Raw genomic sequence first — 106,998 nt, forward strand, 5'->3', positions numbered from 1 at the left:
CGCGGGGTGGAGCAGCCCGGTAGCTCGTCAGGCTCATAACCTGAAGGCCGCAGGTTCAAATCCTGCCCCCGCAACCAAAATCTTCAAGACTTATCAAACGAATAAGCCCTCCTCATCGGAGGGCTTTTGCGTTCTAAGCCCTCAAATGCCTATGCATCGTCTGAGTCGTAATCTGTCTCTCTTTCTGTGGCCGATTCAGCCTTTCGAGATTGCGATAAATCCGGATTTGGCCATGATGCGCAAATCATCCAACGCTGAAGAAAGCCGCCGTGACCGCCGACCCGTTGCAGATACTCAAGACCGTTTACGGCTATGACACGTTCCGCGGACGCCAGGCCGACATCATCCGACATGTCATGGCGGGAAACAATGCCTTCGTCCTCATGCCGACGGGCGGAGGAAAGTCGCTTTGTTACCAGATCCCGGCGCTTGCCCGTAGCGGCATGGGGCTGATCGTTTCACCGCTGATCGCATTGATGGTGGACCAGGTCGCGGCACTTCGTCAGGCGGGTGTGCGGGCCGAGGCCCTCAATTCCGATCTTTCTCTGGAAGAGCGTCGAACGCTCTGGCGGGAGATGCGGGCCGGCAATGTCGACATTCTTTATGCCGCGCCGGAAACCCTTCTCAAGCCGGATGTGCTGGACGCGCTTCAATCCATTGACCTGTCACTGATCGCGGTTGATGAAGCTCATTGCCTGTCGCAATGGGGGCATGATTTCCGCCCGCCTTACCGTCAGCTCGATATGCTGATCGAGCGTTTTCCCGATACTCCACGCATGGCGCTGACGGCGACCGCCGACGAGCCCACTCGTACCGAAATTCTCGGTCATCTCGCGATCGATGAGGATGACGCGTTCATTGCCGGATTCGACCGCCCCAACATCCGCTATGCGATCATGGAAAAGGACAATCCCCGCGCCCAGCTGAAACGCTTTCTCAATGGCTGGGAGAATGAGAGCGGCATCGTTTATTGCCTGTCGAAACGCAAGGTCGATGAGACGGCGGCGTGGTTGCGGGAAGAGGGGCGAGACGCGCTGCCCTATCACGCGGGTATGGACAAGACCGCCCGCGAGGCAAACCAGACCCGTTTTCAGCACGGTGAGGCGGTGATTATCGTCGCCACCGTCGCTTTCGGCATGGGCATCGACAAGCCGGATGTGCGCTTCGTGGTTCATATCGATCTGCCGGGCAGCATTGAGGCCTATTATCAGGAGACCGGCCGTGCCGGTCGTGATGGTCTGCCGTCAGACGTGCTTATGCTTTACGGTTATGAAGACATCGCCTTGCGCAACCGCTTCATTGAAGAATCGGATGCTGCGGACCAGCGCAAATATATGGAGCGCCAGAAGCTTGATTCCCTGCTCGGTCTTGCGGAAACAGCGGGCTGCCGCCGGCAGGTCCTGCTCTCCTACTTCGGTGATCGATGCGAGCCATGCGGTAACTGTGATACCTGTGCGGAGCCACCTGACCTGTTTGACGGCGCGATAGCCGCGCAAAAGCTGCTCTCCTGTATTTACCGCACCGGTGAACGTTTCGGCCAGGCCTATGTCATTCGCGTTTTGCTCGGCGTCGAGGATGAGCGTATTTCCCGTTTCGGGCACGATCAGATCACCACTTACGGGATCGGCAAAGAGCATGACAATCGCTCCTGGCGCGCCATTTTGCGGCAGCTGGTTGCACTGCGCCTGATCGAAGTGGATCTGTCCGGACATGGCGGATTGTCGATTTCCGAAGAAGGGAGGCGGTTCGTGCGCGAAAAGCCAGCCCTGATGCTGAGAATACCATCCGCGCCTCGTTCGGCCCGGCAGCAGACGCCGCGAAATGCCGCATCGACAGCTTTGCCGGAGGCAGATCGTAGTCTCTTCGAGGTGCTGCGTGCAAAGCGTATGGAAATTGCCCGTGCGCAGAACGTCCCGCCTTATGTGATTTTTCACGATAAGACCCTGATCGAACTGGCTGCTGCGAAACCGGCCTCGGCGAGGGAGATGGCGCAGATCCCCGGCGTCGGAGACACCAAGCTGGAGCGCTACGGCCCCGCCTTTCTTGAGGCGATCATGCAGCACGCAACTGGCGCGTGACTGACAGATAAATTCGGCGAAGAGCAGCTTGGGGATAGTAATGTAAAGCGTAAAGGCTCAGCCTGTCGTATCCTTAAAGAGAACGTTCTGATCGATGAGATAGCGGGAAAACAAGGGCAGACTTGCCCCCCCGATTGCCCGGGCCTGGCTGCCGACCGCACCTTCGATGATCTCCGGCAGTGTGACGCCCTGAAGATCATGATGCTTGAGGGCAAGCCGGGTGGCGGAGACTATTCTCGCCCTGACCCAGTCGGGAAAACCACCATCGATGACGACGCTGGAAAAATCGATGATGGAGGCTGCCGCGATAACAGCTTGCGCGAGCGCCGCGGCGGTTTTATTGATCCAGCTTTCCAGCGGTTCGCCGAAATCGATCCATTCGTCGGGTGAGAACCACAGGGGACGCGGATCGATACCCTTTTCACGTAGCATGTTCTCCAGAACGAAGATCGACGCGATTTTCAGAAGCTGAACCGTATTGCCATCCTGCCCCTGCACCGGCAGGGGGCCGATCGCGCCGGCGGTACCTGTTTTTCCAGAGAACAGCGCCGAATTCAAAACGACTCCGCCACCGATGAAGGAGCCGATGAAGATATAGAGAAAATCGGGGTAGTTCTGGCCGGCGCCAAAAACCAGTTCTGCACCGCAGGCACTGGTCGCGTCATTCTGCAGAAAGACGGGGTAGCTGACGCTTTCGGCAATTTCGGAGCGGATATCAACATCCCGCCACCGTTCCATTTCGGCTTGCGGCGCGCCCACTTCCTGGGCCCAGTTCCACAGCTCGAATGGGGCGGCGATACCAACTCCGGTGATTTTTTGCCGTTCCGCCGGTGACAATTTCGATTCGATCTCCGTGATCCCTTCGATCACGAACGGCAATATCCACTCCGGCAGAGGGTAAGGGTAAGTTTTGCGGAGCTTGAGTTTTATCCGGCCGACAAAATCCATCAGCACGAGATCGACGCTGCGCCGGCCGATCTTCACACCAAAAGAAAAGACGGCGTCGGGATTGAGACGCATGGGCGTTGACGGTTGCCCGACTTTTCCGCGCAGTCTTTCGCCACGAATGAGAAGGCCGTCTTTCTCCAGCGAGCGCATTATGACCGAGACAGTTTGCGCCGAAAGGCCGCAAAGCCTGGATATTTCGGCTTTCGACAATCCGCCATGGCGGCGCACGAGCGACAGCACCAGCCGCTCATTATAAGCGCGCACCCCGATCTGGTTGGCGCCGCCGCTCATATCCATAATGGTGGGCGGCGCAGTCTCGACAGATTGTCTCATAATGTCATCCTCCCGCCCGCTATATCCGTCACGACCGATACCTGCAGGCTTTATGGCAATCTTGCTATCGCAACGTAAACAACGGCGGCGATATTCCTCCCTGCCGCATATTAGAATGCCATACGGAATTAATAATTCAATCGGATTTATTTATTGACAGGCGTTTCCTTTGGTGGTTCCATCTGGGTCAACGATCATTGTTCTCGGAGGAGACGAGATCGTCGGGTAACCGTCACGGTGCTCAAATATCCATTGGGAGGATCTCATGAAGACCACTGTTTCCGCTCTTCTGGGCGCGCTTGCGCTTGGCGTTTCTTTCGCTTCCGTCGCGTCCGCGGCCGATACTTCGGTTTGCCTCATTACCAAAACCGACACCAATCCCTTCTTCGTCAAGATGAAGGAAGGCGCGACCGCCAAGGCCAAAGAACTTGGCGTGACGCTGAAATCCTATGCCGGCAAGATCGACGGCGATTCCGAAAGCCAGGTCGCAGCCATCGAGACCTGCATCGCCGATGGCGCCAAGGGTATCCTGATCACCGCATCTGACACCAAGGGCATTGTTCCGGCCGTGCAGAAGGCGCGTGACGCAGGCCTTCTGGTGATCGCTCTCGACACGCCTCTGGAGCCCGTCGATGCCGCCGATTCCACCTTTGCCACCGACAATCTTCTGGCTGGTGAGCTGATCGGCAAATGGGCCGCCGGCACCCTTGGTGATAAGGCCAAGGACGCAAAAATCGCCTTCCTCAACCTCACCCCCTCCCAGCCGACGGTGGATGTGCTGCGTAACCAGGGCTTCATGAAGGGCTTTGGCATCGACGTTAAGGACATCAACAAGATCGGTGATGAAAACGATCCGCGTATCGTTGGTCACGATGTTACCAATGGTAACGAAGAAGGCGGCCGCTCGGCGATGGAAAATCTGCTGCAGAAGGACCCGACCATCAACGTTGTCCACACCATCAACGAACCTGCTGCTGCCGGCGCTTATGAAGCGCTGAAAGCGGTTGGCCGTGAAAAGGATGTTCTGATCGTTTCCGTCGACGGCGGTTGCCCAGGCGTCAAGAACGTGGCGGAAGGTGTGATCGGTGCAACCTCGCAGCAATATCCGCTGCTGATGGCAGCCCTCGGCGTCGAAGCCGTCAAGAAGTTTGCCGATACGGGTGAAAAGCCGAAGCCGACCGAAGGCAAGAACTTCGTCGACACCGGTGTGACGCTGGTAACCGACAAGCCGGTCAAGGGGCTCGACTCCATCGATACGAAGGAAGGTCTCAACAAGTGCTGGGGCTGATACCTCACCGTTGAAACCCGCGGGGGCATTCGTGCCCCCGCCCTTGGAGCAGAATGAATATCAGGCACGATCCGGGGGATCGGACAAAGGAACAAACGAGCGCGCCGCGCGTCCCGCAGACACGAGATTGGCCCGCTTCACAACACTTTGAATCTACGCGTCATTCTTTTGGGAAGTAGACCCTTGTTTCAGGGCGGATGCGATAGAGCGATCGGGAGGAAAATCCATGAGCGATCAGCCGGTGCGGGCTCAGCCGCATAATGAATTTGAAAATGTGCTTTCGGGAAGTTCGACGCAGGTCGCCGCTTTCGATACGCACGACAAGAGTGTGCTGGAAAAACTACAGCACTTTCTCCACTCCAGCCCGGCGGCCGTTCCGCTTATCGTTCTGGTGCTGTCGCTGATTGTTTTCGGCCTGCTCCTCGGCGGCAAGTTTTTCTCGGCCTTCACGCTGACCCTTATTTTGCAGCAGGTCGCCATCGTCGGTATTGTCGGCGCGGCGCAGTCGCTGGTCATCCTGACGGCGGGCATCGATCTGTCGGTTGGCGCGATCATGGTTCTGTCCTCCGTCATCATGGGACAGTTCACCTTCCGTTACGGCTTGCCGGCGGAACTCTCCATTCTCTGTGGCCTCGCCGTCGGCGCATTTTGCGGCTTCATCAACGGTATTCTGGTCTCGCGCATGCGCCTGCCGCCCTTCATCGTCACGCTCGGCATGTGGCAGATCGTACTGGCGACCAACTTCCTCTACTCCGCAAATGAGACGATCCGAGCCCAGGACATCGCCCAGCAGGCGCCGATCCTGCAATTCTTCGGCGCCAATATCCGTGTCGGCAGTGCGGTCTTCACCTATGGCGTCATCGCAATGGTCTTGCTCGTCGCCCTGCTCTGGTATGTGCTCAACCGCACCGCCTGGGGCCGCCATCTTTATGCTGTGGGTGACGATCCGGATGCTGCCGAACTTGCCGGCGTCAACGTCAAGCGTATGTTGACCACCGTTTATACCCTGTCCGGCCTCATCTGCGCCTTCGCCGGCTGGGCCCTCATCGGCCGCATCGGCTCGGTTTCGCCGACCGCCGGTCAATTCGCCAACATCGAATCCATTACCGCAGTGGTTATCGGCGGCCTGTCGCTGTTCGGCGGGCGCGGCTCCATCATGGGTATGATCTTCGGTGCCCTCATCGTCGGCGTCTTTTCGCTCGGCCTCAGGCTCATCGGAACCGACCCGCAATGGACCTATCTGTTGATCGGCGTTCTCATCATCATGGCTGTCGCAATCGACCAGTGGATCAGAAAGGTAGCAGGCTGATGGCAAAAGAACCCATTCTCACAGCGCGCAATCTCGTCAAACGCTATGGTCGTGTAACCGCCCTCGACCATGCCGATTTCGATCTTTATCCCGGAGAAATCCTGGCCGTGATCGGCGATAACGGCGCCGGCAAATCCTCGCTCATCAAGGCGATTTCCGGTGCGGTGACGCCCGATGAGGGAGAGATCAGGCTGGAAGGCCAGCCCGTGCAGTTCCGCTCGCCCATCGAGGCGCGCAAGGCCGGCATCGAGACGGTCTATCAGAACCTCGCGCTGTCGCCGGCGCTTTCCATAGCTGACAATATGTTTCTCGGCCGGGAAATCCGCAAAGCCGGCATTCAGGGCAGTCTTTTCCGCGCGCTGGACCGCCCGGCCATGGAAAAATTCGCCCGCGAGAAACTCTCGGAACTCGGCCTGATGACGATCCAGAACATCAATCAGGCGGTGGAAACCCTCTCCGGTGGCCAGCGACAGGGCGTAGCGGTGGCGCGTGCGGCGGCCTTCGGCTCCAAGGTCGTCATACTCGACGAACCGACGGCGGCGCTTGGTGTCAAGGAAAGCCGGCGCGTTCTTGAGCTTATTCTGGACGTGCGCTCGCGCGGGTTGCCGATCGTTCTCATCTCGCACAACATGCCGCATGTTTTCGAGGTTGCGGATCGCATCCATATCCACCGGCTCGGCAAGCGCCTGTGCGTCATCAATCCGAAGGACTACTCCATGTCCGACGCCGTCGCCTTCATGACCGGCGCCAAGGAAGCGCCGAAGGAAACGCTTGCGGCATGACACTGAAGCTTGAAACGATCGCCGAGGATGTTCTTCGGCGGGCAGAGGGCAAATCCCGTTTTATCATCGCTATTGCCGGTCCCCCTGGGGCCGGCAAATCCACGCTGGCGGATGCCCTTTGCGATGCTTTGCTCGCACGGGACGAAACGGCCGCCGTCCTGCCGATGGATGGCTTCCATATGGACAATGGCATACTTGAAGAGCGAGGGCTGCTGTCGCGCAAGGGCGCGCCCGAAACCTTCGACGTGCGTGGTTTTCTCGATATCGTCTCTGCCGTTCGCAAGGGCGGGCAGGAGGTGCTTGTTCCGGTTTTCGACCGCTCCCGCGAAATTGCCATTGCTTCCGCCCGCGCCATCGCGCCTGAGACCCGCTTCATCCTGGCTGAAGGCAATTATCTGCTGCTCAACGAGGCGCCTTGGACAGCGCTTTCCGATAACTTCGACCTTACCATTTTCGTTGGACCGTCCGTCGCGGTGCTTGAAGAGAGGCTGCGCAACAGATGGCAGGGCTATGGTCTTGATGCAGCTGCGGTCCACGCCAAGCTGTTTGAAAACGATCTTCCCAACGGCAAAAGGGTGATCGAGAATACCCGCCCCGCCGATATTCACATCGATATCTGGGAATAGATTAACGCTTTCCCGTCCTGTGGCGGCAAGGCGCACTTGTCGTTAAGCCTTTGTTGACCATGTGTTGAATCTTTTTGATCCACAGGGTGGGGCTTTCCTGTGTCTATTCATTGACGTGAAAATTTCCTCATATACTATATGTGGTGTTCGAGGTTCTTCCGATTCGCAAGGATTGGGAGCTAAGACGGGAATTCGGTGCGTAACGCCATTATGGCGAAGCAAGGCCGAAACTGCCCCCGCAACTGTAAGCGGCGAGCATCGTTCCGATTTGGGTCACTGGGGTCAAAAGCTCCGGGAAGGCCGGAATAGATGTTGTGACCCGCAAGTCAGGAGACCTGCCTTGAGCGCAAACGTCCACGGGCGGGGTGTCCGGAAGGAAGGTATGGCGCAAATGAATTGCGTTCGCCCTTTTCTGCCCCCTCCAGAACAAGCTTCGGGGTGAAGTCATGCCAGTGCATTTTTTTAAGTTCCTGCGCTCTTCGGCGTAGAGAGTGATCTTACGCGGCCCGGAACATTTTCAGGGCAACCGGGACACCGGTTCCGTCCGGAAATGCGACAAACTTTCTAAGCCGTGCGCCTCACCTGAATGACAGATCCATCCACCCGATTGCGACCGCAATCGGCAATGTTGAGCCGTGTGTAAAGCGGCTTCGAAAGGGAAATTATGACCGTCACCGTTTACAGCAAGCCCGCCTGCGTCCAATGCACCGCCACCTATCGCGCGCTGGACCGCATCGGTGTCCCCTATGAGATCGTCGATATTTCCGAAGATGCGGATGCGCTCGATCACGTTCGCGGCCTCGGTTACATGCAAGTTCCCGTGGTCGTCGCCGGCGAACGCCATTGGGCGGGTTTCCGGCCGGATATGATCGGCGCGATCAGCTGAGGCGGCAGCGTGATGGGGCTGATCGTTTATTATTCCAGCCGCTCTGAAAACACGCATCGTTTCCTTCTGAAGCTCGGGCGGCGCTTGTTTCGCCTGCCGCTCGGTGCTGAGGATGACGTGCCTCAGGTGTCGGAGCCCTATGTGCTCGTTACCCCCACCTATGGCGGCGGCGGTATGAAAGGGGCCGTGCCGAAGCCGGTCATCCGGTTTTTGAACGAGCCCTCCAACCGAAATCTCATTCGCGGTGTCATCGCGGCGGGCAACACGAATTTTGGCGCAGCTTTCGCATCCGCCGGAGATATCGTCTCGCGCAAATGCGCAGTGCCGTTTCTCTATCGCTTCGAGCTTCTCGGCACGGAGGAAGATGTCGCCAACGTCAAACATGGATTGGAACGATTTTGGACACGCTAACCTCGAGCGCGCTGCGCAAGGACGCCAAACAGCCGGCAGCCACAACTCAGAAACCGCTCGAAGCGGCTCTGGACTATCATGCGCTGAACGCGATGCTGAACCTTTACGACGAGAACGGAAAGATCCAGCTCGACAAGGACCGTCTTGCGGCCCGGCAATATTTCCTGCAGCACGTCAACCAGAACACCGTCTTTTTCCATAACCTTCGGGAAAAGCTCGATTATCTGGTGACGGAGGGCTATTACGAGCAGGAGGTGCTGGACCAGTACTCCTTCAATTTCGTTCGCGATCTCTATGACGAGGCCTATGCCCGGAAATTCCGTTTTCCGACCTTTCTCGGTGCCTTCAAATATTACACCTCTTACACGCTGAAGACCTTCGACGGAAAACGCTATCTGGAGCGTTATGAGGACCGCGTCTGCATGGTGGCGCTGGCTCTGGCGCGCGGCGATGAGCAACTTGCCCGCGACCTGATGGACGAGATCATTTCCGGCCGCTTCCAGCCGGCAACCCCGACATTCCTTAACGCCGGCAAAAAAAGCCGTGGCGAGCTTGTCTCGTGTTTTCTGCTGCGCGTGGAAGACAATATGGAAAGCATTGGCCGCTCCATCAATTCGGCGCTGCAGCTTTCGAAGCGCGGCGGCGGCGTGGCGCTGTCCCTGACCAATATTCGCGAATTCGGAGCACCGATCAAGCAGATCGAAAACCAGTCTTCCGGCGTCATTCCTGTCATGAAGCTATTGGAAGACAGCTTTTCCTACGCCAACCAGCTCGGTGCGCGTCAGGGCGCGGGCGCAGTCTACCTGCATGCCCACCACCCTGACATCATGCGTTTCCTCGATACCAAGCGCGAAAACGCCGACGAAAAAATCCGCATCAAGACCCTGTCGCTCGGGGTGGTTATCCCTGATATTACCTTCGAACTCGCCCGCAACAACGAGGATATGTACCTGTTCTCGCCCTATGACGTGGAGCGGGTCTATGGCGTGCCGTTGACCGAGATTTCTGTCAGCGAAAAATATCACGAAATGGTCGCCGATAGCCGCATCCGCAAGAAGAAGATCAAGGCGCGCGAATTCTTCCAGGTGATCGCCGAGATCCAGTTCGAAAGCGGTTACCCATACATCATGTTTGAGGATACGGTGAACCGCGCCAATCCGGTCGCCGGCCGCATCAGCATGAGCAATCTCTGCTCGGAAATCCTGCAGGTCAGCGAGGCAAGCGAATTCAATGCAGATTTGTCCTACAGCCATATGGGCAAGGATATTTCCTGCAATCTCGGCTCGCTGAACATCGCCTCGGCGATGGATTCTACCGATTTCGGCAAGACCATCGAGACCTCCATCCGGGCGCTGACGGCAGTGTCGGACATGAGCCACATTTCCTCCGTTCCTTCGGTGGAAAAGGGCAATGATGCCAGCCACGCCATCGGGCTTGGCCAGATGAACCTGCACGGTTATCTGGCGCGCGAACGCATCTTCTACGGTTCCGAAGAAGGCGTCGATTTCACCAATATCTATTTCTACACCGTCACCTATCACGCCATCCGCGCCAGCAACCGTCTTGCCGTGGAACGGGGCCAGAGCTTCAAGGGCTTTGAGAATTCCAAATATGCCTCGGGCGACTATTTCGACAAATATACCGACCGGGAATGGTTGCCCGCGACGGAAAAGGTCCGTGAGCTGTTCGAAAAAGCCGGCATTGCCATTCCAACGCAGGAAGACTGGACGGCGTTGAAGCAGAACGTGATGGCATCGGGTCTCTATAACCAGAACCTTCAGGCCGTACCGCCAACCGGCTCGATCTCCTATATCAACCACTCCACCTCTTCCATTCATCCGATCGTCTCGAAGATCGAAATCCGTAAAGAGGGCAAGATCGGCCGCGTTTATTACCCGGCTTCCTATCTCTCGAACGACAATCTCGAATATTATCAGGATGCCTATGAAATCGGCCCGGAAAAGATCATCGATACCTATGCGGCCGCGACCCAGCATGTCGACCAGGGCCTGTCGCTGACGCTGTTCTTCCGCGATACGGCGACGACGCGCGACATCAACCGGGCGCAGATCTATGCCTGGAAGAAGGGCATCAAGACCATCTATTACATCCGTTTGCGCCAGATGGCGCTGGAAGGCACGCAGGTTCAGGGCTGCGTTTCCTGCACGCTCTGAATTGAGGGACAAGACAATGAACATCGCCGTAAAACCCGCGTCCCGTATCCGCGCAGTCAACTGGAACCGCATCGAGGACGACAAGGACCTCGAAGTCTGGAACCGTTTGACCTCGAATTTTTGGCTGCCGGAAAAGGTGCCGCTTTCCAACGACATCCCCTCCTGGGGAACGCTGAAGCCGGAAGAACAGAAACTGACGATCCGTGTCTTCACTGGCCTGACCTTGCTCGACACCATCCAGAACGGTGTCGGCGCCGTGCGCCTGATGGAGGATTCGGCAACGCCGCATGAGGAGGCGGTGCTTTCCAACATCTCCTTCATGGAGGCCGTGCACGCCCGCTCCTATTCCTCGATCTTCTCGACGCTATGCTCCACGCCTGACGTCGACGACGCCTATCGCTGGTCGGAAGAAAACGAGTTCCTGCAGCGCAAATCCGCGCTGATCATGCGTGAATATGACAGCGGCGATCCGCTGAAGAAGAAGATCGCCAGCGTGTTTCTGGAAAGCTTCCTGTTCTATTCCGGCTTCTACCTGCCGATGTTCTGGTCAAGCCGCGCCAAGCTCACCAATACGGCGGATCTTATCCGTCTGATCATCCGCGACGAGGCCGTGCATGGCTATTATATCGGCTATAAGTTCCAGCGGGCGCTGGAGCGTCTGGACGAGGCGAAAAAACAGGAAATCAAGGATTTCGCCTTCGATCTCCTGCTCGAACTTTACGATAACGAGGCGAAATATACCGAAGACCTCTATGACGGCGTCGGCCTGACGGAGGACGTCAAACAGTTCCTGCATTACAATGCCAACAAGGCCCTGATGAATCTGGGTTATGAGGCGCTGTTTCCGGCCGAGGCCTGCCGGGTCAATCCGGCGATCCTCTCAGCGCTTTCTCCGAATGCTGATGAAAACCACGACTTCTTCTCGGGTTCCGGCTCGTCCTATGTCATCGGTAAGGCTGTTGCCACTGAAGATGAAGACTGGGATTTCTGAAACCAGAGGCCGGGAAGAACCCGCAGAAACTACTGCGGGTTCACCACCTGGCTCGCAAGGCGGAAGGGGCTGGATACGGTCGCGCCGATCGCGTCGAAAACGAAGGCACCCGCACTGTTGATGTCGCCGCCGCGTCTGCTTGATTCCAGCTGCGGCACCATCGAGGCCAGCGCGGCATAGCGGTCATGGTTGAGCGGGTCGGAAGCCTCGAGTTTGGAAATGTCGATGAACTGCACGCCCTCCTTCAGGGCGGCTTCCTGTACCTGCGGGTCGGTCACGTCAAGTGCGCCGATACGAGTGACATCGGCGCCCAAAATGGAAGATGCTTTCAGGGCGCGGTCGTCCTTGGAAACGAGAACGGTGAGCGGCGGGTTGAGCCGGCCGACCATCTCTATCTGTTTGCGAAACACATCGGCATCGATATCAGGTGCTGCCAGCACCACCTGCAGCTTGGCGATGACGTCGTTCCTGCCCTGCAAGCGCAACTGCCGCAGCGCTTCCATGACCAGCCAGCCACCCATGCTGTGGCCAAACACGACAACGTTTTTTCGCGGGGTCTGCCGGGTAAGGTCGATCAGAACACCAGCCAGCGCATCGCGCGAAAAGGTCGCCGATTCCTTGTCGGCCACATAACCGGTGACGTTGGCCTGCGACGGCCAGGAGAACACCAGCGGCACGCCATCCATCTTGGCATCGGCAGCCATCTGCGTCGCGCGGAACAGCGCTTCCTGATAGCTGTAATTGTAACCATGCACAAAAAGCGCGATCTGCTTGCCGGACCGGGCGACGTCGCCAAGATCGGCATTGAAGCGCGGCTTCGTCAGCATATCGGCTCGGGTGACGACAAAATCCTTGTTCGGATCCGGCTTGCCGCTGGCCCACTCAATTTTTCCGCTTTTATGAGTGGGAGGAATGGAAATGTCGAAGCTTGCGTAATTCGGCTGCATCGCCCGCTCCGTGCCAAAACCCTTTTTCGCGTCGGTGTTTTTCTCCCGTGTGCTCACCACATAGGCCGTCACGATTTTCGTGCCATGGGCCTTGGTGTTTATGGCCTGCAGCACGTCCGCCCCCGGCCTGCCTGCACAGGATGAAAGAAGACCGAGAGTGAGAAACAGCGAAAAGATCAGGCGCATGAATGGGCTACCGATGATAAGGAATGGCTCATAAATAACCGGCCGTCCAAAAAGTTGCTACTGGAGAATGAATTGCCTTGCTGTGACGGTCTTTAATACGGATGGGCATTCCCCTTCTTGCCATCCGGCCATGTTCGTTTTAGGCCGTACAGATGACGAACAAGGTGTCGCTTTTACGGCTGAAACTCACGGACTTCCGCAACTATGCGGCGGCGGCGCTCACGCTTGATGATCGCCATATTGTGCTGACAGGCGATAATGGCTCCGGCAAGACCAATCTGCTGGAGGCCGTCTCGTTTCTTTCACCCGGCAGGGGCCTTCGCCGGGCCACCCTGTCCGATGTTACCCGCGTCGGAGCGGAGGCCACCGGTTTCTCGATCTTTGCCGATGTCGAAGGCATGGATGGCGAAGTTGCCATCGGCACCGGGATTGAAGGTGATGGCGAAGTGGTGTCGCGTCGCCTGCGGCTGAACGGCACGTCGGTCAAGTCGGTCGATGAATTGACCGATCATTTGCGCGTGCTGTGGCTGACGCCGGCCATGGACGGCCTCTTCACCGGCTCGTCATCGGATCGCCGGCGTTTTCTCGATCGGCTGGTGCTGTCGCTCGACCCCGCGCATGGCAGGCGGGCAAGCGATTTCGAAAAGGCCATGCGCGGCCGTAACCGCCTGCTTTCGGAAGGCCGTTTCGACCCTGTCTGGCTGGATGGTATCGAAAAGCAGATGGCGGAACTCGGCATTTCCATGGCGGTTGCCCGTTATGAAATGCTTGGCCTTTTGAAGACCCTGATCGAAGGGCGGGCGGGCAACGCTGCTTTCCCCTCGGCGGCGCTTTCGCTTTCCGGTTTCATGGATGACGGGCTTAATCGCCCGGCGGTCGATCTGGAAGATGAATATAGGCTTATGTTGCGCGATGGCCGGTATCGGGACGCTGCCGCAGGCCGCACGCTGGATGGCCCGCACCGCGTTGATCTCTTCGTGCGCCACGCGGAAAAGAACATGGAAGCGGAACGCTGTTCAACCGGAGAGCAGAAGGCGTTGCTGGTCGGGCTGGTGCTTGCACATGCGCAACTGACCGCCAATATGACTGGCCATGCGCCCATTCTGCTCTTGGACGAAATCGCCGCCCATCTGGATGAGGGCAGACGTGCCGCTTTGTTCGATCTCATTCACGCACTCGGCGGTCAGAGTTTCATGACCGGAACGGATGCGGCCATGTTTTCCGCCCTTGGCGAGCGGGCGCAGTTCTTCAATGTTTCCCACGGGAGCGTCACGGGATGACGATAGAGAGATGGAGGGCGAGATGGAACCGCTGAGCCCGGAAGAAATCGAACGCTACAAGCGCCACATCCTGCTGCCGGAAATCGGCGGTGCCGGCCAGCAGCGGCTGAAGGCGGCGCGCGTGCTGGTCATTGGCGCGGGTGGCCTCGGCGCGCCCGTCCTTCATTATCTTGCCGCCGCCGGCGTCGGCACGCTCGGTATGATCGATGACGATGTGGTCTCCTTGTCCAACCTCCAGCGGCAGGTGATCCACGATAGCGGCACCATCGGCGAGCTGAAAACGCAAAGCGCCCGCAAGGCCATCGCCCGGCTCAATCCACATGTACGCACGCTGGTTTATGAGGAGCGCTTTTCGCAGGTCTGGGCGCATGACCATCTGCAATCCTTCGATCTGCTGATCGATGGTTCGGATAATTTCGATACGCGTTATGCCGCCGCGGATGCAGCGGAAGCGGCGAAGAGACCGTTGGTCACCGGCGCCGTCGGCCGTTTCGATGGCTCGGTTACCGTCTTGAAACCCTATGCGATCAACGCAGAAGGCACTCTGTTGCCGGGTTATCGTGATCTGTTTCCGGAGCCGCCGCCGCAGGGTCTCATTCCCAATTGTGCGGAAACCGGCATCGTCGGCGCGCTGACCGGGGTTATCGGCACCCTCATGGCCATGGAGGCGATCAAGGTGATCACCGGTGCCGGTGAGCCGCTGATCGGTCGCCTGCTGCTTTATGATGCGCTGTCGGCCCGTTTCGAAACCGTGCGTTACAAACGCCGGCCGGCCGGAAAGAAACCATGATCCGGATCGCAAGGGTTGGGGAGGAATTCGATCGCTGGCAGGACTTGCTGGCGCTTATCATGGCGTCCTTCGCCTATATGGATGGTGTCATCGATCCGCCATCCTCGGCCCATCGCCTGACACTCGAAAATCTTGCCGAAAAGGCGAGGGCGGAGATTGCGTTCGTGGCGCTTGATGGTGATGAGCTGCTGGGCTGCCTGTTTTGCCGGCCGGAGCCGCCGGCCTGTCTTTACGTCGGCAAGCTGTGCGTTTCCCCGAAAGCGCAGGGAAAGGGCATCGGCAGGATGCTGCTTGAAAGAGCCGAAGCACTGGCCGGCGAATTGGCGCTACCGGCGCTACGCTTGGAAACACGCATCGAACTTGGCGCCAATCACGCCAAATTCGCCGCCTGGGGTTTCGTCAGGACCGCTGAAAATGCCCATGCCGGTTATGATCGCACGACCTCGATTGAAATGACGAAATTCCTCGGTTGAGGCCGTCCAGCCTTTGCGGCAAAGCCGGCATTGCGAACCGGCCTATCGCAGAAGGCCGGATTGCAGCATTTGCGAGATAAAGACCGCAGAAACGCCGTCGATGCCCGTCTCGGGCTGAACGTCGCCTGATCCGACCCGCCAGACGCGCTTGTCCGCTCCGCTGACGAGCTGGATTTCCGTCGTGATCTTATGCGTCACCGGTGCTGCCATCGCGGCTTCCGCCATCTGTTTCATAAGGTCCGCAGACGGCATGCGGCCACCGTCACCGAGGTCATCCGGCTTTGCCCCAGCTTTCAGCTTTCTGAAGGCTGGCTCGGCATCTGCAACGACGCAGTTCATCTTAATCCGCGCCAGGAACGCACCTGTGGGCAATTGCGCTCCGATGCGTGCTGGTTCAGCCTTGCATCGCGCGCGCTTCGTGCTTGCCACCCACAGCTTTGCAAACTGGTTCTGCTGTTCGCTTGTGGTCCCCTTTGGCGCGTTGGAACCCTTGTATTTAAGCTGCCAGGCGACCGGATCTGTAACCAGTTCCATATCGACGTAACGCGGGCCGCTATCCGGAGAACCCCATTCTTTATCCAGTCGAACCATGCTGCCGCGATCAAAATTCAGCCAGGCACGATAATAGAGTTCCGCTGTCTCTTCGGGCGAGAGTGAAGCGGCCCGGACGGGGCTGCTGCCCAGAACAAGCAAGGTGGACATGAGCAGCAAAAACTTCACCGGAGTTCCCATTGACCTTCCCCCACGCGATAATCAGACGATGACTTCTTTAGCTGACTTAGCTACGCCCCGGCAGCACCCGGTTCGGCGGACGGTGTCCATCGAACAGCGTGCGGATGTTGATGATGACCTTGTCGCCCATTTCGATGCGGCCTTCGATCGTCGCAGATCCCATGTGCGGAAGCAGAACGACCTTGCCTTCCTTGGCGAGCTTGATGAGCTTGGGGTTCACCGCAGGCTCATTCTCATAGACATCGAGACCGGCGCCGGCGATTTTTCCTTCGCGCAGGCACTGGATCATCGCGGCCTCATCGATGATATCGCCGCGCGCAGTATTGACGATGTAGCTGGTTGGCTGCATCAGCGCCAGCCGCCGCGCCGAGATCAGGTGATAGGTCGCGGGCGTCGAGGGGCAATTGACGGAGACAATATCCACCCGTGCCAGCATCTGGTCGAGGCTGTCCCAATAGGTTGCCTCAAGCTCCGCCTCCGTCGCGGGGTTGACGCGTTTGCGGTTGTGATAATGAATGGAAAGGCCGAACGCCTTGGCGCGCCGCGCAACCGCAGTTCCGATGCGGCCCATGCCGACAATACCGATGCGCTTGCCGGAAATGCGCCGCCCCAGCATCCAGGTCGGCGACCAGCCGAGCCACTCATCCGAGCCATTGGCAAGCACGCGCGTGCCTTCGATCATGCGGCGCGGCACGGCCAGCACCAGCGCCATGGTGATATCGGCGCTGTCTTCGGTCAGCACATTCGGTGTATTGGTAACGGTAATGCCCTTTCGGGCTGCGGCGTCCACATCCACATGGTCGATGCCATTGGAGAAGCTGGCGATCAGCTTCAGTTGCGGCCCCGCCTGTTCGATCATCGCGGCGGTGATGCGGTCGGTCACGGTCGGCACCAGCACGTCCACCCGCTGCATGGCGGCGACAAGCTCTGCCTCGCTGCGCGGCGTATCGTCGATATTCAGTTCGGCATCGAAGAGTTCGCGCATTCTGGTCTCGACGACGTCAGGCAATTTGCGGGTGATATAGACTGTCGGTCTCTTCTTGTGGGTCATCGTTTGCCGCTGCCTTGTTCAGAAGTCATTAACCAGAAAGAGCGATAATTTCTTTCAATCAGGGCGTTTCTACCAGACCCGCCGGCGAAGACAAACAAAACTCGCCGAGGCTCGAGGCATGTGGAAACGAGCCTCCTCGAATATCATCCGGTTTGCAGAAGGCGGGAAACGGAAATGGGCATGCGCAGTGTGGTTTCTATCGTTTGCATTGCATTGTCTTTGGGCCTCTTCGGTGCGGCAACTGAAGCCATGGCGCAGGGTGCCGCCAAGGGCGCCAGCGGCCTGCCGCTGCCGCGTTTCGTCAGCCTGAAATCCAAGCGCGTCAATATGCGCATCGGCCCCAGCACGGATTACGCCGTGTCATGGATGTATCTGAAATCAGGAATGCCCGTCGAAATCATTCAGGAATATGAAAACTGGCGGCGTATTCGTGATGCTGACGGCACGGAAGGCTGGGTCAACCAGGCGCTGCTGTCCGGCGAGCGCACCGCCGTTGCAGCGCCCTGGATGCGCGGCAAGGGCAAGGAAGTTTTCGTAAATATGCGCCGCGAGGCGCAGTCTGGCGCTTCCGTTGTGGCGCGGCTTGAGCCGGGCGTCGTCTTCAGGATCGGTGAATGCAATGGCGACTGGTGCCGCGCCGAGGCCGGTCAGGCCTCGGGCTGGGTTTCGCAGGGCGAAATCTGGGGTGCCTACCCCGGTGAGGCCTTTAAATAAGGCCGTGCTTTGCGCCAAGCGCCTTGAGCGATGACATCGGGCGCGGCCCTACCTGCTGAATGACGGCCGCGGCCGCGAGGCAGCCGAGCTTGCCGCAATCTTCGAGCGACCGGTCCTGGGTATAACCGAACAGGAAACCGGCGGCGAAAAGATCGCCTGCACCTGTCGTGTCGACCACGTCATGCACGGGATAGGCCTCTACCTTCACGCGTTCCGTACCGCGCAGGATAACGGCACCTTCTTCGCTCATTGTCACCGCCGCGATCTTGCAGTCGGCGGCAATTTTCGTCAGCGCCAGCTCGAAATCGTCGGTCTCGTAAAGCGAAAGCGCTTCCTGCTTGTTGGCGAAAACAATATCCACCGTGCCGGAGCGCATCAGGTCGAGAAATTCCTCTCGGTAACGGCCGACGCAGAAACTGTCGGACAGCGTCATGGAAACTTCGCGGCCGTTTTCATGCGCGATGCGGGCGCATTCGCGAATGGCGTCCTTGGCGCGCGGCGGATCCCAAAGGTAACCTTCGAAATAGGTGACCTTGGTCTGCGCCACGACGTCGTCTTCGACGTCTTCAGGGCCGAGATCGATGCAGGCGCCGAGATAGGTGTTCATCGAACGCTCGCCATCTTCGGTCACGAAGATCATCGAACGGGCGGTCGGCGGGAAGGTGCCTTCCGGTTTCGTTTCGAAATAGACGCCCTGCGCGCGGATATCGTGCTGGAAGATTTCTCCGAGCTGGTCTTCGGCGACCTTGCCGAAATAGGCGGCCTTGCCGCCGAAATTCGCCACGCCCGCCGCCGTGTTACCCGCGCTGCCGCCGGAGGCTTCGAGAGCCGGCCCCATCAGCGAATAAAGCAATTCGGCGCGTTCCGCATCGATGAGGTTCATCGCGCCTTTGGTAATGGCATTGTCGTTGAGAAAGCGATCATCGCAGCGGGAGATGATGTCGACGATGGCATTGCCGACAGTCAGTACGTCGAATTTCGTCATGGGGCCCTATCCAGTTCGCACGAGGCGTGTGCGTATTTTCAAACGGTCTTAAACATTTCTGGCGGCAAGAAAAGCCCAAAGGGAAAATATGCGGTTCTCCGCAAAGAGGAGGAAACGCGTCATTTGCCTGTAATGTGGCTAAGCTATTGCTCGTTCCAGAGCAAAAGGTGTGTGAATGCGTACCGGAATGGAAGACATGATGGTCTTCTGGCTCAACCGTTATCTCCGCCACGGATGTACTGGCGGCGTATAACGGACATAAAAGGCGGGGGAAACCCCGCTTTTTCTTTGCCCTGATGCCGCGGAATGCGGGGTTATGGGGCAGCGAAGAGCATTACCGGTGAAGGCGCTTAATCGATCTGCCTTCTGCGTTGCATGCGATCCGCAATTGGCGAAAACAAAGACGCGCAGCGTTTTCGCGATTCCATTCCAGTGGAAAACGCTCTAAAGCGGAGTATCTCCCGCAAAGCCGCGAAAGCTTTCCCTCCATGTCTGCCGTTGCCGCTAATGTCGCTCCGATTTTCATTCTCATCCTGATCGGCTGGCTTACAGTCAAGGCCGGTCTGTTCCGTGCCGATGCCGGCGAGATTCTCAGCGATTTCGTGTTCAAGATCGCCGTGCCGACACTGATCTTTCGCACGCTTGCGGAAGCGAATTTCCACGGTGCGTCGCCCTTCCGGCTCTGGATCACCTATTTCGCCGGCGTGGCCGTCACATGGACAATCGGACATATCGTCACCCGTTACGTCTTCAAGCAGGATGTGCGTATCGCCGTCATTGCCGGGATTTCCTCGGCCTTCGCCAACAATATTTTCATCGGCCTGCCACTCGTCGGCCGGTCCGTTGGCGATGAGGGATTGGTGGCGCTTTCCATTCTGCTGGCCATCCACCTGCCTGTCATGATGATTGCCGGCACGATCCTGATGGAGAACGCCACACACAAGGCGGTCGGGGGTGAAAAGCGAAGCATGGCTGCGGTCTTCAAGCAGGTCGGTCGTAACCTCGTTACCAATCCGCTGGTGATTGGCCTGGCGATTGGCCTTTCGACCAATGTTTCAGGTGTGACGCTGACGCCCATCCTCAAAACCGTGGTCGATCAGATTGCTTCGATGGCAGGGCCAGCGGCGCTCATCTCGCTCGGCATGGCGCTGACGAAATACACCATTCGCGGCAATCTGGGGATCGCTGTTACCATGACAGTGTTCAAACTGCTGCTCTTGCCCGCCTGCGTGTGGGCCATGGGCCACGCTCTCGGCCTCAGCCGGGAATGGACGGCGGCCCTTGTGCTCACCTCGTCGGTGCCGACGGGGGTGAATGCATGGCTGATCGCCAACCGCTTCGGCATCGGCCACAGCGTTGCGGCCTCCACCATCAGCATTTCCACGGCGACCGGCGTTCTTTCCGTGTCGCTGTGGGCATGGCTGCTGAGCTGACCGCCCTGCTGAATTGATTATTTCTGGGCGCTGAGGATCTTGAAGCGGGCGTTACGGCACACCTCTGCGCTGCTGCGGAATTCCGTCGCGAGCACCGGCTCATAGGGCATGCCGCGATTGGCAACCATCAACAGCTTTCCGCCGCTGCGAAGCGCGCCGGCGGCAGCCTTGATGAACGCCTGGCCGAGAGCGGGCTCCGCCGCCTGTCCCGCCGCGTGGAAAGGCGGGTTCATGATGATGAGGTCGTATTTTTCCTTCGGCGGCTCGTTAGCCAGATCCTGCCAGAAGAAACGCGCCGTCAGCCGCGGATTGTTTTCAAGAAGATTGGTCTTGGCAAATTCAAGCGCATTCCGGTCCGCTTCAAAAAGATCGATACGGGCGGTGCGCGGCGATTTTTCTGCCAGCATCACCGAAAGATAACCCCAGCCTGCGCCAAAATCGGCGGCGTTGCCGTCAAAATCGGTCGGCAGGCGCGATGCCAGAAGCTCCGAACCGTCATCGACGCGGTCGTGCGAGAACATGCCGGGCAGGGCGGTGAAGCGGCCGTCGACCGTCACGGGCTTTTGGGCAAGCTTCGAGAGAGCCGAGGAAACATCGTCCGGACGTTTAAACCAAAGCGCGACACCATGGTATTTTGGCGTCGAGTCGGCCTCGATGCCAAGCTTTGCCAGCGTCTTGCGCAGCGTCACGATACCGTCTTCCTTCGATCCCGCCGCGACGATCAGGCCGCCGGCTTTCACGCGTGACAGTGCTTCCGCGACGCGGTTTTCGTTCTCGCCACGATGTTTGCCGCACAGCAAAAGCGCCGCATCGTAGTCCTCGCCCGAAACGTCCGGGGTGACCTGCGCGCCTTGCGCCTGCAGAGCCCGGTAAAGTGGCCGAAGGTGCTGAACGGCAATAATCTCCGCGTCAAAACCATCCAGCCTCGGGCCGGCCTCCGCTCCCAGAAACAGAATGCGTTCGCCCTCTTTCGGCATATCGAGCATTTCTGCGGCAAAGGGGTGGAAAAGGGTTTTAACAGCGTCGCGGCTCATGGGAGCGTCCTTAGAGCATTTCCAGGAAAAGCGGGACTGCTTTTACAATCTGGACAATGCGTTAAATCAAAGAGTTAGATCGATTTGGCGGTGAGCCAAGCGGATCTAAGCGAAATAGAAAAAAGGCGCGGGCAAAACCCGCGCCTCGATAGGGTCTGGCGGCGCGGCCTTATTCGGCAGCGGCTTCGCCGTCTTCTTTCTTCTTGTCGGCAGCGACTTCCTGGCCGGTTGCTTGGTCGACAACCTTCATGGAGAGGCGAACCTTGCCACGCTCATCGAAGCCCATCAGCTTGACCCAGACCTTGTCGCCTTCCTTGACGACGTCGGAGGTCTTGGCAACACGCTCGGAAGCGAGCTGCGAGATGTGGACGAGGCCGTCGCGAGCGCCGAAGAAGTTGACGAAAGCGCCGAAGTCAGCGGTCTTGACGACCGTACCTTCGTAGATGGCGCCGACTTCCGGTTCAGCAACGATCGAGTGGATCCACTTGCGGGCCGCTTCGATTTCCTTGCCGGAAGAAGAAGCGATCTTGACGGTGCCGTCGTCCTCGATGTTGATCTTGGCGCCGGTCTTTTCGACGATTTCGCGAATGACCTTGCCGCCGGAACCGATGACTTCACGGATCTTGTCGACCGGAATGTTCATGACTTCGATGCGCGGTGCGAATTCGCCGAGCTGGCTGCGGCTCTCGGTGATGGCATTGGCCATTTCGCCGAGAATGTGCTTGCGGCCACCCTGTGCCTGCTCGAGAGCGATCTTCATGATCTCTTCGGTGATACCGGCGATCTTGATGTCCATCTGCAGCGAGGTGATGCCGTCGGCCGTACCCGCAACCTTGAAGTCCATGTCGCCGAGGTGGTCTTCGTCGCCGAGGATGTCGGAGAGAACCGCAAAGCGCTCGCCTTCAAGGATAAGGCCCATGGCGATGCCGGCAACCGGCTTTGCCAGCGGAACGCCGGCGTCCATCAGTGCGAGCGAGGTGCCGCAAACCGTTGCCATCGACGAAGAGCCGTTGGACTCGGTGATTTCGGAAACGACGCGCAGCGTGTAGGGGAACTGTTCCGCAGTCGGCAGCATCGGACGGATCGCGCGCCATGCGAGCTTGCCGTGACCGATTTCGCGACGGCCCGGGGAGCCCATGCGGCCTGTTTCACCAACCGAATAGGGCGGGAAGTTGTAATGCAGCAGGAAGCGTTCCTTGTACATGCCGGTCAGGCTGTCGACATACTGCTCGTCTTCGCCGGTGCCGAGCGTCGCAACAACGATCGCCTGGGTTTCACCGCGGGTGAACAGAGCCGAACCGTGCGTGCGCGGCAGCAGGCCGACTTCCGAAATGATCGGACGAACGGTCGACAGGTCGCGGCCGTCGATGCGGCTCTTGGTGTCGAGAACGTTCCAGCGAACGATCTTCGCCTGCAGGTGCTTGAAGACCGCGCCGATTTCTTCCGGGCTGTACTTGGCTTCGCCTTCTTCCGGCAGGAAGTGCGCCTTGACCTTCGCCTTCACGGCGTCGACGGCAGCGTAACGGGCAGCCTTTTCGGTGATCTTGTAGGCGGCACGCAGTTCGGTTTCAGCCAGGGCCAGCATTTCGTTTTCGAGCGCGGAGAAATCCTCCGGTTCGAATTCGCGGGGTTCCTTGGCGGCAACTTCGGCGAGCTTGATGATCGCGTCGATAACCGGCTGGAAGCCCTTGTGGCCGAACATGACGGCGCCGAGCATGACGTCTTCGTTGAGTTCCTTGGCTTCCGATTCCACCATCAGAACGGCGTCCTGCGTACCGGCAACAACCAGATCCAGAACCGATTCATCCATCTCATCGAGATGCGGGTTCAGAACGTATTCGCCGTTGATGTAGCCAACGCGCGCGCCGCCGACCGGACCCATGAAAGGAATGCCGGACAGTGTAAGCGCAGCAGATGCGGCAACCATCGACAGAACGTCCGGATCATTTTCCAGATCGTGCTGAATGACCGTGACGACAACCTGCGTGTCGTTCTTGTAACCTTCAGGGAAAAGCGGGCGGATCGGACGGTCGATCAGGCGGGAAACCAGCGTTTCCTTTTCGGAAGGACGACCTTCGCGCTTGAAATAGCCGCCGGGGATCTTGCCGGCAGCGTAGGTCTTTTCCTGGTAGTTGACGGTCAGCGGGAAGAAGTCCTGGCCGGGCTTCGGAGACTTTGCGGAAACCACGGTCGCGAGAACCATCGTCTCGCCGTAGGTTGCGATGACGGCGCCATCAGCCTGACGGGCAACCTTGCCGGTCTCGAGCTTCAGCGGGCGGCCTGCCCATTCGATTTCCACGGAGTGCTTATTGAACATATCTTGTCCTTGTTTGTACTTGCCCGCCTTATGGGGGCAAAGAACGACGCAATCACGGGCAAGACAGCGGGAGGCTTTCGAGGCGCAAGCATCCGGCAATCCTGCCCCATGACAGGTCTGCGGTTGAAAAGGCGGCACCGGCCCATCCGGGGCTACCTTATCCGTCCGGGGACCACATCTGCGGCAAACGCCCGGAAATTCATGCGGCCTTCAAAAGGCCCAATATAAAAACCGGCGGGTGTCGTTGTGAAACCCGCCGGATAAGGTTTTAGCGGCGAATGCCGAGAGCACCGATCAGCTTGGTGTAACGGGCTTCGTCCTTCTTCTTCAGATAGTCGAGAAGCGAACGACGGCTCGAAACCAGCGTCAGAAGGCCACGACGGGAGTGGTTGTCCTTCTTGTGGTCCTTGAAGTGACCGGTGAGGTTGTTGATCCGCTCGGTCAGGATTGCGACCTGAACTTCCGGAGAACCGGTGTCACCTGCCTTGGTGGCATATTCCGTGATGAGGGCGGCTTTGCGCTCTGCAGTAATCGACATCGTACGATCCTTTCTTGTTTTTAAGGAAAAACGGGGACGCCTAGAGCCGGGATGTCGTCCAGCTCTGGCCATTCAGCAGCATAGGCAAAGCCCAAGCTGGCGCTGCCTATAAACTATTCCGGGTACAATTGAAAGAGGTGATTGACTGGGCCTAGCGGAGCATTTCCAGGAAAACCATGTGCGTTTTTCCGTCCGGAAATACATGAAGACAGCCTATTTCAGCCAAAAACCCGCTTCGGCCGAAACTCTCCCTCACCGATCTCGCCAATCGCGACCAGCTTGCCCTGCACGGTGGCATAGGCTTCCGGATGATTGGCCGGCGCGTCACGCCCGCGCAGCAGGATGGGGTTGCCCATCTTCAGCCGGTGCGCCTGATCGTCGTTGATGATAAGATGCGGAAGCGAGGAAAGCGCCTGCGCCGTGTCGATCAGAAAGGCATCCAGCGCCTCGACCCGCTCGTCGCGGTCTTCTATGGCTTCCAGTGCCGTCAGTGTTTCAAGCGGCACCATCATGTCTTCGCCGAAGGGGGCGACCATGGTACGGCGCAACTGCGAAATATGGCCGAAACAGCCGAGATCGCTTCCCATGTCGCGCGCAAGCGCTCGCACATAAGTGCCTTTGCCGCATTCCACTTCAAAATGCGCGGTATCGGCATCGGGGCAGGCGAGCAGCGTCAGGCGGTGAATTTCCACCTCGCGTGCCGGGATTTCCACCGTCTCGCCATCGCGCGCCAGATCATAGGCGCGCTCGCCGGCAATCTTGATCGCGGAAAATTGCGGCGGTGTCTGCAGGATCACACCGGTATAATTGGGCAGAAGATCGCGGATCGCCTGTTCGTCCGGGCGCTGGTCGGAGGAATTGACGACCTCGCCTTCCAGATCGTCGGTTGCGCGCTGCTCACCCCAGGTGACGGTAAATTCGTAGATTTTACGGCCGTCCATGACGTAAGGCACGGTCTTGGTGGCGTCGCCGAGGGCGATCGGCAACATGCCGGAAGCCAGCGGATCGAGCGTTCCGGCGTGGCCTGCCTTCTGGGCGTTGAACAGCCACTTGATCTTGGAAACGGCTTCGGTGGAACCGAAATCAAGTGGCTTGTCGAGGATGAGCCAGCCCGAGATCGGACGGCCCTTGGGTTTGCGGTGCTGCTGTTTACGTGGTTTGGACATGCTTCAGTTCTGTTCGTCGTCTTTTTCGTTTGAAGGTCCAAGATCGCGCTGCACCTCCGGTGACCGCAGGAGTGCGTCGATCTTCTGGTAATTGTCGAAACTCGTATCGTCGCGAAAGCGCAGTTCCGGCATGTACTTCATTTGTCGCAGTTGCGGACCGAGACGGCCGCGCATGAATTTCGCGTGGCGGTTCAGCGCGCTGATGATGTCGGTGTGATCCGCAACGCCAAGCGGCGTCACGTAAGCTGTCGCGATCTTGAGATCGGGCGACATGCGTACTTCCGAGATGGAAATGACGGTGCCTTCGATCAGATCGTCGCGGACTTCGCCGCGCTGAAGAATTTGGGTAAGAGCGGCGCGCACCTGTTCGCCAACACGCAGCATGCGTTGCGAAGGGGCCGATGATGTTGCTTTTGCCATGGGTAATGCCTCAAACGGAGCGAGCGCCGGTAAGCCGGCGCCCGACAGAAAAATCCTGTTTTGCGGCGAGAACGCTTAGAGCGTTCTCGTGATGTGTTCGACGCGGAAGCACTCGATGGTGTCGCCGGCGCGGATGTCTTCGTAGTTTTCGAATGCCATACCGCACTCCTGACCAACCGGCACTTCGTTGACTTCGTCCTTGAAGCGCTTGAGGGTCTTGAGCTTGCCTTCGTGGATAACGACGTTGTCGCGCACCAGACGGACACCTGCACCACGTTCCACCTTGCCCTCGACGACGCGGCAACCCGCGACCTTGCCGACCTTGGTGATGTTGAACACCTCGAGAATTTCGGCATTGCCGAGGAAGGTCTCGCGACGTTCCGGCGAAAGCAGACCCGACATCGCCGCCTTAACGTCATCCACCAGATCGTAGATGATGTTGTAGTAGCGGATTTCGATACCGGCGCGTTCGGACGCCGTACGTGCCTGTGCGTTGGCGCGAACGTTGAAGCCGATGATCGCGGCGTTCGATGCCTCGGCAAGCGAGATATCCGATTCCGTGATGGCACCAGCACCAGAGTGAACGACACGAGCGCGGACTTCGTCTGTGCCGAGCTTGTCGAGCGAAGCGATAATGGCTTCGACCGAACCCTGCACGTCCGCCTTGATGACCAGCGGGAATTCCTTCAATCCCGAAGTCTGAAGCTGGCTCATCATCTGTTCCAGCGAGCCGCGCTGACCGGTCTGGCGGGCGACAGCCTTGTCGCGTGCCAGACGCTGGCGGTATTCGGAGATTTCGCGGGCGCGGCTTTCGTTTTCGACAACCGCAAAACGGTCACCGGCCGACGGCGTGCCGGAAAGGCCGAGGATTTCGACCGGCATGGCCGGACCGGCTTCCTTGACGTGTTCGCCCTTGTCGTTGACGAGCGCGCGCACACGGCCCCACTGGTCACCGGCAACGATGATCTGGCCGGGCTTCAGTGTACCCTTCTGCACGAGAACGGTGGCGACGGCGCCGCGTCCACGGTCCAGCTCGGCTTCGATGACCGTGCCTTCTGCGGTGCGGCTTGGATCTGCCTTGAGATCGAGGATTTCCGCCTGAAGCAGGATCGCTTCGAGCAGCTTGTCCAGATTGAGCTTGTTCTTGGCCGACACTTCGACGTCAAGAACTTCACCACCCATCGATTCCACGAAAACTTCGTGCTGCAGCAGCTGCTGGCGAACCTTTTCAGGGTTTGCCTCGTGCTTGTCGATCTTGTTGATCGCAACGACGATCGGAACACCGGCCGCCTTGGCGTGATTGATGGATTCGATCGTCTGCGGCATGACGCTGTCGTCTGCGGCAACAACCAGAACGGCAATGTCGGTCGCCTGCGCACCACGGGCACGCATCGCCGTGAAGGCGGCGTGGCCGGGGGTGTCGATGAAGGTGATCTTCTGACCGTTCTTCTCAACCTGGTAGGCGCCGATATGCTGGGTGATGCCACCGGCTTCGCCAGCAACCACGTTTGCCTGACGGATGGCGTCGAGCAGCGAGGTCTTGCCGTGGTCGACGTGACCCATGATTGTCACGACCGGCGGACGGGAAACCATTTCGCCTTCGTCGTCGGCCTGGTTGAAGATGCCTTCTTCCACGTCGGATTCAGAAACGCGCTTGACGGTGTGGCCGAATTCGACGGCGATCAGTTCCGCCAGATCGGCGTCGATCACGTCGCCTGGCTTCATCATCTGGCCTTCCTTCATCAGGAACTTGATGACATCGACGGCGCGTTCGGACATGCGCTGCGACAGTTCCTGAATGGTGATGGTTTCCGGCAGGATGACTTCGCGCATAACCTTTTCGCGGGTTTCCTGCATCTGGCTGCGGCGGAATTTCTCCTGACGGCGGCGCATGGATGCCATCGAGCGGCCACGCGGCGTGCCGTCTTCATCCAGATTGGACGAGGTGACGGTGAGCTTGCCACGACGGCGTTCTTCTTCCGTCTTCAGGCGGGCGGCGGGCTTGGCCGGAACCGGAGCCGTGACCTTGCCGCGGGCCGGAAGGCTGCTGCCGCGACGCACGGCACCACGATCATCCTCCTCGTCGCCACCGGTACGACGTCCGCGCGGAGCGGCCGCATCGGGCGTTGCAGGAGCGGAACGGGGAGCAGCGGTGGCGGACTGAGGACGTGCGTCAGTGCGGGGGGCCGGTGCAAAGGCCGCAGCCGGCTTTTCGCTGGCCGGTTCGGATTTCACTTCAGCGGCAGGCTGGCTTGCCGCTGCCTTGGCAGCTGCAGCCTCTTCGGCAGCGCGGTTTGCGGCCTCAACCTTTTCGGCTGCGATGCGCTGTTCTTCCTCAACCTTGCGGCGTGCTTCGTCTTCGGCGCGCTGCTTGGCTTCCACCACGTCACGAGCCTGCGCTTCCATCAGCGCACGGCGACGGGCTTCCATCTCGCCGGCGGAAAGATCGTGCAGAACGTTGCCGCGCGGACGGTCAGGCTGGCGCTGCTGGGGTGCGGACGAGCCGGGACGCTGCTGCGACTGGGAAGAACCCGGACGCTGCTGCTGGCCGCCTGGCTGATGAATGCGCGGCTGGGGAGCCTGCGGACGCGCTGCCACGGGGGCAGGGGCCGGTGCTGCGGGCTTCGGCGCAGGTGCTGCTGCCGCGATCGGCTGAACCGGCTTCTCGTCTTCGGGACGTAGGGGGCGGCGCTTGCGTGTTTCCACGACAACCGCATTTGTGCGACCTCGACCCATATCCTGCCGCACGGTGCCCTGATTCATCCCGCCCGGCTTGAGGGTGAGAGTCTTCTTGGCCGGCGCGTTAAGTGTCTTGTCGTCGTTGTTGTCGGTCATTCGTTCCCGTTCCTTCGGACGAGAACCGGATGACGTCCATCAGGTCTCGTCGTTCAATTGCTGCATCGGAACGCGGCGACCGTTCATGTCGGTTAACCGCGTCATTGTTCTGTCCGGGCAGCGTCGCGTTCCGCCTGAGATCGACCGCCAAGGCGGTACTGCTCGAGCATCGTTGCGCGCTTCACTACCCCCTCACCCGCCTGCCCCGCAAGCGCGCAAGCATGGATAAAAGCATTCTGGCCCATCAACTCGTCCATTTCGGCGCTACTGAAGAGCCGGAAGGACGGAATTTCATTGTCGGCATCGCTGCCGAACGCCCAGGCCCTGCGGGCCTGGTCCAGTTTTCTCACGCCGTCCGCCGCAGCATCGGTTGCGTGGAACGCGGCAATCGCGTTCCCGGACCGGATGGCGGCATCGACCTTCGTCGCGCCGCTGATGAACTGGCCCGCCTTGCGCGCCATGTTCATCATTCCCGCAAGCTGCTGCGCCATCAGCCGGTCGAGAAGAGCAAGAAGCTCCGGTCCGGCCTTGACGTCGCGTTTGAGTGCCCGTGCGAAAATCTTCTTCGCAATGGCTTTCTCGATCAGGGCGCGCTCGGGTGTTACCCAGCAGCCGCGCCCCGGCAATTGGCGTTTCAGATCCGGCACGACGCTGCCGTCCGGGCCTGCGACGAAGCGGATCAACTCATCGGGGGATCCGCTTTGCCGTGTCACAATGCACATACGTCCATTGACGTTGCCTTCCAGCCGCCCGTCCTCATCGGTCTCGGGCAGCTCGTCCGGCTCATGCGCCTGCGATGTCATTCCTGCTCGGCGGTATCCGCCTCCTCGGCAGCTTCAGCATTGGCTTCCTCTTCGGAAGCGAGGTCTTCGGCCGTGATCCAGCCAGCCAGAAGACGGGCCTGCACCACCATGTTCTCGGCCTCGACGCGCGAGACGTCGAGCTTGGAGAAGATGCCTTCGAACTTCTTGGTCTCGCCGTCCTTGCGTTCGCTCCAGCCGACCAGATCGTCCGCGGCGCAGCCGGCAAAGTCTTCGATGGTCTTGATACCGTCTTCACCCAGCGCAACCATCATCTGCGAGGTCAGGCCGTCGATCTGGCGCAGCTCGTCGGCAACGCCGAGTTCCTTGCGCTTGGCGTCCATTTCGGCTTCCAGACGTTCCAGATATTCGCGGGCGCGGGTCTGGATTTCATCGGCGGTGTCTTCATCGAAACCGTCGATCGAGGAAATTTCACCGAGGTCGACATAAGCCAGTTCTTCGACCTGTGCGAAGCCTTCGGAAGCCAGAACCTGGCCGACCATCTCGTCAACGTCGAGGGCGTCCATGAACAGTGCCGTGCGCTCGTTGAATTCCTTCTGGCGACGCTCGGATTCTTCCTGTTCGGTCATGATGTCGATGTCCCAGCCGGTGAGCTGCGATGCCAGACGCACGTTCTGGCCACGACGGCCGATGGCGAGCGACAGCTGCTCGTCGGGAACGACCACTTCGATGCGCTCGGACTCTTCATCCAGAACCACCTTGGCGACTTCCGCCGGCTGCAGGGCGTTGACGATGAAGGAAGCCGGCTCCTGGCTCCACGGAATGATGTCGATCTTCTCGCCCTGCAATTCGCCGACAACGGCCTGAACGCGCGAGCCGCGCATACCGACGCAGGCGCCGACCGGATCGATCGAGCTATCGTTCGAGATGACGGCGATCTTGGCACGCGAACCGGGGTCGCGGGCGACCGACTTGATCTGGATGATGCCGTCGTAGATTTCCGGGACTTCCATGGTGAAGAGCTTCACCATGAACTGCGGATGGGTACGCGACAGGAAAATCTGCGGGCCGCGCTGTTCGCGGCGAACGTCGTAAACGTAAGCGCGCACGCGGTCGCCGTAACGCATGTTTTCCCGCGGGATCATCTCGTCGCGACGGATGATGCCTTCGCCACGGCCGAGATCGACGATGACATTGCCATATTCGACGCGCTTGACGGTGCCGTTGACGATTTCGCCGATGCGATCCTTGAACTCGTCATACTGGCGGTCACGCTCGGCTTCACGCACCTTCTGCACGATGACCTGCTTGGCCGACTGGGCGGCGATACGGCCGAAATCCATCGGCGGCAGCGGATCGGCGATGAAATCGCCGAGCTTGGCGTCCGGGTTGCGGTCGCGGGCCAGCTCCAGCGGGATCTGGGTCGAATAGTCCTCGGCTGCCTCGACCACTTCCAGAAGACGCTGCAGGCGGATTTCGCCGGTCTTGGAGTTGATGTCGGCGCGAATGTTGGTTTCCGAACCATAGCGCGAGCGGGCGGCTTTCTGGATAGCGTCGGCCATTGCGGCAAGCACGATTTCGCGGTCGATGACCTTTTCGCGCGCCACAGCATCGGCGATCTGCAGAAGCTCAAGCCGGTTAGCACTCACTGCCATTTTTCTATCTCCGTAAGTCGCATAATTGCGGGGATCGCCCTTTTTCGGGCTTTACGTTGGAATTAGTCTTCGTTTGTTTCGTTTTCGTCGTTCTGGTTTGCGGCGGCAGCCTTAGCCGCCTTGTCTGCCCGCAGCGCATCACGAATAAGGTCGTCCGTCAGAATGAGCTTCGCATCGGAAAGCGCGCTGAACGGAACGGTGACTGTCGGCTCCTCGCCATAGGCGATCTGGTCGCGTTCCAGCTTGAAGCCATCCGCATCGACCTCGACGATCTTGCCGCGAAACCGCTTGCGGTTTTCGACCAGAATGGAGGTTTCGACCTTAACCAGATGACCCTGCCAGCGGGTGAAATCCGATTTACGAACCATCGGCCGGTCGATGCCGGGCGAGGAAACTTCGAGATGATACGCTTTATCGACCGGATCTTCCACATCAAGAACCGGTGAAATGGCCATGGAGATCGCTTCGCAGTCTTCGACGGTCATGGTGCCGTCTTCGCGCTCGGCCATCACCTGCAGCGTCATGCCGTTCTGGTTGGAGAGCCGCACGCGCACCAGAAGATATCCCATACCCGCCAAAACAGGCTCGATGATCTCGGCAATGCGCTGGTCGATGCCCGTTTCAGTTATCAGTCGCGATTCTTGTGCGGTGTCTGCCATCTGGCCTTCCGGTCTTTGATTTTCACCGGGCTCCTGGCCCGTGGTTTCCGGTTCGCCTAACGAAAAAGAGCGGAGCCTTGCGGCCCCACTCTTCATCAAGCGATCAAGAATTTCAGGGGTCATATAGACCCATCGGGGCGGGATTGCAAGGTTTTCGCGGGCGCTCCTGCTTCAATGGCGTCCGCAGCCACATTTTCACCGCTACCGTGTCGGAAAGGGTGGCATCATTCTGGGCACTGTCTATAGTTGCCGTTTAACAAATCGCAGTTGCATCAATTGGACAGAGCGTGCCTGACCGTAAATCGCCACTCGCGCCTTTAAGGCATTTGACTTACAGACGAATCTGGATCGCCAGCCTTGCCTCGAATTTCGGCGGACTGATCCAGGCGGTGGGCGCCGCATGGATGATGACCTCGCTGTCGAGTTCCGAAAACATGATCGCGCTGGTGCAGGCTTCCACCTCGCTGCCGATCATGATGTTTTCGCTGATTTCAGGCGCGCTGGCCGACAGTTTTGATCGTCGCCGCATTATGATCTCGGCGCAGTTATTGATGCTGACTGCCTCTGTACTGCTCACGGTTTTTGCCTGGTCCGGCTGGCTCACACCCTGGCTGCTGCTTTTCTTCACCTTCATGATCGGCTGTGGCACGGCGCTCAACAATCCGTCCTGGCAGGCCTCCGTTGGCGAAATGGTGCCGCGCGAGGATCTGCCCGCCGCCGTGACGCTGAACAGCGTCGGTTTTAACATCACCCGCAGCGTCGGCCCCGCCATCGGCGGTATCATCGTCGCTGCCGCAGGGGCTGCTGCCGCGTTTTTCGTCAATGCGCTCAGCTACTTCACCCTGCTTTATGCCCTGTTTCGCTGGCAGCCGCCCAAAAACGCCTCGACCTTGCCGCGCGAGCAGCTTCTCGCCGCCATATCCGCCGGAATGCGTTATGTGGCCATGTCGCCCAATATCGGCAAGGTGCTGGTGCGCGGCTTTCTCTTCGGCCTCTCCGCCAGTGCCATCCTGGCCTTGATGCCGATCGTTGCCCGTGATCTGGTCGAGGGCGGCCCGTTGACCTACGGCGTCATGCTGGGCGCATTCGGCGTCGGTGCCATTGGTGGCGCGCTCATCAGTGCCCGGTTGCGGGAAGTCATGTCCAGCGAATGGATCGTGCGTGTCGCCTTTTTAGGTTTCGCCTTCAGTTCCGGTATAACGGCAATCAGCACGAGTGCGATCATCACCTCGCTGGTCCTGACCGTCGCCGGCGCCTGCTGGGTTCTGGCGCTTTCCCTGTTCAACACCATCGTCCAGCTTTCCACGCCGCGCTGGGTGGTGGGCCGGGCACTTTCGCTTTACCAGACGCTGACCTTCGGCGGCATCGCGGTCGGCAGCTGGCTTTGGGGCGAACTGGCCGAAGACTATGGCATTTCCTATTCGCTTCTCTGTTCCTGCGTGCTGATGCTGCTCGGCGTCGTCGTGGGCCTCAAGCTTGCCATGCCGGCCTTCGCCTCGCTCAATCTCGATCCGCTCAACCGTTTCGTGGAGCCGCCGCTGAGGCTTGATATCAAGCCGCGCAGTGGCCCGATCGCCATTCTCATCGATTATGAAATCCATGACGAGGATCTCGGCGAATTCCTGCCGCTGATGGCTGAGCGCCGCCGCATCCGCATCCGGGATGGCGCGCGCAACTGGAACCTGATGCGCGACCTGGAAAACCCCGATATCTGGACTGAAAGCTATCATGTGCCGACATGGGTGGAATATGTCCGCCATAACCACCGCCGCACTCAGGCGGATGCCGAGGCCTGGGACAGGCTGCTTGAGCTTCATCGCGGCAAGACGCGGCCACGCGTACACCGGATGATCGAGCGGCAGACCATTCCGCCGACCGACGATATCTTCCACAAGCCGCATACCGATCAGCATTGAAAGACGATGTGCCGGGAGAGTGGCGATGGCCTTTATCCCCACGCGCCGTCATTCTCGGGCCTGTCCCGAGAATCCAATCCCCTATCGGCAGCATGATAGGTTGCAGATGCTCGGGACAGGCCCGAGCATGACGGAGGAAAGGTCTGTGCTTCGCCAGCAATCCGCTATTTCAGTTTAGCCTTCAGCGTCGCATCGGGAAAGCAGGTAGGCGCCAAGCCGTTTTTCGCCTGCCAGTCGCCGAGCGAGCGGCGCGTCTTGAAGCCCGCCAGCCCGTCCGCCTTGCCGACATCGTAACCTTTGGCAACCAGCGCCTTCTGCATGGCCAGAACATCCGATCGCAGCATCGATCCGACATTGCCCCATTCCGCCTTGAATGGCCCCGCCCCATGGGCGATGCGGTCGGCGAGATTGCCGATGAACAGCGCGTAGAGATCGGAATTGTTATATTCCTTGATGACGTAGAAATTCGGCGTCACCACGAATTCCGGCCCATGCCGCCCGGCCGGCACCAGCATCATGCCATCGGCGGTAAGGTCATTGGCCGGAAAGGGTTTTCCGGAAATGCGGGTGATGCCCATCTTCGCCCAGTCGGCCACCGGCCTTGCAAGGTCCGGACCTTCCTGCGCGCAGGAGACATTGGCCGGGATCGAGGCTTCGAAACCCCAGTCGCGATTGCGCTGCCAGCCGCGCTGAGAAAGATAGTTCGCTATGGATGCCAGCGCATCCGGTACGGAACTCCAGATATCGCGCCGGCCGTCGCCATCGAAATCCACCGCATATTTGAGATAGCTCGACGGCATGAATTGCGGCTGGCCGAGTGCGCCGGCCCAGGAGCCCATCATGCGCGAGGCTGCGATATCGCCGCTTTCGACGATCTTCAGAGCATCGATCAGCTCGGTACGGAACATCTCTTTGCGGGTGGACATATAGGCCTTCGTGGCCAGCACATCGACCACCGAATGCGGCAATTTCGCACGACCGAAACCGGATTCACGGCCCCAGATCGCCACGATGATATCGCCGGGCACGCCATATTTCGCTTCGATGCGACGAAGGGTGGTGGCATGGGTTGCCGCAAGCGACCGACCGGTGCCGGCAAGCCCCTGCAGTCGCTTCTCGGAGAAATAGGCGCCCGGTGAGGAGAATTCGGCCTGGCTCTGGCTTTGTTCCTTCGGCGGTTTCTGGCCAGGGATGACGAGATCAGGCAGCTTCCAGTTGATGGAGAGACCGCTCAGCGCAGCATCGAGCGTCTTTTGCGAAATACCCGCCTTGCGTGCTTCCGGCCAGATTTCCTTTTTCAGCCACGTATTGAATTCGGCGTCGTATCGGGCAGCAGCTGCACCGGTTGGTACAGATTGCGCCATGGCCGCCGTCGCTGAAAAAACGGAAAGAATGGCGGCCAGTGCCTTGAAGCTTTTCCGGGAAAAGTGGAGCTCGGTTTTCCGTCCGGAAATGCGCCAGGACAAACAATCAAATCGGTTTCGCATTCGGTCTCCTCTTTGGGGCGTGGGGAGTGAAGGAAGGCGTCAGATCGTCGTGCGGGCCCGAAGCGCCGCCGTCAATGTGCCTTCGTCGAGATAGTCCAGCTCGCCGCCCACCGGCACCCCATGCGCAAGCCGGGTGATCTTGATGCCGAGATCGGAGAGACGGTCGGTGATATAGTGGGCGGTTGCCTGCCCCTCAACCGTCGCATTGACGGCGATGATAAGCTCGCGAATGCCACCGACGCTGACACGATCGATCAGCCCCTTGATGTTCAAATCTTCCGGCCCGACACCGTCGAGCGGAGATAGCGTGCCGCCCAGCACATGATAGGCGGTGTTCATCGCGCCCGCCCGTTCCAACGCCCACAGATCCGAGACGTCCTCGACAACGATGATGACTGACTGGTCGCGCCGGTCGTCAGCGCAGACGGTGCAGGGATCGATGGTGTCGACATTGCCGCAGCAGGAGCAGATTTTGACATTGTCATAGGCCTCGCCCATCGCGTGGCCCAGCGGCCCGAGAAGCTGCTCCTTCTTCTTGATGAGATGCAGCGCCGCCCGCCGTGCCGAGCGGGGCCCAAGTCCCGGCACTTTTGCCAGAAGCTGGATCAGTTTTTCGATTTCCGGACCGGTGACTCGTTTTGCCATGAGCGCTTTCTACTGCATAAATCGGGAAACGGGAATCATGAAGCGCGAAGGGCAGTTCATGAAAATACAGGCGGTGTGCCGGGGCGAGGCCAAAAAGCTGCCGGGAAAGACGACGAAGACGGGCATCTTCAAACATCCCGTGCAAGGCCCGGTCTTGGTGGATGCCGAAGGTATCGTCAGCGATGCCGTGTGCAATCGCAAACATCACGGCGGGCCGGATCAGGCGATTTACGTCATGGGGTCCGTCGATCTGCATTTCTGGTCCCGCTCCCTGGGCTTCGTGGTCGAACCGGGATTTTTTGGCGAAAACCTAGTTTTGGAAGCTGTCGACAGTGCAAAACTCCATGTCGGCGACAGGTTCTCGGCCCGCGAAGTCGTGCTGGAGGTAACCGCTGCCCGCATTCCCTGCGCCACCCTTTCGGCCCGGATCGGCGATCCCGATTTCGCCCCGCGTTTCCGGCAGGCGGGCCAGCCGGGTTTTTATTGCCGCGTGCTGAAAGGCGGAATACTCGCTGCCGGCGAGGATATCGTCTTCGAACCCTATCAGGGAACGAAACTGCCGATACCGACTATTCTCCAGCGATTTCGTCCCATGCAGCTTAATGCAGCCGAGCGCATGGCCTATCTGGAAACGCCGCTTGCCAGCCGGTTTCGCGCGATGCTGGAGGCCTAAACTCTGCCTTGAGACGAGGACGGCGAATGCTCAACAGCGTTTCGCCATCCTCTTCAGTCGATATGATATCAGAACGGCAACTTCATGCCTGGCGGCAGCGGCAGACCGGCGGTCAGGCCCGCCATCTTTTCCTGCGCCTGTGCTTCGCCCTTTCCCTTGGCGTCCTTATGGGCCGCCACGATCAGGTCCTCGAGAATTTCCACCTCGTCTTCCTTCAATAGCGAAGGATCGATTTTCAGGCTGCGCATTTCGCCCTTGCCGTTGAGAATGACGGTTACCAGACCGCCGCCGGCCCTGCCTTCGACTTCAAGGGCGGCGATTTCTTCCTGCACCTTTTCCATCTTGGACTGCATTTCCTTGACCTTGCCCATCATGCCCATGATGTCGCGCATGTGCCAAACTCCTGTTTTTGTTCTCGTTTAAAATTCGATGTCGTCGCCGGGAAGGATGTCGCCTTCGCTCGATTCGGCAACCGATGGCGGGGCGATTTCTTCCGCCTCGTCCTGTTCGACAGCCCGGATGCGAACATCGGTGATTTTTGCGCCAGGAAATTGCTGGAGAATGGCCACGACGTCCGGATCCTGTCTCGCATCGACAAGGCGGGCGTCGCGGGCGTTGCCCTCGGCCTCCACCAGCGTCGGTTGACCCTCTTCCTTGCTGAGGCTGACGATCCAGTGGATACCGGTCCACTCCTTTAGCCTCACGCCAAGCTCGCCGGGCAGCGAGCCGGGGGCGCCATCGCCAAGCCGCATATCGAGCCGGCCCGGTTCCAGTCGAACCAGCCGGACAAAGTTGCGGACCTTCGCCCGCATGACGGGATCGCGATTTTTCTGGCAGAGATCGGCAATATCCTGCATCGAATTAACCGGAACTTTCGGCTCCGGCCGTTCTTCGGTCTTTGGTGCGGCGATCTGCATGTCCTGCGGCCGGCTGTCGGGAACGGCGCGCAAAATTGCAGACGTCTGCGGCGTTGCCGGGCGCTGGGCGGGAAGATCGACAGGTCTTGCCGCAGCCACGGTTTGCGCTGACGAATAGGCCCGCGCCCCGCCACCATTACCGCCGCCCGCAGGCGCGCCGTTGGCATAGCCGCCATCACCGTTGGAAAGCTCAAGCAGCCGCCGTGCCGCATCTTCGGGTGCGGGCAGATTGGCGGCATGAGAAAGCCGGATCAGCACCATTTCGGCAGCACCCGCAGGCCGCGAGGCATTTTCCGTTTCCGGAATGCCCTTCAGCAGCATTTGCCAGATGCGAGACAACGCGGTTACCGCGATGGTTTCGGCAAATTCCGCACCACGCACGCGTTCGATTTCGGAAAGAGAAGGATCGTCTGCCGCGTCAGGCACATATTTCATGCGGGTGACGAGATGGGTGAAATCGGCAAGGTCGTTCAACACGACGACGGGGTTCGCGCCGGCCTCATATTGGCCGTTGAATTCCGAAAGGGCTGCCGCGACATCGCCTTTGACGATATGCTGGAAAAGATCGACGATGCGCGCCCGGTCGGCAAGGCCCAGCATGCCGCGCACCGCCTCGGCCTCCACACGGCCACCGCCATGGGCAATTGCCTGATCGAGCAGGGAAAGGCCGTCACGCGCGGAACCCTCGGCTGCACGGGCGATCATCGACAGCGCCTGCGGCTCAGCCTCAAAACCTTCCTTGCCGGCAATGGCGGTGAACAGGCCGACGAGATCGGCAGCGCTGATGCGGCGCAGGTCGAAACGCTGGCACCGCGACAGAACGGTGATCGGAACCTTGCGGATTTCGGTGGTCGCGAAGATGAATTTCACATGCTCCGGCGGCTCTTCCAGGGTCTTCAAAAGACCGTTGAAAGCCTGCGTCGACAGCATGTGCACTTCGTCGATGATGTAGACCTTGTAGCGCGCCGAGACCGGGCGATACCGCACCTGCTCGATGATCTCGCGAATATCATCGATACCCGTATGGGAGGCGGCGTCCATCTCGATCACGTCGACATGTCGGCCTTCCATGATCGCCTGGCAATGTTCACCGGGGATACGCAGGTCGATGGTTGGCTTGTCGATGGTGTCTGTCTTGTAATTCAGCGCGCGGGCGAGAATGCGGGCCGTGGTGGTCTTGCCCACGCCGCGGACGCCAGTCAGCATATAGGCCTGCGCGATGCGGCCGGTCTCGAACGCATTGGTCAGCGTGCGGACCATCGGCTCCTGGCCGACCATCAGATCGGAAAAATCCTTCGGGCGATATTTGCGCGCCAGTACCCGGTAGCCGGTCCCGACCTGGGATTCGCTTGGTGTGGTGGGTACGGTATCGCTCATTGCCTCGCCAGTTTGTTTTGCCAGTTTGTCTTGGGGCGCTGAACTGGCCCGGCGAAAGCTGAGCACGTCTTTTAAAAAAAGGTGGGAGGCTGGCACGGCGACCCGTGCCGGGCTCGTTAGGGCTGCTTCCTTCCGGACCTGACCCGGTTGGCGAGTGGCTCGTCCACCACCAACCTCCCGGGGCCACATATCGGCAATATCGACAGCAAATGCAAGCCAAGCCTTCAAAAAACTGCTATCACAATGAAAACAAACATGGAGGACACCTTGGAGACATTCCGGCTGGACGACAGGCTGGCACGCGATAGCGTGCTTGTGACGCGTTTGGGGCTATGCGAATTGCGTTTGCAGAATGACAGCCGCTGGCCCTGGCTGGTGCTGGTGCCCCAGCGAGACGGTGTCAGCGAATTGTTCGACCTTACCCCGCTCGATCAGGCCATGCTGACATTTGAGACCAATCTCGTCGCCGCTGCGCTGAAAGAAGTCACGGGGGCCATCAAGATCAATGTCGGTGCGCTTGGCAATATCGTCCGGCAGCTTCATGTTCATATTATCGCCCGCAACGAAGGCGACACCTGCTGGCCCGGCCCCATCTGGGGTCACGGAACGCCGGTGCCTTATGCGGCGGGTGAAAAGGAAACTTTGATGAAAAAAATCTCCGGCGCGCTCTGATGATGTCAATGACAATTTTCGAAACCAACGCTCCCCATCCCGAAGCAAGCCTGCTGACAGCTTTTTCTAAAAATGCCCTCGACCGTTTCGCCGAAAAGCGTACGGAAGAGTGCGTTGCCGATGCGCTGAAAATCGACGGCACCCATATTTTTGCCTTCTCCGGTAACCGGCTTGTCCTGAAGCACGATGATCAGGTCATCGATCCCCTGTTCTCCGCCTATGAGCTGGCCGAGTTGCAGCCGGATTTCGACAATGCCGTGCTGCTGGGATACCGTGAAACCGGCGAGCCGAGAATCGCCGTGCCGGTTGCCGTCGCCGAAGACCATCTGGCGAGCCATTACAAGCTTGCCGACGCCCGCACGCTTTACCGCGATCATCTGCTCGATGAGGAATTGCTAAGCGAAGTTGCTCAGGCTGTCAGCCTCACGCACTGGAATGGTGACAATCGCTTTTGTGGGAAGTGCGGCGGGAGCATGGAGCTGCGGATCGGCGGTTACAAGCGGATCTGCGCTGCCTGCAACCACACTATTTTTCCGCGAACCGACCCTGTCGTCATCATGATGACGATCGATATCGAGCGCGATCTTTGCCTGCTTGGTCGTGGCGCCCATTTTGCGCCGGGCATGTATTCCTGCCTCGCCGGCTTCGTTGAACCGGGTGAAACCATCGAGCAGGCCGTTCGCCGTGAAACGCATGAGGAATCCGGTGTCGACATCGGCCGCGTGCGCTATCACGCCTCCCAGCCGTGGCCGATGCCGCATACGCTGATGATCGGCTGTTATGCCGAAGCGCTCTCTTTCGATATCGCCCGTGACGAGATCGAACTGGAGGATTGCCGGTGGTTTACGCGCACTGAGGTGGCCGCGATGCTGGAGACGGCGACGGGCGAAGGTTTTTCCGCCCCTCCGGGTGGCGCCATCGCGCACCGGCTGATGCGCGACTGGGTGGAATGGACGAAATGAAGCGCGTTGCGGCAGGCTCAGCTCTGGTTGAGCTTGCCGCGCATAGCATGGCCCTTGTAGACGCCGAGAATGCGGACTTTTTCTGAGAAGAAGCGCAACTCGTCCAGCGCATGCCGTACCGGCTCGTCATCCGGATGACCTTCAATATCGGCATAAAATTGCGTTGCGACGAATTTTCCGCCGAGCTGATAGCTCTCCAGCTTCGTCATGTTGATGCCGTTCGTCGCAAAGCCGCCCATGGCCTTGTAGAGCGCAGCCGGAATGTTGCGCACGTTGAAAACAAAGGTCGTGACAATGATTTCGTCGGTAGAATTGTCGCGAGACTGGCGCTTGGCCCAGTTTTCATCACGCGACAGCACGACGAAACGGGTGACGTTGTTTTCCGAATCTTCGACATTTTCCGCCAGAATATCGAGACCATAGAGATCGGCCGCAAGGCGTGGTGCCAAGGCCGCCATGCTGCGATCGCCCTTCTCGGAAACCTGCTTGGCCGCACCCGCGGTGTCGCCGGCGATAACCGGCTTCCAGCCATTGGAACGGATGATCTTGCGGCACTGGCCCAGCGCGTGGATGTGGCTGTGGACGGTGCGGATCTCGTCTTTTTTTACACCCGGCATCACCATCAGCTGGAAGCGGATCGGCATGAAATATTCACCGATGATGTGCAGGCGCGATTCCGGCAGCAGATGGTGAATATCGGCGACGCGGCCGGCCAGCGTATTTTCGATCGGGATCATGCCGAGATCGGCTTCGCCGTTTTCAATGGCGTTGAAGGCATCCTCGAAAGTGGGGCATGGCAGAGGCTCCATATCCGGGAACATGTCGCGGCAGGCCATGTCGGAATTCGCGCCGAATTCGCCCTGAAAGGCAATGCGATTTGTGCTCAAGGTCATGAAATTTTCCGTCAAAGAGTTCTGCTTGCAAGAATGGTGCGGGCTTTTTCGAGGTCGTGCGGCGTGTCGACGCCGAGCGGCACGGAGCGGACGATTTCCGCATCGATGCGCATGCCCGCTTCCAGCGCCCGCAACTGTTCCAGCCGCTCGCGCTTTTCCAGCGGCGAGGGCGGAAGGCTCACGAATGTCTCAAGTGCTGCACGCCGGTAGCTGTAAAGTCCGATGTGATGGTAAAGCGGCCCGTCGCCATAGGGGGCGGTGGTTCGGGTGAAATAAAGCGCGCGCAATCGCGTCTCGGAAAGCGGGCTGCCAACCACTTTCACCACGTTAGGATTGGTTTTTTCATCCTCGTCGGTGATTTCCACCGTCAGCGTGGCGATGTCGACGGCGGGGTTCTCCAGCGGGCGCAGAGAGGCGCGGATCGTCTCCGCCTCGATGGTCGGAAGATCCCCCTGAACATTGATGACGTATTCGGCGTTGCCGTGAGGATCGGCCTTTTGCAGCGCTTCGAAGATGCGGTCCGAGCCGGACTGATGGTCGTCCCGCGTCATCATCACGTCGAAACCGGCATTTTGAACGGCCGAAAAAACCTGTTCGTCATCGACTGCAACGATGATTCGTTCCGCACCTGCTTCTCGCGCACGTAACGCCACCTGAACGATCATCGGCTTGCCGCCAATATCCGCAAGCGGCTTGCCCGGCAGGCGTGTGGATGCCATCCGCGCCGGTATGAGGACGACAGCTTTCTCGAAATCCCGATTCTTCATCCGACACCCTTCAAATCCCGTCCGAAAAGTGTCAAAACGTCACGGAGTGGGGACCATTATTCAAGTTGCGCAGGCTGTGCAAAAGCCATAGCTTTCGAGTAATTTCAAGATGCCCGGTTATATGGAGCGGATGCGAGGGAGCGCATATAGATGAATTCTTATGTAAATATGGGCGTTGGGGCGTTGCTGGGTACGGTTTTTGTCCTGATGTCGGTGTCAATTGCCTCTGAGGGCATTTTCCATGCGCCTACGCCCGAGAAGGAAGGTTACGCCATTGCTGCTGCAGAAAGCGGCGGTGAAGCAGCCGGCGGAGAAACGGCTGCCGCGGCGACGCCAATCGCGCAATTGCTTGCGAGCGCCGACGCTGCCAAGGGCGAAACGGTCTTCAAGAAGTGTACGAGCTGTCATACCGGAGAGAGTGGTGGTGCAAACAAGGTCGGCCCCAATCTCTTCGATATCGTCAACCGGCCGATCGCCAGCCACGAAGGTTTCAGCTATTCTGCGGGCATGAAGGATTTCTCCAAGGGCGGTTCCGTACATTGGGATTACGATCATCTCAGCTTCTTCCTCGAAGCTCCCAAGAAACACGTTCCCGGAACGGCCATGGGCTTTGCAGGTGTGAAGAAAGAAACGGAAAGAGCTGATCTGATCGCTTATCTGCGCACGCTGTCGGCAAACCCGGCGCCGCTGCCGGATCCGGCAGCTGCTCCCGCGCCGACGAACTGACACAGATCTGCTTCATAAAAAAGCCCGGCAGCGATGCCGGGCTTTTTCATTTTATGGCATGTCTGCTCCTTAAAAGATCAGAAGCCCTTGCCGCCACGCAATTCGGAAATCACGGTTCCGACCATGATCTTGATATCCAGCCAGACCGAAAAATTGTCGACGTAATAAAGATCGGAAACAATCCGCGCCCGCGCCTTGTCACTACGATCCGTCGGGCCGCGCAGCCCCCGCATCTGCGCAAGGCCGGTAATACCCGGCCGCATCTGGTGCCGCATATGATAATGAGGAACCAGTTCCTCATAAGGCCGGCCGGCCGCCAGCATGCCGATGGCATGGCAGCGCGGCCCCACCAGCGACATGTCGCCTTTCAAGACATTGATAAGCTGTGGCAATTCATCAATGTTCGTGCGGCGGAGAACGGCGCCGATACGGGTTATGCGCGGGTCGTTCTTCACCGTTTGCGCCACACCGGTGGCGTCGCCCAGTTCGGTCCGCATGGAGCGAAATTTATAGACGCGGATTTTTCGCCCGTTCATGCCCCAGCGGACCTGCGAGAACAGAACTGGCCCCCTGCTGTCTAATTTGACCAGCGCCGCAACGGTCAGCAATACGGGCGCCAGTGCGACAAGGGCGATGGACGCCCCTGCAATGTCGATTGTTCTTTTGAGCGCGAACTGGCCGCGCTGCAACGAAGATGGATTTTTATCCGAATTGGACGTCTGCATTTCCGCCGTTTCGAAACTGGCGGCCGCGGGATAGGGAGCGCCGTAAAAAACGGCATGCGATGAGCCTTTAGTACCCAGCATAATATGGAACCCTGAAAAGTTATTTTGAAACAAGAAAATTAATTTATATGAACAATTAATAATTCATTTACCGTAAAAAGTCACCCGAAATGTAGCCGCCTCTGCGTAAAAGGCAATCTAGGGTTAATGCCGGTGCACGCATATGTTGCGGCTTTGCGGCCTCTCCGCTCATGGCTGCGGGTGTGAAGGGCCAAGCCTCTGGAAAACCGGGGACTTTGCGGAAAGTGGCGTGTGGCTACGGGCTCAACTATCGGTCATGAAGTTGGCCGGCTCATGCCTGATACGGGTCAATTTCCCATCAGAATGTCGAGTAGGGTCGTCTGTTTCGGTCCTGGTGTTGCAGGTGATTGACCGCCTATATCCGCCGGCGGCACGGGTCCGTTGCCGGCCTGATAGCCGGGTTCGATGTCGCGGGAAGGGATGTTCGCCGGCGGCATGGCCATATCAGGCTGATTCGGGTTCGGCGAAGCGGGTGCGTCGGGATAGGCGCGGGTGTCCGTCGTTCTGCCGCCCAGCGCATTGGAAATGATGTCGCCGATGGAGGAGGGCGCGTTCTCGGGTGCCGGTTGCTGCATTTTCCCAAGCGGCGGCACGGCACCTGCGCCAAGGCCGAAGAGAGGCGAAGGCGAAAGCCCGGAATGGGCGGCGGTCATGAAATCTTTCCAGGCCCTTGCCGGAAGACCGCCACCGGTGACCTTTTTCATCGAGGTGCCGTCGTCATTGCCGAACCAGACGCCCGTGGTCAGATTGCTTGTGTAGCCGACAAAAAGTGCGTCGCGGAAGGATTGGGTGGTGCCGGATTTTCCCGCCGCCTGCCAGCCTTGCAGGCGCGCGGCCTTGCCCGTACCTTCGGTAATGACGCGCGACAGCATTCCGTTCATGGTCGCGGCGATTTCCTCACTCAGCACACGTGGCGGATTGTCGTATTTGTTTTCGTAAAGAACCTTGCCATCGGCATCGGTGATACGCTTGACGATATGCGGCGTCGCCTTGTAGCCGCCATTCATGAAAGGTGCGTAGGAGGCCGTCAGCTCCATCAACGACACTTCCGAGGTACCGAGTGCGATGGAGGCATTGTTCTGCAACTCCGATTCGATGCCCATGCGATGCGCCACCTGCGTCACCCGGTCAGGGCCAACTTCCATCACCAGCTGTGCGGCTATCGTGTTCAGCGAATTGGCGAGTGCTGTGGCGAGCGTCACTTCGCCACGGAATTTCTTCTCGTAATTTTCCGGGGTCCAGTTGCCGATGCGGACCGGCGCGTCATTGCGAATTGTGTAAGGGGTAAGCCCCGATTCGAGCGCGGCCACATAAACGAAGGGTTTGAAGGCCGATCCGGGCTGGCGTTTCGCCTTGGCGGCACGGTTGAACTGGCTTTCGGCATAATCGGCCCCGCCGACCACGGCCCGGATCGCGCCGGTGCCATCGATGGAAACCAGCGCCGCCTGAGAAGCGCCCTGTTTCTTGCCGTCGCCCTGCAATATATGTGTCAGCGCCTTTTCGGCGTCGCGCTCCAGATTGGGGTCGATGGTCGTATCGACGACGATGTCCTGCTTCACCTCCCCAACCAGGCTGCGGACTTCCTCCAGAACCATATCGGCGGCGTAATGTTCGGCGCCGGACCAGAAACGTTTCGCCTTGGTCGGCGGCTGCGACATGGCGGTCTTGATTTCATCGTCGGTGATGAAGCCGACATCGCGCATGGACTGCAGCACGACCTGCGCCCGCTCTTCCGCCGCCTGCGGATCACGCGCCGGCGAAAGGCGCGACGGCGCTTTAAGAAGCCCGGCGAGCATCGCCGCTTCGCCCAGATTGACGTCGCGCGCGGATTTGTTGAAGTAGCGCCGGGAAGCCGCCTCGACGCCATAGGCGTTGGACCCGAAATAGACGCGATTGAGATACATCGCGAGAATCTGGTCCTTGGTGAATTCATGCTCCAGCCAGAAGGACAAAAGTACTTCCTGAACCTTGCGCTCCAGCGTCCGGTCGGGCGAGAGGAACAGGTTTTTCGCCAGCTGCTGCGTCAGCGTCGAGCCGCCCTGTACGGTTCGCCCCGTCAGCACATTCGTCACGATCGCACGGCCGAGACCCAGCGGATCGATGCCGAAATGCGAATAAAACCTCCGGTCCTCGATCGCTATGACGGCCTGCGGAATATAGGGCGACATGTCTTCCAGCGCGAGGGCCTCGCCGCCTGTCGTGCCGCGATTGGCAAGCACGCTGCCATTGACCGAAACGATCTTCACATTCGGCGGGCGTTCGGGAATGGACCAGCTGCTGGCGCTTGGCATGCGCGCACCGTAATAAAGCACAAGACCGGCAACGCCGATACCGCCCCAAATACCGAGCACGATGCACCAGTAAACCAACGAGCGGACAATGCCAGTCGCACCGCGACCGGAGGAATTGCGAGTCCGCTTTTCTTTTTTCTGCGGTTTGGCGCGGCTGGAGGCCGGCTTGGTTTTTTTTGCTGGTTGTTTTGCGGTTCCGCTGATGCGCTCGCTGGCATCGAGGCGCAGGTCATCACCGGATTCGTGGAAATCCCCGAAGGAAGGTTCTACCCGATCGCGTGATTTGCCCTTGCCTGCCATCCAGCCGAAATTGCTCCTTATTCACGAAACCGCACGCACCCATATGGGAGCTTCAGGCTTCTATGCCCGCGCGATGCTTAATCCAGGATGAAGAGTTTAAATGCGGCAATTTAAGGCGGGGTTAAGTCCAGGTCGGATCAAATCGCCGTCATTGGCAGACGTCGACCCATTCCGCTCCCGTCAATTCAGCCATAGCATCGGGTGAAATCCGCACCGCCGCATTGGTGGCGCCGGCAGCCGGCACCACCTCATCATAGTTTCTCAGCGATATGTCGCAAAACACCGGTAGAGGTGAGGGCAGCCCGAAAGGGCACACGCCGCCGATGGGATGGCTGGTCACAGCAACCACGTCTTCCGGCCCCAGCATGCGCGGCTTTGCCCCGAAATGATCGCGGAATTTCCGGTTGTCGAGCCGCTTCGTGCCGGCGGCGACGACGAGAAGAACGATATCGCCCGCCTTCAGGCAGATTGTCTTGGCAATCTGGTCCGGCTCGACGCCATGCGCTTCGGCGGCCAGAGCGACGGTTGCTGAACTGGCTTCCGTTTCGATAACGGTCACTTCCGGCAATTTCTCGGTGAAGAAGGCTCTCACGGATTCAATAGTCATGCGTATTTATTAGGCGGTAAGCGGGCAAGCTTCAAGACGTCAGAAGGTAGCTATGCGTTTTATGCAATGCTGCGCTGCGATGAAGTGTCTGTTTTTTGAGCTGATATCCTGTATGTTTAAACCATCGAAGCGACGCACTCCTCCTCCCAGCGTCGCCCGATTGGACTGACAATACTCCTCCTCCCAATTGTCAGTCAGTTTCAAGAACCCGGCGCACCTCCTCCCGCGCCGGGTTTTTGCTGTTTAAGGCCCTGTTTTCAGCGGCTTCGGTTTGGGCGCGCTTCACAAAGATCACACCGTTTTTCAAAGAAACTTGACTTTTGGCCCCTGCCAACCTAGGTGTTCGCCCATCGATATTTGTTTGACGACCAGAGCTTCGGCGCCTTTTCGGGTGCACACGACGATCTTTCCTTCAAATTCGACCCAAGACCGCACTGCCTGCAGTGCAAATACAATTTGCCAACGGAAGGAAATCGTTATGGCGACTGGTACAGTAAAGTGGTTCAACGCAACCAAGGGCTACGGCTTCATTCAGCCTGACGACGGTTCGCAGGACGTATTCGTGCACATCTCCGCTGTTGAGCGCGCTGGTCTGACCGCCCTCAACGACGGTCAGAAGCTCTCCTACGAGCTGATGCAGGATCGCCGCTCGGGCAAGATGTCCGCAGGCGAACTCGTCGTTTCCTGATAAGCGGTCTGACCCCAACGGGGTCATTGACATGAATGAAAAGGCCGGATTTTTTCCGGCCTTTTTCTTTTGAAAGACGGTCCTGAACGGGCCGGTCTTGAAAAGAACGGATCGCATACCAATATAGGGTTCAACGGTGTTTCGGATGAAACCTGTCAGGTGGGCATTTTGATAATGCCGCTGTGATCGCGTTAACCAAAGATTAACCGAAACAGCTGATCCTGATCGTGAAAGCAGCGTCGACATGATCGACGCGCTCTGAAGCATCAGACCGTTGAACGCTTTGACCACGGATGTACTGGCATTGACGAAAAACGGATGGAAAGGTCGGGCTTGCCCGGCCTTTTTGTTTTTGAGTGCCAAAACGTAAAATGGCAATAAGCAGAAAAAGGAGGAGTCGGGTAACCGACGCCTCCTCTTTTTTTGACTACTTTGCCGCCAGCGCGTCGAGAATGCGGACCCAGGAGCGGATGCCCTTGTGGAAGGACTGCAGGTCGTATTTTTCATTGGGCGAATGAATGCGGTCGTCGGTAAGGCCGAAGCCGACAAGCAGCGAATCCATGCCCAGCATCTTCTGGAAATCACCGACGATCGGGATCGAGCCGCCCATGCCGATGACGACGGCGGGTTTCGGCCACTCGTCCGAAAGCGCGTTTTTAGCCTTGGTCAGCACCGGTGAATCATAAGAAAGCTGGATAGCCGGCGATGCGCCATGCTCATGAAACTCCACCGAGCAATCCGCCGGGATTTTCGAGCGCACATAAGCCCGGAAGCTCTCGCGAATGGCCGCGGGGTTCTGTTCGCCAACGAGACGGAAGGACACCTTGGCGGAAGCTTTTGCGGCGATTACGGTCTTGAAACCGTCACCGGTATAGCCGCCGATGATGCCGTTGACTTCCGCCGTCGGCCGCGCCCAGGTCTGCTCCAGCACGGTGCGGCCTTTTTCGCCAGAGGGAACCGAAAGGCCGACTTCACCGAGGAAGGCTTCCGCTGAGCGCCCCAGCGTTTCCCAGGAGGCCTTGATGTTGGCAGGGGTTTCCTCCACGCCGTCATAGAAGCCGGAAAGCGTGACACGGCCGGTTTCGTCATGCAGGCCAGCCAAAATATCGGTCAGAATGTGGATCGGATTTGCGGCCGCCCCACCGAACAGACCGGAATGCAGATCGCGGTCAGCCGCTGTGATGACGATCTCTTCCCCGACGAGGCCGCGAAGGGCGGCGGCAATGGCGGGCGTATCGCGATCCCACATGCCGGTATCGCAGACCAGCGCATAATCGGCCTTCAGCTCATCCGCATTGGCTTCGAGGAACGGCTTCAGCGAGGGGGAGCCGGATTCCTCTTCACCCTCAAAGAGAATGGTGACGCGCACCGGCAGGCCGCCATTGACGGCCTTGTAAGCCCGGCAGGCTTCCACGAAAGTCATCAGCTGGCCTTTGTCGTCAGCCGTTCCGCGCCCGGTAATCACTTGACGGCCAGCGCCGAGATCCTTGATGGCTGGTTCGAATGGGTCATTTTCCCAGAGATTGAGCGGATCGACCGGCTGCACGTCGTAGTGCCCGTAAAAAAGCACATGTGGTGCGTCTTTGGTGGCTGCATCATGATGCGCCACCACCATGGGATGACCGGCTGTATCGCGAACGGAAGCCTCAAAGCCCAGTGAGGAGAGCGTTCTGACCAGCCATTCCGCCGCCTTGCGGCATTCCGCCTTATAAGCGGGGTCCGTGGAAATCGACGGAATGCGCACCAGTTCGAACAGCCGCTCGAGGCTGGATGTAAGATTGTCGTCGGCGGTGGAAAGAATGGGGGAAACGTCTGTCATCGCTGATCCTGTCATGTCTGTCGTGACCCCGCGATGGACGAGGCATCCGGGCATCGCGCATCGCGTGGGAACAAGGGGCTGACGTGCCGTGAATCGCCAAACGTGCAGCCGCCGGAACGATAGAGCAGTTCAGGAAAACTGCGAAGCGGTTTTCCATCCGAAATTGCGCATAAACAAAACCCGGAGCCTTCAGCAATGACAGGCCGCGGAGCAGATAAGCAGCGGTTTCAAGTTGCAGATGCTATTTCGCTTTTTTTGCGCTTTCGATCGCCCGGCGCATATATTCCAGCAGAAGCTGTCTTTCGAAACGGCGGAAATCCTTAAGCAGCGTCTCTTCGGTGGCCTCAGACGCTGCAATGGCATTCGCCTCCAGATCCCTGCCGCGCTGGGTCAGCTCGATGATCTGGGCCCGGCGGTCGCTGGGATGGGATTTGCGGATGATCAGCCCGTCGCGCTCCATACGTGAGAGCGTATTGGCAAGCGTTGCCTGCTCGACGTCGATTCTATCGAGCAATTGCCGCTGCGTCAGGCCTTCCTCATGCCATAGCTCAATGAGGATGGGGAATTGCCCGGGGGAGAAACCCAGGGCAGCGGCTCTTTTTTGCAGCGCCATGGTGAATTCCCGCGCCATTTTCGTGGCGAGATAAATTGCCGATTCGTCCCGGGAAAATCCCATTCTTCCGTCCGTAGCGCATTTCAGCCGGCATATTCCGGCAATTGATAGCGCGATATATATCGTATGATATGTTTACGCCAGCCCGGAATCCGGAACAAAATAAAACCGCCATGGCCGGGAGGGATCGGCCATGGCGGTCATATTGGAGGACAAAGGCCCGGAGAGGGGGAAAGGCCTTTGTCCGGTCTGACGCGGCGGGGGACGAGCCAGCTATCAGACTACGGCGTGATCAGGCGCCGTCCCTTATGAAATGTGTCTCCAAATACGGCTTTTCAAGGGAGGAGCTGATTACAAATCGGTAACGTTCGGGTGAATTCTCAGCGCTTTTTGGGCGGCCTCGTTTCCAGTGCTTTGCGGTGTGTTGTGCGAAGTTTCGGTGGACGCCAAAACGGCCCCGCGCTATCCATATCGCCATGAAAAAAGGCGATCATCTCTTCCTCGTTGACGGTTCCGGTTTCATTTTCCGGGCCTTCCATGCCATTCCGCCGCTGAACCGCAAGTCGGACGGGCTGCCGGTCAACGCCGTCTCCGGCTTCTGCAACATGTTGTGGAAGCTCCTGAAGGATGCGCGCAACACCGATGTCGGCGTGACGCCCACACATTTTGCGGTGATTTTCGACTATTCGTCGAAAACATTCCGCAACGAGCTTTACGATCTCTACAAAGCCAATCGCACCGCGCCGCCGGAAGATCTGGTTCCGCAATTCGGACTGATCCGCGAGGCAACGCGCGCCTTCAACCTTCCCTGCATCGAGACCGAAGGTTTCGAGGCGGATGACATCATCGCCACCTATGCCCGCCAGGCGGAGGCGATTGGCGCCGACGTCACGATCATCTCTTCCGACAAGGATCTGATGCAGCTCGTCACGGCCAATGTGCATATGTACGATGCCATGAAGGACAAGCAGATCGGCGTCCCTGACGTCATCGAAAAATGGGGCGTCGGTCCGGAAAAGATGATCGACCTCCAGGCGATGACCGGCGATTCCACCGATAATGTCCCGGGCATTCCCGGCATCGGGCCGAAGACGGCGGCGCAATTGCTGGAGGAATATGGCGATCTCGATACGCTGCTGGCGCGGGCGGGCGAAATCAAGCAGCAGAAGCGTCGGGAAAACATCATCGCCAATGCCGATCTTGCCCGTCTTTCCAGACAGCTCGTAGCGCTCAGAACCGATGTGCCGCTGGAGCAATCTCTTGAGGCGTTGGTGCTCGAACCGCAGAACGGCCCGAAGCTCATCGCTTTCCTGAAGGCGATGGAATTCACGACGCTGACCCGCCGCGTTGCCGAAGCGACCGACAGCGACGCCTCTGCTATCGACCCCGCCAATGTGCCGGTGCAGTGGGGGGCGGATGCCCATGGCCCCGATCTCGATGCGCCCGCTTCGGCAGTCGCTCTTGGTGACGTGGCCGCCGGTGCAACTGCCGCCTCGGCTTCGCCCTCTGCTCCGGCGAGAAAGCTGGCCGGGGAAGGCAGCGCACCTGCCGATCTCGCCGCCGCGCGCCAGGCGCTTTTTTCAGCCGCCAAGATCGATACGACCGCTTATACGACGATCAGAGACCTTGCAGAACTGGACCGCTGGATTGCTGCAGCCCGTGAGACCGGCGTCGTCGCCTTCGACACGGAAACGACTTCGCTTGATCCGATGCAGGCGGAACTTGTCGGTTTTTCGCTTGCCATTGCCGATAATGGCAAGGACGCCTCGGGCACCGATATCCGCGCTGCCTATGTTCCCTTGACGCACAAGACCGGCTCAGGCGGCGATCTTTTCAGCGATGGTATCAAGCTTGCCGAAGGGCAGGTACCGTTTGCCGAAGCGCTGGCGCGTTTGAAAAACCTCCTCGAGGATCCTGCGGTTCTGAAAGTCGCCCAGAACCTCAAATATGACTATCTGCTGATGAAACGCCACGGCGTCGTCATGCAGAGCTTCGACGATACCATGCTGATTTCTTATGTTCTCGAGGCTGGCAAGGCCACGCATGGCATGGATTCGCTGTCCGAACGCTGGCTGGGCCACACGCCGATCGCTTACAAGGACGTGGCGGGATCGGGTAAGTCGAGCGTCACCTTCGATTTCGTCGACATAGACAAGGCGACGGCTTACGCAGCGGAAGACGCGGATGTCACCCTGCGCCTCTGGATGGCCCTGAAGCCCCGGCTGGCCGCCGAGCGGCTGACCAGCGTCTACGAGCGGCTGGAGCGCCCTCTGGTGCCGGTTCTGGCACACATGGAAGAACGCGGCATCACCGTTGACCGGCAGATCCTGTCACGTCTCTCCGGCGAACTGGCGCAAAAGGCGGCCGCCTTCGAAGAGGAAGTCTACCAGCTGGCGGGTGAGCGTTTCAACATCGGCTCGCCAAAGCAGCTTGGTGATATTCTGTTCGGCAGGATGGGCTTGCCCGGCGGCTCCAAAACCAAGACCGGCCAATGGTCGACATCGGCGCAGGTTCTGGAAGATCTGGCGGCGGAAGGTGCCGAACTGCCACGCAAGATCGTTGACTGGCGGCAGCTGACCAAGTTGAAATCGACCTATACGGATGCGCTGCCCGGCTATATCCACCCTGAAACGAAGCGGGTGCATACGTCATACGCGCTCGCTTCCACCACCACGGGGCGTCTGTCGTCTTCGGAACCGAACCTTCAGAACATTCCGGTGCGCACCGCCGAAGGCCGCAAGATCCGCACGGCCTTCATCTCCACGCCCGGTCACAAGCTACTATCCGCCGACTACAGCCAGATCGAGCTGCGGGTGCTCGCTCACGTCGCCGATATTCCGCAACTGCGCAACGCCTTCGAAAACGGCATCGACATCCATGCAATGACCGCATCGGAGATGTTCGGCGTTCCGGTGGAAGGCATGCCGTCGGAAGTGCGCCGCCGCGCCAAGGCCATCAATTTCGGTATCATCTACGGTATTTCTGCTTTCGGTCTCGCCAACCAGCTGAGTATCTCCCGCTCGGAGGCCGGTGAATATATCAAGAAATATTTCGAGCGGTTTCCCGGCATTCGCGATTACATGGAAGCGACCAAGGCTTTCGCCCGCGAGAATGGCTATGTCGAAACGATTTTCGGCCGCCGCGCGCATTATCCGGAAATCCGCTCTTCCAATCCTTCGGTGAAAGCCTTTAATGAACGGGCGGCCATCAATGCCCCGATCCAGGGCTCCGCTGCCGATATCATTCGTCGTGCCATGGTCCGTATCGAGCCGGCGCTGGAAGCGGAGAAGCTCTCCGCCCGCATGCTTTTGCAAGTACATGACGAACTCATATTCGAAGTCGAAGAAGCGGAAATCGAAAAGACCCTGCCGGTCGTCGTCTCGGTCATGGAAAACGCGGCCATGCCGGCGATTTCCATGAAGGTGCCGTTGCAGGTGGATGCGCGTGCTGCGGAGAATTGGGACGAGGCGCATTGACGGCTATCTGATAGGCCAATGTCATTGATTTGTTGCGTGCGCAGACTAGGGGGAACCTCTCACAAGGAGTTCCCCGATGCACGCCCCGCTCGTCTCGAAAGATCTGGAATATTTCTCCGCCAACAGCCATGATGAACCACCGCGCCATCTCGGTAGCCGTTACAATTTGGATGGCAAATTTCTGCCCGAGCCGGGCAATACGGTGGTTTGTCATCTCCTCGAGGGGTCGCAGAGCGAAAGCGCGATCATCAAGACGCGCCAGCGCTTCCTGGATATGCCCGAGGCATCGCAGCTTGCCTTCACACCGGTTTCCAGCCTGCACATGACGGTATTTCAGGGCATCATAGAATATCGGCGCGCTCTGCCCTATTGGCCGGAGAACATGCCGCTCGATACGCCGATCGACACGATGACGGACTATTATCGCGATCGTCTTTCGGCCTTTCCCGCCCTTCCGGTTTTCAATATGCAGGTGACTGGCCTCATGCCCACAGGGCTGGTGATGCAAGGCGTGACCTCGGAAGACGATCGGATCGTTGCGTTGTGGCGCGATGCGTTTGCCGAGGCCTTCGGCTACCGGCATCCCAACCATGAGAGTTATGAGTTCCATATTACGCTGTCTTACGTCACGCGCTGGTTCGATCCGGAGTGCCTGCCACGCTGGCAGGCGATGCTCGATGAGGAGCTGGAAGAACTGCGTGCGGCAGCGCCGGTCATCGAGATGCGGCCACCGGCTTTCTGTGAATTCAAGGATATGAACCACTTCAAGGAGCTTGTCGTTTTTGATAGGGGGTGAGGCATGATTTGCTACGCCTGACGGCAGCCCGTTGCACCAATTCCGCTGAATCGGAAAAAATGCGCGTCAGGGCTGGTCAAAGCCCGTTTGGGCATGTATAAGCGCGCCAAATTTCCGATATCGAGACACCCGACATTCGGCCTTTGGTTCTGGCCGGTTCCGTTGTTTCGCCGCTAAAGTGGAGTAACAAAAATGGCTGTACCAAAAAGAAAAACAAGCCCGTCCAAGCGCGGTATGCGCCGCTCGGCTGACGGTCTCAAGTCTGCAACCTACGTTGAAGACAAGAACTCCGGCGAACTGCGCCGCCCGCACCATATCGATCTGAAGACCGGTATGTATCGTGGCCGTCAGGTTCTGACGCCGAAGGAAAGCGCATAAGCTTTTCTGAAGTCTTATTTGCAAAAAACCGGCCCTAGTGGCCGGTTTTTTGTTTTCTGAGGGGGCGTCCGTCAAAGGCGGGTCACTTGGAAAATAAGATAACACCTCTTACACTCTCTGTGGGAGTTGGCGGGAGCCTGATGTGGGAGAGGAGCTTCGGTGAAATATCGCTGGATTTTGCTGATATTTCTCAGCCTCGGCCTCGGTTATGGCGCCGTTACAAGGGGCGGCAGCATCATCGCGGAAAGTTATTTCGGCGAAGTCTCCGATCAGGGGCGCACCACTCTGCGTTTGGCCGTCTCGGCCCTCGGCGGGCTTTTGAGCCGTTACGAGCCGCTGCCGGCCCTGATTGCCGACCACGACGACATTGAGGAACTGGTCGCGCATCCGAAGGACGAGGCGTTGCGCCAGCGTGCCAATGTCTATCTCAAATCCATCAACACCCTGCTGGAATCCTCCGATATCTACATCATCACGCTGGACGGCGAGACCGTCGCGGCCAGCAATTATGATGGACCGACCAGCTTCGTCGGCGAGAATTTCAGCTATCGTCCCTATTTTCAGGATGCGGCAAAAGGCTTGCAGTCGCGCTTCTTCGCGCTTGGCACCACCTCTCACAAGCGTGGCTATTATTTTTCCGCTCCCATTCTCTTTAATGAGGAGATCAAGGGCGTCATTGTCTTCAAGGTGGATATCGAAGGCATCGAGGCCTCCTTCGGTGATGGCGAGAACCGCATTCTGGTGTCGGACCCCGAAGGCATCATATTCATGACCGGAACGCCGCAATGGCTCTATTCCGGCCTGATGCCGTTGACGCCCGAAAGGTTGGCGCGCACGGAGGCCTCTCGTCGTTATGCCAATGCCACGCTGAAGGAGCTGCCGGTGAAAAACGGCAATTTCGGCTCCCATCAACTGATGACGATCACCCAGAATGACGGCGAGAGGGAATATATGGTCCTGTCGCAGCCGATGCCGGATGCCGGCTGGACCGTCAGCGTGCTGATTGATACGGGTTCAGTCAGGACACAGGTCAAGACGGCGATGATTGCGATCATCCTGTGTCTATGTCTCGCTGCCGCCCTCATCGCCGCCATGCTGCAGCGGCGGCGGCGTCTGCGTGAGCGCCTGACCCATCAGGCCGAGGCTCAGGCTGAACTGGAGCGCCGGGTAGAGGAGCGCACCGCGGATCTCGCCCGGGTCAACCAGGAGATCAAGCACGAGATCGCCGAACGCCGTCAGACCGAGAAACAATTGCGCAGGATGCAGAATGATCTGGTGCAGGCGGGTAAGCTTGCCGCACTCGGTCAGATGTCGGCGGCTCTGTCACACGAATTCAACCAGCCGCTTGCCGCCGCCAAGAACTATGCGGAAAACGCCTCGCTTCTGGTGGAGCGCGGACGTCTGGACGACGTGACGGAAAATCTCAGACGCATCTCGGGCCTCATCGATCGTATGGCGTCCATCAGCAAACACTTGAGGAATTTCGCCCGCAAGCCCAACGAAAAAATGGCGGCGGTCGGTCTGGAGGCTGTGCTTCGCGATACGCTGGAAATCGTCGGTGCGCGGCTGAAGGCCGCCAATGCGGTGCTGGATGTCGATCTCGGCCCGGTGCCGCTTGCGGTGAAGGCCGGCTCAGTGCGGCTGCAGCAGGTTCTCGTCAACGTCATCTCCAATGCTGCCGATGCCGTGGAAGGGCGCGAGGATCGCCGCATTGCCCTGCAGGCTATACAGCATGACCAGACGGTGTCGATCTTCATTCGCGACCGTGGCCCCGGCGTGCCGCCGGCGATTTCGGAACGCATCTTCGATCCCTTCTTCACCACCAAGGGTGTGGGGCGCGGTCTCGGCCTAGGCCTTTCCATCTCCTACAACATCATCAAGGATTTCGGCGGCCAGTTGCGTGTCCGAAACCATGAAGAGGGCGGGGCGGAATTCGAGATCGAATTGCCGGCAGCAGCCTATCGTATGGAGGTGGCCGCCGAATGACCATGTCGCGGGTCCTGTTGATCGATGATGAGGAGGAGCTACGTTTTTCCACCGCACAGGCGCTGGAGCTTTCCGGTTTCGCCGTCACCATGCTGGCGAGCGCCGAACATGCGCTCGAACTCATCGGTTACAGCTTCGATGGCGTCGTGGTCAGCGATATCCGCATGCCAGGCATGGATGGCATGACGCTGTTGCAGAAGGTGCGGGAGCTTGACCCGGAAATACCTGTCATCCTCATGACCGGACACGGCGATGTGCAGCTGGCGGTCAATGCCATGCGCAATGGGGCCTATGACTTCATCGAAAAGCCGTTCACGCCGCAATATCTCGCCGGCATCATCAAGAGAGCCAATGACCGGCGGGCGCTGGTGCTGGAAAACCGCCGCCTGAAGGCGGTGGCGGGCAAACATGACGATCTCGAAACGCGTCTGCCCGGCCGAACCCAGGTCATGGTCGATCTGCGGTATCGTATCCGCGCCATCGGTGCGACGGACGCCGATACGCTGATCGTCGGCGATACTGGTGCTGGCAAGGAGGTGGTGGCGCGAGCGCTGCATGATATCAGCGCCAGAGCCAACCGGCCCTTCGTTGCAATCAATTGCGCCGCCCTTCCGCAGACGCTGATCGAAAGTGAACTCTTCGGCCATGAGGCCGGTGCTTTTCCGGGTGCGCTGCGCCCGCGCTATGGCAAGTTCGAGCACGCTCGTGGCGGCACCATCCTGCTGGATGAAATCGGTTCCATGCCGTTCGAATTGCAGGGCCGGTTCCTCCGTGTCTTGCAGGAGCGGGTTATTACCCGTCTTGGCTCCAATGAAACCGTCGAACTCGACGTCCGTTTCATCGCCACCAGCAAGGTCGATCTGGAACAGGAAGTCGCCGCAGGCCGGTTCCGCGCCGATCTTCTTTATCGTCTGAATGTCGCGACAATCCTTGTGCCCTCCCTGTCGCAGCGCAGCGCCGATATACCGCTGCTGTTCCTGCATCTGGTGCGGGAGGCTGCCGCCCGTTACGGGCGGGAGGACATGGACGTGCCGCAACAACTGCTCTCCGTCGTTTCCCTTCGCGAGTGGCCCGGCAACGTGCGTGAACTGCGCAATGCGGCGGACCGCTTCGTCCTTGGCCTGGAAAGCGATGCTTCCGAAGCCTCACCGTCGTTTCAGGATGATGGCAGGGAAGGGCTCGCCACAAGGGTCGCAGCCTATGAAAAAAGCCTGATTGCGCGCGCGATTGCCGTCCACGGCGGCAATCTGAAATCCGTCTATGAGAGCCTCGGCATTTCCCGCAAAACGCTTTACGAAAAAATGCAGAAATATGAACTGCACCGGCATATGACAGAGGTGTGATGGGTGGATTTCCACCCACGGATGAACCTCTATGGGTAGAAATCCACCCATTGCCCTTTGTGACGACGATAAAAGCGCATCTCTCGGCAAGACCGCCGTTGCTGAACGACAATCCCGGATCGCAAATAGCTCACCCCGGCCGCCATAGAGGAGTATGCGCGGCTGAAGTGGCGAACATTTTCATCCGGGAGGAATCGATGAAAATACTGAAGACAGTCACCGGCCTTGCTGCCGCCGCTGCCGTTTCCCTTTTTGCGCTGTCCGCATCCGCTCAGAACTATCCCGAGCGTAACATCACCATGGTCGTGCCCTTTTCTGCCGGTGGCCCGACGGATACGGTTGCGCGTCTTGTCGCCGAATCCATGTCGAAGGATCTTGGCCAGCAGATCATCGTCGAAAATGTCGGCGGCGCGGGCGGCACGCTCGGCGCTGGCCGCGTTGCGGCGGCGGACCCCGATGGTTACACCGTTCTCTTGCACCATATCGGCATGGCGACCAGTGCAACGCTCTATCGCAAGCTCGCCTATGACACGACAAACGCTTTCGAATATGTCGGTCTGGTCACCGAAGTGCCGATGACCATTCTGTCGCGCAAGAACCTTGAGACCAAGGATTTGAAGGGGCTGATCGACTACGCCAAGGCGAACAAGGACAAAGTCACCGTCGCCAATGCCGGCATCGGCGCCGCCTCGCATCTGTGCGGCATGCTGTTCATGAGCGCCATCGAGACGCCGCTTGTCACAGTCCCTTACAAAGGCACGGGCCCGGCAATGACCGACCTGCTCGGCGGCCAGGTCGATATCATGTGCGACCAGACCACCAACACCACCAAGCAGATCCAGGGTGGAACCGTGAAAGCCTATGCCGTGACTTCGGCCAAGCGGCTCGACGTGCTTCCGAACGTGCCGACGGTCGCCGAAGAAGGCCTGCCGAAACTCGAGGTTGGCATCTGGCACGGCATCTATACGCCGAAGGGCACACCTGCCGAAATCAACGAAAAGCTCTCCAAGTCGCTGCAGGTCGCGCTGAAGGACAAAAATGTCGCGGCCCGTTTTGCCGAACTCGGTACCACGCCTTCCCCTGAAAGCGATGCGACGCCCGCAGCACTCAAGGCCAAGCTTGAAAGCGAAATAGCTCGCTGGAAGCCGGTTATCGAGTCCGCCGGCCAATATGCCGACTGATGATCAGGAACCGACCGGCGGCGTCTCGCCGCCGGTTTCCTGCCGTCATTTTTAACGCGCGGAACGGTATGTCGCCGGCCGCAGTGGAGGGGCATCTTTCATGAAGTCGTTTTTCATTGACCCTGCCGAAGCAGCCTGCGGGGCCATATTCATCGGTTTTGGCGCTTTTTTCGCCTTGCAATCCTTCGGCCTGGAGATCGGAACCGCCTTTCGCATGGGGCCGGGTTACTTCCCGCTTGTTCTGGCAATCGTGTTGATCCTGCTCGGCAGCGTCATATTCTTTCGCGCCACGCGCGTGCAGGGTGATGTCATCGGCGCCATCGCCTGGCGGGGGATTTTTTTCATCCTGCCCGCACCGATCTTTTTCGGCTTCACGGTCCGTGGATTGGGTTTCGTACCGGCACTGTTTTTCAGCGCGCTTATCGCAGCCTTTGCCTCGCACAAGATGAGCCCGCTGATGGCCGTCGTTATCTCCGCGGCCATCACGGTCTTCTCCGTTGCTGTGTTCAATTATGGTCTCGGCCTGCCATTCCAGCGCTTCGGCCCCTGGCTTAAATTTTGAGGCGCCCCGATGGATTTGCTTGATAATCTCGCTCTTGGTTTCGTCACCGCTTCGTCGCTGGCAAACCTTTTTTTCTGCCTGATCGGCGTGTTGCTCGGCACCCTCATCGGCGTGTTGCCGGGCATCGGCGCAACGGCGACCATCGCCATGCTGCTGCCGATCACCTTTCAGCTTGAGCCCGTCTCGTCGCTGATCATGCTCGCCGGTATTTATTATGGCGCGCAATATGGCGGCTCCACCACGGCCATCCTCATCAATATGCCGGGGGAGTCCTCCTCCGCCGTGACTGCCATTGATGGTTACCAGATGGCGCGCAAGGGCAAAGCCGGCGCTGCACTTGCAATTGCCGCCATCGGCTCGTTTTTTGCGGGTACGGTTTCCACCTTCCTCGTGGCAATCTTCGCGCCGCCTCTGACGGCAATCGCGCTGGAATTCGGTGCCGCTGAATATTTCTCGCTGATGGTTGTCGGCCTTGTCTCGTCCATCGCGCTTGCCCATGGCTCCATCGTCAAGGCGCTGGCCATGGTCGTGCTCGGTCTGCTGCTCGGTCTGGTCGGTACGGATATCTACAGCGGCACGCCGCGCTTCACCCTCGGCATCCGCGAATATGCCGATGGTCTGAACTTCGTTGCGGTCGCCGTGGGCGTGTTCGGCATTGCTGAAATCCTGCGCAATCTCGAGAATGAACGCACCCGGTCAGTGCTGATCGCCAAGGTCAGCAGCCTGATGCCGTCGAAGGAAGATTTCAAGCGTATGATCGGCCCGGTGCTGCGCGGCACGGTTATCGGCTCGGCTCTCGGCATCCTGCCGGGCGGCGGGGCAATTCTTGCGGCCTTTGCCTCCTACACGGTGGAAAAACGCGTCTCCAAGAACCCGGAAGAATTCGGGCATGGCGCGGTTGCCGGCGTTGCCGGTCCGGAATCGGCCAATAATGCCGGCGCGCAGACCTCCTTCATCCCGCTGCTGACGCTTGGCATTCCCGCCAATCCGGTCATGGCGTTGATGATCGGTGCGATGATCATTCAGGGCATCGTGCCGGGTCCGAACGTTGCAACCGAACAGCCGGCGCTGTTCTGGGGCATCATCGCCTCCATGTGGATCGGCAACCTGATGCTCGTCATCCTCAACCTGCCGCTGATCGGGCTGTGGGTGAAGCTCCTGACGGTGCCTTATTACGTGCTGTTCCCCATCATCATGGCCTTCTGCGCCATCGGGGTCTACAGCGTCAATTCCAACGTCTTTGATCTCTACGCCGTCGCCTTCTTCGGTTTCATCGGTTACGTGCTGGTAAAACTGCGCTGCGAGCCCGCTCCACTGCTTTTGGGCTTCGTTCTCGGGCCGCTGCTGGAGGAAAACCTGCGTCGCGCCATGATTCTGTCGCGCGGCGATCCGACCACCTTCGTCACCCGGCCGATCAGCGCCACCCTGCTTTTCATCGCTCTGGCCGTGCTGATCGTCGTCTTCCTGCCAAGCGTGAAGAAGAAACGCGAAGAGGTTTTCGTGGAAGAAGACTGAACAATATCAAAATGTGAGACGCCGGCGATGGAAACATCGCCGGCTTTTTTGTGTCTGGATCGGTTGCGACGAATTCGCTTCACGAAAGCGACATATGGTTGACTCACGCTCGTTTAAGCCCAAGGAAGGGCGGGAAAGAGAGGTCGATATGACGTCGGAAACCGAAAAACGGATCATTGCGCTCGAGGAGACGATCGCGCATCAGGCAAAGACCATCGAGGAGCTGTCCGACCAGTTGACGGAACAGTGGAAGGTGGTGGAGCAGACCCGCGCCAAGCTAGACCGCTTGACGGAAAGGTTTCTGAGCCTTGAGGAGCAGTCGCTCGACGCGCCTGCCATCACCCGGCCACCGCACTACTGACAGGGAGCACCCGATGAAAAACGACACAGTCGCACTTGCCGCCGAAATCACCAATTTCTGGAAAAAGGCCGGGCCGGACAAATGGTTCGACAAGGATGCCGCTTTCGACAATCACTTTCACGACCGCTTCCGCGACGCCCATTTCGCTGCCGCACGGCGTGAACTGGATGGCTGGCTCGCGGGTGCGGAAAGCAGCCTCGCGCTGATGCTCCTTCTCGACCAGTTCCCGCGCAACTGCTTTCGTGGCACCGCCCATATGTATGCCACCGATCCGCTGGCACGCCTGTTTGCCGATGAAGCCATACGCCGCGGTCACGATCAGGCAGTGAGCGAGGATTTACGCGTTTTCTTCTATCTGCCCTTTTCCCATGCGGAGGATATTGCGGCCCAGCAACGCGCCTGCGACCTGAACCAGCCCCTTGGCGGGCTTTATCTCCACCACGCCGAAGAACATCGCGATATCGTCGAACGTTTCGGCCGCTTTCCGCATCGCAACGACATATTGCTGCGGGAAACGACGCCGGAGGAACGGCAATATCTGGAGGAAGGCGGCTTTTCCGGCTGAATTTGAAATGAAAACGCCGCCAGTCCCGAAAGATGGCGGCGTTATTAATTGGACGTAGCCGGTAGTAATCAGCCGTCGAAGAATTCCTTCATCCGGGCAAAGAAGCCGGTTGATTCCGGATTGTTCTCCTTGGAGGAGAGCTGCTCGAACTCCTGCAACAGCTCGCGCTGACGCTTGCTGAGCTTCTGCGGCGTCTCGATCTGGATCTGAATGTAGAGATCACCCGTCTGCGCCGAACGCAGCACCGGCATGCCCTTGCCCTTCAGGCGGAACTGCTTGCCCGGCTGGGTGCCTTCCGGAACCGTGACGCGCGACTTGGTACCGTCGAGCGTCGTGACATCAAAGGTGCCGCCAAGCGCTGCCGTCGTCATCGAAATCGGCACGGTGCAATAAAGGTCGGCACCGTCGCGCTGGAAAAACTCATGCGGTCGCACGGACAGGAAGATATAAAGATCGCCTGCCGGGCCGCCACGCATGCCGGCTTCGCCTTCGCCCTGTAGACGAATGCGCGTGCCATCCTCGATGCCCGATGGAATGTTGACGGAAAGCGAACGCTCTTCCGTCACACGGCCCTGACCATGGCACTTGCCGCACGGATCGGAAATCGTCTGGCCGCGACCATGGCAGGTCGGGCAGGTGCGCTCCACCGAGAAGAAGCCCTGTGCCGCGCGCACGCGGCCGGAACCCTGACAGGTGGCGCAGGTCTTGGGCTGGGTGCCGGGTTTGGCGCCCGAGCCGGAACAGACGTCGCAGGTAATCGAGGTCGGAACCCTGATCTGCGCCGTCTTGCCGGCGAAGGCTTCCTCCAGCGTGATTTCCATATTGTAACGAAGATCGGCCCCGCGCTCGCGCCCGCCGGAAGAGCGGCGCGCACGACCGCCACCCATCATCTCACCGAAAATGTCTTCGAAGATATCGGAGAAGCCGCCATTGGCGAAACCGCCGCCGCCCATGCCACCGCCACCCATGCCGCCATTTTCAAACGCGGCGTGGCCGAAACGGTCATAGGCCGCACGCTTTTGCGGATCCTTCAGCGTTTCATAGGCCTCGTTGATTTCCTTGAACTTCCGTTCGGAATCAGCATCGTCAGGGTTTTTGTCCGGATGGAATTTCATCGCGAGTTTGCGGAAGGCGCTTTTCAGCTCTTTTTCGTCCGCGGTCTTGCTGACGCCAAGTGTTTCGTAAAAGTCTGCTTTCGCCATTAAGATAACAAGCCCCGCAAATGGATTTCCGGCTGCACGTCGGCAGCCGGATATCTTGCATGTATAGACAGGAGACTAAAAGTCACGCGATTAGGCGGACTTCTTGTCGTCCTTGATTTCCTCATAGTCGGCGTCGACGACGTCGTCCTTGCCACCTTCAGCGGAAGCGTCGCCGGCCTCGGCCTGCTGTGCTTCATAGATGGCCTGACCGAGCTTCATGGAGACTTCCATGAGGGTCTGGGTCTTCGCCTGAATGTCGTCGGCGTCAGGTTCGGAAGCTTCAACCGCCGTCTTCAGGCTGGCAATGGCATCTTCGATCGCCTTGCGGTCGGTCTCGGAAACCTTGTCGCCATATTCCTTCACCGACTTCTCGGTGGAGTGAATGAGGCTTTCTGCCTGGTTCTTGGCTTCGACACCTGCACGACGCTTCTTGTCAGCTTCGGCATTGGCCTCGGCGTCCTTGACCATCTTTTCGATGTCGGCGTCGGAAAGACCACCGGAGGCCTGGATGCGGATCTGCTGCTCCTTGCCTGTGCCCTTGTCCTTGGCCGAAACCTGCACGATGCCGTTGGCGTCGATATCGAAGGTGACTTCGATCTGCGGCAGGCCACGCGGGGATGGCGGCAGGCCAACGAGGTCGAACTGGCCGAGCAGCTTGTTGTCCTGCGCCATTTCACGCTCGCCCTGCGAAACGCGGATGGTCACGGCCGACTGGTTGTCTTCGGCGGTCGAGAAGGTCTGGCTCTTCTTCGTCGGGATCGTCGTGTTGCGATCGATCAGACGGGTGAAGACGCCACCCAGCGTTTCGATGCCGAGCGACAGCGGGGTCACGTCGAGCAGCAGAACGTCCTTGACGTCGCCCTGCAGAACGCCGGCCTGAATGGCGGCGCCCATGGCGACCACTTCATCCGGGTTCACGCCCTTGTGCGGCTCCTTGCCGAACAGCTGCTTGACGACTTCCTGCACCTTCGGCATGCGGCTCATGCCACCAACGAGAACGACTTCATCGATCTCGGCAGCGGTAACGCCGGCATCCTTCAGCGCCGCCTTGCAAGGCGCGACGGTGCGCTGCACCAGATCGTCAACCAGGCTTTCGAACTTGGCGCGGGTGAGCTTCAGCGTCAGATGCTTCGGACCGGAAGCGTCTGCCGTAATGAAGGGCAGGTTGATTTCGGTCTGCTGCGAAGACGAAAGTTCGATCTTTGCCTTTTCGGCAGCTTCCTTGAGGCGCTGCAGAGCGAGCTTGTCGTTCTTCAGGTCGATGCCCTGATCCTTCTTGAATTCGCCGGCCAGATATTCGACCAGACGCATGTCGAAGTCTTCACCGCCGAGGAAGGTATCGCCGTTGGTCGACTTAACTTCGAAGACGCCGTCGCCGATTTCCAGAACGGAAATATCGAAGGTACCGCCGCCAAGGTCGTAAACGGCGATCGTCTTGCCGTCCTTCTTGTCGAGGCCGTAAGCGAGTGCAGCTGCAGTCGGCTCGTTGATGATACGCAGAACATCAAGACCGGCGATGCGGCCAGCATCCTTGGTTGCCTGACGCTGCGCGTCGTTGAAATAAGCCGGAACGGTGATGACGGCCTTCTCGACCTTTTCACCGAGATAGGATTCAGCTGTTTCCTTCATCTTCTGAAGGATCATTGCGGAAATCTGCGACGGGGAATAGTTCTTGTCCTGCGCCTTCACCCAGGCGTCGCCATTGTCGCCCTTGACGATTTCGAAGGGAACGAGGGCCTTGTCCTTCTCGACAGTCGGGTCTTCGTAACGCCGACCGATGAGGCGCTTGACCGCAAACAGGGTGTTGGTCGGGTTGGTGACCGCCTGGCGCTTGGCCGGCTGGCCGACAAGGCGTTCGCCATCGTCGGAAAATGCCACCATGGACGGCGTGGTGCGCGCACCTTCCGCGTTTTCAATTACTTTCGTGTCCTTGCCGTCCATCACTGCGACGCAGGAATTGGTCGTGCCAAGGTCGATACCGATTACTTTTGCCATGCTCTTCTCTCCTTGAAGCGAGCTGCCGGAACCCCGTGAGGCATTCTTGTGGCAACTCCTTGACTTGGATTTGCAACATTCGCTGCAGTTCTGCGGCGTATATAAGGAGCGATTTTTCCTGCTGCAAGGCGCAAGAGAGGGGTAAGCGCAGCAAAAAGCGCAGGAAACCGCTGTCTGTGCAGAAGCATAGCCATAACGGCTTGCGGAAACGGGAAAACGCGACTTTGACGCTATGCGTGGCCGGGTATCCTGAAGATATATCCGGTAATGGCTTGGAGCAACGCCGGCGGCTAAAGATGAGGTGAAATGGCGGACAGGGTGGGATTCGAACCCACGGTACGCTTTCACGCACACACGCGTTCCAGGCGTGCGCCTTAAACCACTCGGCCACCTGTCCTTTTTTCAAATCTGCATGTTTTGAAGAATGCAAATCACTGGAACGGCGCGATATATACCGATGAATTCGCAGGGATCAACACGAATCTGACAGTTTTTTGAAATGTCGGCAATTTCCTGCATTTCGATGCGGTTGCAAACGGGTTTTACGGCCTTTATCGATGCGCTATATGTTTCAAAACATGTCCGTTGAAGAGACGGACCACAACCGAGGTGTCCGGATGAAAGCTTTTTTGCGGTTTTTGAGCTTTCTTCTCCTTCTCGCGGCGGTTTTTCTGGGTGTGCTTGATTCGATCCGCTCGGTTTCAACATCCTCGGTCAATATTACCGGCATCCTGTCCGTCTGGAATTATCTTCTTCCTGCCTCGCGCACCATGGTGGAAGCCGCCGTGGGTCACTATATTCACCCTGAAGCATGGCGCTTCATTGAAAACGCGCTGTCGGCGCTGCCTGCATTTGCTTTTTTCCTCGTCCTGTCGCTGCTTTGCTGGATGGCCGGTTACAGGAAGCACAAGGCGATGAGGCGCTTGCCGGCCTGATTTTTCAGCCTGAACGACCTTGCGCCCGCAGTTGTGAACCATGAGAAGCGGCGATATTGGCCGCACGGAGGTCCCGATGTTCCTGTTCGATACGCTTTCAAAAAAGACGAAGATGCCGACCGAAGAGACGGCTCTGCCGGGTCGTGAAGAGGCGCTTGTCGTGCCGGAGAACCATTTCGTCAATGGTCGGCCGTTGAAAGGCCCTTATCCAGACGGTTTGGAAATCATCTATCTCGGCATGGGTTGCTTCTGGGGCGCGGAACGGTTGTTCTGGCAGACGCCGGGCGTTTGGGTGACGGCGGTGGGTTATGCCGGCGGCTTTACAGAGAATCCGACCTATCAGGAGACGACGACCGGCCAGACGGGCCACGCCGAAGTCGTGAAGGTCGTCTATGATCCGGCTGTGATCTCGTTGTCGGGCCTGCTGAGGATATTCTTCGAGGAGCATGATCCGACCCAGGGGATGCGGCAGGGCAACGATGTTGGCACGACCTATCGTTCGACAATATATGCGACGACCGAAGGCCAGCTGCAGCAGGCGCAAAAGGCGCGCGACACTTTTCAGCAGGCGCTGGAGGCGGCAGGCCATGGACGGGCCATCACCACCGAAATCGGGCCGCTTGAAACATTTTATTATGCTGAGGACTATCATCAGCAATATCTTGCCAAGAACCCGGGTGGCTACTGCGGCTTGAGGGGAACCGGCGTAAGCTGCAATATCGACTAGATTTTTTGCAGGTCGCCCCGGTGGAAAGACCAAAAAAGCGCCAGATAAAAGTTTTTCCACCGGGTCAAAAAAACCGGATGAATTTTTCATTGAGCCATGCAAGGATATGAGGCAAGCACAGCCGGTATAACGGTTGGCGGTTCCGCAGACATTTCCGGTAAACGGGATTGCGGGAGGACCCTTATAATATCAATTGCAACAACAGGGCTGCACAATGAAAAAATCCCTTCTGACGCTGTTTGCGCTTGCCGCAATGTCGGCTTCCGCGCTCGCTGCGGATGTCAAGCCGGCGCTGGTTTATGGCACGGGCGGCAAGTTCGACAAGTCGTTCAACGAAGCCGCTGCGGCCGGCGCTGAAAAGTTCAAGGCGGAAACGGGCATCGAGTACCGTGACTTCGAGCCGACCAGCGACACGCAGGGCGAACAGGCCATCCGCAACTTCGCCAGCAAGGGCTTCAACCCCGTCATCGCCGTGTCCTTTGCCTGGACCTCGGCCATGGAAAAGGTTGCAGCCGAATTCCCCGACACCAAATTCGTGATTGTCGATTCCGTTGTCGAACTGCCGAATGTCCGCTCCGTCGTCTATAAGGAGCATGAAGGTTCCTACCTCGTCGGTCTGCTGGCGGGCATGGCTTCCAAGACCGGCAAGGTCGGCTTCATCGGCGGCATGGATATTCCGCTGATCCGTAAGTTTGCCTGTGGTTATGCCCAGGGCGCCAAGGCGGCCAACGACAAGATCGAAGTCTTCCAGAACATGACCGGCACCACGGGTGCGGCCTGGAACGATCCGGTGCGCGGTGGCGAACTCACCAAGAACCAGATCGACCAGGGTGCGGACGTGATCTACGCGGCAGCCGGTGCGACCGGTATTGGCGTGCTGCAGACCGCTGCCGACAACAAGAAGTTCTCGATCGGCGTCGATTCCAACCAGAACCACCTGCATCCGGGTTCCGTTCTGACCTCCATGGTCAAGCGCGTCGATCTGGCAGTCTATAATGCCTATAAGGATACCAAGGACGACAAGTTCACCCCTGGCATCGTGGCGCTCGGCGTCAAGGAAGACGGCGTGGCCTATGCGCTTGATGACAACAACAAGGCCCTGATCACGCCTGAGATGATTGCTGCCGTGGACAAGGCGAAGGCCGACATCATTGCCGGTACCATCAAGGTTCATGACTATATGGCGGACAATTCCTGCCCGAAATGATATGATATGTAACTGGGGCGCATGATGAATTTTCATCTTGCGCCCTTTTCATATCCAGCCTTCGGAGAGGTTAGGTTTGAGTATGGATCCTGCAATCGAGCTCGTGGGCATCGACAAGAAATTCGGTGCCGTTCACGCCAACAAGAATATCAATCTGACCGTCGCCAAGGGCACGATCCACGGCATCATCGGGGAAAATGGCGCTGGAAAATCGACATTGATGTCGATCCTCTATGGTTTTTACCAGGCAGATGCCGGCGAAATCCGGGTGAACGGCGCGCCCGTTGCGATCCGTGACAGTCAGGCCGCGATCAGTGCGGGTATCGGCATGGTGCATCAGCACTTCATGCTTGTGGAAAATTTCACCGTGCTTGAAAACGTCATGCTGGGTGCAGAGGGCGGCGCATTGCTGGCCAGAGGCAGGGCCGGAGCGCGCAAGGAGCTGAAGCGTCTGGAGGATGATTACGGGCTGGAAGTCGATCCGGATGCGGTGATCGAGGAATTGCCTGTTGGTCTGCAGCAGCGCGTCGAAATCCTCAAAGCCATGTATCGTGGCGCCGAAATCCTGATCCTCGATGAGCCGACAGGCGTTCTGACGCCGGCTGAGGCCGATCACCTTTTCAAGATCCTCGGCGTTCTGCGTGAGCAGGGCAAGACCATCATCCTCATCACGCACAAGCTGCGCGAAATCATGGCGATCACGGACTCCGTCTCCGTTATGCGCCGCGGCGAAATGGTGGCGACCCGCAAGACCTCCGAGACCAGCGTCGAGGAACTGGCAGAACTGATGGTTGGCCGGCGCGTGCTGCTGCGGGTGGAAAAGGGCGAGACGACGCCGGGCGATGTTCTCCTCTCCATCCGCAATCTCACCGTCAAGGACAGCCGCGGCGTCACCATGGTGGATGATGTGTCGCTGGACGTCCGTGCCGGTGAAATCGTCGGCATCGCCGGGGTCGCCGGCAATGGTCAATCGGAACTGCTGGAAGCCATCGCCGGCATACGCAAACCATCTTCGGGCGAGATATGGGTGGATGGCCAGAAGGTGGACCGTCCCGATCCGGCGATCCTGCGCAAACTTGGTTTGGCGCATATCCCGGAAGACCGCCATCATATGGGCCTGGTGTTGAAATTCGAGGAATATGAAAACTCCATCCTCGGCTATCACCATGACGAGCGTTACGGCAGGGGACCTTTCCTGAACCCTGAGGCCATCCGCAAGGATGCCGTCGAAAAGATCGAGAAATATGACATCCGCCCGCCGAACCCCCATTTGAAGACCGCGAATTTTTCCGGCGGCAATCAGCAGAAGATCGTCGTCGCGCGCGAAATCGAACGTGATCCGAAGATGTTGATCATCGGCCAGCCGACTCGCGGTGTGGATATCGGCGCCATTGAATTCATCCATCGCCGCATCATCGAAATGCGCGATGCCGGCAAGGCGATCTTGCTGGTTTCGGTCGAACTCGATGAAATCCGTTCCCTTTCGGACCGGATCATGGTCATGTTCGCCGGCCGTGTCGTTGGAGAAAAAACGGCGGAAGCCGAAGAACAGACGCTGGGCCTGATGATGGCCGGCATCGCCGCATGAGGCATGAATGAGCACCGCTTCCGCACCCCTACCAAACTGGATCGGCTACGGCCTGTTGCCATTGCTGAACGTCATCACCGCCTTTCTGATTTCCGGGCTTGTCGTCTGGTCCATCGGCGAAAATCCGCTGGCAGCACTTCGCCTGCTGATCGAAGGCGCGCTCGGCCGTGGCGATGCCATCGGCTTCACGCTGTTTTATACGACAAGCTTCATCTTCACCGGTCTCTCCGTCGCCGTGGCTTTCCATGCCGGCCTGTTCAACATCGGCTCCGAAGGTCAGGCCTATATTGGCGGGCTGGGTGCGGCGCTGGTAGCGCTGGCGCTTGACCGTTACGTGCCATGGTACGTGACGATGCCCTTCGCCGTCATCGGTGCTGCGGTTTTTGGTGCCGCCTGGGCCTTCATTCCGGCCTGGCTGCAGGCCAAACGCGGCAGCCACGTGGTCATCACCACCATCATGTTCAACTTCATCGCTGCGGCCCTGATGGTCTACCTGCTGGTGAATGTGCTGATCGTGCCGGGCAAGATGGCGCCGGAAACGCGCACCTTTCTACCCGGTGGCCAACTGCCGAAGCTGGACTGGCTGATGGCGTGGTTCGGCCTCAAGCTTGGGCCGGCGCCGTTCAACGTCTCCTTTCTTATCGCTCTGGTGATGTGTTTCCTCGTCTGGGTGCTGATCTGGCGCACCAAGCTCGGTTATGAGATGCGCACGCTCGGCGTCAGCCCTTCCGCCGCCATCTATGCCGGCATTCCCTATGCACGCACGGTCATCATCGCCATGCTCATTTCCGGTGGTCTGGCGGGCATGATGGCGCTGAACCCGGTCATGGGGGCTTCAGCGCGCCTGCAGGTGGAATTCGTCGGCGGTGCGGGCTTCGTCGGCATCGCCGTATCGCTGATGGGCCGAAGCCATCCGCTCGGCATCATTTTCTCGGCATTGCTGTTTGGTATTCTTTATCAGGGCGGTGCGGATCTTTCCTTCGAGATGCCGAACATTACCCGCGAGATGATCGTGGTTATACAGGGTCTGGTGATCCTGTTCGCCGGCGCGCTGGAATATATGTACCGGCCGGCGATCGTCCACATCTACCAGCGTTTGGCAAAGGGGTGAGCTGACATGGATTTTTTCGATATGCTGGTCAGCATTCTCGGCTCGACCGTCCGTCTCACCATCCCGCTTCTGTTCACTGCACTTGCGGGGCTGTTTTCCGAACGCGCCGGCGTGTTCGATATCGGTCTTGAAGGCAAGATGCTGGCGGCGGCTTTTGCTTCCGCCTGCGTCGCCTATCTTACCGCAAATCCGTGGGCCGGTCTTCTGGCCGGCATTGGCGTCTCCATCGCGTTCTCGCTGATCCATGGCTTTGCCGTTATCACCAATCGCGGCAACCAGATCGTTTCAGGGGTGGCGCTCAACTTCATCGCCGCCGGTCTGACGGTGGTTCTGGGCCAGGCATGGTTCGGGCAGGGCGGCCGCACGCCGCAATTGCCGGGGGAGGGTCGTTTTGCGCCGATCATCCTGCCCGGCGCGGATGCGATGCGCGAAGTGCCCTTCATCGGCCCGCTCTACGCCAATGTCATTTCCGGCAACAATATCCTCACCTATCTTGCCTTTCTGGCGGTGCCGCTCTCCTGGTGGGTGCTTTACCGCACGCGTTTCGGCCTGCGCCTGCGCGCCGTCGGTGAAAATCCGGGTGCTGTCGATACGGCTGGTATTTCGGTGACGTGGATGCGTTACCGCGCCGTCATCGTCGCTGGCTTCCTCTGCGGTTTTTCAGGCGCCTATCTTGCCGTCGCACAATCGGCTGCCTTCATCGCCAACATGTCGGCCGGCAAGGGCTATATCGCGCTCGCGGCGCTGATCTTTGCGAAATGGAAGCCGGTGCCGGTCATGTTCGCCTGCCTGCTGTTTGGTTTTCTCGATGCATTCGCCAATTTCATGCAGGGCAAATCCGTGCCTGGCATCGGCGAAGTGCCGGTGCAGATTTTCCAGGCCATGCCCTATATCCTGACCTGCATCCTGCTTGCCGGTTTCATCGGCGTCGCCAAGCCTCCCAAGGCCGGTGGCGTTGCCTATGCGAAGGAGCGTTAAACCCATGCCCTCTGATCCAAAGTCCCACGCCCTGTTCGAGGCGGCGGTGGAGGCCATGGCCTTCGCTTACGCGCCCTATTCGAAATTTCCGGTCGGCGCGGCGATCCGCGCTGATGACGGCAAAATCTACAAGGGCGCCAATATCGAGAATATCTCCTTCCCGCAGGGTTGGTGCGCGGAACCATCAGCCATCAGCGCCATGATCATGGGCGGGGCAAAGAAGATCAGCGAAGTTGCCGTCATCGCCGAAAAGCTGCCGCTTTGCACGCCCTGCGGCGGTTGTCGCCAGAAGATCGCCGAATTCGCCACGCCGGAGACGAAGATTTATCTTTGCGACGAAACCGGCGTCCAGAAGGTCATGACCATGGAAGAGCTGTTGCCCTCCGTCTTCAAGACCGAGTTGCCCTGATGACGGATGGCTTGATCGATATTCTGGTGGAGCGCCTGAACGGCCTGATGCCGCGCGTCGCCATCGTTCTCGGCTCTGGCCTGGGGTCGCTGGTGGAGGAAGTCAGCGACCCGGTCCGTGTGCCCTATGCCGATCTTCCAGGGTTTCCCGCCGGTGGCGTTTCCGGCCATGCGGGAGAACTGGTCGCCGGTTATCTCGGTGGCGAGCCCGTCATGATGCTATCCGGTCGGGTGCATTTCTACGAAAAGGGCGATCCGGCGGCGATGCGTCCGGTCATCGAGGCGCTGGCCGGTCTGGGCGTGCAATCGCTCATCCTCACCAATTCGGCGGGTTCGGTGAGGCAGGATATGCCGCCCGGCTCCGTCATGCAGATCACCGATCACATCAATTATTCCGGCATGAACCCGCTGATCGGCGAGGAAAGCGATCGTCGCTTCGTCGGCATGACCACGGCTTATGATCCGGACCTGATGCTGGCCATGCGCAATGCCGCGATCCGGGCGACGGTGCCTTTGTTCGGCGGGGTCTATATGTGGTTTTCCGGCCCGAGCTTCGAAACGCCGGCGGAAATTCGCATGGCACGGCTTCTGGGTGCCGATGCCGTCGGCATGTCCACCGTGCCGGAAGTCATCCTCGCGCGCTTTTTCGGGATGCGCGTTGCCGCCGCATCGGTTATTACCAATTACGGTGCCGGCATGACCGGCGCGGAACTGAGCCATGAGGAAACCAAGGACATGGCTCCCGTGGGCGGCAAACGACTTGCCGCTATTCTGAAGGAAATGATCTCAGGAGGAGCGTGACCATGGAACTCCAGCGTCCGCGCGAAGCGGCTGCCCTCACTCTGTCCTTGCTGGACCTGACCAATCTTAAGGAAGATTGCACGCCCGAGCAGATCGCCGCTTTGTGCCAGCGGGCGCATACGGATTATGGCAACACCGCCGCCATCTGCATCTGGCCGCGTTTCGTGGCTCAGGCACGTGCGGCTTTCGGTAAAGAACACGCGATCCGCATCGCCACCGTCGTCAATTTTCCCTCGGGCGATCTTGATGTCGCGACTGTCGTGGCGGAAACCGAAGCCGCGATCCGCGATGGTGCCGATGAAATCGATCTGGTCATTCCCTACCGTAAATTCATAGCAGGCGATGAAGCGGCGGCTTCCGAGATGGTGGCCGCCGTGCGTAAGGCCTGTGCGGCACCCGTGCTGCTCAAGGTCATTCTTGAAACCGGCGAGCTGAAGGACAAGGCCCTGATCCGCCGCGCCTCCGAGATTGCCATCGCCGAAGGGGCTGACTTCATCAAGACCTCGACTGGCAAGGTCACCGTCAATGCCACCCTGGAGGCGGCAGACATCATGCTGCAGGCGATCCGCGACAGCCGTCAGAAAGTGGGCTTCAAACCCGCTGGCGGTATCGGCACGGTGGAGGACGCGACGCTTTACCTGCGGCTGGCGGAAACCATCATGGCTCCCAACTGGGCCATGCCATCAACCTTCCGTTTCGGTGCTTCCGGCGTTCTCGATGATGTGCTGAACGTGCTGGCTGGCGGCGAACCGGCCAAGGCCGCCAGCGGGTATTGAGCTTGATCCCGCAGGAAATCATCCGCCGCAAACGCGATGGCTTGTCTCTTGAGCCTCAGGAGATTGCCGCTTTCATAGAAGCGCTGTCGAAAGATGGCATATCGGAAGGGCAAGCGGCTGCTTTTGCCATGGCGGTGTTTTTCCGTGGCATGAACCGCAACGAGATGGTGGCGCTGACGCTCGCCATGCGCGACAGCGGCGATGTCCTCTCATGGAGCGAGATTGGCAGACCGGTGGCGGACAAGCACTCGACCGGCGGCGTTGGCGATAATGTCTCCCTGATGCTTGCGCCGATCGTCACCGCCTGCGGTCTTGCCGTGCCGATGATTTCCGGCAGGGGCCTCGGCCACACCGGCGGCACGCTCGACAAGCTGGAAGCCATCCCCGGTTATAATGTCATGCCGAATGAGGCTTTGTTCCGCCGGACGGTGAGGTCGGTCGGCTGTGCCATCATCGGCCAGACGGGCGATCTCGCCCCCGCCGACAAACGCCTCTATGCCATTCGCGATGTGACCGCGACGGTTGATTCCATACCGCTGATCACCGCCTCCATCCTGTCGAAGAAGCTTGCAGCCGGGCTTGAGACGCTGGTTCTCGATGTGAAAGTCGGCAATGGCGCTTTTATGCAGAGCGTTGACGACGCCCGCAATCTGGCCCGCGCGCTGGTCGATGTTGCGAATGGTGCGGGTCTTCCGACGACGGCCCTGATAACGGACATGAACCAGCCGCTTGGAGATGCCGCCGGCAATGCCGTCGAAATCGTCAATTGCCTGGATTTTCTGGCCGGTCGCAAGGCTGGAACCCGTCTCGAAAAGGTCGTCCTGTCCTTCGCTGCGGAAATGCTGGTGCAGGCTCAAAAAGCCACCACGCTGGAGGAAGGCGAGGCGCTGGCTGCGGCCGCTCTGTCCTCCGGTCGGGCTATGGAAATCTTTGCGCGGATGGTTTCAGCGCTGGGCGGACCTTCGGATTTCGTTGAGAACCCAATCCGTTATCTGCCGTCCGCGCCGGTTATTCTCCCGGTTCCGGCCGGGCGAAGCGGCTGGCTTAAATCCTGCGAGACGCGTGAACTTGGCATGGTTGTCGTCGAACTTGGCGGTGGCAGAAGAAAGCCGTCGGATACCATCGACCCGGCGGTCGGTATTTCGGATATCCTGCCGCTCGGCGTAAAGGTGGAAAAGGGCGAGCCGATTGCCATTGTCCATGCGGCTTCTCCGGATGAGGCGGAACGTGCCGTCAAAAGGATAGCGGCCTGTTACGGGATCGCCGACAGCACACCGGAGATCGTTGATCCCATCCTCGAGCGGATCACCTGACCAGCCGCATCTCGCCACCCGAGACTTTGAAGGATGACAATTGTTTCAAAAAGCTCATGCCGATCAGCATGTTGCTCAGCGCGTTATCCTTCAGCACCATGGCATCGACATTCTGAACGCGAATTGCGCCGATCTCCACACGGTCCAGCTTCACATAGGCCGCCATGGTCTGGCCATTGGCGGTTGAGATCGCATATTTGAAATCCAGGCTGTTGACGCCGTAACCAAGCCGACGCGCAATCGTCTCGTTGATTGCGACCATGGAAGCGCCGGTATCAACAAGCCCGTCGAAGGATTTGCCATTGATGCGGAAGGTCGCGTTGAAATGGCCGCGGGCATCTGCTTTCAGATTGACGCCGCCCAGCGAAACCGTTTGCGGCTTGGCGACCTCCGTCGCGGCCTCCGATTTATCCACGGCGGTTTCAGGGCGCGGCTGGAATTTCTCCACCAGCGCTGGAATTTGCGTGGCGCTGACCGAAAGACCGATAAGCAGAAAAATCGTGCGCGCCAGCAAGTCGTTGCTCCTCAAAGCCCAAGGTTATTCCTGGACAGGATAGGCGCAAAACATGCTGAAATCTTAAAAGAAAAAGCCATTCGCCGCGTATCGGACGGCGAATGGCTCAAACGGTTAAGCGAAGATGAACGGCGTTATTTGGTGCCGTACATGCGGTCGCCGGCGTCACCGAGGCCGGGAACGATGTAACCTTTCTCGTTCAGATGTCTGTCGATTGCGGCGGTATAGATCGGCACATCGGGATGCGCCTCACGGAAATTCTTGATGCCTTCCGGTGCTGCCAGCAGACACAGGAAGCGGATGTTCTTTGCACCCCGTTCCTTCAGCTTTTCGACAGCGGCGATGGAGGAGTTGCCGGTCGCCAGCATCGGGTCGACAACGATGACCAGACGGGCGTCGAGACTTTCAGGAGCCTTGAAATAATATTCGACGGCCTCCAGCGTATCATGGTCACGATACACACCGACATGGGCAACGCGCGCCGACGGCACCAGTTCGAGCATGCCTTCCAGAAGGCCGTTGCCGGCGCGCAGGATGGAGGCGAAAACCAGTTTCTTGCCTTCCAGAACCGGAGCCTGAATGGTTTCGAGCGGCGTGTCGATGGTTTCCATCGTCATTTCAAGGTCGCGCGTCACTTCATAGCAGAGCAGCGTCGAAATCTCCCTGAGCAGGCGGCGGAAGCCGGCCGTGGAAGTTTCCTTCTTGCGCATGATGGTAAGTTTGTGCCGCACCAGCGGATGTTCGATGACTGTGACGCCGTCCATGAAACTGGCCTTCCTTTTTGATCTTGTGCCCCTGTCATTCACCGAAAGTGGGCTTTTCGCAAGCCTTCTTCGCGGTTTTACCCCGTCAACCGTCGTCTCGGGCGCGATCCAGTCTCGCAAGCAGCTGTTCGCGCGTCGCCTCGTCCACGAAGGCGCATTCCAGTGCGGTGCGGGTCATGTCGTTGATCTCGACGTCACCGAAGCCGAACGCGTCGGCGGCCAGCGCATATTCCCGGGCAAGCGATGTGAAGAAGAATGGCGGATCGTCGGAATTGATACAGACACGTACTCCGGCGTCACGCAACGCCTTCAGCGGATGGCTGGCGAAATCCGGATAAACACTGAGCGCGATATTCGAGCCGGGGCAGACTTCCAGAACCGTTCCCGTCTCGACAAGTCGGGAGACGAGATCGGCATCTTCGATGGCGCGCACGCCATGGCCGATGCGTGCCGGTTTGATGAGATCGAGTGCATCGATAACGCTTTCCGGTCCGCAGACCTCGCCGGCATGGATGGTCAGCCCAAGACCCGCATCGCGGGCGATATCGAAGGCGCGCGCATAATCGGCAACCCGACCCATGCGCTCTTCGCCCGCCATGTTAAAGCCGGTCACCAGCGGATGCCGGGCGCGCGCCGCATATTCCGCCGCTGCAATCACCCGTTCCGGGCCGAAATGCCGTTCGCCGGTAACGAGGATGCGGGTTTCGATGCCAGTCTTTTCCTTTGCAATCCGGATGCCTTCGGCGATTCCGGCAAGATAAGCGTCAGCGCCAAGTCCAATTCGGTCGCCATGATCGGGCGAAATGATCAGCTCGCTGTAGATCGTGTTGGCTTGCGCAAGTTCGGTCAGATAGGTCTCGGTCAGGACGGCATAGTCCTCATCCGTCTTGAACACCTGCGCCACCGCATCGTAGCACTGGATGAACTCGGCGAAATCCGACCAGACATATTGGCCGTCACGCAGGAAGCTGCTGGTGTCTATGCCGTATTTTTCTGCCTGTTTTGCGACGAGGGCAGGCGGTGCCGCACCTTCGATGTGGCAGTGGATTTCCGCTTTCAGCAAATGCGATGTCAAATGAAGCTCCTGCCGTGTGAACCGGCCTCGATGCCAAGATGGTGGGCGATGCTTTCGCCGATATCGGCATAGCTTGAACGAATGCCGACATCGCGAGAGCGGATGCCCGGCCCGAATGCCATGATCGGCACCCGTTCGCGTGTATGATCGGTGCCTCGCCAGGTGGGGTCGCAACCATGGTCGGCGGTGAGAATGGCGATGTCTCCCGGCTTCATTTTACGATGAATTTCCGGGATTCGCGTATCGAAAGCCTCAAGCGCGGCCGCATAACCGGCAACGTCACGACGGTGGCCATAAAGCATGTCGAAGTCGACGAAGTTGGTAAAGACGAGGTCGCCATTTTCAGCCTCGTCGATGGCCTGCAACGTCGCATCCATCAGGGCGGCGTTGCCATTTGCCTTGATGACGCGCGAGACGCCCTGATGGGCATAGATATCGCCGATCTTGCCGATCGCGTGCACTTTGCGCTCCGCCTCCACCAATCGGTCGAGCAGCGTCGGTTCGGGCGGCGGTACGGAGAAGTCGCGGCGGTTGCCGGTGCGTTCGAAGGTAGCGACCGTCTCGCCGATGAAGGGGCGGGCAATGACGCGGCCGATATTCAGCGGATCTAGCAACTTGCGAACCGTCTCGCAAAGCGCGATGAGCCTGGTCAGCCCGAAGTGCTTTTCATGCGCGGCGATCTGGAACACGGAATCGGAAGAGGTGTAGCAGATCGGCTTGCCGCTCCTGATATGTTCTTCGCCGAATTGCGCGATGATGTCGGTGCCGGAAGCATGGCAATTGCCGAGAATGCCGGGAATATCAGCCTCTTTGCAGATGGCCTCGACCAGCTCCGGGGAAAAGGCGTCGCCCTCCGTCGGGAAATAACCCCAGTCGAAGGTGACAGGCGTTCCGGCGATTTCCCAGTGGCCGGATGGCGTATCCTTGCCTTTTGAAACTTCGCTGGCTGAGCCATGCAGGCCGAAAATGCGTTCCGGTGGCTCCATGCCGGCGGGAATGTCGCCACTAGCCTGGCGCGCGATCTCCAGCAAGCCAAGAGAGCACATATTCGGCAGCTTCAGCGGGCCGGATCGAAGCCCCGGCCTGTCGGCAGCACCTGCGGCACAGAACTCGGCGATGTGGCCAAGTGTATTGGCGCCAAGATCGCCATAGTGTTCCGCGTCAGGTGCACCGCCAACGCCGAAGGAATCCAGAACGAAAAGAAATGCTCTTGCCATAACTCACCGAAACAAAATGCGCCGACGGGCAATGTCAGGCCGAACTGTCGTTATAGATCAGCAAAACGTGAAGAAGGAAGCGCTTTTATGAACCATCCGGTAAAACCCGTGGTTCAATCAGCATCCCGTTTCGATTTCGGCGCGTTGAGGTTGCGCAGCACGTACCAGCCGGCCGCAACCACCATCGCTGCGAGAATATACCAGGTAACGGCATAGGAGAGGTGGCTGTTGGGGAAGGTAAGCATGGTTTTGCCGCCAACCGGCAGGCCGCCGGGATTGGGCGTCGCGTCCGCGTCGACGTAAAACGGCGCCACGTCAGAGAGGCCGGATGCCTGCGTGATCTGGGGAATATTGCGGGAATACCAGCGACCATTTGCCGGATCGTTGGTTCGAAGGAAAAGCCCGCCGGTTTCCGGCGCGCGCATCAGCCCAACGATCTCGACGTTTCCGGCCGCTTCCCCTTCCGGGCGCAAGGACGGATCGCGCCTGTCGGAGGGCACGAAGCCGCGATTGACGATGACGCTTGAGCCGTCGTCCCGCCGCAGCGGCGTCATGACCCAGTAACCGGGGCCGAGATCCGTGACCGTGTAGACCTGAACCTCCTTGTCGTTGAGCAGGGTGCCGGACAGTTTCACACGGCGATATTCGTAATCGGCGGGATCGGTGAGAGCAGGCCATTCGCCTGCGGCAGGCGCATCGACAGGCTCGGCATGGGCGCGGGCCTCGACACGTTCAATCAAGGCGAGCTTCCAGAAAAGGCGCTGGACCTGCCATGTTCCAAGCGCCAGCAGGCAGCCCGTCAGGATAATGGTCAAAAACAGGACGACGATTGCCGCAGGGCGGATACGCCGGTTTTGGGTTGCGATTTCGCTCATCTCATGGTCCTTGCGAAGCGCTTCTGGCAGCGAGATTATCTGCTCCGGCAGGCCCCTTAGCCCGCATGCGCTTCATCCAGCAAATAACCCCATAAATCGCGCCAGGATTCATGGGGTTATGTGTTGGCGCGGAAAGCGGCCCGCCGGAAGTCCGGCAGGCCGTTGATTTATGGCTGCTCAGGGCAGGTTTTTCACATCTTCGATGTGCAGCGGCATCATGTTCTTGTTCATGTTGTACATGACCCAGAGCGAACCGGAGAGCGTGATCAGGAGCACCACAACGGTGAAGATCAGCGCCATGAAGGTCCAGCCGCCTTCAGACTTGGTGTCCATGTGCAGGAAGTAGATCATGTGCACGAAGATCTGGATGACGCCCAGACCCATGATCGCGATGACCAGCAGCGTCTTGTTTTCGAGAACGTCGCCCATGACCAGCCAGAAGGGAATCGCCGTCAGAATGACCGACAGGACGAAGCCGATCATGTAGCTTTTGAACGTGCCGTGGCTTGCGCCATCATGGTGATGGTCGTCGCCATGCGCGTCGTGATGTGCGTGTGCTTCGGAACTCATCAAAGAACTCCCATGAGATAAACGAAGGAGAAGACGCCGATCCAGATGACGTCAAGGAAGTGCCAGAACATCGAAAGGCACATCAGGCGGCGCTTGTTCGCCGGGATGAGGCCATGTTTGCCGACCTGGACCATCAGCGTGACGAGCCAGATGACGCCAAAGGTGACGTGCAGACCGTGCGTGCCGACCAGCGCGAAGAAGGCCGACAGGAAGGCCGAACGCTGTGGGCCGGCGCCTTCCGCGATCAGGTGATAGAACTCGTAGATTTCGACCGCGAGGAAGGCGAGGCCGAACAGGCCGGTGACGCCGAGCCATATCAGCGTCGTTTTCACCTTCTTCTTTTCCATTTCCAGCATGGCGAAGCCATAGGTGATGGAGGAGAAGAGCAGGAAGCCGGTGTTGATGGCGACCAGCTTCAGGTCGAACAGGTCCGCACCCGAAGGGCCGGCCGCATAGTTGCGGCCGACAACGGCATAGGTGGCAAACAGCGTCGCGAAGATGAGGCAGTCGCTCATCAGATAAAGCCAGAAGCCCAGCGACGTGCCGTTCTCCGGATGGTGGTCTTCCTTCAGGTAGAAGACCGGTGGTTCAGCGCCGGCGGCGCTTTGTGCAGGTGCATGAGCCATATTCGTTACGCCTGTTCCGCAAGCAGCTTTGTACGCTCAGCCTCAACGGTCGAAACGTCGGAAGCCGGAATGTAGTATTCGCGGTTGTAGTTGAAGGTGTGGGCAATCGAGACTGCGATGATGGCAAGCATCGAAAGAGCCGCAAGCCACCAGATATGCCACACCAGGGCGAAGCCGAGGACGACGCTGATGGCGCTGATGATGACGCCCGCGCCGGTATTCTTCGGCATATGGATCGGGATGAACCCTTCCTGCGGACGGTCGTAACCACGCTTCTTCATGTCCGCCCAGGCATCCACGTCATGAATGACCGGCGTGAAGGCGAAGTTGTAGGCGGGCGGTGGCGACGACGTCGACCATTCCAGCGTGCGGCCATTATAGGGGTCGCCCGTCACGTCGCGCAGCTGATCGCGCTTCAGGTAGCTGACGATGAGCTGAATGACGAAGGAGGCGATGCCGAGCGCGATCAGGAAGGCGCCGAAGGCGGCGATCAGGAACCATATCTGCAGCGAATTGTCTTCGAACTGGCTGATACGGCGGGTAATCCCCATCAGGCCGAGAATATAGAGCGGCATGAAGGCGAAGTAGAAGCCGATGAACCAGAACCAGAAGGACAGCTTGCCCCAAAACGGATCGAGACGGTAACCGAAGGCCTTCGGGAACCAGTAGACGATACCTGCAAGCACACCGAACACCACGCCACCGATAATGGTGTTGTGGAAGTGGGCGATGAGGAACAGGGAGTTGTGCAGCACGAAATCCGCAGGCGGAACGGCAAGAAGAACGCCGGTCATGCCGCCGATGACGAAGGTGATCATGAACCCGATCGTCCAGAGCATCGGAACGTCGAAATTGATGCGGCCCTTATACATGGTGAAGAGCCAGTTGAAGATTTTCGCGCCCGTCGGGATCGAGATAATCATCGTGGTGATGCCGAAGAAAGCATTGACGCTTGCACCGGAACCCATGGTGAAGAAGTGGTGCAGCCACACGATGTAGGCAAGGATGGTGATGACACCCGTTGCATAAACCATCGAGGCATAACCGAAGAGGCGCTTGCGGGAGAACGTCGCAACGATTTCCGAGAAGACGCCGAATGCCGGCAGTACCAGAATGTAAACTTCGGGATGGCCCCAGATCCAGATGAGGTTGACGTACATCATCGGGTTGCCGCCGAGATCGTTGGTGAAGAAATTGGTGCCAACGTAACGGTCGAGGGTGAGAAGCGCGAGTGTGCCGGTCAGGATCGGGAACGAAGCCACGATCAGGATGTTCGAACACAGCGATGTCCAGACGAAGATCGGCAGGCGCATCATGGTCATGCCAGGCGCGCGCATCTTGATGATCGTCACGATCAGGTTGATGCCTGAGAGTGTCGTTCCCACACCGGCGATCTGCAGACCCCAGATGTAATAATCCACCCCGACGCCCGGGCTGCCATCAATACCGGAAAGCGGCGGATAGGCGAGCCAGCCGGTCTGCGCATATTCACCGATGAACAGCGAGATCATGGTTATGACGGCGCCGGCCGTGGTCATCCAGAAGGAGAAGTTGTTGAGGAAAGGGAACGAAACGTCGCGGGCGCCGATCTGCAGCGGCACGACGAAGTTCATGAGACCGGTGATCATCGGCATGGCCATGAAGAAGATCATGATGACGCCATGGGCCGTGAAAATCTGGTCGTAATGGTGTGGCGGAAGATAACCTTCCGAGCCGCCGGAGGCGATCGCCTGCTGGACACGCATCATGATGGCGTCGGCAAAGCCGCGCAACAGCATGACAAGCGCCAGAATGATGTACATGATACCGATCTTCTTGTGATCGATGCTCGTGAACCATTCGTTCCAGAGATAACCCCACAGCCGGAAATAGGTGAGGGCGCCAACGACGGCGATGCCGCCCAGCGCCACGGCCGCGAAGGTGGCGACAAGAATGGGCTCGTGAAGCGGGATGGACTCCCATGTCAGCTTCCCGAACAGGAACGACGTTTGATCGGAATTGACGATCATTTTCAGCCTCTTGCGATTCTAAGACGTAAGGTCGGCGCAGCCAGGCCGCGCCGAAGAATGCCGGGACGTATCGTCAGCCAGCGACTTGTTTGGTTTCCGGCAGCGCCGCAGGTTCGAAAGTCTGACCTTTGATCGCAGCTGGAGTGGATTGGGGGCCGCTGGCGACGCCGTAAGGCGCAAGCGGTGTGCAGACAACGGAGTTCAGCGCCTTGGCGATGTCGATGCCTTCCTTGCCTCCGCCGCCCTTGGCGTCGATATGCATCATGTCGCGCATGCAGAGCTTGTTGGGTTCGACACAGCGGTTGAGGATGGCGCTGTAAAGCTGCGGATCGACCGAGGCGAAATATTGCACCGGCTCGCGCTCAGAGGGCTTTGCAAACTCCAGATATTCCTGACGGCCGAAGCCCTTGCCGCCTTCTTTCGCCTTGGCAACCCACTCATCAAAGCCTTGCTGGCTGAGACCGTGGAACTTGAAGCGCATGTGGGAGAAGCCGGGGCCGGAGAAGTTGGCCGAGAAGCCGTCATAGACGCCTTCCTTGTTGATGACGGCGTGCAGCTTGGTCTGCATGCCGCCCATGGCATAGATCTGGCCGGCGAGTGCGGGAACGAAGAAGGAGTTCATCGCGGTCGTACCGGTGATCTTGAAGTTGATCGGAACATCGACCGGAGCGGCGAATTCATTGACGCTGCCGATACCGAGTTCGGGATAGAAGAACAGCCACTTCCAGTCCATTGCCACCACTTCGACCGTGATAGGCTTGATATCGGCGGTGACCTGACGGTTTTCGTCGATGCGCTCCAGAGGACGGTAGGGGTCGAGACGGTGGGTGGAAATCCAGGTTACCGTGCCGAGCATCAGGATGATGGCGACAGGGGCCGACCAGATCACCATTTCAAGGCGCGTAGAGTGGTGCCATTCGGGATCGTAATCCTCGGCTTTCGCCGACTCGCGATATTTCCACGCGAAGAACAGCGTCAGCACGATGACCGGGACGATGATTAGCAGCATCAGAACCGTGGACGTGATGATGAGATCGCGCTGCTGGATGGCGACGTCGCCCGAGGGATTCATGACCACGAGGTTACAGCCGCTGAGCAGCAGCAGTACCGGAATAGCCAGAAGGGCGGATGGGATTTTTTTGATCATGCGCACGTTCTCTGAACTCGTACAGTTTGGATTATGCCGCGAATAATTGCCGAACATCATTTTTAGAATGAGGTATATTGTCGCGGTGCAGCGAAACCTTCGCGATGCACCATGTGCGGGCAGAGCTGCGTTTGAAGGCGGAGCGGCTGCATTATCGCATAGCAAGCTTGCGGGGCAAGCCTTTCTTATCAAACTTCAATTGACGTTACGGAGGGTGCGTGTGACAATCCGTCGCATCGTAACGCAACGGAAGAGGAGCCCGAGCGTTACAGGGAATGGTTCGACCATGACGCAGGAGGGATATTATGAGTTATAGCAATGCTGCTCCATCATTTGGGCAGGCGCCGGAAGCCAATGGTCATGGAACAGATCCGGTCAAGGTAGATCCGGATCGCATCACGATTGCGGTCATTCTTGCCAGAATGACTGAGTTTTTCGACTTTTTCATCTACGCCATCGCCTCCGCTCTCGTTTTTCCGCACGTCTTCTTTTCCTTCGTCGATCCGCTGACGGCCACGCTTTACTCCTTCGCGGTGTTCTCTCTCGCCTTTATCGCAAGGCCGATCGGCTCGCTGATCTTCCTCCAGATCGACCGCAAGTTCGGCCGTGCCGTCAAGTTGATGGCGGCGCTGTTCACGCTCTGTGGCTCCACCATGGCGATCAGTTTCCTTCCGTCCTATGCGGAAGCCGGCATGCTTGCTCCCTGTCTTCTGGCAGTGTTCCGCATCGGCCAGGGTCTCGGTCTCGGTGGTGCCTGGGATGGCCTCGTCTCGCTGCTTGCCATGAATGCACCGCAGAAACAGCGTGGCTGGTACGCCATGATGCCGCAGATCGGTGCGGCCATGGGCTTCGGTCTTGCCAGCGCCTTTTTCATCGTTTTCGTCACGCAACTTTCCAATGCGGAATTCCTCGCCTGGGGCTGGCGTTTCCCCTTCTTCGTGGCGCTGGCGCTCAATGTTCTCGCGCTCTTTGCCCGCCTGCGCATGATCGTCACGCCGGAATTCCAGGCCATGCTGGAACAGCATGAGCTGGAGCCGCGCCCGATGTTCAAGATGCTGCGCTCGCAGTTTCCGGTCGTGGTCACCGGTGCCTTCGTGCCGCTGGCAAGCTTTGCGCTCTTCCACCTCGTCACGGTATTCCCGCTGAGCTGGGTGTCGCTCAATACAAGCCAGCGTGTCTCGGACTTCCTGTTCGTGCAATTCGTCAGCGCCATCATCGCCGGCGGCATGATCGTGGTGTCCGGCATTCTGGCCGACAGGATCGGGAGGCGGAAGCTTCTGGCTATCGCTGCGGTTCTCATCGGTCTTTTCAGCCTCGTGGCACCCGTTCTTCTGGGCTCCGGCGATATCGGCCGCTACTTCTTCGTTCTGATCGGCTTCGCGTTGCTTGGCCTATCCTTCGGTCAGGCGGGCGGTGCACTCGCGTCCCGCTTCAGCCGTGAATACCGCTATACCGGCGCATCACTTACCTCGGATATTTCCTGGCTGATCGGCGCCGGTTTCGCACCGCTCGTTGCACTCGGATTTTCGTCCAAATTCGGACTGTTCGCCGTCGGAATTTACCTGATGTCGGGTGCCGTCTGTACGTTGGTTGCCCTCTGGTTCAGCCGAACGCTGGAAATGCCTTCGGACTGATCTGGGCAATTTAACAATCCCTGCAGCCATCGCGCCGCGGAATCCTGTCGGATTTCGCGGCGTTTTTGTTTTTTTATTGCGCAAGACCGATTTTAATCTTGACTCGCCCCATCATGAAATATTATGTAAGTAATACTGACATAATTAAGTGTGTCTCACTGCCGGAAACGCCGGCCATCAGGGAACGCGATGCGAACGACGACGATCATTATTTGCGAAAAAGCGGCCATTGCCGCCACGCCGTTTGCCGGCCGCAAAACGACCGTTCGCGCCATTAAACGCCGATAAGCAGAAAAAGAGGAGCAGCCAGGTCGCCTGCGGCTCCGCCCGCAGAGTGCCGGCTGACGCGCCGGGTTTCGGGAAAAGAGGGTGATGCCGCGCGAAATGCGCAATGAGAGGAGAGTGCCTTGAGCGTGACGGAGCAAAAATTCGGCCTTTACGATGCGGCTTTTGAAAAAAGCAGCTGTGGCGTCGGTTTCATCACCCGCAAGGACGGCGTGCAGACGCATGATGTGCTGAAGCGCGGTCATGAGGCGCTCTGTGCCGTGCCGCATCGCGGCGGCATGTCGGCGGAAGGCGTTGGCGATGGTGCGGGCGTGTCGCTGGACCTGTCGCTCTCCTTTTTTCGTGAGCTGACGGGACAAGGTGCCCTCAAGGCCGGCCGGTTCGGCGTCGGCAATTTCTTTCTGCCGCAGAACCCGGCTTTCCACGGTGAGGCCGTCGGTATTATCGGCAGCGCCCTGAAAGAGCAGGGCTTTTCGGTCCTGCTGGTCCGCGATGTGCCGGTCAATGACGCGGCCATCCGTCCCGCCGCAATCCCCTACCAGTTACCGATCCGCCAATGGGTCTTTTCGGCACCAGTGGAATGCGCAACCCTTGCCGAGTTCGATTGGCGCATCCACAAGGCGCTGCTTGCCATCGAAGCGCTCGCTTACACCGTGCCGGAGCTTGCCGGTTTTTACCCTCTGTCGCTCAGCGCGCGCACGCAGGTGCTCAAGGGCCGTCTGAACTCCCAGGAGGTTATGCCCTATTTCTGCGATCTGACCGACCCGCGCCATGAAGTGCATACGATGTATTTCCACACGCGGTTCTCTACCAATACCGATCCGCACCCCTCCATGGCGCAGCCCTTCCGCCTGATGGCGCATAATGGTGAGCTGAACACCGACAAGAAGAACCGGCTGTCAGAAGCGGCGGTGGCGCTGGCGAAGAATGCCAGCATTATCCGGCCGAAGGGCCAGTCGGACAGCTGCCGTCTGGACCAGACATTGCAGGCGCGGGTGATGGAGGATGGTCTCGACCTCGTCACCGCCGTGGTCTCGATGATGCCGCCGGCCTGGGAAAACGACGACACCCTGTCGCCGGGTGTGAAGGCGATGCTGGAATATTTCTCGCTCTATGAAGAGAAGAACGACGGCCCCGCCGCGCTGATCTTCGGCGACGGCACTATCATTGGTGCACGTCTCGATCGCCTTGGCCTGCGCCCGCTGCGCACCGTCGAGACGGAAGACTATCTCTGTGTCATGTCTGAGGCAGGTCAGATCGCCTTTCCGGCGGAAAGCGTCATCCGCCGCGGCCGCATTGAGGCGGGCGGCATGCTCTATTACGATCATGCTGAGCGTCGTGCCTTTTCCACGGTCGAGGCGCTGGAGCTTCTGGCCTCGCAGCGGGACTATTCGTCGCTGCTATCTGAAGCGCGAGTGATGCTTGGTGATCTGCCGGAAGTGCCCGCCGACAAGCAAGGCTCACCGTTGCGCTATAATGGCGATCTGGAACGGCACCAGCGTTATGTCGCCTATTCGCACAATCAGGAAAGCTTCAAGTTCCTGATGGACCCGATGCTGGCCTCCGGTGCGGAAAAGATTTCAGCGATGGGGTACGGCAATGCCATCAACGCATTGTCCGATCAGGAAGGTGGGGTTGCGAAGTATTTCTCGCAACGTTTCGCGCAGGTCACCAATCCGCCGCTCGACAGTATCCGTGAGGCCGATGGTATGACGCTGCGTGTGGCGTTGGGCGCAAAGCCGAATAGCGGCGCTGCCAAGGCCCGCCAGATCGTCGTGCGGTCGCCGATCCTCACCCACCTCGACATGCTGCGTATTCGCGAGCAGCCCGAGACACCGGTTCGTCGTTTCGAAATGCTCTATACGCCGATCTTTGATGCGGCTGATGCCAATGAGGCAGTGCTTCGGCAAGCGATCGATGGCCTCTGCGACGAGGTTGCGGCTTTCGCAGCCGAGCAGGGCGGGATTGCCGTCATCACCGACCGCCATGTCTCGGCAGGCCGCGCGGCCTTGCCGATGATCATGGTCGTTTCCGCCATCAATCAGCGGCTGATCGAGGAAGGTCTGCGGCTACGTGTTTCCCTGATCGTCGAGAGCGGCCAGTTTTCCTCCTCCCATCATATCGCTGCCGGCCTCGGTTTCGGTGCTTCGGCGGTCTATCCGCTCGGCGTACAGTTCCGTGCGGAAGAGAAATTCGGCGCCGAGGCCGACAAGGCGTTCAAGCGCTTCGCCAAGGCGGCGGAAAAGTCGCTGATGAAGACCATGGGCAAAGTCGGCCTGTGCACGGCGGAAAGTTATATCGGCGGCGAGTTCTTCGAGCCGAATTTCCTCGACACCAACGATCCCGTCCTGAAGCGCTATTTCCCGAATGTGAAGACCCCGGTTGGCGGCGTCACCTTTGCCGTCATCGCGCAGGCTGTTGCGGACTGGCATCGAAAAGCATTGTCGGTGAAGGGGGAGAACGACATTCCGCTGCTCGGTCTTTTCAAGGAACGCGCTGAAGGTGCCGGGCATTCCTATGGCACGACGGCAGTTCGCGGCTTCGTGGACATGACGGAGGAAAAGATCGGTTTCGACAAGGGAACCGAAAACGAGGATGCTCTGCGCCTTCTGCCGCTCAACCGGCTGGAGGACGCTTTCGGTCTTAACGATGCGGCCTATTATCACAACAGCTTCGACCGACTGACCCCGGAGGCCATCGACGCATTCGAGGTGACGCCCGGTTATCGTTCCTTTGCCCGTATGATGGCAGAAGAAAGGGCGCGCCGCCCGGCCGCCCTGCGCGATGTTCTGGAATTGCCGGCCGATGTGACCTTTGCCGGTTCGGCCGAAGAATTCCGCCGGGAAATGGGGCGGTTTTCCCGGCAGGGCAATAACAGCTTCATGGTGCGCGGATTGCGCTGCGAAGAGGCAGGAGACGGCGCGTTCCGGCTACAGCTGATCGGCCCACACGGTCATGAACTTGCCCGCCTCGCCGCACTTGGCCAGTCGCTGCTCGACCGTTTCGGTGACGATATCGCCGGCCATTGGCTGGAAGGGGGTGTGCTCATGGTTCAGGCAAAGGGTGAGGCGTCCGCCTATCTGTCGCTTATCCGCACCGCACCGGATAGTATTCCGCTCGATACCGTGCAAAAGGCAAGCGAGATCACCAAGACCCTCGCATCGGGTGCGATGAGCCATGGCGCGTTGGTCGCGGCTGCCCATGAGGCGGTTGCCCACGGCACCAACATGGTTGGTGGCATGTCCAATTCCGGCGAAGGCGGTGAGCATATCTCCCGTTACGGCACCATCCGTGCCTCGCGCATCAAGCAGTTCGCCTCCGGCCGCTTCGGTGTCTGGGCCGGTTATCTTGCCGATCCAATGCTGGAAGAGATCGAGATCAAGATCGGCCAGGGCGCAAAGCCGGGCGAGGGCGGGCAGTTGCCGTCTCCCAAGGTGACGGTGGAAATCGCGGCGGCACGCGGCGGCACGCCAGGCGTCGAACTCGTCTCGCCACCGCCGCATCACGATACCTATTCGATCGAAGATCTGGCCCAGCTCATTCACGACGCCAAGGCGGCGCGGGTGCGCGTCATCGTCAAGCTCGTGTCGTCGGAAGGCATAGGCACGATTGCAATCGGCGTTGCCAAAGCTGGTGCCGACGTGATCAACGTTGCAGGCAATACCGGCGGCACGGGTGCGGCGGCCGTTACCAGCCTCAAATATACCGGCCGCGCGGCGGAAATCGGCATTGCCGAGGTGCATCAGGCGCTCTGCGCCACTGGCCTTCGTGCCAAGGTGCTGTTGCGTTGTTCCGGCGCGCACCAGACGGCGAGCGACGTTGTGAAGTCGGCGTTACTTGGCGGCGACAGTTTCGAATTCGGCACAACGGCGCTGATGATGCTGAAATGCGTGATGGCGAAGAACTGCAACATCAAGTGCCCGGCCGGTCTCACCACCAATCAGGAAGCCTTCAACGGCGATCCGCGGGCGCTGGCGCAATATCTCATGAACATCGCCCATGAAACGCGCGAGATTCTGGCCGGGCTTGGCATTGCCTCGCTGCGGGAAGCCCGTGGTCGTTCTGACCTTCTTCACCTCCTCGATCATCCGGCAAGCGTCGGCCAGCTTGACCTCCGGGCAATGCTTGCCGTGGTCGAAGAGGTGAAGATCGACAGCCCGGTCTATATGGAAAAGGACTTCGCACTCGACGATGCCTTCATCGATCTCGTGCGTTCGGCGTTGGTTGACAGCAAGCGCGAGAACATCGAGCTTGGCGGCAATCGTTTCCTCAACAATTGCAACAAGAGCGTCGGCGGCCAGCTCGCCGTCGATATCGAACGCATGTTGAACCACGAACTTTCCGATGAGCAGCTGGACGCGCTTCCGGCCGTCAAGCGGGATGGCCGTGGCCGCCGTTTTCTGGAAGCGGGTTCGGTGCGCATCGATACGTCAGGTTCCGCCGGTCAGTCCTTCGGCGCTTTCTGCAACGACGGCATGGTCATGGTGCATACCGGCACCTGCAATGACGGTGTCGGCAAAAGCGCTTGTGGTGGCACCATCGTCGTGCGCTCGCCCGGCGGCGGTTCGCAAGAGGCGGGTGGTAATGTGCTGGTTGGTAATTTCGCGCTGTTCGGCGCAACCGGCGGCCGCACCTTCGTGGAAGGGCAGGCGGGCGACCGTTTCGCGGTGCGTAATTCCGGCGCCACCGCCGTGGTCGAAGGCGTCGGCGATTTTGCCTGCGAATATATGACCAACGGCGCGGTTCTCAACCTCGGCAGTTTCGGCAAGGGTTTTGGTAACGGCATGAGCGGTGGCTTCGTCTATCAATATGATCCCTATGGCGATCTGCCAAAGAAGGTCAGCCACGACTCCATCCTGCTCGGCTCGATCACCGGTGAGGATGAACAGGCAGCGATCCACAATCAGGCAGTCCACCAGCTTCTGAGCCTGCATGTCGCAGAGACCGGCTCGGCCAAGGCGGCATGGCTTCTGGAAAACTGGGAAAGCGAACAGCATAATTTCGTCTACGGTATGCCGCGCGCCCTGCTGCTTTATCAGGACAGCGACGAAATCCTCAAAGCAAAGCCCCGCAAGGAATTGCTGGAGGAACTGGCCTCGGCACTTGCCGCCCATCAGCTGCGCAAGTTCAAGCTCGCCTATCGCGACCGCAAGGCTGTTTTGAATGGAACGGTGCCGGGTTATGGCGAGACGGATACGGAAGACATGTATGCGCTGCTCAATAACTATACCGTGTTGAGCATGGCGCAGGCCATCGCCCTGCAACGGTTGCCGATGGCATCCGGCCCTTCTGATCCTGCCATCGAAAAGGCTGTGCGCAATCTCATCCTCACGGAAGATTACGCGCTGATGCAGCGGCTGCTGAAATATGCCCGCGAAGCGCTTTCCGACCATAGCGACGAACAGCTTGCGGTGATGATCGCGGCCAAGCGGCTTGACGATTACAAACAGGCGCTGGCGCGCCGGAACATCTGGTCGGTGGACAGCCCCGGCACCTATGGCTGGATCATTCAGCAGAACCGGAAAAACATCGAGAAGATCGGCCGCCTGCCGGGCTTCGAGGAGCTTTTCGCCGCTCGCGCCATTCCAGACCTTGCCACCGCATCCAGCCAGAACAGGGCAGCATGATGAAGATACCTTACATTCCACAGGATGCACCGTTTAACGGCGACCAGCGCGCCTGGCTCGCCGGTTTTCTGGCCGGGCTCCACTCCCGCACCGCCATCAGCCTCGACACATCTGTGGCCGCTGCTGCCCCCAAGGCGGCGGCCAGCCTGCTGAACATCCTTGTCGGCACCCAGACTGGCAACGCCGAGGCCTTGGCGATGGATATCGCTGCCGCTGCCCGCACCCAGGGCATGCAGCCGGTTGTGACGGCACTGGACGACGTTTCCATGGACAGTCTCGGCTCCATGAAGCGGGTCATCGTGGTCACCTCAACTTATGGCGAAGGCGAGATGCCTGACAATGCCCAGCTGTTCTGGGAAGCGCTTGCCGCCGATGGTGCACCGCGATTGGATGAGATGAATTTCGCTGTTCTTGCACTCGGCGATACCGGTTATGACGGCTTCTGCCAGGCGGGCAAGCTTATCGATACGCGCTTTGAACAGCTCGGCGGCAAGCGCATGAAGACGCGTATTGACTGCGATATCGATTTTGAGGATGCCGCCGCCGCCTGGATCGGCGAGACGCTGCCGCTTGCCCTCGCCATCGATGGCGGCAATGCAGCCGCGGTGACGCCTGTGGTCGCCGAGCCGCCGGCACGGGCAAAACAGGGCTGGGGTCGCAAGAACCCCTATTCGTCACGGGTGAGCGTCAATCGCCTCCTTTCCGGCCCGGCCTCGTCCAAGGAGATTCGTCATTACGAATTCGATCTCGGCGCGAGCGGCCTCGACTATGAGGCCGGTGATGCACTTGGTGTGGTCCCCCTCAACGATCCGAAACTGGTCGGTGCTCTGCTCGATTGCTTTGGAGCGAGCGCGGATGGCGAGGTCGCCGGGCTCGACCGGCCGGTTGGCGATGCGCTTCTGAACATGTTCGAGATATCGACGCCTTCGCGTGAGTTGGTGGCCGAAATCGGCAAGCGCGCAGGATATGACGAGTTGAGCCATATCCTTGCCAACGGAGACAGGGAGCAGCTTGCCGCCTTTCTCTGGAGCAAGGATATTCTCGATCTGCTCAATCTCGGCGGAAAGCCCATATTCGATCTTGCCGAATTCGTGACCTTCCTGAAGCCGCTGCAGCATCGCGCTTACTCCATCTCCTCCAGCCCACTGGTTGCGGAAAACAGCGTGCATCTGACGATCGCCAGCGTGCGTTATCGTGCCGAAGGCCGCGAGCGTGGCGGCGTATGCTCCACCTATCTGGCGGATCGGGTGGAAGCCAACCAGAATGCCGGGATTTTCGTTTCGCCCAACAAGGCATTCCGCGTGCCGCAGAATAATGACGCGCCTGTCATCATGGTCGGGCCGGGCACGGGCATCGCGCCTTTCCGGGCCTTTCTGCAGGAGCGGCAGGCAAGGGGTGCAAACGGCAGGAACTGGCTATTCTTTGGTGACCAGCACCGCCAGTCGGATTTCATCTACGAAAACGAGCTTGGCGACATGAGTCGTGATGGCGTGCTGACGCGCCTCGACCTTGCCTTCTCGCGGGATCAGGCGGAAAAGATCTATGTCCAGACCCGCATGCGCCAGAACGGCAAGGCGCTTTATCAATGGCTCGAAGAAGGCGGATATTTCTACGTCTGCGGTGATGCGACCCGCATGGCGAAGGATGTAGATGACGCCCTGCACCAGATCGTCGCCGACGAAGCCGGCATTTCTGCTGAAGCGGCAAGCGATTATGTGAACCGGTTGAAGCGCGAAAAGCGCTATCTGCGTGACGTCTATTAGAAGCGGAGTATGTGGGAGGTCCCTTTTGCTGCGCCTTATGGCTCAGCAATTGGTGCAGGTGACCTCCGCATCGCGCTGCTTGAAGAAATAATCACGGCCGATGGTGATCGACCTTACGCCGGACGAGGCGATGTCGGGCATGAACATCAGCAACTCATGCTGGATGGAAAGCTCGACGTGAATGAGAAAGCTGTTTTCGATGAGCAGGCGGGTTGGAACCGCCACTGCCGATCCCACCGCATATGGTCTCTGGTCGTTCTCATCCCAGGACCAGGCAATTTTCGCTTGTTTCTGCTTGTCAATCGTTACGCCACTGATCTTCAGCTTCAAACCGTTCGTGCTGTAAGGCGCGAAGACAGCCGCCGCAACATTCTGCATGTTTTTGAGATAAGTCTTGTCGACGGAGCTCGTTTTGGAGATCAGGTCGTTGATCGTCGCTGAAGCGCTGCTTGCTCGCTTATAGGTATTGTAACCGATGGTCAGCTCGAAGGATGTCACGTAGAGGGCGAGCAATATCGGGAAGAGAATTGCGAATTCCACAGCGCCCACACCACGGCGATCTTTTACGAAGCGTGTGACGAGTGCTGTAAAACGAAGTCTGCCGTTCGCGACGGCGGCCATCAGCCCTGCCATCATGAGCCCCCGCTTGTGGTGTATTTCTCGTTCACGAAAGCGTCGGTCGCGACGATAAGGAAATGCGAGGGCATAGACCCGTCAGCTGGACGTATTTTTGTAAGATAAGGTCGGATGATATCGGCGATGACACGCCAGCGATAATAAACGCGCAGCATGTTGATCGTTTCCGGTCCGCCCGGCTTGAAGCCGAATTGCGCCGTGTCGAGATCGTAATATTCGCCGTAAGCCTTCAGTGGCACCGTCGTGGGTATGTCCTTGAAGGCAGGAAAGGAGCGAAGGTCGATATAGAGTTTTTGTTCGGTTTTAATCTCGTCCGCAGAGCAGGTGATCATCACCGATACTTCGTTGCAGAAGCTCTTGCGAAAATCCTCTTTCGAAATCGAACTGCTGATCTGCCCGGTGCGCAGACGCCTCGCCATGGTTTCCGTGGCATTCACGACGACCTGTTCCGCCATCAGGGCGATGAAAGTCTCAATAATCGCAAAAACGACGAGGAAATAGGGAATGGCGAGAATCGCGAATTCAATGGCCGCTGTCCCTTCGCGCGAGACCCCGAATTTTTTCAGCAATGGCGTCAGTCTGGCCAGTCGCATATGTGTCGATCTCTAGAATATGCGGCAAGCGCAACCGTTGAATTTGTTGCGGACCATAACCAGCCCGGTGTTTAAATTCAGTTACTTCGATGAATTATACTTTAGTGATTTCCGAAATTGAGACGGTGCATAATACAAAAAGCCCGGCATATTGCCGGGCTTTCGTTGAACCTGAAAAGGCTGGGTTATTCTGCATCCGCCCTGGAGAGAACCTCGAGCGTGGGTGTCGAGGTGATGTTATAACCGCAGTCCACATAATGGCATTCGCCGGTTACGCCGCGCGACAGGTTGGACAGCAGGTAAAGCGCCGATCCGCCGATATCCTCGATATCCGCCGTACGCCTCAGCGGCGCGTTCTTCTGGTTCCATGCGTAAATAGCACGTGCGTCGGAAATGCCGGCGCCCGCCAGCGTGCGGACCGGGCCAGCCGAGATGGCGTTGACGCGAATATCGCGCGGGCCGTAATCGGCAGCGAGATAACGCACGGACGCTTCGAGTGCCGCCTTGGCGACGCCCATGACGTTGTAGTTCGGGATGACGCGTTGCGAACCATTATAGGTCAGCGTCAGCATCGAGCCGCCATTCGTCATCAGTTCAGCGGCATGCTTGGCGATTTCCGTAAATGAGAAGCAGGAAATGACCATGGTGCGGCTGAAATTGTCGCGGGTTGTGTTCGCGTAGAGACCCTTCAGCTCATTCTTGTCGGAAAAGCCGATGGCGTGCACGACGAAATCCAGCGAGCCCCATTTTTCGCGGATTGCCGCAAAAAGCGCGTCCACAGAGGCGATGTCCTCGACATCGCAAGGCACGATGAAATCGGAACCGAGTTCTGCGGCAAGCGGTTTTACGCGTTTGCCAAGCGCTTCGCCCTGATAGGTGAAGGCCAGTTCCGCGCCCTGCGCCGCAAGTGCCTTGGAAATACCCCAGGCGATGGAGTGATTGTTTGCGACGCCCATGATGAGGCCGCGTTTACCCTGCATGATGCCGTTCATGGGCAATTATCCGTTATGACGCTGGAAGACCAGCGTGGCGTTGGTGCCGCCGAAGCCGAAGGAATTGGAAAGGATGGTGTCGATCTTGGCGTTGTCGATGCGGCTGCGAACGATCGGAACGCCCGCAAATTCCGGGTCAAGTTCGGAAATATGGGCGCTTTCGCCGATGAAGCGTTCCTGCATCATCAACAGGCCGTAGATCGATTCCTGCACGCCGGCCGCACCGAGCGAATGGCCCGTGAGGGACTTGGTCGACTGGATATGCGGGATCCTGTCGCCGAAGACTTCCCGGATCGCACCGATTTCCTTGCTGTCACCAACCGGCGTCGAGGTGCCGTGGGTATTGATGTAGTCGATGTCGCCCTTGACGGTGGCGAGTGCCTGCCGCATGCAGCGGATCGCGCCTTCGCCTGATGGAGCCACCATGTCGTAACCGTCGGAGGTTGCCCCGTAACCGACGATCTCGGCGTAAATCTTCGCACCACGCGCCTTTGCATGTTCCAGCTCTTCGAGAACCAGTACGCCAGCGCCGCCAGCGATGACGAAGCCGTCGCGATTAACGTCATAGGCCCGCGAAGCGAGGGAAGGCGTTTCGTTATATTTGGACGACATTGCGCCCATGGCATCGAAGAGGTTGGACATCGACCAGTCGAGGTCTTCGTGGCCGCCTGCAAACATCACATCCTGCTTGCCCCACTGGATCATCTCGGCGGCGTTGCCGATGCAATGCGCCGAGGTGGAGCAGGCCGATGAGATCGAATAGTTGACGCCGTGGATCTTGAACCAGGTGGCGAGTGTCGCGGACGCGGTGGACGACATGGCCTTCGGCACGGCGAAGGGGCCAATACGCTTCGGGCTGTTGTTCTTCAGCGTGATATCGGCCGCTTCAACGATGGTGCGGGTGGAAGGGCCGCCCGAACCCATGATGATGCCGGTGCGTTCATTGCCGCTGATGTCGCTCTCTTCGAGACCGGAATCGGCGATCGCCTGTTTCATGGCGACATGGTTCCACGCGCCGCCCTGCGACAGGAAGCGCATGGCGCGGCGGTCGACCAGATCGGTCGGGTCGAGAGACGGCTTGCCCCAGACCTGGCATTTGAAACCGTGTTCGGCAAAATCCGGCGAAAATGAAATGCCGGATTTGGCATCGCGCAACGATGCGGTGACTTCAGCGGCATCACCGCCGATGGAAGAAACAATACCGAGGCCGGTGACAACAACTCGTCTCATGAAAGGGACCTTTTCTTAAGATTTCGGCTGGACGACCGACGCCGCCCGGCCTTGCCAAGACTTATTCCGTCTGCTTCAGGCGGTCTTTTCTTTCGACAGCCCTACACGAAGGTCCGTCGCCTGATAAATGGTTTCTCCGTCGGCCTTCAGCCAGCCGTCGGCGGTTCCAAGCACCAGACGGCCGCGCATCACACGCTTGAAATCGATACCGTATTGCAGGAGCTTGGTGTTCGGGCGAACCATGCCCTTGAATTTGACTTCGCCGGTGGAAAGCGCCATGCCGCGGCCTTCTTCACCCAGCCAGCCGAGGAAGAAACCGGTCAGCTGCCACATGCCGTCAAGGCCGAGGCAGCCCGGCATGATCGGGTTGCCCTGGAAGTGGCAGGGAAAATACCAGTCATCGGGGCTGACATCGTATTCGGCGCGGATGAAACCCTTGTCGAACGCGCCACCGGTTTCGGAAATTTCGGTGATGCGGTGAACCATGAGCATGGGGGGCAATGGGAGCTGGGCATTTCCCGGGCCGAACAATTCGCCGCGACCGCAGGACAGGATCTCCTCATAATTGTAACTTGATTGCCTCGTTGCCATACCGCTTTCACTTCCCCAGTTACTGGTGTTGATTGACTTCACTAGAGCAAGTTAGGTTCAAAATGAAGCGCTGCAAGGGCAGAGGCCGTTTCGCCCCCATTCTTTGTCTTCAGAACCTTCTTTGCAGAAGTCATTACCTCAATATGTCGTCCGCATACAGGAACCATCCGGCAGGAACCAGAGGAAATTTGCAAGAATGGCCGGTTTGCCGCCATTTGCCGCGTCTCGCGGCGCTGAAACTATTGAAAGCATTCGCTGCAAAAGATATATGCTAATGCAATTGGTGAATTTCACCCCTGTGCTTGGAATGGGATTGCATGGCATTTGACGCCACTTTGGATATCGGAACGAGGCTGCGGCGCTCGGGGCTGCGCCCCACGCGTCAGCGTGTGGCTTTGGGCGATCTTCTCTTCGCAAAGGGTGATCGCCACCTGACGGTCGAGGAACTGCACGATGAGGCGGTCACGGCCGGCGTGCCTGTTTCTCTCGCCACGGTCTATAACACGCTGCATCAGTTTACCGAGGCCGGCCTCATCCGCGTTCTGGCTGTCGAGGGTGCCCGCACCTATTTCGACACCAACGTGTCGGATCACCACCATTTCTTCGTTGAGGGCGAGAACGAGGTTCTCGACATCCCCGTCAACAATCTCCACATCGGCAACCTGCCGGAAGCGCCTGAAGGCATGGAAATCGCCCATGTGGATGTGGTCATCCGCCTTCGCCGCAAGCGCGGCTGAGGCCCTCGGCAGATACCGGAGATGAAAATGGCGCCCACGGGCGCCATTTCTGTTTCAGGCGGCTTTAGCCCGCTCACTTCATGATGTCTTCGGGGCGCCTGCCGGGCTTGGCCCTGTAGGGCGGGAAAGTCCATCCGAAGATCAGCGCTCCAGACCGGACGCCGAAAGCCGTCAATACGCCGGCGGCGGATGCGGCATAAAGCGGCGCGCCGAGGAAATAGACGACAATGAAGGTGGAAGAGCCCAAAAGCGCGCAGGTGATGTAGATTTCCGGTCGCAGAAGCACGGAGGGTTCCCCGGCAAGAATATCGCGCAGCACGCCGCCGAATGTGGCCGTCAGAACACCGGTGACAATGGCAACGGTTGCAGAGCCGCTTGCGGCGAGGCCCTTGGCTGCCCCCATCACGCAATAAGCGGAGAGGCCAAGGGCATCGAGCCATAGCAGCACCCGGTAACGGGATTCGAAAAGATGTGCTGTAAAGAACAGCAGGACAGCGACCGATACGCAGACCAGAATATAGGTTGGGTTCACCACCCAGAAGACCGGCGCCCTGCCCAGCACGAGGTCACGCACCGTGCCGCCGCCGATCCCGGTCGCGGCTGCGAAAAACAGGAAACCGATCAGGTCGAGCTGCTTGCGCGAGGCGGCCAGGGCACCGGTTGCGGCAAAGATGGCGACACCGGCATAGTCGAGAAAACCCAGCAGTGTCATAAAAAGGTTCCCCCGAAACATGGGCTGCGAACACGTCAGTGTCGCGCAAGCACTAAACTCTAGGCTGGCCGCCCGGATGATCGCAACATCCATAACCGAAACGGATGCAAAGGAAAATGCCGTGCGAATCGCTATCGTTGTCGCTCTTCAGACACTGGTTCTTCTGATGTTTCCGGTGGCGCTGGCAGCACAGCAGCAGCTGGTGAACGATCCCGAGATTTATGAAAAGGACCATTTCCGCAAGGAGTGCAAGGTGGCGGCCTTCGGCGACGATTTTGTCACACGGCTGGATATCAATAATGACGGGCTGATGGATGCCGTCGTCAATCACGGTGTTCTGGATTGCGACGGCGAAAAAGGCCGCGCCTGTGACGACGAGGGATGCCCTTACAATTTCTATGTCCAGGTGAAGGAGGGCGGTTATCTGATGATCGCCACGGCCCGAATTTACGGCTACGATTTCATCAAGCGTTTCGGCAACATGGTCTTCGTGCTGAAGATGCATCCGCGTTATTGCGAACGCACCGACAAGGAGCCTTGCCTGATGACGGTGCGGGTGCGCGGCACGAAATTCGTCACCATTTCGCGTAAGTGACGTCGGCAGCCCTTATGGCGCAATCCGCCGGATTTTGACCCTCTGATTGTATCGCTGGCGAAGCGAGCGCGGAATGACGAGGGTGGCGAAGCCTATAGCGAAAACCGAAGCCGCAACCACCCATAGGGCATCCGAATGCAGTGTGGCGCCTAACACGGCGCCGCAGATTGCGCCGGTGATCATGCCGAGCCATGGTACGATCTGGATGCCCCAGTCGAGGCTGCGTTCGCCGAGCAGAAAGCGACCGATGCCGCGACCGAAACGGGAAAGGGCGCCGGTTACATAGGTCAGCCCGATAGGCAGCCCCTCAATATGCTCCACGGCGGCATTGACCATGCCCATGGCAAAAACGACGAGATAAAATTGCACGAGACCGGAAGCCTCGTCGCGCAGCAGTGCCGCAATCGCCAGCAGCCCGCCCACCGCCATAAGAACCGCAAAGATGCGTCGGTCGAATTTATGCGCCACCACGATGCCGCCGGCATTGCCCGCCACGAAGGCGACGATGGCGAAAAGCAGTTTGACGGCGTGGGCGTATATGCCTGCCTCCATCGAGACTGCGGCGCGTGTCGTGTTGCCAGTCATGAAGGAGACGAAATCTCCGGAAACGTAAAGACCCACCGCATCCGTCATGCCGGCGATGAAGGAAATGGCGGCAACCAGCGCAATGCCGGTTCCGGTGCGCCTTGCCTTGATGATGTTGCGACGTCTCTGTCTGGTCATGGCAGCTCGATGCGAAAACGGCGAACCGGTGCAGGTCCGTATAACTCTATGTGTAGGACGGTAGGGGCCCGATTTGCAATCTTTCCGGAAGCGAGCAAACGCCTCTACTTTGTCTAGACAAATCTAAAAACCCTGCCTACCATGCCTCAAATAAAGCGATAAAAAATGTCGCACAAAAATAAATCAAAAGGGGTTCAGACCATGAAAAAAACGTGGGTTATCGCCACAATTGCAGCGCTTGTCTCATCCGCTTCCGCCTATGCTGAGACATCGGTGACCATCGGCATGTCCGGCTGGACCGGGTTTGCGCCGCTTACCCTTGCCAAGCAGGCGGGGATTTTTGAAAAGAACGGCCTGAAGGTCGATATCAAGAAGATACCGCAGGCCAGCCGGCATCTGGCCCTCGCTTCCGGTGACATCCAGTGCGCCGCCACCACGGTAGAAACATGGATCGCCTGGAACGCCAATGGCGTGAAAGCGACCCAGATTTTCCAGATGGACAAATCCCATGGTGCCGATGGTATCGCGGTGCGCAGCGACGTCTCAAAGGTCGCGGACCTCAAGGGCAAGACGATTGCCGCTTCCGCGCCGGGCACCTCTCCCTATTTCTTCCTTGCCTGGATCCTCAAGGAAAACGGCATGACCCTGAAGGATGTGAAGGTCGTCAACCTTGAGCCGGGACCGGCCGCGCAGGCATTCGTCGCCGGCCAGAATGATGCGGCCATGACCTATGAACCCTATCTGTCCACCGTGCGCGCTGCCCCCGACAAGGGCAAAATCCTCGCCACGACGCTCGATTATCCCGCTGTTATGGATACGTTCGGCTGCACGCCGGATTTCCTGAAGGACAATCCGCAGGCGGCGAAAGCCCTGGCGGACAGCTATTTCCAGGCGCTCGACCTCATCAAGGCGGACCCTGAGAAATCCTATGCGACGATGGGTGCAGATGTGAAGCAGGCGGGAGAGGCCTTTGCGGCTTCGGCAAAGTTCCTGGAATGGCAGGACAAGGCCGCCAACCAGAAATTCTTCGAAGGTGAGTTCAAGACCTTCTCCGAAAAGTCGGCCGATCTGCTTCTCGAAATCGGCGTGATCAAGTCGAAGCCCGATCTTTCGACGCTCGCGGATACATCCTTCATCAAGTAACGCCCACAGGCGGCTTCATTCCCCTGCCGGAATGTTGCCGCCAATGACATGCAGAAAAGCGTCTTCTACGCCGCGAATGGTGTGGAGGCGCCTTGAGGCCGCGGCGCAGCTGCCGCGCCGGTTCTCCCACACAGGCGACAGAATGCAACCACTTCAACCCATCAGGAACAGCACGAGAATTGCCCTCGGCATTCTGTTCTTCGTGCTGTTTTTCTCCGCCTGGGGCCTCGCCACGCTGGGCGGCTTCGTATCGCCGACTTTTCTGGCCGACCCCATCACCATGCTGAAGGACGGTATCTATCTGCTGACCGATCAGGGCTTTGCCAGTGATATCGGCATGACCATCTGGCGCGTGGTGGGCGGTTTTGTGCTGGCGTCGGTCGTCGCCGTGCCTGTTGGCATCGCCATGGGGGCTTATAAGCCCATCGAGGCATTGCTTGAGCCCTTCGTCTCCTTCGCGCGCTATCTGCCGGCTTCCGCCTTCGTGCCGCTGCTTATTCTCTGGGCCGGCATTGGTGAGATGCAGAAACTACTGGTTATCTTCATCGGCGCGGTCTTCCAGATCATCCTGATGGTGGCCGTGGCTGTCGCCGGCACGCGGCGCGATCTGGTGGAGGCCGCCTATACGCTGGGTGCGAAAGACCGGGGTGTGGTGCGCCGTGTCCTTATTCCCGCCAATGCGCCTGACATTGCCGAAATCCTCCGTCTCGTTCTCGGCTGGGCCTGGACCTATGTCATCGTCGCCGAACTCATCGGTGCTTCCTCGGGCATCGGTTATATGATCATCAACAGCCAGGCGCTGATGGCGACCGGCCAGATCATCTTCGGCATCATCGTCATCGGTGTTATCGGCCTCATTTCCGATTTCGCGTTCAAATCGCTGAACCGGAAGCTTTTCGCCTGGAGGCTTGCCTGATGAGCGAACTCGTTATCAAGGGCGTCAGCCGCACCTTTCCGGGCGTGCAGGGCGGGCAGCCGACACTGGCCTTGCAGCCGACCAATCTGGAAATCCCGCGCAATGATTTCGTTACCATCCTCGGCCCGTCGGGCTGCGGAAAATCGACCCTTCTGCGCATCATCGCCGGGCTTGACCGCCCGACGACCGGCGAGGTCCTGCTGTCCGGCAAGGCGGTGACGGGACCGGGAGCGGATCGCGGCATGGTGTTCCAGTCCTACACGCTGTTTCCCTGGCTGACGATCCGGGAAAACGTCGCCTTCGGTCTGCGCGAACGCGGCGTCGCCGAGAAGGAAAAATGGGAGATCGTCGACAGTTATATCGATAAGGTCGGCCTGCGCGGTTTCGAGAACCATTGGCCGAAACAGCTGTCCGGCGGCATGCAGCAGAGAACGGCAATTGCCCGCGCCCTGGCGAACGGCCCGAAAATCCTGCTGCTTGATGAGCCTTTTGGCGCCCTCGACAACCAGACGCGCGGGCTGATGCAGGAATTGCTGCTCGGCATCTGGGAGCGGGAGCAGAAGACCGTCATTTTCGTCACCCATGATATCGAAGAAGCGGTCTTCATGGCATCGCGTGTGGTGACCATGTCGGCAAGGCCGGGTCGCATCAAGTCGATCACGCCGGTCGACCTGCCGCATCCGCGTCACTACACCGTCAAGGCCAGCCCGGAATTTTCGCAGCTGCGCGCGAAGCTGACGGAGGAAATCCGCAGCGAGGCGATCGCCGCCGCTGCCCATGGATAGTTGATCCAGCGAACCGGGAGGAGAGAAGCATCGGGATGAGGAGTACAGGCGCCGATCTTCAGGAGAAATCACTGCACGAGCGCATCCGCAACGATGTCGAGCGCCATATCATGTCAGGCGAATGGCCGCCGGGGCACCGTATTCCTTTCGAGCACGAGATGACCCGGCAATATGCCTGTTCGCGCATGACGGTGAACAAGGCGTTGGGCGAGTTGGTGCAGCGCGGCCTGATTGAAAGACGCCGACGCCTCGGCACCTTCGTTCGCCAGCCCCATGCGCAATCGGCCGTGCTGGAAATTCATGATATCGAGCGGGAGGTTCAGGCCCTCGGCCTCGTTTACGGATACCGTCTAGACAAGCGACGTCTGCGCCCTGCGGGTGAAAAAGACAGTGCGGCAATGGCGCTTGCCGCCGACGCCCGGGTGCTGGAACTCACCTGCACGCACTTTGCCGGCGGCATTCCCTTTTGCCTTGAAGAACGCATCATAAATGTCACCGCCGTCCCGGAGGCGGAATTTACGGATTTTTCGCAGACCGGTCCGGGCACCTGGCTGTTGAAGATGGTGCCCTGGAGTGCAGCCGAACATCGCATCAGTGCAGTCTCCGCCGACCGCAAGAATGCGGTGGCGTTGGGCATCGCATCCGGTGCAGCATGTCTGGTCATCGACCGACGTACCTGGCACGGGACGGATTACGTCACCCGCGTTCGGGTGACCTATCCCGGCGACCGGCATGCCCTGGTGGCGCAATTTTCGCCGTCGCAAAACGGCTGAGGCCACGCGAACGGTCACTTTTTTGTAAAGAAGAGTTTACGGGTCGTCTTTTGATAATATAATAGTTGTCAAAAGAACTCAGGTTTATTATCGGAACGTCAAGCTTTCACGACGGCATCCGTTCATGACCCCGGCTTTCACGAACCGGCCAATCTACGGATGAGTTCATCGACGGAAATCCGGGATAAAAATTATGTCAGCTGAGACCTCCACTTCTTCCGCGTCCTTCACCAGGGCAAACAAAACACGGCATGTTTCCCTCGCTGTGGCAGTTACACTGCTGGCCGGGCTGAGTGCCGGCGCGGGTTTGGCTCAGACAGCATCCGAACCCCAGGCCCAGCCCGCGCCTCAGGCGGAAACGGTTCAGCCCGCCCAGCCGCCGGTGGAAACGCCAGCGACGCCGAGCGCTCCGGCACTCCAGCCTGTTGCGCCGCCGTCCGCAACCGCACCGGAACAGCCGGCCGCTGCCCCCGTCCAGCCGCCATCGAACCAGCCTGCACCTGCTCAGCCCGCAACTGAAGGCGCTGCGCCGCAGCCGACGCAGACCGAGCAGCCACCCCAGACGAATGGAACGCTTGCGCCGAACGAAGTCTCCACTCCGGTAGAGCCCGTCAGCCCCGAGCCCACCAGCGCCCAACCCGCTAGTGCCGAACCCACTAGCGCCGAGCATCGTGCGGACATCCCGCATAACCTGTCGCCATGGGGCATGTTCATGGCCGCGGACTGGGTCGTGAAGGGCGTGATGATCGGTCTTGCCTTCGCGTCGCTCATCACCTGGACGGTCTGGGTGGCGAAGTCTATCGAGCTTGCCGGTGCGCGGGTGCGCGCCGGGGCAACGCTCAAGGTCATTCGCAGGGCGAAAACCCTGACGGAAGCGACCGATGCCGTCGAAAACAAGGGCGGACCGGCGGCACTCATGCTGCGCATGGCAACCCATGAAATGCAGCTTTCCGATGCGGTGGTCGAACACACGGACGGCGGTGGCATCAAGGAGCGTGTCTCCTCGGCACTGTCGCGTATTGAAACCCACGCCGGTCGCCGCATGTCACGCGGAACCGGTGCTTTGGCGACAATCGGTTCCACCGCTCCTTTCGTTGGCCTGTTCGGCACGGTCTGGGGCATCATGAACTCCTTCATCAGCATTTCGGAATCACAGACCACCAACCTTGCCGTCGTGGCGCCGGGCATCGCCGAGGCGCTGCTCGCCACCGCCATCGGCCTCGTTGCCGCTATTCCGGCGGTGGTGATCTACAACGTCTTTGCCCGCTCCATCACTGGTTACCGTCATCTGCTGGCGGATGCCGCCGCCGGCGTGGAGCGCCTCGTGAGCCGCGACCTCGATTTCCGCCGCATTCCGCCGGGCAGCACCAGCAAGCCCGCAGTCTCGCTGGTTGGACGGTGATCGGTCATGGCTGGCGGTATTCGCGAAAATAGCGGAGACGATCTCTCCGAAAACCACGAGATCAACGTCACGCCATTCATCGACGTGATGCTGGTTCTGCTCATCATCTTCATGGTAGCTGCGCCGTTGGCCACGGTGGATGTGAATGTTGACCTTCCCGCATCCACCGCCAAGCCGGCGGAGCGTCCGGAAGAGCCGCTTTATCTGACGGTCAAGGACGATCTCTCGCTCAACCTCGGCAATGATGTCGTTGCCCGGGAAGCACTGGCGGCCTCGATCGACCGGCAGACGGGAGGCAAGAAGGATACGCGCATTTTCCTGCGCGCCGACAAGGCGGTCGACTACGGTCACTTCATGGAAATCATGAACCTGCTTAGGGATGCCGGCTATCTGAAGATCGCCCTGGTGGGTCTGGAAAATGTCGGTGCGGCATCGCCGCCCGCCAATGCTGCCCAGCCCGCCGCGCCGACGGCGCCGGGAACGGCGCCATGACTGAAAACGGCTACCCGCAGTCCCGACATTCCCGTCTGGGGGAAGTGACGCTGTGGTCCGCCGCAGCGCTGCTCATGCTGAGCGTTCATGCTGGTTTTGCCTATTATCTGATGCAGGAACCGGAAGAACTCGATGCCGGCGGGCCGCCGCCAGCCGCGATCATGATCGAGATGGCGGCGATACCGGAAGCCGTCCACACCGAGGAAACGACACCGGCGCAGGACGTCGAGGACGCCGAAGAGGTAAAAAGCGACAACAGCCAGCCGATGGAGGAACCTCCACCGGAGGAACCGCCGCCACCGGAACCGGTTGCGGAAACGCCACCGCCGGAACCCGTGCAGCCGCCGGAACCGCCGGTTGAGGAGATTGTCGAGCCGCAGGAAATTCCTGAGCCGGTAGAGCAGATCGACCCCGTGCAGGAACAGATGATGGCGGAACTCGAAAATATCGAGGTTCCCTTGCCTGTCATTCGGCCGCCACCGCCGCCCGTTGAAAAGAAGGTCGAAAAGAAAGAGCCGGAAGAGAAAAAGAAGGTCGAGCGCCAGCGCCCCAAACCGCAGCAGGCCTCGGAATTGCGTGAAACGGCAAAGGCCGAGGCACAGCAGTCCGACAGGACAGCGGCATCGCGCAACAATGCCGGTTTCTTTTCTTCTTCTTCCGCCTCACCGGCAAAATGGGGATCGAAGGTTCGCTCACATATCCAGCGGCGCAAGCCACGTTCGCTTCGCAGTGATGCAATGACAGCAACGGTGCGGTTCAGGGTCAATGATGCAGGCGCGATCAGCGGGGTCAGCGTGGTCCAATCCACCGGCGATTCCTCAATCGACCAGCAGATTGCGGCCTGGATTCAGAGTGCGTCACCTGTGCCTGCTCCGCCTCCGGAAGCAAGCAAGACGATCACGCTACCGATCAGCATCCGCTAGAACCCGTTTAAATCAAACGGATATGTCCACTATTCTTCACGCGCATATCCGTTTGCGCGTGAATAAGATTTCGCGAATGTTTTCGATGGTGTAGGTCTTTGTCGACTTTACCAAGCAGAGGCATTCCGGAATGAAATTCTCAATCGCAGAGGCGGAGGATCTCGTATCCTCTATCTTTGAGCGCAACGGCGTTCTGCCGCAAAACGCCCGCTCGGTCGCGAAGGCGCTCGTCGCATCTGAAGCTGCCGGCCAGAGCGGTCACGGTTTTCGCCGTATCCCCGTTTATGTCCGCCAGGCGCGGGTGGGAAAAGTCGATGGCAAGGCGCGGCCGGTGGCGACGCGCGTGAAGCCGGGCGTCCTGTCGATCGACGCCAACCACGGTTATGCCTATCCGGCGATTGATTGCGCGCTGGAGCAGTTGCCTGAAATGGCCCGGCAGCAGGGCATTGCGCTTGCCGCCATCCATCGTTCCCATCACGTGGCC

The 106,998-nt window shown here is 59.0% G+C and carries 96 protein-coding genes, 2 tRNA genes, 1 other RNA gene and 1 riboswitch; of the genes, 54 read left to right on the forward strand and 45 right to left on the reverse strand.

Features of this window, described 5'->3' with window-relative positions; translation table 11 throughout:
• A tRNA-Met gene (locus tag AKG12_RS19255) sits at window positions 1–77 on the forward strand.
• Between the two features lie 192 nt (window positions 78–269).
• Entirely contained in the window at window positions 270–2,078 is a 1,809-nt protein-coding gene (gene recQ / locus AKG12_RS19260) for a DNA helicase RecQ (RefSeq protein WP_052820095.1), read from the forward strand.
• 57 nt (window positions 2,079–2,135) lie between these two features.
• On the opposite strand, the gene AKG12_RS19265 is transcribed toward recQ, so the two are convergent.
• Window positions 2,136–3,359 (reverse strand): ROK family transcriptional regulator, encoded by a 1,224-nt coding sequence (locus tag AKG12_RS19265; protein WP_052820096.1) that lies wholly within the window; start codon window positions 3,357–3,359, stop codon window positions 2,136–2,138.
• A 265-nt stretch (window positions 3,360–3,624) separates the two neighbouring features.
• Between AKG12_RS19265 and AKG12_RS19270 the strand changes: the two genes are divergently transcribed.
• The 8 genes from AKG12_RS19270 (at window position 3,625) to nrdF (ending at window position 11,826) form a co-directional block, all read left to right on the forward strand.
• Complete coding sequence (locus AKG12_RS19270; RefSeq protein WP_046799093.1) at window positions 3,625–4,647, forward strand: sugar ABC transporter substrate-binding protein; 1,023 nt, start codon at window positions 3,625–3,627, stop codon at window positions 4,645–4,647.
• A gap of 226 nt (window positions 4,648–4,873) precedes the next feature.
• The gene (locus AKG12_RS19275; RefSeq protein WP_052820097.1) at window positions 4,874–5,956 is read left to right on the forward strand and encodes an ABC transporter permease; all 1,083 of its coding nucleotides are present in this window, start codon (window positions 4,874–4,876) and stop codon (window positions 5,954–5,956) included.
• Entirely contained in the window at window positions 5,956–6,738 is a 783-nt protein-coding gene (locus tag AKG12_RS19280; RefSeq protein ID WP_046799094.1) for an ATP-binding cassette domain-containing protein, read from the forward strand. The genes AKG12_RS19275 and AKG12_RS19280 overlap by 1 nt, the downstream gene beginning before the upstream one ends.
• Window positions 6,735–7,364 (forward strand): nucleoside triphosphate hydrolase, encoded by a 630-nt coding sequence (locus AKG12_RS19285; RefSeq protein ID WP_052820098.1) that lies wholly within the window; start codon window positions 6,735–6,737, stop codon window positions 7,362–7,364. Before AKG12_RS19280 ends, AKG12_RS19285 begins: the two co-directional genes overlap by 4 nt.
• Window positions 7,365–7,497: 133 nt before the next feature.
• Window positions 7,498–7,721: riboswitch (cobalamin riboswitch) on the forward strand.
• A gap of 307 nt (window positions 7,722–8,028) precedes the next feature.
• Window positions 8,029–8,250 (forward strand): glutaredoxin-like protein NrdH, encoded by a 222-nt coding sequence (gene nrdH, locus AKG12_RS19290; protein WP_046799096.1) that lies wholly within the window; start codon window positions 8,029–8,031, stop codon window positions 8,248–8,250.
• Between the two features lie 12 nt (window positions 8,251–8,262).
• Window positions 8,263–8,661, forward strand: a complete 399-nt coding sequence (gene nrdI / locus AKG12_RS19295) for a class Ib ribonucleoside-diphosphate reductase assembly flavoprotein NrdI (protein WP_052820099.1) — start codon at window positions 8,263–8,265, stop codon at window positions 8,659–8,661.
• On the forward strand, window positions 8,649–10,835 hold the full coding sequence (gene nrdE / locus AKG12_RS19300) for a class 1b ribonucleoside-diphosphate reductase subunit alpha (protein WP_082178947.1): 2,187 nt from the start codon (window positions 8,649–8,651) through the stop codon (window positions 10,833–10,835). Before nrdI ends, nrdE begins: the two co-directional genes overlap by 13 nt.
• A gap of 16 nt (window positions 10,836–10,851) precedes the next feature.
• Window positions 10,852–11,826, forward strand: coding sequence for a class 1b ribonucleoside-diphosphate reductase subunit beta (gene nrdF, locus AKG12_RS19305; RefSeq protein ID WP_052820100.1), 975 nt, complete (start codon window positions 10,852–10,854; stop codon window positions 11,824–11,826).
• 29 nt (window positions 11,827–11,855) lie between these two features.
• On the opposite strand, the gene AKG12_RS19310 is transcribed toward nrdF, so the two are convergent.
• Window positions 11,856–12,959 carry an alpha/beta hydrolase gene (locus AKG12_RS19310; RefSeq protein ID WP_052820101.1) on the reverse strand — a complete coding sequence of 368 codons (1,104 nt, stop codon included), beginning with the start codon at window positions 12,957–12,959 and terminating at the stop codon, window positions 11,856–11,858.
• A 152-nt stretch (window positions 12,960–13,111) separates the two neighbouring features.
• On the opposite strand from AKG12_RS19310, the gene recF reads away from it, so the two are divergent.
• From recF to AKG12_RS19325, 3 genes are read left to right on the forward strand one after another with little or no spacing between them, the layout of a single operon-like run.
• On the forward strand, window positions 13,112–14,239 hold the full coding sequence (recF, locus tag AKG12_RS19315) for a DNA replication/repair protein RecF (RefSeq protein WP_052820102.1): 1,128 nt from the start codon (window positions 13,112–13,114) through the stop codon (window positions 14,237–14,239).
• 22 nt (window positions 14,240–14,261) lie between these two features.
• Window positions 14,262–15,029, forward strand: a complete 768-nt coding sequence (locus AKG12_RS19320) for a molybdopterin-synthase adenylyltransferase MoeB (protein WP_052820103.1) — start codon at window positions 14,262–14,264, stop codon at window positions 15,027–15,029.
• Window positions 15,026–15,502: a GNAT family N-acetyltransferase gene (locus AKG12_RS19325; protein ID WP_052820104.1), complete on the forward strand. Its 477-nt coding sequence runs from the start codon at window positions 15,026–15,028 to the stop codon at window positions 15,500–15,502. The genes AKG12_RS19320 and AKG12_RS19325 overlap by 4 nt, the downstream gene beginning before the upstream one ends.
• A 42-nt stretch (window positions 15,503–15,544) precedes the next feature.
• Here AKG12_RS19325 and AKG12_RS19330 read toward each other — a convergent pair whose 3' ends face one another.
• Both AKG12_RS19330 and AKG12_RS19335 read right to left on the reverse strand, forming a co-directional pair.
• Window positions 15,545–16,222 (reverse strand): hypothetical protein, encoded by a 678-nt coding sequence (locus AKG12_RS19330; protein WP_285277766.1) that lies wholly within the window; start codon window positions 16,220–16,222, stop codon window positions 15,545–15,547.
• Window positions 16,223–16,280: 58 nt separating this feature from the next.
• Entirely contained in the window at window positions 16,281–17,285 is a 1,005-nt protein-coding gene (locus AKG12_RS19335) for a 2-hydroxyacid dehydrogenase (protein ID WP_046799103.1), read from the reverse strand.
• A gap of 180 nt (window positions 17,286–17,465) precedes the next feature.
• Between AKG12_RS19335 and AKG12_RS19340 the strand changes: the two genes are divergently transcribed.
• Window positions 17,466–17,999: an SH3 domain-containing protein gene (locus tag AKG12_RS19340; protein ID WP_052820228.1), complete on the forward strand. Its 534-nt coding sequence runs from the start codon at window positions 17,466–17,468 to the stop codon at window positions 17,997–17,999.
• Here AKG12_RS19340 and AKG12_RS19345 read toward each other — a convergent pair.
• On the reverse strand, window positions 17,992–18,984 hold the full coding sequence (locus tag AKG12_RS19345) for an adenosine kinase (RefSeq protein WP_052820106.1): 993 nt from the start codon (window positions 18,982–18,984) through the stop codon (window positions 17,992–17,994). The two genes, AKG12_RS19340 and AKG12_RS19345, sit on opposite strands and share 8 nt — an antisense overlap.
• A gap of 488 nt (window positions 18,985–19,472) precedes the next feature.
• Here AKG12_RS19345 and AKG12_RS19350 point away from each other — a divergent pair, with 488 nt between their 5' ends.
• Entirely contained in the window at window positions 19,473–20,417 is a 945-nt protein-coding gene (locus AKG12_RS19350; protein WP_046799105.1) for an AEC family transporter, read from the forward strand.
• Window positions 20,418–20,434: 17 nt separating this feature from the next.
• On the opposite strand, the gene AKG12_RS19355 is transcribed toward AKG12_RS19350, so the two are convergent.
• The 9 genes from AKG12_RS19355 to rimP form a co-directional block, all read right to left on the reverse strand.
• The gene (locus AKG12_RS19355; RefSeq protein WP_052820107.1) at window positions 20,435–21,451 is read right to left on the reverse strand and encodes a class I SAM-dependent methyltransferase; all 1,017 of its coding nucleotides are present in this window, start codon (window positions 21,449–21,451) and stop codon (window positions 20,435–20,437) included.
• Window positions 21,452–21,620: 169 nt separating this feature from the next.
• Window positions 21,621–23,768 carry a polyribonucleotide nucleotidyltransferase gene (gene pnp / locus AKG12_RS19360; protein ID WP_046799107.1) on the reverse strand — a complete coding sequence of 716 codons (2,148 nt, stop codon included), beginning with the start codon at window positions 23,766–23,768 and terminating at the stop codon, window positions 21,621–21,623.
• 268 nt (window positions 23,769–24,036) lie between these two features.
• The gene (rpsO, locus tag AKG12_RS19365) at window positions 24,037–24,306 is read right to left on the reverse strand and encodes a 30S ribosomal protein S15 (protein ID WP_006309908.1); all 270 of its coding nucleotides are present in this window, start codon (window positions 24,304–24,306) and stop codon (window positions 24,037–24,039) included.
• Window positions 24,307–24,524: 218 nt separating this feature from the next.
• Complete coding sequence (gene truB, locus AKG12_RS19370; RefSeq protein ID WP_052820108.1) at window positions 24,525–25,472, reverse strand: tRNA pseudouridine(55) synthase TruB; 948 nt, start codon at window positions 25,470–25,472, stop codon at window positions 24,525–24,527.
• 3 nt (window positions 25,473–25,475) lie between these two features.
• Window positions 25,476–25,892 carry a 30S ribosome-binding factor RbfA gene (rbfA, locus tag AKG12_RS19375; protein ID WP_006309910.1) on the reverse strand — a complete coding sequence of 139 codons (417 nt, stop codon included), beginning with the start codon at window positions 25,890–25,892 and terminating at the stop codon, window positions 25,476–25,478.
• A gap of 75 nt (window positions 25,893–25,967) precedes the next feature.
• Complete coding sequence (infB, locus tag AKG12_RS19380) at window positions 25,968–28,727, reverse strand: translation initiation factor IF-2 (protein WP_052820109.1); 2,760 nt, start codon at window positions 28,725–28,727, stop codon at window positions 25,968–25,970.
• Window positions 28,728–28,828: 101 nt separating this feature from the next.
• Window positions 28,829–29,530 (reverse strand): RNA-binding protein, encoded by a 702-nt coding sequence (locus tag AKG12_RS19385; protein WP_052820110.1) that lies wholly within the window; start codon window positions 29,528–29,530, stop codon window positions 28,829–28,831.
• Entirely contained in the window at window positions 29,527–31,143 is a 1,617-nt protein-coding gene (gene nusA / locus AKG12_RS19390; RefSeq protein WP_046799111.1) for a transcription termination factor NusA, read from the reverse strand. The genes AKG12_RS19385 and nusA overlap by 4 nt, the downstream gene beginning before the upstream one ends.
• Before the next feature lie 62 nt (window positions 31,144–31,205).
• Window positions 31,206–31,802 (reverse strand): ribosome maturation factor RimP, encoded by a 597-nt coding sequence (rimP, locus tag AKG12_RS19395; RefSeq protein ID WP_046799419.1) that lies wholly within the window; start codon window positions 31,800–31,802, stop codon window positions 31,206–31,208.
• Between the two features lie 287 nt (window positions 31,803–32,089).
• Between rimP and AKG12_RS19400 the strand changes: the two genes are divergently transcribed.
• Entirely contained in the window at window positions 32,090–33,718 is a 1,629-nt protein-coding gene (locus AKG12_RS19400) for an MFS transporter (RefSeq protein WP_082178949.1), read from the forward strand.
• A 164-nt stretch (window positions 33,719–33,882) separates the two neighbouring features.
• On the opposite strand, the gene AKG12_RS19405 is transcribed toward AKG12_RS19400, so the two are convergent.
• Together AKG12_RS19405 and recR are read right to left on the reverse strand one after the other, a co-directional pair.
• A complete protein-coding gene (locus tag AKG12_RS19405) occupies window positions 33,883–35,121 on the reverse strand; it encodes a lytic murein transglycosylase (protein WP_502688811.1) in 1,239 nt (412 codons plus the stop codon).
• A 123-nt stretch (window positions 35,122–35,244) separates the two neighbouring features.
• Window positions 35,245–35,850, reverse strand: coding sequence for a recombination mediator RecR (gene recR, locus AKG12_RS19410; protein ID WP_052820113.1), 606 nt, complete (start codon window positions 35,848–35,850; stop codon window positions 35,245–35,247).
• Between the two features lie 37 nt (window positions 35,851–35,887).
• Between recR and AKG12_RS19415 the strand changes: the two genes are divergently transcribed.
• On the forward strand, window positions 35,888–36,523 hold the full coding sequence (locus tag AKG12_RS19415) for an MOSC domain-containing protein (protein ID WP_052820114.1): 636 nt from the start codon (window positions 35,888–35,890) through the stop codon (window positions 36,521–36,523).
• A 68-nt stretch (window positions 36,524–36,591) separates the two neighbouring features.
• Here the strand turns inward: AKG12_RS19415 and AKG12_RS19420 are convergent, their stop codons facing one another.
• From AKG12_RS19420 to ffs, 3 genes are all read right to left on the reverse strand, one after another.
• Window positions 36,592–36,915 carry a YbaB/EbfC family nucleoid-associated protein gene (locus AKG12_RS19420; RefSeq protein ID WP_052820115.1) on the reverse strand — a complete coding sequence of 108 codons (324 nt, stop codon included), beginning with the start codon at window positions 36,913–36,915 and terminating at the stop codon, window positions 36,592–36,594.
• A 27-nt stretch (window positions 36,916–36,942) separates the two neighbouring features.
• Window positions 36,943–38,817, reverse strand: coding sequence for a DNA polymerase III subunit gamma/tau (locus AKG12_RS19425; RefSeq protein WP_052820116.1), 1,875 nt, complete (start codon window positions 38,815–38,817; stop codon window positions 36,943–36,945).
• 81 nt (window positions 38,818–38,898) lie between these two features.
• Window positions 38,899–38,995, reverse strand: an RNA gene (gene ffs, locus AKG12_RS29535) — signal recognition particle sRNA small type.
• Between the two features lie 65 nt (window positions 38,996–39,060).
• Between ffs and AKG12_RS19430 the strand changes: the two genes are divergently transcribed.
• Together AKG12_RS19430 and nudC are read left to right on the forward strand one after the other, a co-directional pair.
• The gene (locus AKG12_RS19430) at window positions 39,061–39,489 is read left to right on the forward strand and encodes an HIT domain-containing protein (protein ID WP_175414535.1); all 429 of its coding nucleotides are present in this window, start codon (window positions 39,061–39,063) and stop codon (window positions 39,487–39,489) included.
• A gap of 2 nt (window positions 39,490–39,491) precedes the next feature.
• Window positions 39,492–40,451: an NAD(+) diphosphatase gene (gene nudC, locus AKG12_RS19435; RefSeq protein WP_046799420.1), complete on the forward strand. Its 960-nt coding sequence runs from the start codon at window positions 39,492–39,494 to the stop codon at window positions 40,449–40,451.
• A gap of 17 nt (window positions 40,452–40,468) precedes the next feature.
• On the opposite strand, the gene AKG12_RS19440 is transcribed toward nudC, so the two are convergent.
• Window positions 40,469–41,344: a prephenate dehydratase gene (locus AKG12_RS19440; protein WP_052820229.1), complete on the reverse strand. Its 876-nt coding sequence runs from the start codon at window positions 41,342–41,344 to the stop codon at window positions 40,469–40,471.
• Between the two features lie 11 nt (window positions 41,345–41,355).
• Window positions 41,356–42,111, reverse strand: coding sequence for a 3-deoxy-manno-octulosonate cytidylyltransferase (locus tag AKG12_RS19445; RefSeq protein WP_046799119.1), 756 nt, complete (start codon window positions 42,109–42,111; stop codon window positions 41,356–41,358).
• 150 nt (window positions 42,112–42,261) lie between these two features.
• On the opposite strand from AKG12_RS19445, the gene AKG12_RS19450 reads away from it, so the two are divergent.
• Window positions 42,262–42,837: a c-type cytochrome gene (locus AKG12_RS19450; RefSeq protein WP_046799120.1), complete on the forward strand. Its 576-nt coding sequence runs from the start codon at window positions 42,262–42,264 to the stop codon at window positions 42,835–42,837.
• Between the two features lie 77 nt (window positions 42,838–42,914).
• On the opposite strand, the gene AKG12_RS19455 is transcribed toward AKG12_RS19450, so the two are convergent.
• The 3 genes from AKG12_RS19455 to AKG12_RS19465 form a co-directional block, all read right to left on the reverse strand.
• Entirely contained in the window at window positions 42,915–43,643 is a 729-nt protein-coding gene (locus tag AKG12_RS19455; protein WP_052820118.1) for a sugar transferase, read from the reverse strand.
• Window positions 43,644–43,930: 287 nt separating this feature from the next.
• Entirely contained in the window at window positions 43,931–46,234 is a 2,304-nt protein-coding gene (locus AKG12_RS19460) for a transglycosylase domain-containing protein (RefSeq protein ID WP_052820119.1), read from the reverse strand.
• A gap of 148 nt (window positions 46,235–46,382) precedes the next feature.
• Window positions 46,383–46,841: a YbaK/EbsC family protein gene (locus AKG12_RS19465; RefSeq protein ID WP_046799123.1), complete on the reverse strand. Its 459-nt coding sequence runs from the start codon at window positions 46,839–46,841 to the stop codon at window positions 46,383–46,385.
• 478 nt (window positions 46,842–47,319) lie between these two features.
• On the opposite strand from AKG12_RS19465, the gene AKG12_RS19475 reads away from it, so the two are divergent.
• Window positions 47,320–47,529, forward strand: a complete 210-nt coding sequence (locus AKG12_RS19475) for a cold-shock protein (RefSeq protein ID WP_046799124.1) — start codon at window positions 47,320–47,322, stop codon at window positions 47,527–47,529.
• Between the two features lie 427 nt (window positions 47,530–47,956).
• Here AKG12_RS19475 and AKG12_RS19480 read toward each other — a convergent pair whose 3' ends face one another.
• Both AKG12_RS19480 and AKG12_RS19485 read right to left on the reverse strand, forming a co-directional pair.
• Window positions 47,957–49,348 (reverse strand): dipeptidase, encoded by a 1,392-nt coding sequence (locus AKG12_RS19480; RefSeq protein WP_052820121.1) that lies wholly within the window; start codon window positions 49,346–49,348, stop codon window positions 47,957–47,959.
• Window positions 49,349–49,589: 241 nt separating this feature from the next.
• The gene (locus AKG12_RS19485; protein WP_046799126.1) at window positions 49,590–50,024 is read right to left on the reverse strand and encodes a MarR family winged helix-turn-helix transcriptional regulator; all 435 of its coding nucleotides are present in this window, start codon (window positions 50,022–50,024) and stop codon (window positions 49,590–49,592) included.
• 413 nt (window positions 50,025–50,437) lie between these two features.
• Between AKG12_RS19485 and polA the strand changes: the two genes are divergently transcribed.
• The 10 genes from polA (at window position 50,438) to AKG12_RS19535 (ending at window position 62,124) form a co-directional block, all read left to right on the forward strand.
• Complete coding sequence (gene polA, locus AKG12_RS19490) at window positions 50,438–53,437, forward strand: DNA polymerase I (RefSeq protein WP_052820122.1); 3,000 nt, start codon at window positions 50,438–50,440, stop codon at window positions 53,435–53,437.
• A gap of 76 nt (window positions 53,438–53,513) precedes the next feature.
• Window positions 53,514–54,233 carry a DUF1868 domain-containing protein gene (locus tag AKG12_RS19495; protein ID WP_052820123.1) on the forward strand — a complete coding sequence of 240 codons (720 nt, stop codon included), beginning with the start codon at window positions 53,514–53,516 and terminating at the stop codon, window positions 54,231–54,233.
• Window positions 54,234–54,425: 192 nt separating this feature from the next.
• Window positions 54,426–54,611 (forward strand): 50S ribosomal protein L32, encoded by a 186-nt coding sequence (gene rpmF / locus AKG12_RS19500; protein WP_003507205.1) that lies wholly within the window; start codon window positions 54,426–54,428, stop codon window positions 54,609–54,611.
• Window positions 54,612–54,770: 159 nt separating this feature from the next.
• Window positions 54,771–56,597, forward strand: coding sequence for a sensor histidine kinase (locus AKG12_RS19505; protein WP_052820124.1), 1,827 nt, complete (start codon window positions 54,771–54,773; stop codon window positions 56,595–56,597).
• Entirely contained in the window at window positions 56,594–57,940 is a 1,347-nt protein-coding gene (locus AKG12_RS19510) for a sigma-54-dependent transcriptional regulator (protein ID WP_046799130.1), read from the forward strand. Before AKG12_RS19505 ends, AKG12_RS19510 begins: the two co-directional genes overlap by 4 nt.
• A 197-nt stretch (window positions 57,941–58,137) precedes the next feature.
• The gene (locus AKG12_RS19515) at window positions 58,138–59,121 is read left to right on the forward strand and encodes a tripartite tricarboxylate transporter substrate-binding protein (RefSeq protein ID WP_046799422.1); all 984 of its coding nucleotides are present in this window, start codon (window positions 58,138–58,140) and stop codon (window positions 59,119–59,121) included.
• A gap of 100 nt (window positions 59,122–59,221) precedes the next feature.
• Entirely contained in the window at window positions 59,222–59,683 is a 462-nt protein-coding gene (locus AKG12_RS19520) for a tripartite tricarboxylate transporter TctB family protein (protein WP_046799131.1), read from the forward strand.
• Window positions 59,684–59,692: 9 nt separating this feature from the next.
• Window positions 59,693–61,198 (forward strand): tripartite tricarboxylate transporter permease, encoded by a 1,506-nt coding sequence (locus AKG12_RS19525; RefSeq protein WP_046799132.1) that lies wholly within the window; start codon window positions 59,693–59,695, stop codon window positions 61,196–61,198.
• A gap of 148 nt (window positions 61,199–61,346) precedes the next feature.
• Complete coding sequence (locus AKG12_RS19530; protein ID WP_013635242.1) at window positions 61,347–61,559, forward strand: SlyX family protein; 213 nt, start codon at window positions 61,347–61,349, stop codon at window positions 61,557–61,559.
• 13 nt (window positions 61,560–61,572) lie between these two features.
• Complete coding sequence (locus AKG12_RS19535; RefSeq protein ID WP_046799133.1) at window positions 61,573–62,124, forward strand: DUF924 family protein; 552 nt, start codon at window positions 61,573–61,575, stop codon at window positions 62,122–62,124.
• A gap of 68 nt (window positions 62,125–62,192) precedes the next feature.
• Here AKG12_RS19535 and dnaJ read toward each other — a convergent pair whose 3' ends face one another.
• The 3 genes from dnaJ to AKG12_RS19550 all read right to left on the reverse strand — a co-directional run bounded on the left by dnaJ (window position 62,193) and on the right by AKG12_RS19550 (window position 65,718).
• The gene (gene dnaJ, locus AKG12_RS19540) at window positions 62,193–63,326 is read right to left on the reverse strand and encodes a molecular chaperone DnaJ (protein ID WP_006309945.1); all 1,134 of its coding nucleotides are present in this window, start codon (window positions 63,324–63,326) and stop codon (window positions 62,193–62,195) included.
• Window positions 63,327–63,416: 90 nt separating this feature from the next.
• On the reverse strand, window positions 63,417–65,321 hold the full coding sequence (dnaK, locus tag AKG12_RS19545; RefSeq protein WP_046799134.1) for a molecular chaperone DnaK: 1,905 nt from the start codon (window positions 65,319–65,321) through the stop codon (window positions 63,417–63,419).
• Window positions 65,322–65,628: 307 nt separating this feature from the next.
• A tRNA-Ser gene (locus AKG12_RS19550) sits at window positions 65,629–65,718 on the reverse strand.
• A 220-nt stretch (window positions 65,719–65,938) separates the two neighbouring features.
• On the opposite strand from AKG12_RS19550, the gene AKG12_RS19555 reads away from it, so the two are divergent.
• The 10 genes from AKG12_RS19555 to deoA all read left to right on the forward strand — a co-directional run bounded on the left by AKG12_RS19555 (window position 65,939) and on the right by deoA (window position 75,165).
• A complete protein-coding gene (locus AKG12_RS19555; protein WP_052820230.1) occupies window positions 65,939–66,256 on the forward strand; it encodes a hypothetical protein in 318 nt (105 codons plus the stop codon).
• A gap of 76 nt (window positions 66,257–66,332) precedes the next feature.
• Window positions 66,333–66,983: a peptide-methionine (S)-S-oxide reductase MsrA gene (gene msrA / locus AKG12_RS19560; RefSeq protein WP_052820125.1), complete on the forward strand. Its 651-nt coding sequence runs from the start codon at window positions 66,333–66,335 to the stop codon at window positions 66,981–66,983.
• Between the two features lie 214 nt (window positions 66,984–67,197).
• Entirely contained in the window at window positions 67,198–68,190 is a 993-nt protein-coding gene (locus AKG12_RS19565) for a BMP family lipoprotein (protein WP_046799135.1), read from the forward strand.
• An 82-nt stretch (window positions 68,191–68,272) separates the two neighbouring features.
• Window positions 68,273–69,778, forward strand: coding sequence for an ABC transporter ATP-binding protein (locus AKG12_RS19570; protein ID WP_046799136.1), 1,506 nt, complete (start codon window positions 68,273–68,275; stop codon window positions 69,776–69,778).
• A 7-nt stretch (window positions 69,779–69,785) separates the two neighbouring features.
• Window positions 69,786–70,889, forward strand: a complete 1,104-nt coding sequence (locus AKG12_RS19575; RefSeq protein ID WP_052820126.1) for an ABC transporter permease — start codon at window positions 69,786–69,788, stop codon at window positions 70,887–70,889.
• A gap of 6 nt (window positions 70,890–70,895) precedes the next feature.
• Window positions 70,896–71,867 carry an ABC transporter permease gene (locus AKG12_RS19580; protein WP_046799138.1) on the forward strand — a complete coding sequence of 324 codons (972 nt, stop codon included), beginning with the start codon at window positions 70,896–70,898 and terminating at the stop codon, window positions 71,865–71,867.
• A 4-nt stretch (window positions 71,868–71,871) separates the two neighbouring features.
• On the forward strand, window positions 71,872–72,276 hold the full coding sequence (locus AKG12_RS19585; protein WP_046799139.1) for a cytidine deaminase: 405 nt from the start codon (window positions 71,872–71,874) through the stop codon (window positions 72,274–72,276).
• Window positions 72,276–73,076 (forward strand): purine-nucleoside phosphorylase, encoded by an 801-nt coding sequence (locus AKG12_RS19590; RefSeq protein WP_046799140.1) that lies wholly within the window; start codon window positions 72,276–72,278, stop codon window positions 73,074–73,076. Before AKG12_RS19585 ends, AKG12_RS19590 begins: the two co-directional genes overlap by 1 nt.
• A gap of 2 nt (window positions 73,077–73,078) precedes the next feature.
• On the forward strand, window positions 73,079–73,852 hold the full coding sequence (gene deoC / locus AKG12_RS19595; protein WP_052820127.1) for a deoxyribose-phosphate aldolase: 774 nt from the start codon (window positions 73,079–73,081) through the stop codon (window positions 73,850–73,852).
• Window positions 73,849–75,165: a thymidine phosphorylase gene (gene deoA / locus AKG12_RS19600; RefSeq protein ID WP_082178950.1), complete on the forward strand. Its 1,317-nt coding sequence runs from the start codon at window positions 73,849–73,851 to the stop codon at window positions 75,163–75,165. Before deoC ends, deoA begins: the two co-directional genes overlap by 4 nt.
• Here deoA and AKG12_RS19605 read toward each other — a convergent pair.
• The 9 genes from AKG12_RS19605 to cyoA all read right to left on the reverse strand — a co-directional run bounded on the left by AKG12_RS19605 (window position 75,158) and on the right by cyoA (window position 83,962).
• Window positions 75,158–75,679 carry a TIGR02281 family clan AA aspartic protease gene (locus AKG12_RS19605; protein ID WP_052820129.1) on the reverse strand — a complete coding sequence of 174 codons (522 nt, stop codon included), beginning with the start codon at window positions 75,677–75,679 and terminating at the stop codon, window positions 75,158–75,160. The genes deoA and AKG12_RS19605 overlap by 8 nt on opposite strands.
• Before the next feature lie 134 nt (window positions 75,680–75,813).
• Complete coding sequence (gene upp, locus AKG12_RS19610) at window positions 75,814–76,443, reverse strand: uracil phosphoribosyltransferase (protein ID WP_004439188.1); 630 nt, start codon at window positions 76,441–76,443, stop codon at window positions 75,814–75,816.
• Window positions 76,444–76,528: 85 nt separating this feature from the next.
• On the reverse strand, window positions 76,529–77,518 hold the full coding sequence (locus AKG12_RS19615; RefSeq protein WP_052820130.1) for an adenosine deaminase: 990 nt from the start codon (window positions 77,516–77,518) through the stop codon (window positions 76,529–76,531).
• Complete coding sequence (locus tag AKG12_RS19620) at window positions 77,515–78,735, reverse strand: phosphopentomutase (protein ID WP_046799145.1); 1,221 nt, start codon at window positions 78,733–78,735, stop codon at window positions 77,515–77,517. The genes AKG12_RS19615 and AKG12_RS19620 overlap by 4 nt, the downstream gene beginning before the upstream one ends.
• 113 nt (window positions 78,736–78,848) lie before the next feature.
• Window positions 78,849–79,610: an SURF1 family protein gene (locus tag AKG12_RS19625; RefSeq protein WP_052820131.1), complete on the reverse strand. Its 762-nt coding sequence runs from the start codon at window positions 79,608–79,610 to the stop codon at window positions 78,849–78,851.
• Window positions 79,611–79,787: 177 nt separating this feature from the next.
• On the reverse strand, window positions 79,788–80,180 hold the full coding sequence (gene cyoD / locus AKG12_RS19630; protein WP_035219607.1) for a cytochrome o ubiquinol oxidase subunit IV: 393 nt from the start codon (window positions 80,178–80,180) through the stop codon (window positions 79,788–79,790).
• On the reverse strand, window positions 80,180–80,806 hold the full coding sequence (cyoC, locus tag AKG12_RS19635; RefSeq protein WP_052820132.1) for a cytochrome o ubiquinol oxidase subunit III: 627 nt from the start codon (window positions 80,804–80,806) through the stop codon (window positions 80,180–80,182). The genes cyoD and cyoC overlap by 1 nt, the downstream gene beginning before the upstream one ends.
• Before the next feature lie 5 nt (window positions 80,807–80,811).
• Window positions 80,812–82,815 (reverse strand): cytochrome o ubiquinol oxidase subunit I, encoded by a 2,004-nt coding sequence (gene cyoB, locus AKG12_RS19640; RefSeq protein WP_046799148.1) that lies wholly within the window; start codon window positions 82,813–82,815, stop codon window positions 80,812–80,814.
• Between the two features lie 73 nt (window positions 82,816–82,888).
• Window positions 82,889–83,962: a ubiquinol oxidase subunit II gene (gene cyoA, locus AKG12_RS19645; RefSeq protein WP_046799149.1), complete on the reverse strand. Its 1,074-nt coding sequence runs from the start codon at window positions 83,960–83,962 to the stop codon at window positions 82,889–82,891.
• A gap of 305 nt (window positions 83,963–84,267) precedes the next feature.
• Between cyoA and AKG12_RS19650 the strand changes: the two genes are divergently transcribed.
• The 3 genes from AKG12_RS19650 (at window position 84,268) to AKG12_RS19660 (ending at window position 93,271) form a co-directional block, all read left to right on the forward strand.
• Window positions 84,268–85,596 carry an MFS transporter gene (locus AKG12_RS19650; protein ID WP_046799150.1) on the forward strand — a complete coding sequence of 443 codons (1,329 nt, stop codon included), beginning with the start codon at window positions 84,268–84,270 and terminating at the stop codon, window positions 85,594–85,596.
• A gap of 407 nt (window positions 85,597–86,003) precedes the next feature.
• A complete protein-coding gene (locus AKG12_RS19655) occupies window positions 86,004–91,508 on the forward strand; it encodes a glutamate synthase-related protein (protein ID WP_052820133.1) in 5,505 nt (1,834 codons plus the stop codon).
• Complete coding sequence (locus tag AKG12_RS19660; RefSeq protein ID WP_082178953.1) at window positions 91,505–93,271, forward strand: diflavin oxidoreductase; 1,767 nt, start codon at window positions 91,505–91,507, stop codon at window positions 93,269–93,271. The genes AKG12_RS19655 and AKG12_RS19660 overlap by 4 nt, the downstream gene beginning before the upstream one ends.
• Window positions 93,272–93,313: 42 nt before the next feature.
• On the opposite strand, the gene AKG12_RS19665 is transcribed toward AKG12_RS19660, so the two are convergent.
• The 5 genes from AKG12_RS19665 to fabA all read right to left on the reverse strand — a co-directional run bounded on the left by AKG12_RS19665 (window position 93,314) and on the right by fabA (window position 97,313).
• Window positions 93,314–93,907 carry a TadE/TadG family type IV pilus assembly protein gene (locus AKG12_RS19665; RefSeq protein WP_046799152.1) on the reverse strand — a complete coding sequence of 198 codons (594 nt, stop codon included), beginning with the start codon at window positions 93,905–93,907 and terminating at the stop codon, window positions 93,314–93,316.
• The gene (locus AKG12_RS19670; protein ID WP_046799153.1) at window positions 93,904–94,500 is read right to left on the reverse strand and encodes a TadE/TadG family type IV pilus assembly protein; all 597 of its coding nucleotides are present in this window, start codon (window positions 94,498–94,500) and stop codon (window positions 93,904–93,906) included. Before AKG12_RS19670 ends, AKG12_RS19665 begins: the two co-directional genes overlap by 4 nt.
• Before the next feature lie 185 nt (window positions 94,501–94,685).
• A complete protein-coding gene (fabI, locus tag AKG12_RS19675) occupies window positions 94,686–95,492 on the reverse strand; it encodes an enoyl-ACP reductase FabI (RefSeq protein WP_052820134.1) in 807 nt (268 codons plus the stop codon).
• A 6-nt stretch (window positions 95,493–95,498) separates the two neighbouring features.
• The gene (gene fabB, locus AKG12_RS19680; protein ID WP_046799155.1) at window positions 95,499–96,722 is read right to left on the reverse strand and encodes a beta-ketoacyl-ACP synthase I; all 1,224 of its coding nucleotides are present in this window, start codon (window positions 96,720–96,722) and stop codon (window positions 95,499–95,501) included.
• A gap of 75 nt (window positions 96,723–96,797) precedes the next feature.
• Complete coding sequence (gene fabA, locus AKG12_RS19685) at window positions 96,798–97,313, reverse strand: 3-hydroxyacyl-[acyl-carrier-protein] dehydratase FabA (protein ID WP_035219583.1); 516 nt, start codon at window positions 97,311–97,313, stop codon at window positions 96,798–96,800.
• 317 nt (window positions 97,314–97,630) lie between these two features.
• On the opposite strand from fabA, the gene irrA reads away from it, so the two are divergent.
• Complete coding sequence (gene irrA, locus AKG12_RS19695) at window positions 97,631–98,050, forward strand: iron response transcriptional regulator IrrA (RefSeq protein WP_046799156.1); 420 nt, start codon at window positions 97,631–97,633, stop codon at window positions 98,048–98,050.
• A 73-nt stretch (window positions 98,051–98,123) separates the two neighbouring features.
• Here the strand turns inward: irrA and AKG12_RS19700 are convergent, their stop codons facing one another.
• Window positions 98,124–98,762 (reverse strand): trimeric intracellular cation channel family protein, encoded by a 639-nt coding sequence (locus AKG12_RS19700; protein WP_046799157.1) that lies wholly within the window; start codon window positions 98,760–98,762, stop codon window positions 98,124–98,126.
• Between the two features lie 76 nt (window positions 98,763–98,838).
• On the opposite strand from AKG12_RS19700, the gene AKG12_RS19705 reads away from it, so the two are divergent.
• On the forward strand, window positions 98,839–99,357 hold the full coding sequence (locus tag AKG12_RS19705; protein WP_046799158.1) for a hypothetical protein: 519 nt from the start codon (window positions 98,839–98,841) through the stop codon (window positions 99,355–99,357).
• Between the two features lie 12 nt (window positions 99,358–99,369).
• Here the strand turns inward: AKG12_RS19705 and AKG12_RS19710 are convergent, their stop codons facing one another.
• The gene (locus tag AKG12_RS19710) at window positions 99,370–100,080 is read right to left on the reverse strand and encodes a YoaK family protein (protein ID WP_052820136.1); all 711 of its coding nucleotides are present in this window, start codon (window positions 100,078–100,080) and stop codon (window positions 99,370–99,372) included.
• Window positions 100,081–100,281: 201 nt separating this feature from the next.
• On the opposite strand from AKG12_RS19710, the gene AKG12_RS19715 reads away from it, so the two are divergent.
• The 8 genes from AKG12_RS19715 to AKG12_RS31080 form a co-directional block, all read left to right on the forward strand.
• Window positions 100,282–101,223: an ABC transporter substrate-binding protein gene (locus AKG12_RS19715; protein ID WP_052820137.1), complete on the forward strand. Its 942-nt coding sequence runs from the start codon at window positions 100,282–100,284 to the stop codon at window positions 101,221–101,223.
• A gap of 142 nt (window positions 101,224–101,365) precedes the next feature.
• A complete protein-coding gene (locus AKG12_RS19720; protein WP_046799426.1) occupies window positions 101,366–102,139 on the forward strand; it encodes an ABC transporter permease in 774 nt (257 codons plus the stop codon).
• Window positions 102,139–102,924 (forward strand): ABC transporter ATP-binding protein, encoded by a 786-nt coding sequence (locus tag AKG12_RS19725; protein WP_046799161.1) that lies wholly within the window; start codon window positions 102,139–102,141, stop codon window positions 102,922–102,924. The genes AKG12_RS19720 and AKG12_RS19725 overlap by 1 nt, the downstream gene beginning before the upstream one ends.
• 35 nt (window positions 102,925–102,959) lie before the next feature.
• The gene (hutC, locus tag AKG12_RS19730; RefSeq protein WP_052820138.1) at window positions 102,960–103,697 is read left to right on the forward strand and encodes a histidine utilization transcriptional repressor HutC; all 738 of its coding nucleotides are present in this window, start codon (window positions 102,960–102,962) and stop codon (window positions 103,695–103,697) included.
• 193 nt (window positions 103,698–103,890) lie between these two features.
• Complete coding sequence (gene exbB / locus AKG12_RS19735; protein ID WP_052820139.1) at window positions 103,891–105,099, forward strand: tonB-system energizer ExbB; 1,209 nt, start codon at window positions 103,891–103,893, stop codon at window positions 105,097–105,099.
• A 6-nt stretch (window positions 105,100–105,105) separates the two neighbouring features.
• Window positions 105,106–105,591, forward strand: coding sequence for a TonB system transport protein ExbD (exbD, locus tag AKG12_RS19740; RefSeq protein WP_046799164.1), 486 nt, complete (start codon window positions 105,106–105,108; stop codon window positions 105,589–105,591).
• On the forward strand, window positions 105,588–106,514 hold the full coding sequence (locus tag AKG12_RS19745) for a TonB family protein (protein ID WP_052820140.1): 927 nt from the start codon (window positions 105,588–105,590) through the stop codon (window positions 106,512–106,514). The genes exbD and AKG12_RS19745 overlap by 4 nt, the downstream gene beginning before the upstream one ends.
• A gap of 130 nt (window positions 106,515–106,644) precedes the next feature.
• The coding region (locus tag AKG12_RS31080; RefSeq protein ID WP_285277767.1) for an Ldh family oxidoreductase at window positions 106,645–106,998 on the forward strand (354 nt) is incomplete at its 3' end.

Origin of the sequence: Agrobacterium sp. SUL3, from assembly GCF_001263295.1 — a bacterium.
GTDB classification, from domain to species: domain Bacteria; phylum Pseudomonadota; class Alphaproteobacteria; order Rhizobiales; family Rhizobiaceae; genus Agrobacterium; species Agrobacterium tomkonis.

Excerpts from the sequence above, each read along its gene's own strand:
- nusA (WP_046799111.1), bottom strand. The coding sequence starts at position 31,143 with ATGGCAGTGAGTGCTAACCGGCTTGAGCTTCTGCAGATCGCCGATGCT.
- AKG12_RS19535 (WP_046799133.1), top strand. The coding sequence starts at position 61,573 with ATGAAAAACGACACAGTCGCACTTGCCGCCGAAATCACCAATTTCTGG.
- AKG12_RS19320 (WP_052820103.1), top strand. The coding sequence starts at position 14,262 with ATGGAACCGCTGAGCCCGGAAGAAATCGAACGCTACAAGCGCCACATC.
- AKG12_RS19460 (WP_052820119.1), bottom strand. The coding sequence starts at position 46,234 with ATGGCAGGCAAGGGCAAATCACGCGATCGGGTAGAACCTTCCTTCGGG.
- AKG12_RS19345 (WP_052820106.1), bottom strand. The coding sequence starts at position 18,984 with ATGACGAAATTCGACGTACTGACTGTCGGCAATGCCATCGTCGACATC.
- truB (WP_052820108.1), bottom strand. The coding sequence starts at position 25,472 with ATGTCCAAACCACGTAAACAGCAGCACCGCAAACCCAAGGGCCGTCCG.
- AKG12_RS19475 (WP_046799124.1), top strand. The coding sequence starts at position 47,320 with ATGGCGACTGGTACAGTAAAGTGGTTCAACGCAACCAAGGGCTACGGC.
- nrdI (WP_052820099.1), top strand. The coding sequence starts at position 8,263 with ATGGGGCTGATCGTTTATTATTCCAGCCGCTCTGAAAACACGCATCGT.
- AKG12_RS19705 (WP_046799158.1), top strand. The coding sequence starts at position 98,839 with ATGATCGCAACATCCATAACCGAAACGGATGCAAAGGAAAATGCCGTG.
- AKG12_RS19570 (WP_046799136.1), top strand. The coding sequence starts at position 68,273 with ATGGATCCTGCAATCGAGCTCGTGGGCATCGACAAGAAATTCGGTGCC.
- AKG12_RS19515 (WP_046799422.1), top strand. The coding sequence starts at position 58,138 with ATGAAAATACTGAAGACAGTCACCGGCCTTGCTGCCGCCGCTGCCGTT.
- AKG12_RS19590 (WP_046799140.1), top strand. The coding sequence starts at position 72,276 with ATGACGGATGGCTTGATCGATATTCTGGTGGAGCGCCTGAACGGCCTG.
- fabB (WP_046799155.1), bottom strand. The coding sequence starts at position 96,722 with ATGAGACGAGTTGTTGTCACCGGCCTCGGTATTGTTTCTTCCATCGGC.
- exbB (WP_052820139.1), top strand. The coding sequence starts at position 103,891 with ATGTCAGCTGAGACCTCCACTTCTTCCGCGTCCTTCACCAGGGCAAAC.
- AKG12_RS19285 (WP_052820098.1), top strand. The coding sequence starts at position 6,735 with ATGACACTGAAGCTTGAAACGATCGCCGAGGATGTTCTTCGGCGGGCA.
- AKG12_RS19670 (WP_046799153.1), bottom strand. The coding sequence starts at position 94,500 with ATGCGACTGGCCAGACTGACGCCATTGCTGAAAAAATTCGGGGTCTCG.
- AKG12_RS19340 (WP_052820228.1), top strand. The coding sequence starts at position 17,466 with ATGCGCAGTGTGGTTTCTATCGTTTGCATTGCATTGTCTTTGGGCCTC.
- AKG12_RS19310 (WP_052820101.1), bottom strand. The coding sequence starts at position 12,959 with ATGCGCCTGATCTTTTCGCTGTTTCTCACTCTCGGTCTTCTTTCATCC.
- AKG12_RS19420 (WP_052820115.1), bottom strand. The coding sequence starts at position 36,915 with ATGCGCGACATCATGGGCATGATGGGCAAGGTCAAGGAAATGCAGTCC.
- AKG12_RS19575 (WP_052820126.1), top strand. The coding sequence starts at position 69,786 with ATGAGCACCGCTTCCGCACCCCTACCAAACTGGATCGGCTACGGCCTG.
- cyoB (WP_046799148.1), bottom strand. The coding sequence starts at position 82,815 with ATGATCGTCAATTCCGATCAAACGTCGTTCCTGTTCGGGAAGCTGACA.
- AKG12_RS19625 (WP_052820131.1), bottom strand. The coding sequence starts at position 79,610 with ATGAGCGAAATCGCAACCCAAAACCGGCGTATCCGCCCTGCGGCAATC.
- AKG12_RS19465 (WP_046799123.1), bottom strand. The coding sequence starts at position 46,841 with ATGACTATTGAATCCGTGAGAGCCTTCTTCACCGAGAAATTGCCGGAA.
- rimP (WP_046799419.1), bottom strand. The coding sequence starts at position 31,802 with ATGGCAGACACCGCACAAGAATCGCGACTGATAACTGAAACGGGCATC.
- AKG12_RS19495 (WP_052820123.1), top strand. The coding sequence starts at position 53,514 with ATGCACGCCCCGCTCGTCTCGAAAGATCTGGAATATTTCTCCGCCAAC.
- msrA (WP_052820125.1), top strand. The coding sequence starts at position 66,333 with ATGTTCCTGTTCGATACGCTTTCAAAAAAGACGAAGATGCCGACCGAA.
- AKG12_RS19350 (WP_046799105.1), top strand. The coding sequence starts at position 19,473 with ATGTCTGCCGTTGCCGCTAATGTCGCTCCGATTTTCATTCTCATCCTG.
- cyoC (WP_052820132.1), bottom strand. The coding sequence starts at position 80,806 with ATGGCTCATGCACCTGCACAAAGCGCCGCCGGCGCTGAACCACCGGTC.
- AKG12_RS19650 (WP_046799150.1), top strand. The coding sequence starts at position 84,268 with ATGAGTTATAGCAATGCTGCTCCATCATTTGGGCAGGCGCCGGAAGCC.
- AKG12_RS19580 (WP_046799138.1), top strand. The coding sequence starts at position 70,896 with ATGGATTTTTTCGATATGCTGGTCAGCATTCTCGGCTCGACCGTCCGT.
- infB (WP_052820109.1), bottom strand. The coding sequence starts at position 28,727 with ATGACCGACAACAACGACGACAAGACACTTAACGCGCCGGCCAAGAAG.
- AKG12_RS19530 (WP_013635242.1), top strand. The coding sequence starts at position 61,347 with ATGACGTCGGAAACCGAAAAACGGATCATTGCGCTCGAGGAGACGATC.
- AKG12_RS19480 (WP_052820121.1), bottom strand. The coding sequence starts at position 49,348 with ATGACAGACGTTTCCCCCATTCTTTCCACCGCCGACGACAATCTTACA.
- irrA (WP_046799156.1), top strand. The coding sequence starts at position 97,631 with ATGGCATTTGACGCCACTTTGGATATCGGAACGAGGCTGCGGCGCTCG.
- nudC (WP_046799420.1), top strand. The coding sequence starts at position 39,492 with ATGTCAATGACAATTTTCGAAACCAACGCTCCCCATCCCGAAGCAAGC.
- AKG12_RS19455 (WP_052820118.1), bottom strand. The coding sequence starts at position 43,643 with ATGCTGGGTACTAAAGGCTCATCGCATGCCGTTTTTTACGGCGCTCCC.
- dnaJ (WP_006309945.1), bottom strand. The coding sequence starts at position 63,326 with ATGGCGAAAGCAGACTTTTACGAAACACTTGGCGTCAGCAAGACCGCG.
- cyoD (WP_035219607.1), bottom strand. The coding sequence starts at position 80,180 with ATGAGTTCCGAAGCACACGCACATCACGACGCGCATGGCGACGACCAT.
- AKG12_RS19280 (WP_046799094.1), top strand. The coding sequence starts at position 5,956 with ATGGCAAAAGAACCCATTCTCACAGCGCGCAATCTCGTCAAACGCTAT.
- AKG12_RS19335 (WP_046799103.1), bottom strand. The coding sequence starts at position 17,285 with ATGACCCACAAGAAGAGACCGACAGTCTATATCACCCGCAAATTGCCT.
- nrdF (WP_052820100.1), top strand. The coding sequence starts at position 10,852 with ATGAACATCGCCGTAAAACCCGCGTCCCGTATCCGCGCAGTCAACTGG.
- nrdH (WP_046799096.1), top strand. The coding sequence starts at position 8,029 with ATGACCGTCACCGTTTACAGCAAGCCCGCCTGCGTCCAATGCACCGCC.
- pnp (WP_046799107.1), bottom strand. The coding sequence starts at position 23,768 with ATGTTCAATAAGCACTCCGTGGAAATCGAATGGGCAGGCCGCCCGCTG.
- hutC (WP_052820138.1), top strand. The coding sequence starts at position 102,960 with ATGAGGAGTACAGGCGCCGATCTTCAGGAGAAATCACTGCACGAGCGC.
- AKG12_RS19430 (WP_175414535.1), top strand. The coding sequence starts at position 39,061 with ATGAAAACAAACATGGAGGACACCTTGGAGACATTCCGGCTGGACGAC.
- deoC (WP_052820127.1), top strand. The coding sequence starts at position 73,079 with ATGGAACTCCAGCGTCCGCGCGAAGCGGCTGCCCTCACTCTGTCCTTG.
- cyoA (WP_046799149.1), bottom strand. The coding sequence starts at position 83,962 with ATGATCAAAAAAATCCCATCCGCCCTTCTGGCTATTCCGGTACTGCTG.
- dnaK (WP_046799134.1), bottom strand. The coding sequence starts at position 65,321 with ATGGCAAAAGTAATCGGTATCGACCTTGGCACGACCAATTCCTGCGTC.
- AKG12_RS19520 (WP_046799131.1), top strand. The coding sequence starts at position 59,222 with ATGAAGTCGTTTTTCATTGACCCTGCCGAAGCAGCCTGCGGGGCCATA.
- fabA (WP_035219583.1), bottom strand. The coding sequence starts at position 97,313 with ATGGCAACGAGGCAATCAAGTTACAATTATGAGGAGATCCTGTCCTGC.
- AKG12_RS19565 (WP_046799135.1), top strand. The coding sequence starts at position 67,198 with ATGAAAAAATCCCTTCTGACGCTGTTTGCGCTTGCCGCAATGTCGGCT.
- rpmF (WP_003507205.1), top strand. The coding sequence starts at position 54,426 with ATGGCTGTACCAAAAAGAAAAACAAGCCCGTCCAAGCGCGGTATGCGC.
- rpsO (WP_006309908.1), bottom strand. The coding sequence starts at position 24,306 with ATGTCGATTACTGCAGAGCGCAAAGCCGCCCTCATCACGGAATATGCC.
- AKG12_RS19265 (WP_052820096.1), bottom strand. The coding sequence starts at position 3,359 with ATGAGACAATCTGTCGAGACTGCGCCGCCCACCATTATGGATATGAGC.
- AKG12_RS19275 (WP_052820097.1), top strand. The coding sequence starts at position 4,874 with ATGAGCGATCAGCCGGTGCGGGCTCAGCCGCATAATGAATTTGAAAAT.
- exbD (WP_046799164.1), top strand. The coding sequence starts at position 105,106 with ATGGCTGGCGGTATTCGCGAAAATAGCGGAGACGATCTCTCCGAAAAC.
- AKG12_RS19525 (WP_046799132.1), top strand. The coding sequence starts at position 59,693 with ATGGATTTGCTTGATAATCTCGCTCTTGGTTTCGTCACCGCTTCGTCG.
- AKG12_RS19720 (WP_046799426.1), top strand. The coding sequence starts at position 101,366 with ATGCAACCACTTCAACCCATCAGGAACAGCACGAGAATTGCCCTCGGC.
- AKG12_RS19440 (WP_052820229.1), bottom strand. The coding sequence starts at position 41,344 with ATGACCTTGAGCACAAATCGCATTGCCTTTCAGGGCGAATTCGGCGCG.
- AKG12_RS19425 (WP_052820116.1), bottom strand. The coding sequence starts at position 38,817 with ATGAGCGATACCGTACCCACCACACCAAGCGAATCCCAGGTCGGGACC.
- AKG12_RS19700 (WP_046799157.1), bottom strand. The coding sequence starts at position 98,762 with ATGACACTGCTGGGTTTTCTCGACTATGCCGGTGTCGCCATCTTTGCC.
- AKG12_RS19325 (WP_052820104.1), top strand. The coding sequence starts at position 15,026 with ATGATCCGGATCGCAAGGGTTGGGGAGGAATTCGATCGCTGGCAGGAC.
- AKG12_RS19710 (WP_052820136.1), bottom strand. The coding sequence starts at position 100,080 with ATGACCAGACAGAGACGTCGCAACATCATCAAGGCAAGGCGCACCGGA.
- AKG12_RS19745 (WP_052820140.1), top strand. The coding sequence starts at position 105,588 with ATGACTGAAAACGGCTACCCGCAGTCCCGACATTCCCGTCTGGGGGAA.
- AKG12_RS19450 (WP_046799120.1), top strand. The coding sequence starts at position 42,262 with ATGAATTCTTATGTAAATATGGGCGTTGGGGCGTTGCTGGGTACGGTT.
- AKG12_RS19355 (WP_052820107.1), bottom strand. The coding sequence starts at position 21,451 with ATGAGCCGCGACGCTGTTAAAACCCTTTTCCACCCCTTTGCCGCAGAA.
- rbfA (WP_006309910.1), bottom strand. The coding sequence starts at position 25,892 with ATGGCAAAAGCAACATCATCGGCCCCTTCGCAACGCATGCTGCGTGTT.
- AKG12_RS19385 (WP_052820110.1), bottom strand. The coding sequence starts at position 29,530 with ATGACATCGCAGGCGCATGAGCCGGACGAGCTGCCCGAGACCGATGAG.
- AKG12_RS19725 (WP_046799161.1), top strand. The coding sequence starts at position 102,139 with ATGAGCGAACTCGTTATCAAGGGCGTCAGCCGCACCTTTCCGGGCGTG.
- AKG12_RS19585 (WP_046799139.1), top strand. The coding sequence starts at position 71,872 with ATGCCCTCTGATCCAAAGTCCCACGCCCTGTTCGAGGCGGCGGTGGAG.
- AKG12_RS19555 (WP_052820230.1), top strand. The coding sequence starts at position 65,939 with ATGAAAGCTTTTTTGCGGTTTTTGAGCTTTCTTCTCCTTCTCGCGGCG.
- AKG12_RS19445 (WP_046799119.1), bottom strand. The coding sequence starts at position 42,111 with ATGAAGAATCGGGATTTCGAGAAAGCTGTCGTCCTCATACCGGCGCGG.
- AKG12_RS19715 (WP_052820137.1), top strand. The coding sequence starts at position 100,282 with ATGAAAAAAACGTGGGTTATCGCCACAATTGCAGCGCTTGTCTCATCC.
- recR (WP_052820113.1), bottom strand. The coding sequence starts at position 35,850 with ATGGCAAAACGAGTCACCGGTCCGGAAATCGAAAAACTGATCCAGCTT.
- recF (WP_052820102.1), top strand. The coding sequence starts at position 13,112 with ATGACGAACAAGGTGTCGCTTTTACGGCTGAAACTCACGGACTTCCGC.
- AKG12_RS19415 (WP_052820114.1), top strand. The coding sequence starts at position 35,888 with ATGAAGCGCGAAGGGCAGTTCATGAAAATACAGGCGGTGTGCCGGGGC.
- AKG12_RS19665 (WP_046799152.1), bottom strand. The coding sequence starts at position 93,907 with ATGATGGCAGGGCTGATGGCCGCCGTCGCGAACGGCAGACTTCGTTTT.
- AKG12_RS19660 (WP_082178953.1), top strand. The coding sequence starts at position 91,505 with ATGATGAAGATACCTTACATTCCACAGGATGCACCGTTTAACGGCGAC.
- AKG12_RS19485 (WP_046799126.1), bottom strand. The coding sequence starts at position 50,024 with ATGGGATTTTCCCGGGACGAATCGGCAATTTATCTCGCCACGAAAATG.
- AKG12_RS19270 (WP_046799093.1), top strand. The coding sequence starts at position 3,625 with ATGAAGACCACTGTTTCCGCTCTTCTGGGCGCGCTTGCGCTTGGCGTT.
- polA (WP_052820122.1), top strand. The coding sequence starts at position 50,438 with ATGAAAAAAGGCGATCATCTCTTCCTCGTTGACGGTTCCGGTTTCATT.
- AKG12_RS19510 (WP_046799130.1), top strand. The coding sequence starts at position 56,594 with ATGACCATGTCGCGGGTCCTGTTGATCGATGATGAGGAGGAGCTACGT.
- upp (WP_004439188.1), bottom strand. The coding sequence starts at position 76,443 with ATGGACGGCGTCACAGTCATCGAACATCCGCTGGTGCGGCACAAACTT.
- AKG12_RS19620 (WP_046799145.1), bottom strand. The coding sequence starts at position 78,735 with ATGGCAAGAGCATTTCTTTTCGTTCTGGATTCCTTCGGCGTTGGCGGT.
- fabI (WP_052820134.1), bottom strand. The coding sequence starts at position 95,492 with ATGAACGGCATCATGCAGGGTAAACGCGGCCTCATCATGGGCGTCGCA.